Consider the following 115,343-nt stretch of genomic DNA (forward strand, 5'->3'; position numbering starts at 1 on the left):
GTCGTTGAAGGTTCTAAAAAACGTCTGCAGGCATTCGAGGGCGTGGTTATCGCTATTCGTAACCGCGGTCTGCACTCTGCATTCACTGTTCGCAAAATTTCTAACGGCGAAGGCGTTGAGCGTGTATTCCAGACTCATTCACCTGTAATTGACAGCATCGCTGTTAAACGTCGTGGCGCTGTGCGTAAAGCCAAACTGTACTACCTGCGTGAGCGTACTGGTAAGTCTGCTCGTATTAAAGAGCGTCTTAACTAAGGTATCGCTAACGCGACATCTAAAAGTTAATAGCAAACAAGGGGTTGGCATCTGCCAGCCCCTTTTTTATGTCAGTGCCATCCTTGCAGCCTGCAGTCAACCGGCGTCCGGCCGGTGAAAATGATAAATCGCCGTATTAACCGGTCCCGCCTCTAATACGATCAAGCCATAGCGACAGCCAATAAACTGCCCGCCGCACTTTTCAGCGACTCTCCGACTGGCCAGATTGTCCTCCGCCGCCAGAATTTCAATCAACCGGGTCTCCGGTCGTGAAAACCCCAGAGGGAGTAGCTTTGCCACCGCGCGGCTGGCAATTCCCTGACGCTGAACGTCACTGCGAACCCAGTAACCTATTGCGCTGGTGTCACCCGGATGGCGGGCAAAGCGTATTCCTGCGCCCCCCAGCAGCTGGTCATGCTGATCAACAATCGCAAACTCTTCCGCTTCCTCCTTCATCCGTTGCCAGTGGGTAAAGCGGATCCAGCTTTCGGCATCATGAGGCTGGTAATCGTGATGCGCCCAGACCATCCACGGGATCAGGCTGTCCAGAGAAGCATTGACCGCAGCGGTAAACGCGGAGACGTCGCTTAGCAGAAACGGTCGAAGGGAGATGTTCAGTGGGGAGGCGTGCATTATGGACTCAGCCTGAAAATAAATAATATTCTCATTTTGCCTGCAACAGACAGAAACGCAATAAGAGCATGTGTAAACTTTATTTTACATCAAGGCGACTGTCATTAATTCATTTATTAAATTTAAATAAATGATATATATGATTTTATTTGTCATTAGGTTGGTTTATTCAGACCTGTGGTAATAAATGTGTACATGTAATCTTGCGCTATGTATTGTCTGTGATACAGTATTTGCAATCCTCAATGAGGAGCCCTTATCCGCTATATCGAGCCAAAGGATCGCCATCATGCAAAAAGACGCGCTGAACAATGTGCATATCGCCGGTGAACAGGTATTGATCACGCCTGAAGAACTGAAAGCGAAGTTTCCACTGACAACTGAACAGCAGGATCAGGTCGCGGCGTCCCGCCAGACTATCTCTGACATTATTGCCGGCCGCGATCCGCGTCTGCTGGTGGTGTGCGGACCCTGCTCGATTCACGATACCGAAGTGGCACTGGACTATGCTCGTCGTCTGCAAACGCTTTCTGAACAGCTGAAAGATCAGCTCTATATTGTGATGCGCGTCTATTTTGAAAAACCCCGAACTACTGTTGGCTGGAAAGGGCTGATCAATGATCCTTACATGGATAACTCGTTTGATATGGAAGCGGGTCTGCATATTGCGCGCCAGCTGCTGGTGAACCTGGTTGAAATGGGCTTGCCGCTGGCCACAGAAGCGCTGGATCCGAATAGCCCGCAATACCTGGGCGACCTGTTCAGCTGGTCGGCGATTGGCGCACGGACGACAGAATCTCAGACGCACCGTGAGATGGCCTCGGGCCTGTCGATGCCAGTTGGCTTTAAAAATGGCACCGATGGCAGTCTGGGCACAGCAATCAACGCGATGCGTGCTGCTGCAATGCCGCACCGTTTTGTCGGGATTAATCAGGCCGGTCAGGTCTGCCTGCTGCAGACTCAGGGCAATCCGGATGGTCACGTAATTCTTCGTGGTGGCAAAGCGCCGAACTACGGTCCCGAAGATGTCGCGCAGTGTGAAAAAGAGATGCTGAAGGCGGGACTGCGTCCAGCCTTAATGATAGATTGCAGCCATGGCAATTCGAATAAAGACTACAGCCGTCAGCCTGGCGTAGCGGAATCCGCTATTGCGCAGATCAAAGACGGAAACCGTTCAATCATTGGTTTGATGCTGGAAAGCCATATCAATGAAGGTAACCAGTCTTCTGAGCAGCCACGCAGCGAAATGAAGTATGGCGTTTCCGTAACCGATGCGTGCATCAACTGGGAAGTGACCGAAACGTTGCTGCGTGAGATGCATCAGGATCTGCAGGGAGTGCTGTCGGCGCGTCTGTCACAAGAGGTGTAAGAGCAATGGTGGCTGAACTGACCGCGTTACGCGATCAAATTGACAGTGTTGATAAGGCGCTGCTGGATCTGCTGGTTAAACGGCTGGAGCTGGTGGCTGAGGTGGGGGAGGTGAAGAGCCGTTACGGTCTGCCTATCTATGTCCCTGAGCGTGAAGCGTCAATGCTGGCTTCGCGTCGCAAAGAGGCAGAGGCGCTCGGCGTCCCCCCGGATCTGATTGAAGATGTGCTGCGTCGTGTGATGCGCGAGTCCTATACCAGCGAAAATGACAAAGGCTTTAAAACCCTCTGTCCTGAACTGCGCCCGGTGGTGATTGTCGGCGGCAAAGGCCAGATGGGCCGGTTGTTTGAAAAAATGCTCGGCCTGTCAGGCTACACAGTTAAAACGCTGGATAAAGAAGACTGGCCTCAGGCTGAAACGCTGCTCAGCGATGCCGGTATGGTCATCATCAGTGTGCCGATTCACCTGACCGAGCAGGTTATTGCACAGCTGCCGCCACTGCCGGAAGATTGTATTCTGGTGGACCTGGCTTCTGTGAAAAACCGGCCTCTGCAGGCGATGCTGGCCACTCATAATGGTCCGGTGCTGGGTCTGCACCCGATGTTTGGCCCGGACAGCGGCAGCCTGGCAAAACAGGTGGTGGTCTGGTGTGATGGCCGACAGCCGGAAGCGTATCAGTGGTTCCTGGAGCAGATTCAGGTCTGGGGTGCGCGTCTGCATCGTATCAGCGCTGTAGAGCATGACCAGAACATGGCGTTTATTCAGGCACTGCGTCACTTTGCCACCTTTGCCTACGGTCTGCATTTAGCTGAAGAAAACGTGAATCTTGATCAGCTGCTGGCACTCTCATCGCCTATTTATCGACTGGAGCTGGCAATGGTAGGGCGGTTGTTTGCTCAGGATCCGCAGCTTTACGCGGATATCATCATGTCGTCAGAGAGTAATCTGGCGCTGATCAAACGTTATTACCAGCGCTTTGGTGAAGCGATTGCGCTGCTGGAGCAGGGCGATAAACAGGCATTCATTGCCAGCTTTAACCGGGTCGAGCAGTGGTTTGGCGATCACGCGAAACGCTTCCTGGTGGAAAGCCGGAGTCTGTTACGCTCGGCCAATGACAGTCGGCCATAAACGAAAAAGGCATCCCTGCGGATGCCTTTTTGCTATTCAACGGTTTCATCGCCGGGTTCAGCGGGTATCACATTCTCGCTGGGATAGCAGCCCAGCACCTTCAGAGAGCGGGTCATGGTCTGTAACTCCTGCAGAGCCTGCTGCATCCGCTCTGATTGCAGGTTACCCTGCACATCAATGTAAAACATCTCTTCCCACGGATTGCCATTAATCGGGCGTGACTCCAGCTTGCTCATAATCAGGTTGTGCTGACGCAGCACCAATAGTGCATCAACCAGCGCACCCGCCTGCTGGCCGGTTGCCATAATCAGTGTCGTTTTCGCTGGCACCTGATCTGAAACCTCGATGGCTTTTCGGGCGAGCACGATAAAGCGGGTATGGTTCTGCTGCTGGTTTGCCAGATTACGTTCCAGCACCTGCAACTGATAGAGCTCACCACCGGCTTCACTGCCTAATGCTGCCACCTTAGGTGAGTTGAGCGCAGCCACTCTCTCCATCGCTGCCGCAGTACTCTCGGTATATTCAATTTTCCAGTGCGGGAAACGGTTAATAAACTGGCTGCACTGCTGGAAGGGCTGAGGATGGCTGTACACCGTCTCAATCTGCTGCAGATCGGTGGGGCCATTCACCAGCACGCAGTGGTCGATAGGTAAGGTCAGTTCGCCCACGATAGAGAGGCTGGTCTGTTGCAGCAGATCGTAGACATCATTGATCGAGCCCGAACTGGTGTTCTCAATCGGCATCACGGCGTAATCAGCCAGGCCATTTTCGACCTGCTTGATGATGTCGTGAAATTTCAGGCAGCCACACTCCACCATGCTGTCGAAATGACGTGACGCGTAGTTGCGTGCGGCAAGGTGCGAGTAAGAGCCTTTCGGGCCGAGGAATGCGATACGGGCGGCATGCGCATGAGGATGGTTGAGATTTTTCTGCAGCAGTGCTTGCTGAGTCAGCACTGAATCTTCAATAACCAGCTGGAACAGCCGGGTGATGTAGTGCGCATCCAGTTTATGCGCTTTACCCAGTACAATCAGATTCTCCAGCAGCGCACGTTCGCGTTCCACATCCCGAATCGGGCGATGCGTGGCAAGTTTTGCATGTGCGACTTCCACTGCCAGCAGACGACGCTCGGCCAGCAGCGTCAGAAGTTTTTTATCCACTGCGCTGATCTTATCGCGTAACGCCAGCAAGGGATTGTCGGGATTCATAGGGCTCACCTGTATGCTATCCAATAAAAAAGCCTCCCGGTTGGGAGGCTTCGTTGTTCGTCTTCGCTTTCATTTTCACACGACGAATAGCCTCCCGTTCAGGGGAAGGTAAAAAAGAAAGCGAAGAAAAACAGAGTGGGTTTCATCGTAATGTCCGAAATGTGAGTGACCTGAGAGTAACCGTACTGCTTAAAAGCTGTCAATAAAAAACGCGCCCGGAGGCGCGTTAAGGAAATCAGGACTCTTCGTCGGCGGGGATAATGTCTTTTACGCTGGCACTGGCGCGGCGGGCTTCAGACTTATGCTGAACTTTATTCAGCTGACGTTCGAGTTTCGCAATCAAATCGTTGATGGCGGTATACATATCGTCGTGCTTGGCGCTGGCCACCAGAGTCCCGTTCGGTGTGTTAATAGTGGCATCAGCCACGAATTCTTTGGGCTCTTTGGACAGGACAATATGCGGATTAATCAGGTCGGTTTGCCATTTTTCGAGCTTGGCGAGACGGTCTTCAACATGGCTTCGGATTGCCGGGGTGATGTCCATTTGTTTACTGGTAATGTTCAGAATCATTATTCTTACCTCTCTGTCATTTCCGTCTTGGTCTTCTCAGCATAGCGCGAAAAAACGTTAAATGTGAGATTTTGATCACGAAAAAATGTCACTTTTTGTCAGTTACAACATTCTGTGAGAAAGGCAGAGAAACTCGCTGAAATGGCTTGAAGCGAAACGATTAACACGGCATGCTGGATGAGTTAGCTCGCTGGAATCAGATCCAAATCTGACTGTTCTTCGGGCAAAAAAAAGCAGCCATCGCAGGCTGCTTTTTTTGTGGCTGAAATCGGTCGGGCAATCAGCTTTTGTTGACTGCAATGATTTTCGCCACTTTGTCAGCTTCAGCGTTCAGCTGCAGATTACGGTAAGCATTTTCCATCAGCGGCAGGGCATCGTGTGTCGCCTGCGTATCCGGATAATCGCGCATCATACCTTCTACACGGTTAACAACCGCGACATAAGCCTCACGCTTAGTATAGAATTGCGCCACTGACAGCTCATATTTAGCCAGACGGTCTTTCAGATAGACCAGGCGTTTCTGAGCATCAGCCGCATACTGGCTGTTCGGGTAATTACGCAGCAGCTGGGAGAAGTCGCGGAAAGCATCACGAGCGTGCGTCGGATCGCGGTCAGAACGATCAATACCAAAGAAGCCCTGCAGCGCGGAGTCATCCAGCGCCATGTCCGTCAGACCTTTCATATAGATGACATAGTCAATGTTCGGATGCGTGGGGTTCAGACGCATAAAGCGAGCAATGGCAGCCTGCGCCAGGGGCAGATCGGCATTTTTATAGTACGCGTAGATTAAATCCAGCTGCACCTGCTGCGAATAAGGACCGAACGGATAACGATTATCCAGCGCTTCCAGTTGCTTAATCGCGGCTTTAAAGTTACCGTCCTGCAGCTTTTGCTGCGCTGTAGCATAGATTTCAGAAGGCGGGTTGTCCGGTACCGCGTCATTTGAGCCGGAACAACCAACAAGTGCCAGGCTCAGTGTGGCAGCAGCCACCAGATGTTTCATACGCGTCATGACGAAGTGATTATCCTCAAATGTTATGGCGGAAGCTGTCCGTATAGCTCCCGGTAATGACCAGGTACGATAGCACATTATATTAAACGGCATCGCCGTGAAAACCCAACGTTAACGAAGAAGCTGTATATGGCACAACAAGTTCAACTCACCGCAACGGTATCCGAGTCACAACTCGGACAACGTTTAGATCAGACTTTGGCGGAATTGTTCCCTGATTATTCACGTTCCCGCATAAAAGAGTGGATCCTTGATCGTCGCGTTACTGTAAACGGCGTTATGGTCGATACCCCCAAAGAAAAAGTGCTGGGCGGCGAGCTGGTCGCGATTGACGCTGAGATCGAAGAGGCACAGCGCTGGGAACCTCAGGATCTGCCACTCGACATCGTTTATGAAGATGAAGACATTATTGTCATCAACAAACCACGTGACTTTGTGGTTCACCCTGGCGCCGGTAATCCGGATGGCACGGTGTTAAACGCCTTACTTCATCACTACCCTGCGATTATGGATGTGCCACGCGCCGGCATCGTACACCGCCTGGATAAAGACACCACCGGTTTAATGGTGGTCGCGAAAACCGTTCCGGCTCAGACGCATCTGGTGGACTCGCTGCAGCGTCGCGAAATCACCCGTGAATATGAAGCGGTCGCGATTGGCAATATGACGGCGGGCGGCACGGTTGAGCAGCCTATCAGCCGTCACTCCACCAAACGTACCCATATGGCGGTTCATCCAATGGGCAAACCGGCGGTGACGCATTATCGCATCATGGAGCATTTCCGGGCTCATACCCGTCTGCGTCTGCGTCTGGAGACGGGTCGTACTCACCAGATCCGTGTGCATATGTCTCACATCAGCCATCCGCTGGTGGGCGATCCACTTTACGGTGGCCGCCCGCGTCCGCCAAAAGGGGCATCAGAGGCATTTATTACTACGCTGCGCGGTTTCGATCGTCAGGCACTGCACGCCACGATGTTGCGCCTCTATCATCCAATCAGTGGTATTGAGATGGAATTCCATGCTGCGCTTCCACAGGACATGGTTGATTTAATCGCGGCGTTAAAAGCAGACACTGAAGAATTTAAAGACCAGATGAATTGGTGATGAGTCTGATTACGCCGCAATGGCCCGCCTCGTCACGCGTTCGGGCCTGCTCGACGCAGCGACAGGGTGGCGTAAGCACGTCGCCCTGGGATGCGCTGAATCTCGGCGGGCACGTGGGAGATAATCCGGATGCGGTGGCGCGTAACCGTCAGTTGCTGGTGGATAAGGCGGATTTGCCCGCTATGCCGCAGTGGCTGGAGCAGGTTCATGGCACGGAGGTCGTGCGTCTGACTGCAGGCGGAAGTACGCCATTACGTGCTGATGCCTGCATTACCGATCAGCCCGGCGTCGTCTGCGCCATCATGACCGCTGACTGTCTGCCGGTGCTGTTCTGTTCGCAGGATGGGACGGAAGTGGCGGCAGCACATGCAGGCTGGCGCGGGCTCTGTGCCGGTGTACTGGAAAATACGCTGGCGCAGTTTCGTTCTCCGCCTGAGCAGATTCATGTCTGGCTGGGGCCGGCCATCGGACCGGATGCGTTTGAGGTTGGCGCAGAAGTGCGTGAGGCTTTTATGGCGCAGGATCCCCGCGCTGTGCAGGCTTTCCGTCCATCAGGCGACCGGTTTTACGCGGACATCTGGCTGCTGGCGCGTATGCGGCTGCAGGCAGCGGGCGTCAATTCAATCAGCGCCGATAGCCGCTGTACCTTTACGCAACGCGACGATTTCTTCTCCTTTCGTCGTGATGGGATCACCGGGCGTATGGCAACTTTGATCTGGCTGTTATAACCTTACGCCATAAGACGGTCCAGTTAGCGTATTTTTTACTCAAATCTCAGGTCATTAACCTTGAAATTTTGAGGGATGACCTCATTTAATCTCCAGTAGCATTTTGACCTGTAATGGGAGGAATTATGCGTCTGGATCGTCTTACTAACAAATTTCAGCTGGCTCTCGCCGACGCGCAGTCCCTGGCTCTGGGACACGACAACCAATTCATTGAACCTCTGCACCTGATGAGCGCGTTGCTCAAACAGGAAGGCGGATCGGTTTCACCTTTACTGACTTCGGCGGGTGTCGACGTCACACCTTTTCGCGCTCAGCTCGAGCAGGCTATTGATCGCCTGCCACAAGTTGAAGGCAGCGAAGGGGATGTACAACCCTCATCTGACCTTGTCCGGGTATTAAACCTGTGCGACAAGCTGGCGCAGAAGCGCAATGACCACTTTATTTCATCCGAATTATTTGTTCTGGCTGCCCTGGAATCCCGTGGTTCACTGGCCGATCTGCTTAAAGCGGCAGGCGCAACGCGCGAAAAAATCACCAGTGCGATTGAACAGATGCGGGGAGGAGACAACGTGAACGATCAGGGGGCTGAAGATCAGCGCCAGGCATTAAAGAAATACACTATCGACCTGACCGAGCGTGCAGAAAAGGGCAAACTCGATCCGGTGATTGGGCGTGATGAAGAGATTCGCCGCACCATTCAGGTTCTGCAGCGCCGTACCAAAAATAACCCGGTGCTGATAGGTGAACCTGGCGTGGGTAAAACCGCGATTGTCGAAGGGCTGGCGCAGCGCATCATTAACGGTGAAGTGCCTGAGGGCCTGAAAGGTCGTCGGGTGCTGGCGCTGGATATGGGGGCACTGGTCGCCGGGGCGAAATATCGCGGTGAGTTCGAAGAACGTCTGAAAGGGGTGCTGAGCGATCTGTCGAAACAGGAAGGCAACGTCATTCTGTTTATCGACGAACTGCACACTATGGTCGGTGCGGGTAAAGCGGACGGTGCGATGGACGCGGGCAACATGCTTAAGCCTGCGCTGGCGCGTGGTGAACTGCACTGCGTGGGTGCCACCACACTGGATGAGTATCGTCAGTATATTGAGAAAGATGCCGCGCTGGAGCGTCGTTTCCAGAAAGTCTTCGTGGCTGAGCCAGGTGTGGAAGACACCATCGCGATTCTGCGTGGCCTGAAAGAGCGTTACGAACTGCATCATCATGTGCAGATCACTGACCCGGCCATTGTCGCGGCAGCAACGCTGTCTCATCGTTACATTGCTGACCGCCAGCTGCCGGATAAAGCCATTGACCTGATTGATGAGGCGGCATCCAGTATTCGTATGCAGATGGACTCCAAGCCGGAGTCACTCGATCGCCTGGAGCGCCGTATCATTCAGTTGAAGCTGGAGCAGCAGGCGCTGAAGAAAGAGGCGGACGATGCCAGCATCAAGCGTCTTGAAATGCTGGAAACCGAGCTGAATCAGAAAGAACGTGAATACGCTGAGCTGGAAGATGAATGGAAGACAGAGAAAGCCTCACTCTCCGGCACGCAGAACATCAAAGCTGAACTGGAGCAGGCGCGTCTGAATTTAGAGCAGGCCCGTCGCCAGGGCGATCTCGCTCAGATGTCAGAGCTGCAGTACGGTAAAATTCCGGCACTGGAAAAACAGTTAGCCGCAGCGACCCAGGCTGAAGGTAAAACCATGAAGTTACTGCGCAACCGCGTAACTGATGTGGAGATTGCCGATGTGCTGGCTCGCTGGACCGGTATTCCGGTGGCACGCATGATGGAAGGTGAGCGTGATAAGTTGCTGCGCATGGAGCAGGATCTGCATGGCCGGGTCATTGGACAGGATGAAGCGGTAGAAGCGGTATCGAATGCCATCCGCCGTAGTCGTGCAGGTCTCTCTGATCCTAACCGGCCTATCGGCTCTTTCCTGTTCCTGGGTCCAACCGGGGTAGGTAAAACCGAACTGTGTAAGTCGCTGGCTAATTTCCTGTTCGACAGTGACGATGCGATGGTGCGTATCGACATGTCCGAGTTTATGGAAAAACATTCGGTCTCACGGCTGGTGGGTGCACCTCCGGGCTACGTCGGCTATGAAGAGGGCGGTTATCTGACCGAAGCGGTGCGCCGTCGTCCTTATTCCGTCATCCTGCTGGATGAAGTTGAAAAGGCGCATCCTGATGTCTTCAACATTCTGCTGCAGGTGCTGGATGATGGGCGTCTGACGGATGGACAGGGTCGTACGGTCGATTTCCGTAACAGCGTGGTGATCATGACCTCTAACCTGGGGTCAGATTTAATCCAGGAGCGGTTCGGTAATCTCAGCTATCCGGAAATGAAAGATATTGTGATGGGTGTGGTCGGACAGCATTTCCGTCCTGAATTCGTCAACCGTATTGATGAGGTAGTGGTGTTCCATCCGCTGGCGGAGAAACACATTGCCTCCATTGCGCAGATTCAGCTGCAGCGGTTGTACAAACGTCTGGATGAACGTGGCTATCAGCTGCACATCTCCGATGATGCGATCAAACTGCTGGCGGAAAATGGGTATGACCCGGTCTATGGTGCGCGTCCGCTGAAACGTGCGATACAGCAGCAGATCGAGAACCCGCTGGCTCAGCAGATCCTTGCAGGTTCGCTGGTGCCGGGTAAAACCATCGAAATGGATGTCGTTAACGACGTCATAACGGCACATCAGTAATAGTGCGAATCGAAAAACGGGCCTCTGGCCCGTTTTTTTTACCCTTTAAAGGGGTTTTTGCTTACTTACTGTTCTTTTTGGATGCAAAGTGAACGGTCAGAAAAAAAGTCTTAATTTGCACTTGCGCTATCTCAGCCGTTCCCTATAATGCGCCTCCACTGACACGGCAAACCGGCAACGGAAAACGGGTCAGCAGGCACAGGAGACTGCGCCGCCGGAGAAAAACTTCTGAAATAGAGGTTGACTCTGCAGGAGGAAAGCGTAATATACGCCACCTCGCGACAGGACGCTAACGCACTGTTCGCACTGCTCTTTAACAATTTATCAGACAATCTGTGTGGGCACTCGCAGGATTGATATCAGCGTCTCCGGACGTAAAAAAATATCAAAGCCTCACGAGTGAACACATAATGAAATTCATTATGACGTTTTACAGATGAGCACCGCTTAACTTGTTTAAGCAAATCAAACTTAAATTGAAGAGTTTGATCATGGCTCAGATTGAACGCTGGCGGCAGGCCTAACACATGCAAGTCGGACGGTAGCACAGAGAGCTTGCTCTTGGGTGACGAGTGGCGGACGGGTGAGTAATGTCTGGGGATCTGCCTGATAGAGGGGGATAACCACTGGAAACGGTGGCTAATACCGCATAACGTCGCAAGACCAAAGAGGGGGACCTTCGGGCCTCTCACTATCGGATGAACCCAGATGGGATTAGCTAGTAGGCGGGGTAATGGCCCACCTAGGCGACGATCCCTAGCTGGTCTGAGAGGATGACCAGCCACACTGGAACTGAGACACGGTCCAGACTCCTACGGGAGGCAGCAGTGGGGAATATTGCACAATGGGCGCAAGCCTGATGCAGCCATGCCGCGTGTATGAAGAAGGCCTTCGGGTTGTAAAGTACTTTCAGCGGGGAGGAAGGCGATGTGGTTAATAACCGCATCGATTGACGTTACCCGCAGAAGAAGCACCGGCTAACTCCGTGCCAGCAGCCGCGGTAATACGGAGGGTGCAAGCGTTAATCGGAATTACTGGGCGTAAAGCGCACGCAGGCGGTCTGTTAAGTCAGATGTGAAATCCCCGGGCTTAACCTGGGAACTGCATTTGAAACTGGCAGGCTTGAGTCTTGTAGAGGGGGGTAGAATTCCAGGTGTAGCGGTGAAATGCGTAGAGATCTGGAGGAATACCGGTGGCGAAGGCGGCCCCCTGGACAAAGACTGACGCTCAGGTGCGAAAGCGTGGGGAGCAAACAGGATTAGATACCCTGGTAGTCCACGCCGTAAACGATGTCGACTTGGAGGTTGTTCCCTTGAGGAGTGGCTTCCGGAGCTAACGCGTTAAGTCGACCGCCTGGGGAGTACGGCCGCAAGGTTAAAACTCAAATGAATTGACGGGGGCCCGCACAAGCGGTGGAGCATGTGGTTTAATTCGATGCAACGCGAAGAACCTTACCTACTCTTGACATCCAGAGAACTTTCCAGAGATGGATTGGTGCCTTCGGGAACTCTGAGACAGGTGCTGCATGGCTGTCGTCAGCTCGTGTTGTGAAATGTTGGGTTAAGTCCCGCAACGAGCGCAACCCTTATCCTTTGTTGCCAGCGCGTGATGGCGGGAACTCAAAGGAGACTGCCGGTGATAAACCGGAGGAAGGTGGGGATGACGTCAAGTCATCATGGCCCTTACGAGTAGGGCTACACACGTGCTACAATGGCGCATACAAAGAGAAGCGACCTCGCGAGAGCAAGCGGACCTCACAAAGTGCGTCGTAGTCCGGATCGGAGTCTGCAACTCGACTCCGTGAAGTCGGAATCGCTAGTAATCGTGGATCAGAATGCCACGGTGAATACGTTCCCGGGCCTTGTACACACCGCCCGTCACACCATGGGAGTGGGTTGCAAAAGAAGTAGGTAGCTTAACCTTCGGGAGGGCGCTTACCACTTTGTGATTCATGACTGGGGTGAAGTCGTAACAAGGTAACCGTAGGGGAACCTGCGGTTGGATCACCTCCTTACCTGAAGATACCTTCCCGCGCAGTGTCCACACAGATTGTCTGATAAAAAGTAACGAGCAGAAAAAACCTCTACAGGCTTGTAGCTCAGGTGGTTAGAGCGCACCCCTGATAAGGGTGAGGTCGGTGGTTCAAGTCCACTCAGGCCTACCAAATTCGCACTCACGCTGCGTTATGTCTCCGGCTTGCATAGTTCACTATGCTTCGCGGAAACATGCCTTGCCTGAGCACGAATTGCATTTCTCACGAAGTGTACTCGGTTGAGTGGTAGTAGTGGTCTCTGCAGTAACTGTATGGGGCTATAGCTCAGCTGGGAGAGCGCCTGCCTTGCACGCAGGAGGTCAGCGGTTCGATCCCGCTTAGCTCCACCATACCGTTTTAACTGTTTTTTCTGAATACTTCAGAGCGTACCGGCAACGGTGTGCTGCGAAGTATTATGCTCTTTAACAATCCGGAACAAGCTGAAAATTGAAACGACGTGTCGTTTTCATTCTCCGTAATAAGAATGAAAAGCGCGACATGTTCGAGTCTCTCAAATGCTTGCAGCTCGCAGCGTTGTAAAACGCCTGTGGGTTGTGAGGTTAAGCGACTAAGCGTACACGGTGGATGCCCAGGCAGTCAGAGGCGATGAAGGACGTGCTAATCTGCGTAAAGCGACGGTAAGGTGATATGAACCGCTACAGCCGTCGATGTCCGAATGGGGAAACCCGGTGCACTCTGTGCATCATTGCAGCATGAATACATAGTGCTGCAAGGCGAACCGGGGGAACTGAAACATCTAAGTACCCCGAGGAAAAGAAATCAACCGAGATTCCCCCAGTAGCGGCGAGCGAACGGGGAGCAGCCCAGAGCCTGAATCAGCATGTGTGTTAGTGGAAGCGTCTGGAAAGTCGCAGGGTACAGGGTGATACTCCCGTACACAAAAGCGCATATGCTGTGAGCTCGATGAGTAAGGCGGGACACGTGGTATCCTGTCTGAATATGGGGGGACCATCCTCCAAGGCTAAATACTCCTGACTGACCGATAGTGAACCAGTACCGTGAGGGAAAGGCGAAAAGAACCCCGGCGAGGGGAGTGAAACAGAACCTGAAACCGTGTACGTACAAGCAGTGGGAGCCTTCTTTATGGGGGTGACTGCGTACCTTTTGTATAATGGGTCAGCGACTTATATTCTGTAGCAAGGTTAACCGTATAGGGGAGCCGCAGGGAAACCGAGTCTTAACTGGGCGTTAAGTTGCAGGGTATAGACCCGAAACCCGGTGATCTAGCCATGGGCAGGTTGAAGGTTGGGTAACACTAACTGGAGGACCGAACCGACTAATGTTGAAAAATTAGCGGATGACCTGTGGCTGGGGGTGAAAGGCCAATCAAACCGGGAGATAGCTGGTTCTCCCCGAAAGCTATTTAGGTAGCGCCTCGTGAACTCATCTCCGGGGGTAGAGCACTGTTTCGGCTAGGGGGCCATCCCGGCTTACCAACCCGATGCAAACTGCGAATACCGGAGAATGTTATCACGGGAGACACACGGCGGGTGCTAACGTCCGTCGTGAAGAGGGAAACAACCCAGACCGCCAGCTAAGGTCCCAAAGTCATGGTTAAGTGGGAAACGATGTGGGAAGGCACAGACAGCCAGGATGTTGGCTTAGAAGCAGCCATCATTTAAAGAAAGCGTAATAGCTCACTGGTCGAGTCGGCCTGCGCGGAAGATGTAACGGGGCTAAACCATGCACCGAAGCTGCGGCAGCGACACTATGTGTTGTTGGGTAGGGGAGCGTTCTGTAAGCCGTCGAAGGTGTGCTGTGAGGCATGCTGGAGGTATCAGAAGTGCGAATGCTGACATAAGTAACGATAAAGCGGGTGAAAAGCCCGCTCGCCGGAAGACCAAGGGTTCCTGTTCAACGTTAATCGGAGCAGGGTGAGTCGACCCCTAAGGCGAGGCCGAAAGGCGTAGTCGATGGGAAACAGGTTAATATTCCTGTACTCGGTGTTACTGCGAAGGGGGGACGGAGAAGGCTATATCAGCCGGGCGACGGTTGTCCCGGTTTAAGCGTGTAGGCGGAGGGTCCAGGTAAATCCGGTCCCTTATCAACGCTGAGGCGTGACGACGAGGCACTACGGTGCTGAAGTGATAAATGCCCAGCTTCCAGGAAAAGCCTCTAAGCATCAGGTAACACAGAATCGTACCCCAAACCGACACAGGTGGTCAGGTAGAGAATACCAAGGCGCTTGAGAGAACTCGGGTGAAGGAACTAGGCAAAATGGTGCCGTAACTTCGGGAGAAGGCACGCTGGCGCGTAGGTGGAGGGACTTGCTCCCCGAGCCGAAGCCAGTCGAAGATACCAGCTGGCTGCAACTGTTTATTAAAAACACAGCACTGTGCAAACACGAAAGTGGACGTATACGGTGTGACGCCTGCCCGGTGCCGGAAGGTTAATTGATGGGGTTATCCGTAAGGAGAAGCTCTTGATCGAAGCCCCGGTAAACGGCGGCCGTAACTATAACGGTCCTAAGGTAGCGAAATTCCTTGTCGGGTAAGTTCCGACCTGCACGAATGGCGTAATGATGGCCAGGCTGTCTCCACCCGAGACTCAGTGAAATTGAACTCGCTGTGAAGATGCAGTGTACCCGCGGCAAGACGGAAAGACCCCGTGAACCTTTACTACAGCTTGACACTGAACATTGAGCCTTGATGTGTAGGATAGGTGGGAGGCTTTGAAGCGCGGACGCCAGTTCGCGTGGAGCCAACCTTGAAATACCACCCTTTAATGTTTGATGTTCTAACGTAGGCCCGTGATCCGGGCTGCGGACAGTGTCTGGTGGGTAGTTTGACTGGGGCGGTCTCCTCCTAAAGAGTAACGGAGGAGCACGAAGGTCAGCTAATCACGGTCGGACATCGTGAGGTTAGTGCAATGGCATAAGCTGGCTTGACTGCGAGAGTGACGGCTCGAGCAGGTGCGAAAGCAGGTCATAGTGATCCGGTGGTTCTGAATGGAAGGGCCATCGCTCAACGGATAAAAGGTACTCCGGGGATAACAGGCTGATACCGCCCAAGAGTTCATATCGACGGCGGTGTTTGGCACCTCGATGTCGGCTCATCACATCCTGGGGCTGAAGTAGGTCCCAAGGGTACGGCTGTTCGCCGTTTAAAGTGGTACGCGAGCTGGGTTTAGAACGTCGTGAGACAGTTCGGTCCCTATCTGCCGTGGGCGCTGGAGAATTGAGGGGGGTTGCTCCTAGTACGAGAGGACCGGAGTGAACGCACCACTGGTGTTCGGGTTGTCATGCCAATGGCATTGCCCGGTAGCTAAGTGCGGAAAAGATAAGTGCTGAAAGCATCTAAGCACGAAACTTGCCCCGAGATGAGTTCTCCCTGACTCCTTGAGAGTCCTGAAGGGACGTTGAAGACTACGACGTTGATAGGCCGGGTGTGTAAGCGCAGCGATGCGTTGAGCTAACCGGTACTAATGACCCGTGAGGCTTAACCTTACAACGCCAGAGGCGTTTTTGAGAGACACGATTTTCAGCCTGTACCGGATATATCTGCGCGGCCTTAAGGGGCGGCGCGGAGAACAGAATCTGCCTGGCGGCTTTAGCGCGGTGGTCCCACCTGACCCCATGCCGAACTCAGAAGTGAAACGCCGTAGCGCCGATGGTAGTGTGGGGTCTCCCCATGCGAGAGTAGGGAACTGCCAGGCATTATATAAGTGAAGAAGCCCCGCACGAGAGTGCGGGGCTTTTTTACGTCTGAATTACGCTGTATTTAGCAAAATTGTTAATGATTTTCCCGCTTCCTGCAGCGCTATCACCGGCCGGCTTTCCCTCATAATTGCCAGCAACTCGCTGATTTTTCGATAATTAGCGACATGGCTCACAAATATAATCTCGGATTACCCCGCCTTTACCTTCGGTAGACTTAAATGCTTTACTCACTCCTTTAAACGCTGTTGATCAGCAAGGAACAGAGGTAAGGCATGACACCCACCAATAATAAAACTCAGCCGGATGATACAAAGAAGCGTATCTGGGCAATCGTCGGCGCGTCATCGGGCAACCTGGTTGAATGGTTCGACTTCTATGTCTATTCATTCTTCTCGCTCTACTTTGCGCACATCTTCTTCCCAAAGGGTGACACCACAACGCAGTTATTGCAGACAGCGGGCGTTTTTGCAGCAGGATTTTTAATGCGTCCGATTGGCGGCTGGTTATTTGGCTATATTGGCGACAAGCACGGCCGAAAAAATTCGATGCTGGTTTCGGTCTGCATGATGTGTTTTGGTTCGCTGGTGATCGCCTGCCTGCCCGGTTATGCAACGATTGGCGTAGCCGCTCCCGTCATTCTGCTGCTGGCGCGTATGTTTCAGGGATTATCGGTGGGTGGGGAGTATGGGACCAGCGCAACCTACATGAGTGAAGTCGCCCTGGAAGGACGCAAGGGATTCTATGCCTCTTTCCAGTACGTCACGCTGATTGGCGGTCAGTTAGCGGCGGTGCTGACCGTGGTGGTCCTGCAATTTGTGCTCACTGATGCAGAGCTGCGCAGCTGGGGCTGGCGCATTCCGTTCTTCCTCGGCGCACTGCTCGCCGTTGTCGCATTATGGCTACGACGCTCTCTGGAAGAAACGTCAGATAAAGCCAGCCGCGAACATCGTGATGCGGGTAGCGTCATCGGGTTACTGCGCAATCATACCCGTCCCTTCCTGATGGTGCTGGGTTTCACCGCCGGCGGCTCCCTGAGTTTTTACACCTTCACCACCTACATGCAAAAGTATCTGGTTAACACATCAGGCATGGATCCAAAAACGGCCAGCGGGCTGATGACCGGGGCACTGCTGGTCTTCATGCTGATTCAGCCAATAATCGGTGCGCTGTCAGATAAAATCGGTCGTCGCACTTCGATGATGATCTTTGGTGCGGGGGCGGCAATCTGTACAGTACCCATTCTGACCCTGCTGCAAAACGTGCAGAGCCCTGGCGTAGCTTTCCTGTTAATCATGCTGGCCTTGTTGATTACCAGCTTCTACACCGCCATCAGCGGCATTCTTAAAGCCGAAATGTTTCCGCCGCAGGTGCGTGCTCTGGGGGTCGGGCTATCATACGCAGTCGCGAATGCGCTGTTCGGTGGGTCGGCGGAGTATGTGGCGTTGCTGATGAAGCAGCAGGGGATTGAGACCACCTTCTTCTGGTATGTTTCAGCCATGGGTGCTGTAGCATTTCTGGTGTCGCTGTTGCTGCACAGACGCGGCAAAGGGATTACGCTTTAACAAGGCGACTGACTCAGATTTCACAGGGCAATGCCGCGGGTTGCATCCGCGGCATCCCACACGAACGCTTTCCAGCGCCAGCCGCTGCCATTCGGGCGGCTGTCATATCACTCTTTTCCCGCCCCAATACTTAATGAAAACAGGATGCCGATAGTCTGGTTTTGACGGCCAGAAAGAGGCTGGCACTGCCCATATTCATTGCCTGCAGCAGCCAGCGCGGCAGAAGCGAAAACATGTTCCGCTTTATCCCGTCATGCTCGCTGATCTTCCGCCATATCGACGCATCCACTGCACAACAGCACAGCAACAGGATACTTCGCGTAATGAATGCCTCTATGGCCGCAGCGATTAAAGAATACGGCTGATCAGGCGATCGATACGTATCCGGCGCAGACGGCGAATCAGTTTCCGCACTTTAGCCGGGTAATCGGCAATACTTTCAAGCTCACGGAAATGCGTCACTATCGTCGTGTTCTGACGGATTAACGTAAGCTCTTTCTCACGCTGAGCCGCTAACTCCTGATGAGGATCGTGAATCAGCACCGCATTTTCCAGATCAAGCCGCCATGCACGCGGGTTGAGGTTATTACCGGTAATCAGCTGCCATTCGTCATCAACCCACATCCCTTTAAGGTGATAACTGTTTTCACCATCCTTCCAGAGTCTCACGACCAGTTGATCGGTCGTAACATAGTAGTGCAGACGGCTCATGAAGCGACGCAGATTGATTTCATACAGGTAAGGCAGCGCGCCGATAATTTTGAATGGCTCATCAGGCGCAATGTAGAAATCATTGGCGGTTTTATCACCGACGATGATCTCGACTTTTTTCCCCTGGCGCAGCAGATGAATGATATTACGCACCAGCAGGGCTGGCATGTTGAAGTAAGGGGTACAGATGATCAGCTTCTGTTCCGCACAGGGCATCAGATGGAAAATGGTTTTATTGAGCAGGCTATGCTTGCCCAGACCGACCAGTGGCGTGACCGTCAGTTCATCATTGCCGGCATTGCCTTCAAACTGGTAATTGAAACCCCGGAGATCCTGACGGAACTGGCGTGTCTCATTTTTGATTTCAGGACTTGAAGGTCGTTCTGCAAAATCGAGCCGGTTGACGGCTTCTGCAGGTTTAAGATTCAGCGTGATCCACTCATACATGGTATCGGTCAGTTGGGGATTCCGGATAACCTGATAGCGATCATACCGATACTTATCATGCTGATGCAGGTAGACATCATTGATGCTGGCACCGCTATAGAGCAGCATATCATCAATAATGAAGCCTTTTAGATGAAGCACACCCAGCGCTTCACGCGTATTAACCGGGATGCCATAAACCGGGATGGCAATATCCGGATAGCGTGTGGCCATTTCGCAATACCAGTCAGCATTGGTTACGCCTCGTGCTGCGCCAATTCGGCCACGTTGCGCGCGGTGCCAGTCGACCAGAATCGAAATATCCAGCGTTGGCCGCGCCTGCTTCGCGCTATAGAGCGCATCCATAACGGCACGTCCGGCGTCATCATTTTCCAGATAAAGCGCAACAATACAGATGCGTGTCTGTGCGGTCGCTATTTTCTCCAGCAACGTCTGGCGAAACTCAGCAGGCGAATAAAGTGTCGACACATCCGCAACGGATTGTGACAATTTAGGCAGCTGTGCGAGGTGTTGTTGGTGTTTGTTACGTTTGAATTTAGACAACATCACAGTGCACTTCTTCTCTGTTCATTGCATGGCCTTTTGCCATCAAATCAGGGTTATAACCACAAATAATAACATCAACTCCGTCAATTCGAACGTTTTTTACCTTTCTCTACAAGGTGGGTTGATCTCATTCTGTAAGGACAATTTCAGGCTGACAATACCGTCATCCAGTTGAATATCAACATGAAAGTTAAGTTTACGGGCCAGCGTAATCATGCCGCGATTATGGGGCATGGTGATACCGTTCAATTGTTGCAAGCCGTGATGTCGGGTGTAGCGGATCATTTTTTCCAGCAGACGACGGCCCATCCCTAACCCTTTCAGGTCAGAACGGACCAGCACCGAAAACTCCGCATCAATGTTATCCGCATCAGAGATAGCGCGGGTTACACCGATGATCTCAGGTCGTCCCTGATGCTGACGCACCGCTACTATCGCCATCTCACGGTCATAATCGATCTGGGTCATATTGGCGAGATCATCATGGGTGAATTCATTGATTTCACTGAAGTAGCGGTAGTAAAGGTCTTCTTTGGTCACCTGACTGATGAAATCGCGCAGCAAAGGTTCATCTTCTGGCAGGATCGGCCGGAACAGGCAGAATTGCCCATTCTTTAATTCCACCTGCTCCTCAAGATGCTGAGGATAAGGACGAATTGCCAGTCGCGCTTCGTTATCGCCATCGAACGGAGCCAGCGTCAGGGTGACATCCAGCAGGGTAAAATCATTACCCGCTGCCAGTAGCGGATGAATATCCAGTCGCTGGATCTCCGGGCAATCCACCACCAGGTTAGAGACCTGCACCAGCAACTGGCTTAAACCGGGGATATCCAGCGGATTCAGGGCGCTACGGCTGCGGATTTTTCCGCTCTTGATTGCCTGAATCACCAGATAGCGTGCCAGTGTCATATTCAGGGGAGGCAAGGCAACCGCAGCCTGTTTATCGGCCTGCCATTCAACGCCGCCTTCGCCCAGCATAATGATTGGGCCAAACAGGGCATCCTGTTCGACCACGACCCGCAATTCCTGCGCGCCCGCACGGCTGGCCATGCTCTGAACCAGCAGCCCTTCAATACGCGCCTGCGGCAGCGTCTGTCTGACCCGATCAAAAATGGCCTCAGCGGCATGCTCTACTTCGCTGGCATTGCGCAGATAGAGCATTACACCCTGAACCTCCGACTTATGGGCGATATCGGGTGAACGCAGTTTCAGCGCCACCGGATAGCCAATCTGATCGGCAATCGCCACAGCCGATGTGCTGTCGCTGGCGATCCAGGTCGGCAGTGTCGCCAGCCCGTATGCCTGCAATACTGGCTGCACTTCGTGAGTATCCAGCGCGGTAACGCCGCGCGACAGCGCCTGTGACAGCAACTGGTGAGCCTGAGCGCTATCCTGCTTCAGTGTTGTGGGCAGGGCAGGGGTTTCACGCAGCTGCTTCTGGTTACGGCGATACTCAACCTGATGCATAAAGGCGGTGACGGTGCCTTCCGGCGTGCGCCAGGTCGGGATGCCCGCCTGCGTGAAGGCACGACGTGCAGCCTGTGAAGAGAACTCGCCGCTCCAGTTGGTCAGCAGCGTCACCAGCTTACCGCGCGGGTGACGGGCAATGGTGTCGATCAGATGTGCGGCCGTTTCAGTTGCGGGCGCGACCGCGCTTGGCGCATGAATAATCATTAATGCATCAAGTTCATGACTGTTGAGCAGAATCTCCACACAGGCGGCATAACGTTCCGCTGTGGCGTCATCTTTCAAATCCAGCGGATTACCGCGACCTGCACCCGCGGGTAGCAGCGCCTCCAGTTGCTGACGTGTCTCATCGCTGAGCTGCGCCAGTTTTCCGTTACGGGCATAGAGTTCATCCAGCGCCAGCGCGGCAGGTGCGGCTCCATTGCTGATGATCATCAGCCTGTCGCCTCGCAGCGGGCGCATATGGCTTAGCGACTCAACGGCGGAGAACAGCTCATGGGTATCCTGGACCCGCAGCAACCCGGCGCGCTGAATGGCCGCATCCCAGGCGGCGTCAAGGCCGCTGTGGGTGCCAAGCAGCGCCTGGGCTTCGCGGCTGCGACCACTCTTGATGATCAATATCGGTTTATTCCGCGAGGCACTGCGGGAAGCGGAAACAAAACGACGCGCATCGCTGAGGTGCTCAAGATAGAGCAGGATGGCGCTGGTCTTGCCGTCACGCGCCAGGAAGTCGAGCAGGTCATCGACATCGGTATCCAGACTGTCACCCAGCGCAATAAACCAGGAGAAACCGAGATTACGCTGCTGCGCCCAGTCGAGAATGGTATTAGAGACGGCGGCGGACTGAGAGATAAACGCGATGCGGCCTTTCTCAATTGGCACCGGCGAGAAGCTGGCATTCAATCCCTGCCAGGGCGCCAGCAGGCCCAGACTGTTCGGTCCCAGCAGACGTATCTGCCATTTACCTGCGCAGGCTTTGAGCTCGGCCGACTGGCTGGCGGGCGCGGAGAGGATAATGCAGGCCTTGCAGCCTTTTTCGCCGAGCTGTTGCAGCAACTCGAGGTTACGTTTGGAGTGGGTACAGATCACCGCCAGGTCGGGCGCGAAAGGTAAGCTGTCGATGGTGGGCCAGGCCAGCACGCCGCTCACTGCTTTATATTTTGGCGTCACCGGCAAAACCGGCCCGCTAAAACCGCCCGCCAGCAGGTTACGCATCATAAAGTATCCGGCACGCCCGGGCGTGACCGAGGCACCAATCACCGCAATTGATTTAGGTCGTAACAGCGCTTCCAGTCCGCGTTGGCTCATCTCGCCCTCCAGAGATCGGGATTTGCGTGATTGTAAACGCTTTTGGCTGGCAGTGCTTCCGGGCAGATCGCAGGCTGAAGATCCGGATCTTCGGATCGGTCAGCCCAGGCGCTCGCCTGCCGGAAGAAGAGGGATGCGGTTAAGCCTGTCCCGCGTGATGCGGTTTCCCTGCCAGGTAGGCCGCACGGAACTGATCAAAATGATGAGATAGTGCTTCTGCCGCCAGCCGATCGCCCGCCTGCGCCAGCAGCGCCGCGGCCACTTCAGCGGTACAGTGCTGACCTTCACCGTGTGCCTCGCGCAGTGTATAGCGCGAAGGGGTGCTCACATCCAGCGACATCACCGGCAGGGCGTCGAGCCAGGGGCTTTTGCGGAACATCTTGCGTGCTTCGGTCCAGGTGCCATCCAGCATAATAAACAGCGGCGGCTTGCCGCTGGTGGGTGGCGTTGTCAGCACCTCGCGATCGGGATCCGCATAGGCGGCCGGAAAGACGACAAGCGGCTGATAATCAGGATTGCGCACGGCCGCCAGCAGCAGCGGATCCGGCTCGGTGCGTGACCAGCCAAACGCCTGGGTATCCGGCAGAATATCGGCAATCAGACGCCCGGTGTTGCTCGGTTTCATCGGCTCGGTATCAAACATCACCAGGCAGAAGCGGCTACGGGAAGACGCAGGCACGATCTGGCTGCAAAGACAGTTGGCTTCTGGCAGCAGACAACCCTGGCAGCGAATGACACGATTTCCACGCGCAAGGAAAGGACGGGTGGCACGCGCCAGGCGTTGGGTGCGCAAGCGCAAAACAGCATTATCAGACATGAGGTTTCAGGGCAGGAAAAAACGTCAGTGTAATCGAAGCGCAGGTGAAAAGGAAAAGGCCAGACTGGCTGACCTCTGAATATTACAGTGATTCATCCAGCCATTCGTTAAACGGTGCCTTGGGCATGGCACCATTCAGCATGTCCACCCGCTCGCCGTTCTTAAACAGCATGATGGTAGGAATACTGCGAATGTTGAAACGGGCGCTCAGGGCCGGTTCCGCTTCGGTGTTTACTTTAATAAAGCGGACTTTCCCGCTGCGCTCGCTGGCGACATCTTTAAACACGGGCGCAAAATTGACGCAGGGACCGCACCAGGGCGCCCAAAAATCGATCACCACCGGCAGATCGTCCTGCAGATATTTGTCAAAGTTAGCGCTGGTGGCATTGACCACCTCGCCATCAAACAACGCATTTCCGCAGCGGCCGCATTTCGCCGCATCGGCAAGGCGTTCTTCAGGAACGCGATTGGTTGCCTGGCAGGAAGCGCATACCGTATTCATAGGAACCTCTGAGGTTTAAAAGTGTCAGTCTGGTAATTGTTGTCCATTATGAAAGAGGGCGGATTCCTGCTCAATCTGGATTGCTCTATAGGTTCAATAGTTGATAGCTAAGCGCCAGCACATCAGGTAATCTGCGCGCTCTCAATGCAGGAGGAAGATATGAACGACGAATTTAAAGGCAAGAGCGGCAAGGTTAAGGTGATGTACGTGCGTGGCGAGGACGATAAAAGTGCGCGTGCGCCGAATCCTCGTACAGGCAAAGGTGGTCACGCTGCTGCCCGCCAGGATGATAATCGTCGTTCATCTGGCCCCCGTACAGAACGCAGTCAGGAAGGTGGTCGCTCCGCGGGGCGTCGCAGCGACGATACCGGTCGCAGCAGTTCACCGCGCCGTGACGAAGGCGGACGTGGTGCGCCACGCCGTTCAGACGAGGGTGCAGGTCGCCGCAACGATCGTGGCGATGATAGCCGTGGCGCCTATGGCAGCAGCGACTCCCCATGGCGCACCGTATCACGCGCGCCATCAGCAGACCGTGCTGCATCGCCTGAGAGTGATAAGCCCGATCATGGCGGCATCAGCGGCAAGAGCTTTGTTGATCCTGAGCAGATCCGTCGTCAGCGTAACGAAGAAACCCGCGTTTATGGTGAGAACGCCTGTCAGGCACTGTTCCAGAGTCGTCCGGAAGCGATTGTTCGCGCCTGGTTCATTCAGGAAGTGACTCCGCGTTTCCGTGAATCGCTGCGCTGGCTGGCGGCGAACCGCAAAGCCTATCACGTGGTAGAAGATGCAGAGATCACCAAAGCATCAGGCACTGAGCATCACGGTGGCGTCTGTTTCCTGATTAAAAAGCGTATGGGTATGGCGGTTTCGGAATGGCTGAGCCAGGCAACAACCAAAGATTGCGTACTGGCACTGGAAGATGTCAGTAACCCGCATAACCTTGGCGCGATTATGCGCAGCTGCGCGCACTTTGGCGTAAAAGGTTTGCTGGTGAATGATGCTTCACTGCTGGAGTCGGGTGCAGCAGTGCGTACCGCAGAAGGCGGTGCCGAGCATGTTCAGGCCATCAGCGGCGCAACCTTCAGCGAAGGTCTGGAAGCGTTCCGTAAAGCGGGTTACACCATCGTGACCACCTCCAGCCATCAGGGCACGCCGCTGGCGCAGGCTAAGCTGCCGGAGAAAATGGTGCTGGTGTTAGGTCAGGAGCGTGAAGGTCTTTCTGACACCGCGTTCAAACAGGGTGACATGAGCCTGTCGATTGGCGGCACCGGCAACGTGGAAAGTCTCAACGTTTCGGTCGCAACCGGCGTACTGCTCGCCGAATGGTGGCGTCAGAACGCATAAAAAAACGGGCCGAAAGGCCCGTTTTGCTTTGTGACGTCAGTGTGCTCCACCGCCACCACCGCCTGCACCAAATGGCGGACGGGCAAACCAGATCAGCACCAGCAGGATCAGGAATACCCCCGCCGATGCCCAGAAAATTTCATTCGCTGAAATGATCAGTCCCTGATTGGTAATCTGCTGCGCGATATACGCAGACGCCTGCTGCTGCGTCATTCCCAGGCTCTCCAGCTGGCTATACATCTGCTGCGAATTAACGTTGTACGGGGTAATCGACTCGGTCATATAGCTATGATGCATCGACTCGCGATTCGTCCACATCGTGGTTGTAATCGACGTGCCTACCGAGCCAGCAAACGTACGCATAAAGTTCGACAGGCTGGATGCTGCGGCCATGCGCTCCGGCGGCAGTCCCGACAGCGTAATGGTCGTCAGTGGCATAAAGAAGCAGGCTACGGCAAAGCCCTGGATAAACTGCGGCCAGGCTGAGGCACCAAAGTCCATCCCCGGTTCAAATGTATACGCGCGCCAGTAGAAGCAGATGGCATACATAATGAAGCTGAATGTGACCAGCCGTCGCATATCGAGCTTATGCGCAAAGCGACCAATAATCGGCGACAGGATCACCGGTATGATGCCTACCGGTGCCGACGCCAGGCCTGCCCAGGTTGCGGTATAACCGTAAACCTCCTGCAGCAGCTGCGGTAACAGGACTATCGAGCCGAAGTAGAGCATGTACGCCAGACTGATCGACAGACAGCCAATGGTAAAATTGCGCGACTTAAACAGGGAGAGGTCGATGATCGGGTGATCGTCCGTCAGCTCCCAGACCAGCAGGACTGTGAGCGCAATCAATGCCACGACCCCTAACACGATAATCTCGGCCGAGTTAAACCAGTCGAGCTCCTTTCCGCGATCCAGCATGACCTGTAAACAGCCGATCCCCACGACCAGCAGCACCAGCCCGACCATGTCGATCCGCCGGATTTCGGTTTTAGTTTCCCGGCCACGCAGCGTTTGCAGCGTCAGTATGACCACGGCCACACCAATCGGCACGTTGATAAAGAAGATCCAGCCCCAGTGATAGTTATCGCTGATCCAGCCGCCCAGTATCGGGCCACAGATCGGCGCGACGATCACCGTCATCGCCCACAGCGACAGTGCCAGACTGCGCTTAGCGGGCGGATAGTTGTTGAGCAGCAGACTTTGCGACAGCGGGATCAATGGACCCGCAACAATCCCCTGAATGACACGGAAAAAGATCAGCATCTCCAGGCTATCTGACATACCACACGCCCAGGAGGCGATGGCAAACAGAATGGTCGACCAGGTGAACAACTTCACTTCACCAATGCGCTTTGCCAGCCAGCCGGTCAGCGGGATCGAGATCGCATTCGCGACACCAAACGAGGTGATTACCCATGTACCCTGAGAGTTCGACGCGCCCAGGTTCCCGGCAATCGTAGGGATGGCCACGTTGGCGATGGTCGAGTCCAGCACCTGCATGAACGTCGCCAGCGACAGCGCTACGGTCATCAGGACCAGCGGCATCCCTTCAAGCGGTTTTTGTGCCATTACAGCCTCCGCGTCATGATCCGGCGTTGGCGCGGACAATATCGGTGATCAGCTGATTGACCGGCGCAAGGTCAATCGCCAGGGCATTGCTGCTGTAAGCGGCCTGCTGGCGGACGCTGGTAGCCAGCACACTGCCTTCGTTGCTGGTGGTATCGATTTTAACCAGCGTGGAGAGGCCGATGCGCAGTGGATGTCTGGCGATATCTTCCTGATTCAGTTCGATACGAACCGGCAGGCGCTGAACCACTTTGATCCAGTTACCGGTAGCATTCTGTGCAGGCAGCAGAGAGAAGGCGCTGCCGGTGCCCATATCCAGTCCTGCGACTTTGCCATGATAAACGACGTCGTCACCGTAGATGTCGGCAACCACGGTGGCAGGCTGACCAATGCGTACGCCAGCCAGCTGGGTCTCTTTGAAGTTGGCATCGACCCACAGATTCGTTGCAGGCACGACAGCCAGCAGCGGGGTGCTGGTGGAGATTTGTGAACCGACCTGCACGCTGCGACGTGAGACAAAACCATCCATCGGGCTGCGGATCTCAGTGCGCTGCAGTGCCAGCCAGGCATCACGCAACTCAGCTGCGCTCTGTTGCACAGCTGGCTGATTCTCCAGCGAGGTATTAAGGATCATCGCCTGATTAGCATTATATTGCTGAATCGCGACATCCAGCTGCGCTTTAGCCGTCGCGACAGCGTCCCGGGCGTGCTGCAACTCTTCACGGCCAATCAGGTTAGCTGCACCCAATGGCTCACGACGTTTCAGGTCGGCCTGTGCCTGCGCCAGCGCAGTTTGCTGCAACGTAATGCTGGCCTGGTACTGTTTGCCATTGATCATCAGCTGATGCGTCTGACGCACGCTGGTGGCCAGTGCCGTCTGCGCTTTTTCAAACGCCTGTTCAGCATCCGTCTTATCGAGTGAAACCAGCACATCGCCCTTTTTCACGAAATCGGTATCTTCAAACCAGACTTTGTTCACGCTACCGGAAACCTGTGCCATCACCTGCACCTGATTACCTGCAACGTAGGCGTCATCGGTCTCCTGAAAATGGCGCAGGACCAGGAACCAGTAAACCCCCCAGGCAATACCAATCAGCACAAAGATCAGCGCCAGCACAATGAGCACACTTTTGCGCTTCTTCTTTTTACTGGCTGACGGTTGCGGACTTTGTGCTTCTGCCGTTGCACTCATGACTTTCTCCACGTTTTCCATTTAGACGGGCAGCAGAAATCCATTTCTGCCAGCGCCCGAGTCGAAAAAGCCAGCGACTAGGCGCTGGCCAGATAAAAAAGGAAGTTAAAATAACGATTTCGACGGGTGATTGTGTCGCACTTATTGCTATTAGCGGGACAGCGAGGCGATCAGCTGATCTTCATCCATTTTATCAAGACGATTAAGCAGCTTACGGGTAATACCTTCCAGCTGGGATTTCTCATCGACTGACAGCGACGACCAGAGATACTGCAGGCTCTGATGCTGAGGGGGCAGCAACTGACGCAGGAACTCCATGCCTTTATCGGTCAGATGCAGGTGCAGGCAGCGACGGTCGTGATCGCTTTCGCGACGCTCAATCCAGCCGCGCTTCTCCAGCTCATCGGCAATGCGCGTCGCATTGGTGCGCGAAGAGCCAAGGGCTGAACTGAGTTCAGAAGGCTGAATGCTGTGGTTTTCCTGCGCATCCAGCGTAATCAACGCCATGAACAGGGTTTCATTAATCCCCTGTGCTTTCAGCATCTTATTACGGTTGTCCAGCAGTTTACCCTGCATATGCATACAGAGACGCGTCAGAATAATTTCCTGTAACGGAAAATCCTTATGGCGATTGGCACGGATGTTTAGCATCTGCTCAATGGGAGTAAACGAACTTTCCATTAAAAAAAACCTCACTAATTGCAACTTGTATAATAACTATGGTGACAGGGTAAGCGTAGTCACTTTTTGGCAGGTGATCGCTCTCAGACCCGCACTCTGTACCATCAAAGGTATTCCAGGCCACTCCCTGGCCCTGGGTCAAAAACCCGTACACCCGGCGGCAGCGCTAAGCCGGGACGTTTTCAAAAGAGGGCAAATTTAATAATATCGCGAGGAAAAATAACCGAAGTGAATAGCTTTGTTACTAACCATAACAAACCTAACCATTTGTGACCAGACCCTTGCACTGTCGGGCCAGGATTCAGTTGATTATTTCCGGCTCAAAGCGCGATCCCTTTGCCCAGATCAGCAGATTAGTCAGCGTAAGCAGTGCGCCAGCGCCACAGACGCCATGCCAGCCCCACAGATGATAAGCGGTGGCGGAGAGCAGCGAACCCGCCGCACCACCTATAAAGTAGCTGGTCATGTAACCTGCATTCAGACGGTTACGCGCCTCCGGCATCTGCGCATAGATCACGCTTTGATTGGTGATATGGACAGCCTGCACCGCCAGATCCAGCAGCAGAATGCCAATAATAAGCGGCACCAGCTGCGCTGCGCCCCATGCAATAGCGGCCCAGGAGAGCAACATGAGCAGCAGGCCGAGTCGGGTCGTCAGCTTCGCTTTACCCCTGTCAGCCAGTGAGCCCGCCTGACGAGCGGCCAGCGCCCCTGCGGCACCGACCAGCCCCAGCAGGCCGATCTCACCTTCTGAGAAGTGATAAGGCGCGCCAGAAAGCAGAAACGCCATTGAGGTCCACAGCAGGCTGAAATTGGCAAACGCGAGACAGCCGGTCCACGCGCGGGTGCGGATCACGCGATTACCTGCATACAGGCGAAAGATAGAGGCCAGCAGTTGTGGATAGCTCATTGGCACGGACTGCTTAACACGTGGCAGCGCTCGCCACAGCGCCAGCGCCATCACGACCATCAGCAAACTGGCTGTCCAGTAGACCGTACGCCAGCCGCCAAGCTGTGCGAGACCGCCTGCCACGGTGCGCGCCAGCAGAATCCCCAGCAGCAAACCGCTCATGACGGTACCAACGATTTTGCCGCGCCGCTCCGGCTCGGCCAGTGTGGCAGCCAGCGGCACCAGGATTTGCGCAGCGACCGAAAACAGGCCAGTCATGACTGTGCCCAGCAGTAAAAAGGGAAATGAGTGCGAAAGGGCGATGATGACCATGCCCGCCGCAGCCAGCAGGATCATCGTTACAATCAGGCTGCGTCGGTCAAAGCGATCGCCTAACGGCACCAGCAACAGCAATCCGCAGGCATAGCCGAGTTGCGCCGTGGTGACAATAAACCCGGCGAGGCTAACAGAGAGATCAAACTGTTGAGCGATGGTATTAAGCAGTGGCTGAACGTAGTAGTTACTGGCTACGCAGAGGCCGGTTGCTACCGACATCAGAATCACTAAAGCAGGCGTCAGACCCTGGCGAGTCGCATTCATAAACAGCATCGGTCGCTAATAATCATTTGAGGTTAATAATAACTCAAAAAACTATTTCACACGCATGTTTATTAACAGGCCATACCAGTCGGGATAGCAGGCATAAAAAAGGGCAGAAATGTTTCCGCCCTTAATCACTGTCCGACTTAAGGCGTATGCTCCCTGAGCCAGCACTTTTACCAACCACCCTGGGGTGGACATGTTTTCATGTTATTGCGCGGCGGCCTGAGCCTCGCTGATCCATTTATCGAACTCAGCCTGATGCGCTTTAATCCAGCCATCAACATGACGGTTAATCGCCTCTTCTGAGTTTTGTCCGGCATGCATCGCTGAGTTTTCAGCATTGATATCGGTAATAGGCAGCTTCATGACCGCAAACAGACGGGCCGCCGCCGGATTTTTCGCCGCCCAGGCTTTGTTGGCGACGATGTGCATGGTATTAACCGGGAAACCGTAGTTCGCGCCGTTTGGCAGCTTAGTATCCACATCCTTCTGTTCGCCAGGCAGCGACGAGAACGGCACCTGCAGCCAGACTACATCGCGGCCCGGCTTCAGCACATCGCTCAGCCAGTAGGGCGTCCAGGTATAATAAAGGATCGGCTTACCCTGTTTGTAGCGTGCCAGCGTATCCGCCACCATCGCCGAATAGTTACCCATATTAGCGGTCACGGTATCACTGAGACCAAAGGCGCTGTTCTGATGATTAATTACCGCTTCACAGCCCCAGCCTGGCGTACAGCCGGTCATATCCGCCTTGCCATCGCCGTTGGCGTCAAACAGTCTGGCGATCTTAGGATCTTTCAGCTGTTCGATATTGGTGATGTGATATTTCTCGGCGGTCTTCTTATCAATCAGATAACCCTGGGCGGCACCGGTAACGTAGGTTCCCTGTCGATACAGCTTCTGATCGCCACCGGCAGCTTTATACATGTCGTCATGCAGTGGCTGCCAGTTCACCGCGGTAAAGGTGGCGTCGCCAGCGGCGATAGAGGTGTAGCCAACGTTGTAATCCACTTCACTCGGCTTGCTGACCTGATAGCCGAGTTTTTCCAGCGCGCGGCTGACAATCAGGGTCTGAAAAGTCTCTTCAGCGATAGTACTCTGTATAGGTTGCACCGTAATACCTTTGCCCGGCAGATCGGCAGCGGAGACGTGTGAAACGGCCAGCGTGGTTACCACGGCGGCGAGCAGAGAGGCTCTGTTGCGCATAGTCATTCCTTATTTAAGATGTCGCGTCAGGATGGGCGGCGCGCAGGCACCGCCCGACAGATTATTTTTTACGCGAAGGAGAGAAGATCAGGCCCAGCGGACCGGTGTGATACCAGTGACGATTACCGCGGCTGCGGCTATCGCGACCAAACGATTGGGTCAGGCGATCAAGGATAATGGCAAGAATCACAATTCCCACGCCACCCACCGTAGCCAGCCCCATATCAAGACGGCCAATACCGCGCAGGACCATCTGACCGAGTCCGCCGACGGCGATCATCGAGGCGATCACCACCATTGACAGCGCCAGCATCAGGGTCTGATTGACGCCCGCCATAATGGTGGGCATCGCCAGCGGCAACTGCACTTTGAATAGCAGCTGTCTCGGACTGGCACCAAAGGATTCGCTCGCTTCGATCAGATCGGCGGGTACCTGCTTAATGCCGAGAATAGTCAGACGCACAATCGGTGGCAGGGCGAAGATAATCGTTACCACCACGCCCGGCACGTTGCCGATACCAAACAGCATCACAATCGGCACCAGGTAGACAAAGGCGGGTGTGGTCTGCATTGCATCCAGCAGAGGTCGTACAATACGCGCTGCCCGTTCGCTACGGGCCAGCCAGATCCCCAGCGGCAGGCCGATGAGAATGCAGAACATCAGCGCGGTAAGCACCAGCGCCAGCGTCACCATCGCCTGCGACCAGGCGCCAATGGCACCTATGGCGATCAGCGATACCAGCGTGGCAATGCCCATGGCGGGGGTTGCGATCTGCCAGGCAATCAGCGCAAACACCAGAATTGCCACTGGTGCTGGCATTCCCAGCAACAGCTGCTGAAAGGCGCTGAGGATATAGTCAACCGGCACCCGGATCCCCTGAAACAGCGGGCGGAAATGGTTGACCACCCAGTCGATACCGGTGGTCACCCAGTGATCAAGCGGGATCCAGGTTTTGTGGAACGGATCCATGATACTGAAATGTTCCGGTGCGGGTGCAGGGGCGCTGTTGAGCCAGTCACTGCTGCTGGCTGCATGGGTTGTCGCGCTACCATCGGGCGTGCCCCAGGCATCGGCACCGCCGCTGCTGGTGGGCGCAGCCTGAGTGCTGGCAGCGGTGCCGCTATCCCACGGATTGGTGGTGTCCTGACTCATGGCTGGGCTCCTTCACGATCTAACGCGCGCAACAGCGTGCTTTTGGAAATGAGACCGACATAGTGATTTTCTTCGCCGACCACGGGCACCGCACAGGGAGCCTGCGCGACGTGAGAGAGCAAATCGCTCAATGAGGTATCGGCGGGAACCGCCGCCGGGGTGTCGAGCAGGGCGCTGTCGATACCTTCGCCTGCTGCCAGCGCCGCTTTCAGAGAATCGGTGGAAACCACGCCGATAAATTTCTGCTTTTCCAGCACGTAGCCGTAATCGCGGTCTTCATCCTGCAGCAGTTTCATGGCGGAGCGCGGACCGAAACCAGGCGCTTTGCGGATCAATGCTCCCGCGCTACGACGGGCTATATCTTTGGCGCTGAATACGTGACTGATATCGACGCCACGGAAAAAGGTGCGGACATAGTCGTTGGCTGGGTTATTCAGGATCTCATCCGGCGTACCAACCTGTATCACTTCGCCGCCCTGCATAATGGCAATGCGATCGCCAATACGCATCGCTTCATCCAGATCGTGGGAAATAAAGACGATGGTGCGCTGATGCCTGGCTTGTAAATTAACCAGCTCATCCTGCATCTCAGTACGAATCAACGGATCCAGTGCGGAGAAGGCCTCATCCATTAATAAGATGTCAGGATTGATTGCCAGCGCGCGGGCTAATCCGACGCGCTGTCGCATTCCCCCGGAAAGTTCATCCGGGTAAGCGTGCGCATAATTCTCCAGCCCGACCTGACGTAACGCTTCCAGGGCTTTTTCCTGGCGTTCAGCCAGTGCGACGCCCGCTAATTCCATGCCAAATGCCGTGTTATTTAATACATTCATGTGCGGCATCAAAGCAAATGACTGGAATACCATGCTGATTTTATTTCTGCGCACGTCACGCAGTTCGCTGGCCGATATTTTGGCAATATCGACACCATCAATAATCACCTGGCCGCGCGTCGGCTCTATCAGACGATTGAGAAGGCGAACCATGGTCGATTTTCCTGAACCAGATAACCCCATGATGACGAATATCTCGCCTTCTTCAATAGCCAGACTGGCGTTCTTTACGCCAAGAGAGAGACCGGTCTTCTCCAGAATGACATCTTTGGTCGCACCTTTTTCAATATATTTAAACGCGCGATCCGGATTGTCGCCAAATATTTTATAGAGATTTTTTACTTCGAGCTTAATAGCCATGCAGTCATTAAATCCTGGTTGAAATATCTGATATTAACCTGTCGTTCCCGCTGAAATTTAAGCAGGCCATACCGTAGCACACTGACGTTATCTGACAACCCTGAGTTGGGATGTTTGCCGGGCACGGGGCATTCAGATGTAGATTATCTTCAGTGCTCACAAGGGATAAGCGCGGATTAATTTTTTGTGAAATAATCAGGGATTTATTGGCATTTAGGTCGATTTGCTGCGTGAAAGGGAGAAAAACAGACGTCACCAACGTGAAATATTACGGAAATAATGGGGACCGATGCAGGAAAATAATCACGCCTGAAACGACCATGTTCAGTGAAATAATTGGCCGAAAAAAAGAAAATACGGGGCGGATGAACATCAATAAACAATGAAATAGTCAGGCGGTATTGCAGTAATATTTTTTTCTTATGATGAGTCGCGGTGGCGCGGCTGCTATGCCATTGCCAGTGAAAACCGGATGCTGATAAAACAGCACCCGGTAACCCTCAGAAATTCCAGTCTTCATCTTCGGTTTCGACCGCTTTACCCATCACATAGGAGGAGCCTGAACCGGAGAAGAAGTCGTGGTTCTCGTCAGCATTGGGGGACAGCGCCGACAGAATGGCCGGATTTACCGCCGTCAGCTCCGCCGGGAACAGCGCCTCGTAGCCCAGATTCATCAGCGCTTTGTTGGCGTTGTAGTGCAGGAAGGTTTTCACCTCTTCCACCCAGCCGACATCGGCATAGAGCGCCTCGGTGTAAGCCACTTCATTCTCATACAGCGCCAGCAGCAGATCATAGGCGAACTGCTGCAGCTCTTCGCGACGCAGATCGTCAGCCGTGGCCAGCGCCTGCTGATATTTGTAGCCGATGTAGTAACCGTGCACCGCTTCATCGCGAATAATCAGGCGAATCAGATCGGCAGTGTTGGTCAGCTTGCCCCGGCTCGACCAGTACATCGGCAGCCAGAAGCCGGAATAGAACAGGAACGACTCCAGAAAAACGCTGGCGATCTTCTTCTTCAGCGGATCATTCGCCCGGTAGTGTTCAAGGATGATGCGCGCCTTGTTCTGCAACGGCACATTCTCTTCGCTCCACTGATAGGCGGCATCCACATCCTGCGTATTACAAAGAGTTGAGAAGATAGAACTGTAAGAGCGCGCATGGACGGCTTCCATAAAGCTGATGTTCGACAGTACCGCCTCTTCGTGTGGCGTAATAGCATCGTCCATCAGTCCCGGCGCGCCGATCACGTTCTGGATGGTATCCAGCAGCGTCAGGCCGGTGAAGACCCGGATGGTCAGTTGCTGCTGCTGTTTATCCAGCGTCTGCCAGGCGGGCAGATCGTTAGAGAGCGGCACCTTTTCTGGCAGCCAGAAGTTGCTGGTGAGACGGTTCCACACCTCAAGATCTTTCTCATCCTGAATGCGATTCCAGTTAATCGCCTGAATTTGTTTAAGTTTCATCGTTTTCATTACAGGGAGCATGAGACGCAGCCCTGAACCTCCGTGCCCTGAAGCGCCATCTGACGCAGTCGAATGTAATAAAGCGTTTTGATCCCTTTTTTCCACGCGTAAATCTGCGCTTTGTTGATGTCGCGGGTCGTGACGTCATCGCGGAAAAACAGCGTCAGTGACAGGCCCTGATCGACGTGCTGAGTCGCTTCTGCGTAGGTATCAATAATCGCTTCCGGCCCAATCTGATACGCATCCTGATAGAGGTGGAGATTCTCATTGGTCATAAACGGCGCGGGATAGTAGACGCGACCGGTTTTACCCTCTTTGCGGATCTCGATAGGGGAGACAATCGGATGGATGCTGGAGGTGGCATGATTGATGTAGGAGATCGAACCGGTCGGCGGGATCGCCTGCAGGTTCTGATTAAACAGCCCGTGCTGCATCACTGCATCACGCAGCGCCTGCCAGTCCGCCTGGGTCGGCAGTGTCAGTCCGGCATCGGCAAACAGCGTCGTCACCCGTTCAGTGCGCGGCAGCCATTCCCGCTGCAGATATTTATCGAAGTAAACGCCGCTGGCGTATTGCGAATCCGCAAAGCCCTCGAACGTCTTCTGATGCTCCTGCGCCAGTTGATTAGAGGTGCGTAGCGCATAGTAGGTAATGCAATAGAAGTAGAGATTGGTGAAATCCAGCGCTTCCGGTGAGCCGTAGGCGATGCCTTCCCGCGCCAGATAGCCGTGCAGGTTCATCTGACCCAGCCCGATGGCGTGCGAACGGCGATTGCCTTCGGCGACCGACGGCACCGAGCCAATCTCGCTCATCATCGACACCGAGGTCAGAGCGCGAACCGCCACATCCACGGTGCGCGCCAGATCGCGCGAATCCATGGCATGCGCAATATTCAGGGAGCCAAGATTACAGGAGATATCTTTGCCGATGCGGCGATAGCTCAGGTCATCATGGTACTCGCTGGCGCTGTTCACCTGCAGAATCTCAGAGCAGAGATTACTCATATTGATGCGACCGGCAATCGGGTTGCTGCGGTTCACGCTGTCCTCATACATGATATAGGGATAGCCCGACTCAAACTGAATCTCGGCCAGCGTCTGGAAGAAGTCGCGTGGCTGAATATACGTTTTACGGATGCGATCGTCCGCCAGCATCTCGTCATACTTCTCGCTGATACTGATATCGCCAAAGGCCTGACCATAAATCCGCTCAACATCATAGGGCGAGAACAGCGCCATGGGTCTGTTCTCTTTTGCCAGCTGAAAAGTGATATCAGGAATAACCACGCCCAGCGACAGCGTTTTGATGCGGATCTTCTCGTCGGCATTTTCGCGTTTGGTATCCAGAAAGCGGAAAATATCGGGATGATGCGCATTAAGCCAGACTGCGCCGGCGCCCTGACGCGCACCAAGCTGATTCGCATAGGAGAAAGCATCTTCCAGCATTTTCATTACGGGGATAACGCCCGACGATTGATTTTCAATACGTTTAATCGGCGCACCAGACTCACGCAGGTTCGACAGTAAAAAGGCGACGCCGCCGCCGCGCTTTGACAGCTGCAATGCCGAATTCACTGCGCGGCCAATCGACTCCATATTGTCTTCGATGCGCAGCAGGAAGCAGGAGACCAGCTCACCGCGCTGCTGTTTGCCGCAGTTCAGAAAGGTCGGCGTAGCGGGCTGGAAACGGCCGCTGAGGATCTCCTCCAGCAGCGCTCGCGCCAGCGTTTCATCGCCCTGAGCCAGTGTCAGTGCCACCATGCAGGCGCGCTGTTCGAAGGTTTCCAGATAGCGTTTGCCGTCAAAGGTCTTCAGGGTATAGGTGGTGTAGTACTTCCAGGCGCCCAGAAAAGTTTTGAACTCAAATCCCCACTTCTCCGCCACCTCATGCAGCTCAAGCAGAAAATCAAAATCGTACTGATTCAGCACATCCGCTTCGTAATAGCTCTCCGCCACCAGATAGCGTAAACGCTCGGCGTTGCTGGAGAAGGGGACGATATTGGGTTGCACATGCTGCAGATAAAACTGACGTGTCGCTTCGCGATCCTTGTCGAACTGGATGCGGCCGTCAGCATCGTAGAGGTTCAGCATGGCATTGAGGGCGTGATAATCGAGCGTCACGCCGTTGAGGGTATCTGTTGTTGCCAAAATTGGGTTACTCCCGCTTTAACTTTCGCAATATCGTCAGGCGTTCCCATTAGCTCGAAGCGATAAAGACAAGGAACCTGACATTTTTTTGCAATGATGCTGCCCGCCAGGCAGTAACCGGCACCGAAATTACGGTTGCCTGCTGCGATCACGCCACGAATACCACGGCGGTTCGCCTCATCATTAAGAAACTGAATCACCTGACCGGGCACTGCACCGCGACTGCTGCCACCGCCATAGCTGGGTACCACCAGAATATAGGGCTGGTCGATATGCAACTGATCACGGGCATCAAGCGGGATGCGCCAGGCGGGCAGGCCGAGGCGCGTGACAAACCGGTGGGTGTTTTCCGACTGGCTGGAAAAATAGACCAGCGGGAACATGCGCTTAGCCCCCGACGGCAGAAAGCGATCGCAGAGTGGCGATCTTGTCCGGGCGGAAGCCGCTCCAGTGATCGTTATCTGCCATCACCACCGGCACCTGGCGGTAACCCAGTGATTTCAGGTTGTCGATCGCTTCCGGCTGGCTGTCGAGATTGATTAACTGATAGGCGAGACCCTGACGGTCCATCGCATTTTTGGTCGCCGTGCACTGGACACAGTTATCTTTAGTGTAAATAATAATGCGCATGATTCGTATTTCCCTCTGTGTGCGGTTCTGATGCCCGAAAACAAAGCTGACGCGACAGGTTGCGGGCTTCATTGTGACGAACAGCAGGTGTCGTGCTGATGAGCTAAATACTAGATGTAGTGTTTTTGGTGGTCAAGCCCACCAGATATAGGGTTTTATGATTTGTATTTGCGCAACAGAGGAAAAGCCAGCAGGGATGCGCCCTGCAGCCTGGAAAAATCTTTTGTAAATGTCGCTGGCCGCAAAAAAGGCAAAAAAAAGCCCCGCACAGGGCAGGGCTCAGGGGATTTCTCAGCGCTTAGCTTAGCGGCGTGAAGCCAGCAGTACGCCCACGACGATACCGAATGCGGCACCGATACCTACACCGTGCCATGGCTTGTCATGGACATAGGTATCAACCTGAGCGGAAGCATCACGCGCAACCTGTGAAACACGGTTGCTGCCGCCGTTCAGTTTAGAGCGGGTCTGTTTCAGCAGCTTCTCTGCCTGACTGCGGGCTGAGTCCACTTCGTCTTTGGCGTCACTGCCGTAAGATTTCAACAGCGCTTCCAGTGAATCGGCCAGTTCGTTAACGTCCTGATTGATATCAATGTCATCGTTTTTTACAGTGCGATTAAACATTTTTTAGCTCCCTTTGATTTAAAAACGTAATACTAGTGTAGACGACCTTGAGATTAACGAGACGCGGGAGTGTTCTTTAGGGAAAATTCCGAATGCCCACTCTGTCATGCTGTTGTAAGGTTGCGAAGCTTTTGAAAGAGGAGAGGATCGAGCATGTATTTACGACCGGATGAGGTAGCGCGCGTACTGGAAAAAGCGGGTTTCGAAGTCGATGAAATTACCCCACGGGCCTATGGCTATCGCCGTGGAGAGAACTACGTTTATGTGAACCGCGAAGCGCGCATGGGGCGCATGGCTTTAGTGATTCACCCGACACTGAAAGAGAAGAGCCAGCCGTTCGCTGAACCCGCTTCAGAAATGAAGACCTGCGATCACTACACCCAATTCCCTCTCTACCTGGCGGGTGATTCACAGGAACATTACGGCATCCCGCACGGATTCAGTTCCCGCATGGCGCTGGAACGCTATATTCAAAGCGTTTTCGGCTGACGCATCAGGCCCCGCCGCGACGGGGCTCTGAACGGCCTTTCCATCCTCCCTGTTTCCTGCCGTTGCAATTACCCGCTGTGACGCGTATAAAATTGCCCACTATAGATGTTTAGACGTCCATACGGATAAAAAAGATGAGCGAACAGCCAACTCCCTCGCAGGAACAATTTAAACGCACCATGAAAGTGCGCCATCTGGTGATGTTATCGCTGGGCGGCGTGATCGGCACTGGCCTGTTTTTTAACACCGGCTATATCATTTCTACTACCGGAGCGGCGGGTACGCTGCTTGCCTATCTGATTGGCGCGCTGGTGGTCTGGCTGGTGATGGTCTGTCTGGGTGAACTCTCTGTGGCGATGCCGGAAACCGGCGCGTTCCACGTTTACGCTGCGCGTTATCTCAGTCCGGCAACCGGTTATACCGTGGCATGGCTCTACTGGCTGACCTGGACGGTGGCCCTGGGCTCCAGCCTGACGGCAGCGGGCTTCTGTATGCAGTACTGGTTCCCGCAGATTCCGGTATGGATATGGTGCCTGGTCTTCTGCTGCGCCATCTATCTGCTGAACGTCATCTCAACCCGCTTCTTCGCCGAAGGGGAGTTCTGGTTCTCGCTGATTAAGGTGGTCACGATCGTCGCCTTTATCGTGCTGGGCGGCGCAGCGATGTTTGGCTTTATCCCGATGAAAGATGGTACGCCCGCGCCCGGTCTGAGCAATCTTACCGCGCACGGCTGGCTGCCCAATGGCGTACTGCCGATTCTGATGACGATGGTGGCGGTGAACTTCGCCTTCTCCGGCACCGAGCTGATCGGGATTGCGGCCGGTGAAACCCAGCAGCCGGAGAAAGTGCTGCCGCTGGCGATCCGCACCACCGTGGCCAGGCTGATCATCTTCTTCATCGGCACAGTCTTTGTGCTGGCGGCGCTGATTCCGATGGATCAGGCTGGCATCGTAAAAAGTCCGTTTGTGCTGGTGTTCGAAAAGATCGGCATCCCGTATGCGGCTGACATCATTAACTTTGTGATCCTGACTGCAATCCTGTCAGCGGCCAACTCCGGCCTTTACGCATCGGGCCGTATGCTCTGGTCGCTGGCCAACGAAAATACGCTGCCGCGTGCCTTTTCCCGGGTGAACAAGCGCGGCGTACCCATGCTGGCAATTACTGTCAGCATGGTGGGCGGTTTGCTGGCGCTGGTTTCCAGCGTGGTTGCGCCAGACACGGTGTTTGTGGCGCTGTCGGCTATCTCTGGCTTTGCGGTGGTCGCGGTCTGGCTCAGCATCTGCGCCTCGCATTTTGTTTTCCGTCGCCGTCACCTTCAGCAGGGCAAATCGCTGGCCGATCTGGCTTACCGCGCGCCGCTCTATCCGCTGACGCCGATTCTGGGCTTTCTGCTCTGTCTGCTGGCCTGTGTTGGTCTGGCATTCGATCCAACTCAGCGTATCGCGCTATGGTGTGGCATCCCGTTTGTCCTGTTCTGCTACGCCGCATACCATCTGACCCACAAATCATCCCCGAAGCCTGAGGAGGCCAAAGATGTCGCATAACCCTGTCGCGCAGGCTTTAACAGAGTCACCATTGCTGATTCTGGATGGCGCGCTGGCCACCGAACTGGAAGCCCGCGGCTGCCATCTGGCCGATGCGCTCTGGTCAGCAAAGGTGCTGATGGAAAATCCTGAGCTCATCTATCAGGTGCACTACGACTATTTTGTCGCCGGTGCGCGTTGTGCCATTACCGCCAGCTATCAGGCGACGCCGCAGGGCTTTGCCACACGTGGTCTTGATGAAGCGCAGTCACTGGCGTTGATCGCCCAGAGCGTCGAGCTGGCGCGCCGCGCACGTCAGGACTATCTGGCGGTCCGGCCCGATGCGAAAACGCTGCTGGTGGCGGGATCGGTGGGGCCATATGGTGCTTTCCTGGCGGATGGTTCGGAATATCGCGGTGACTATGCACTGCCGGAAGCGGAAATGATGGCGTTTCACCGTCCGCGCGTGCAGGCGCTGCTGGCGGCGGGTGCCGATCTGCTGGCCTGTGAAACCCTGCCTTCGTTGGCGGAAGCGCAGGCACTGGTGAAGCTGCTGGCTGAATTCCCGGAAGGCCGCGCGTGGTTCACGTTTACGCTGCGTGATGCCGGGCATATCAGCGACGGCACGCCGCTGTCAGAGGTGGTGAGCTGGCTGAATCAGCAGCCGCAGGTGATAGCGCTGGGGATCAACTGCGTAGCGCTGGAGAGCGTAACGCCAGCGCTGCAGCAGTTGCAGAGGCTGACCGACAAGCCGCTGGTGGTCTATCCCAACTCCGGCGAGCAGTATGATGCCAGCAGCAAAACATGGCATTCCGCGCCGTCGGGCTGCACGCTGCACGACAAGCTGGATGAGTGGCAGCAGGCGGGCGCGAAGCTGATTGGCGGCTGCTGTCGCACCTCACCCAACGACATCGCGGCTATCGCCCGCGCTTGTCAACCGCAATAAGCTGGCTGAATCGGGCGATGATAGCCCGATTGAGACAAAGAAGGCGGTCTACACTTTGAGCACTGATCACTCTGTGGACCCCTTCATGAAACAGCGAATTCTGGCTCTGGCCGCCGCGCTGCTGCTTAGCGGCTGTGCCACCATTGTCGGCACTGAAACCCAAATGGTGCGCATCGACTCTCTGCCGCAGGGCGCGCGCTTTACCGTGCAGGATGAGCGTGGCTACGCGGTTGCGCAGGGTTTCACGCCGCAGACCGTTGAGCTGGCAAAATCCACCGGCCGCTACTTCGGCAAAAAGCACTATCTGCTGATGCTGGAAAGCCCGGGCTACGTGCCGGTTACAGTGCCTATCGAGGCTCGCGCTAACCTCTGGTATCTGCTGGGCAATATCCCATTAGGTGGATTCCCCGGCTGGTTGCTGGTCGATCCTTTCTATGGCGGCATGTACGACCTCAAGCCGGAACATCCACGTCCCTTCATGAATCCGGTTGGCGCGCGCGGCTGATCACTGCGCGGTCGGCTTCACCATTCCGCCTGGCGTTTTATGGCGTTCCAGATACTGATGCTGGAAAATGCACATGCGGATGGTGTTGCGGTACTCCCCATTGATGAAAAATTCATGTTTAAGCACGCCTTCGATCTCGAAGCCGAGCTTGGTATAGATATGGATCGCTTTTTCGTTTTCCTGATCGACAATCAGGTAGAGCTTATAGAGATTGAGAACCGAAAAGCCGTAATCCATCGCCAGCTTTGCCGCCTGGGTTGCCAGCCCTTTGCCCTGATGCGCCGGATCGATAATGATCTGAAACTCGGCGCGGCGGTGCACATGGTTAATCTCCACCAGTTCCACTAATCCCGCTTTCTGCCCGCTATGCTCCACCACAAAGCGGCGTTCCGTCTGATCATGAATGTGCTTGTTGTAGAGATCGGACAGCTCCACAAACGCTTCATAGGGCTCCTCAAACCAGTAGCGCATCACGCTGGCGTTGTTATCCAGCTGATGGACAAAGTGCAGGTCTTCCCGCTCCAGTGGACGCAGTTTTACCGTCATCGCTTTTTCCTCTCATGAAATAGTTGCCGCGAGTATACCGCATCAGCCTGGTGCTGCGTTTTGTGCAGTCGTATAGGGGCGCTGCTTTAGCGTACAACCGTCAATAGCGTAGCGTGGCAATCAAGATGGCTGTGAGAGAACCACACACCGTCCGGCAGGAGAGAAGAGGGGTTAAGGCCGATTAAGAGGCGAGTTACGAAATGCGCGACGAGTGAAACAGCGCCGGACGGCAGATTAACGCCGTCCGGCCGGGTTTCAGGCAGAGATCTGTTCGATGATGCGGCCCTGCGCCATGCGCACCGCGCGATCGCACATATGATCGATAACATCGGGATCGTGGCTGACCAGCACCATTGTCAGACCATCCTGCTGTTTCAGATCGTTGAGCAGGTTGAGGATCTCCGCCTGCACTGACATATCCAGTGCCGATGTCGGCTCATCCAGCAGCAGGATCTTTGGCTGCAGCAGCAGGGCGCGCACGATGGCGACGCGCTGACGCTGACCGCCAGAGAGCTGATGTGGATAGCGATCTGCCAGTGCAGGATCGAGTCCGACGTGACGGAAACCCTGATCGATACGATCGTTGATATTCTCGCGTTTCAGCAGCTTCAGCGGCTCCGACAGGGTGCGACGCAGCCGGTGACGCGGATGCAGCGAGGCATAAGGGTCCTGGAACACCATCTGCACTTCCTGACGCAGCGCACCGGTAAAGGCTTTGCCCGGCTGAACAGTATGACCGGCAAGCTGCATCTGGCCCTGCCAGTGTGGGTTCAGACCTGCCAGCACCCACAGCAGTGACGATTTGCCGCAGCCCGAAGGACCCACCAGACCAAAACACTCGCCCGCGTTAACCTCAAGATTAACCTCATGCACCACGGTGCGAAGGTCATAACCCTGTTTGTGGGCGACGCTGAGATTGTGTAACTCAATCATAATTCGCCTCCAGCGCAGCGCGATCCAGCACCGGTAAAGTCTGTCCGTGGGTCGCTTTACCCGGACGGCAGGCCCACAGTGTGCGGGTGTAAGGATGGGTCGCGTGAGGCAGTTCAGCGGCGGGCAGCGTATCCAGCAACCGGCCTTTGTACATCACCATCACCCGCTCGCAATGTTCCGAAACCTGCTGCAAATCGTGGCTGATCAGCAGCAGACCCATGTTACGCGCTTCCACCAGACCGCGAATCAGCGCCAGCACCTGATCGCGCATGGCATGATCCAGTGCAGAGGTGGGTTCATCAGCGATCAGGAAGTCAGGATCGGTGATCAGTGCGATTGCCAGCATCACACGCTGGCCCATGCCGCCCGAGAGCTGATGCGGATACTGCTGCATCAGCCGACGCGGATCGGGCAGGCCGACCGCATCCAGCATCTCACACACTTTCTCTTTACGCTCGGCACGGCTCAGGCGGCGATGCAGCATCAGCGGTTCTTCCACCTGCCAGCCAATGGTGCGCGTCGGATTAAGGGCATATTTCGGGTCCTGCATCACCATCGCCACGCGGTTACCGCGCAGCTGGTTCCAGTGACGCTCACTCAGCGTCAGCGCATTCTCACCGGCCACCTGAAGCTGGCTGGCCTGCAGATGCAGCGCGGGCGAGAGCAGTCCCATCAGGCTGCGGGCGGTCAGCGACTTCCCGGAGCCGGACTCACCGACCAGCGCCACACGTTCGCGGCCCACGGAAAAGCTGATGTTATCGACCAGCAGTGCTTCATCACTGCGAATGGTCAGCCCTTCGGCAAGGAGCAGATTATTTTGCATGACGGGTATCCAGTCGGTCGCGCAGGCCATCGCCTGTCAGGTTAAAGGCCAGGCTGGCAAACAGAATCGCCGCACCCGGTGCAGCCGCAACCCACCACTGATCGAAGATCACTTTACTGCCTTCGGCGACCATTGAGCCCCATTCAGCCGTCGGCGGCTGAACGCCCATGCCGAGGAAACCGAGTCCGGCAGCAGCCAGGATAATCCCGCCCAGGCTTAGCGCAGCGCGGACCACCGCCGTGGGCATGCAGAGCGGCAGGATATGACCGAACATCAGGCGAAAGCCCGTAATGCCCTGCATCCGCGCGGCGGCGAGGTAATCGCTGCGGCGCAGTGCCAGCGTTTCAGCGCGTGCCTGACGGGCAAACGGCGGCCAGCTGGTCAGCGCCAGTGCCAGCGCGCCGTTCATCAGGCCAGGGCCGAGAATCGCCACCAGCGCCAGCGCGATCACCAGGTTGGGCAGCGACAGGAAGATATCGGTAATGCGCATCAACAGGCGTTCGGTCCAGCCGCCAACGTAACCGGCGGTGATGCCGATCAGCAGTCCGGCCGGAATAGTCAGCACCAGAATCAGCGATACCAGCAGCAGCGTAGGGCGTGTGCCGTAAATCACGCGCGACAGCAGATCGCGGCCAAAGCCATCGGTGCCAAACCAGTGCTGTGCTGACGGCGCCAGCAGGCGGCTCGACATGGTCTGCACATTCGGGTCGAAAGGTGCAATCAGCGGTGCCAGCAGCGCCATCAGGATAAGAATCGCGACCAGCGTCAGGCCAACGGTTAACGAGGTCACGCGTTGACGGCGACGGCGTGGCCGTAGCGTTTTGAGTTCAGAGAGTTGTTGCGTCATCGGGTTCTCGGATCGGTTAACCAGGTTAAAACATCTGCCAGGGTGTTAATCAGGATAAAGCAGCTGCCAATCAACAGGGTTGAGCCCAGAATCGCCGGCACATCGCCGGAGAACAGCGCATTGGTCATATATCGACCCACTCCCGGCCAGGCGAAGACGGTTTCGGTTAGCACCGAGCCTTCCAGCAGCGTGGCGTAGGAGAGGGCGATCACCGTAACCAGCGTGCCCAGCACGTTAGGGAATATATGGCGCAGCAGGATGCGCACCCGACCGGCACCTTTGGCACGCGCCAGCACCACATACTCTTTACTGCTCTCTTCCAGCAGCGCCGCACGCAGCAGGCGGGTAATGCCCGCCATCGCCAGCAGACCGAGAATCACCACCGGCAGCCAGAGGTGCGCAATCGCGTTGCGGAACATCTCCGGTTCACCTGAGAGCCAGCTGTCGATCAGCACAAAGCCGGTTTTCGGCTCAAGGGTATAGACCCAGATATCATCCAGTCGTCCCGGTCCGGCGGACCAGTGCAGCACCGCATAAAAGAGCAGCAGACCCAGCAGGCCGAGCCAGAACACTGGCACCGAGTAGCCCAGCAGCGAGATAAAGCGGGCGAGGTTATCGATCCAGCTGCCCGGTTTCCAGGCCGCCAGCAGCGCCAGCGCGACGCCGAATACCACCGCGAAGATCATCGCGCAGGTCGCCAGCTCAATGGTGGCCGGGAACGTGGACATCAGATCGCCAGTCACCGACTGATTGGTCAGACGGGAGACACCCAGATCGCCGTGCGCCAGATGTTCGACATAGCGCCAGAACTGCATCAGCACCGGCTCGTCGAGACCCAGGTCATGACGCACCTGCGCGTAGGTCGCTTCACTGGCGTGATCGCCGGCAATCTGCTGCACCGGATCAATCGGCGACAGATGCGACAGCATAAAGGTGAAGGCAAGCAGGCCAAGCAACGTGACCAGCAGCGACAATATGCTACCGATCAGCCGTCCGCCACGCTGCCAAAAAAGCCGGGCGAACCCGGCTGAAGGGACAGACTGTGCCATTACTTAGTAACCTGCGAATAATACACCATGTCAGGGTTGATGCCCTGCACGTAGCCTTTCAGGTTGTCGCGCAGGGCGATCAGGTTCTTCGCCTGCATCCCAATCACGTAAGGTGAGTTCTTCATCACTTCACGCTGCATCGCTTCATACAGCGCCACGCGTTTTTTCGGATCGCTTTCTGCTGTCGCCGCAATCACCTGCTTGTTCAGCTCAGGAATATGCCAGTCTGAACGGTAAGCGATGGTTTTGCTGCCATCTTCCGGGTTGTAAGCAAACGAGGCGGCATTGGTATTGGGATCGAAGTAGTCAGAACCCCAGGCGTTCAGCGTCGCTTCATATTTATGCGCTTTCACATTGGTCGACACTTCTGAGCTCAGGCCCGGTACCACTTCCACTTTCACGCCTGCTTTGGCGAAGCTGCCCTGCAGCGCCTGTGCGATATCCAGATAAGGCGGCTGGTTGCTGGTAGAGAGCTTGAAGGTCACGTTGCTCAGGCCCGCTTTCTTCAGAATCGCTTTGGCTTTTTCCGGATCGTAGCTGTATGGCGTGTCGTTGATTGCGCCCAGGAAGCCCTTCGGCAGGAAGCTCTGATGCACGTCGAACTGACCTTTCAGCAGCTCGTTAGCGATACCTTTGTAATCCCACAGGTAGCGTGCTGCTTCCCAGAAGGCCGGATTCTTCATCGTCTCGTTTGCGCCGATGTTGAACTGGATGTAGTAGAGCGACGCCATGGGAATCGCTTCCGTCTTCACGCCTGTTTTGCCGTTCAGCGCAGCGATCTGATCGGCACCCAGGTTACGGGCGATATCGGCATCGCCCTGTTCCAGCAGCAGACGACGCGCCGCCGGTTCCGGTACGTTTTTGATCAGGATATTTTTCATCTTTGGCGCGCCCGCCGGTGAGGTCGGGTTAGCGCTGAGCAGTACCACCTGATGCATCACCACTTTACGGATCTGATACGGACCGCTGCCCGCAGAGTGAGTTGCCAGCCAGGCGTTACCAAAATCGCCGTTCTTCGCGTTCGCCATCGCGGTTTTTTCATCAATGATGGAAGAAACCGGGGCAGAGAGCAGGCTCAGCACGTAGGTCGGGCTGACGTTAGCCGTCCAGCTAATCTGCACGTGATTGTCGTCGACCTTCTTCAGGAAGCCGTCGACGTTATCTTTAGTCCAGCCAAGCTGTGTCAGGATGAAAGAGGGATCGAGGTTCAGCTTTACCACGCGGCCCAGCGAGAAGATCACATCTTCCGGACGCAGTGGGTTGCCGGTAGAGAATTTCGCATCTTTGCGCAGTTCAAAGGTCAGGCTGCGGTTGTCGCTGCCGGGCTGCCATGAGGTCGCCAGAGTAGGCTTCAGGTCCACCGGGTTCTGCGGATCGGACTGGACCAGACGCTGATAGATGTTTGTAAAAGCCTGAACGCTGGTCAGTTCAAACCCTTTGGCCGGATCGAAGCTGTCGGCGTCGTCAGTAGATTGTGCAATTACCAGCGTATCTTTTGGTGTTGCGGCCTGTGCTGTGAAGGCGCCAGCCAGCGTCAGCGCCAGCAGTGATGGAATTATAGTTTTCATGAAATTTCCTTGCCTCTAAAAAGTTACGCGAGTTTACGAAAGGGCCGGTGTGAAGAATAGTCGAATATGGGCTAATCATATGCCAAAAGGTTATAAGGGTTACCTGCTGGTTATAAGAAGATCGCCACTCTGTTAACGAAGCGGTAAGCTGAGCAGAAACAAAACCTCAACGAAACCATTATTCAGGTTATTATTGCTTTACCGCAGCCAGACGCTCTTTATAATGGCTGCAGATAATTTCAGGAGAATTCAGTTGGACAGTGATACCCGATTAACTTTAATTCTGGCAAGCTGAATTTTCTTTGCTGCTTGCCAACCGGCGAGCAGCGATCCCCGCTTTAATTAACGATCGCGCTCCTTTTTTAAATCCTGTCATTCACAGGAGTGCGCGTTATGCTGCTGTTTATATTCGCTCTTTTTCCTCCGCCCCGATTGGCGTAGCGCAGGCTACGCCCGATTGACGATCTCAGACTTTCAACATGCTGCGTTTAACCGACGTCGGCTAATCCTGTGCGCGTCATTATTTTGCGTGCAGGCGGAATAACGTGATTATTCCTGAAGGTCACCGCATTAAATAACCCGGCTTCGCCAGGTTTTATCCATGCACCTTATTTTGCGTGCAGGACAACTATTGCTTTAAATCAGGGAGATGTCGAAATGAGCGACATGAAACTGGAGCAGGTTGCGATCACTTCATCCGGCAACCGTAACGATAAAAAAAGTAAAAAAATGTTTGCTGTGGCACAGCAGGCAGGCCAGCACATTGAGACGACGCTGGCAAACCTGCGCAGCCACCACCAGGGCCTGACTCAGGCTGAAGCGGCGAAACGCCTGAGCCTGTACGGCCGCAATGAAGTCGCGCATGAGAAAGCGCCACCGGCGCTGATTCAGCTGCTGATGGCGTTTAATAACCCGTTTATCTACGTATTGCTGGTCCTGGCGCTGGTGAGTTTTGTAACGGACTACTGGCTGCCGCTGCGCGCCGGTCAGGAGACCGATCTTTCCGGGGTGATCATCATCTGCACCATGGTGATGTTGAGCGGGCTGCTGCGCTTCTGGCAGGAGTTTCGCACCAACCGTGCGGCGCAGGCGCTGCAGTCACTGGTTCGTAGCCAGGTTACCGTGCTGCGGCGTGAGGCGGACAGCGAAACCGCACAGCGCCAGGATGTGGATATGAGTGAACTGGTGCCGGGCGATATCATTCTGCTCAGCACCGGCGACCAGGTGCCAGCCGATGTGCGCCTCCTGAGTTCACGTAACCTGTTTATCAGTGAAGCGGTGCTGACCGGCGAGTCGCTGCCGGTTGAGAAACACAGCAGTGAAGCGGGTATTGACGGCACAGGCCAGACTGCTAAAGAGCTGCTGGCGTCAGCGAATATCTGCCTGATGGGTACCAGCGTAGCCAGCGGTACAGCCAGCGCCGTCGTCGTCGCGACCGGTGGCGAAACCTGGTTTGGCTCGCTGGCCTCATCGCTGACCGGAAGCCGTCCGCAAACTGCATTTGATCGCGGGGTGAATAGCGTCAGCAAACTGCTGATCCGCTTTATGCTGGTGATGGTGCCGGTGGTGCTGCTGATAAATGGCTTCACCAAAGGTGACTGGATGGATGCCACGCTATTTGCACTGGCGGTTGCGGTCGGGCTGACCCCGGAAATGCTGCCGATGATTGTCAGCGCCAACCTGGCCAAAGGCGCAATTGCGATGTCTCGTCGCAAAGTCATCGTTAAAAAGCTCAATGCCATTCAGAACCTTGGGGCAATGGACGTGCTCTGTACGGATAAAACCGGCACGCTGACTCAGGACACCATTCTGCTGGCGCATCATCTGGATGCACAGGGCAATGAAGATGCTCAGGTCCTGCTGCTGGCATGGCTGAACGGCAGCAGCCAGAGTGGCGCGAAAAACCTGATGGACCGCGCCGTACTCAGCGCGGGCGATAAAATCATTTCGCAGTCTCTGCGCAGCCAGTTTCAACTGGTGGATGAGTTGCCGTTTGATTTTGATCGCCGCCGGGTTTCAGTGCTGGTGGAAGATCTGGCTCAGCATCGTTCACAGCTGATCTGCAAAGGCGCAGTCAAAGAGATGCTGGCGGTAAGTATCGCCGTGCGCAAGGGCGATGCGGTCGTTGCACTGGATGCGGCGCAGCGAGCGGCGCTGCTGACACAGACCGAACACTATCATCAGCAGGGTTATCGTGTGCTGCTCGTGGCAACCCGTGATGAGGAGCTGCGCGCGCCGCTCAATGACAGTGACGAGCGCGATCTGGTTATTCAGGGCATGCTGACCTTCCGCGATCCGCCAAAAGCCAGCGCGGGTAAAGCGATTAAAGCCCTGCGCGACAGCGGTGTGGCGGTGAAAGTGCTGACCGGCGACAACCCATTGGTGACGCTGCGTGTCTGTGCCGATGTCGGACTGACCGATCCGGCGATGCTGACCGGCGATCAGATTGAGGCGATGAACGATGACGAACTGGCGCAGGAAGTGGAACGTTGCACGCTGTTTGCCCAGCTTACGCCGCTGCAGAAATCACGTCTGGTGCGGCTGATGCAGCAGAATGGTCACACCGTCGGTTTCCTGGGAGATGGCATTAATGACGCGCCTGCACTCCGGGCGGCGGATACCGGGATTTCCGTGGACAGCGCGGCAGATGTGGCGAAAGCCTCCTCGGACATCATCCTGCTGGAGAAAGATTTACAGGTGCTGAATGAAGGTGTCCTCAAAGGACGCGAGACCTTTGGCAACATCATCAAGTACCTGAACATGACCGCCAGTTCCAACTTCGGCAATGTTTTCTCGCTGCTGGTGGCCAGTGCTTTTATTCCGTTTTTGCCGATGCTCTCCATTCATCTGCTGATTCAGAACCTGATGTATGACATTTCCCAGCTGGCACTGCCGTGGGACAAGGTTGACCGTGAGTTTCTGAATAAGCCGCGTAAATGGGATGCCGGCAACATTAAACGCTTCATGCTGTGGATGGGGCCGACGTCGTCAATTTTTGACGTCACGACCTTTGCGCTGATGTGGTTCGTTTTTGGCGCGAATCATGCGGGCGTGCAGTCGCTGTTCCAGTCCGGCTGGTTTATCGAGGGATTGCTGTCACAGACGCTGGTAGTGCATATGCTGCGTACCCGGAAGATTCCGTTTATCCAGAGTCGCGCCACCTTACCGGTGATGCTGACCACGCTGACGATTATGGCGCTGGGCATCCTGATTCCGTTCTCACCGCTGGGCGCGATGGTCGGTCTGGTGCCACTGCCATGGCAATACTTCCCGTGGCTGGTGCTGACGCTGTTCAGCTACTGCCTGGTGGCGCAGGGAATGAAACATGTCTACATCCGCAGGTTTGGTCAGTGGTTCTAGGGAGGAGAAGATGAAAAAAGGCAGGCTCGATAAAGTTTTTGTCGGCGTGATGATTATCGGCTTAACTCTGATTGCGCTGACGGTCGTGGTGCGATGATAGCGTTGTAAAACTGCGAACATTAAAAGGCAGCGAGGCGACTCACTGCCTTTTTTATTAATGGGCGATTACTCTTCGTCGCGCTCACGGCTGGCGCGCTGGCGTTCGTAATATTCATCCTCTGCAGTGATGATCTCATCCATCAGCGAATCCATATCAACCACGCGCTCCTCTTCCACAAACTCTCCGGTAAGCGGCGTTTCTGGTGTGAGCTTGCCATCCTCATACAGCAACCAGATCTCTTTGGCATAGCGCGTCTTAAGCAGCTGCGGAGCGAACTGACCATAGTATGAAGTGATGTTGTTTACGTCACGTTCGAACATCGACTCGGCATGGTTATTGGCCGCCGCATCAACCGCCTGGGGCAGGTCAATAATCACCGGTCCCTGATCGTCCAGCAGCACGTTGAACTCGGATAAGTCACCATGCACGATACCTGCACAGAGCATGCGGACGATGTTACGGATCATGGTGTTGAAATCGGTGATTGCCTGCTCTTCGGAGAGCATGACATCGCTGAGGCGAGGCGCAACCGCACCGTTGGCGTCAGTTACCAGCTCCATCAGTAACACACCGTCGATGCAGAGATAAGGCTGCGGCACACGAACACCGGCGTTAGCCAGGCGGAACAATGCGTCTACTTCGGCAGTCTGCCAGGACTCTTCCTGCTGCTTACGGCCAAATTTCGTGCCTTTCTGCATGGCGCGGGCGTTACGGCTGTTGCGGGTTTTACGTCCTTCCTGATACTGCACCGCCTGCTTGAAGCTACGCTGAGTCGCTTCTTTATAGACTTTGGCGCACTGCACCTTGCCGCCGCAAAGCACGGTATAGACGTCTGCTTCTTTGCCGCTTTTCAGCCGCTGCAGGACATCGTCAATCAGGCCGTCATCGACCAGTGGCTGGATTCTGTTTGGGATTTTCATGCGGCTTTATACCTTATTTCACCCACTTTTCGTATCAATTTGCGATGATGGAAATATTGGCAATGACTGAACAAAGAATCTGATTCTACCCTGGAATGTGGCTTTATGGGGATGATCCTTGATGACCAGCGCGTTTGACCTTTGTTTTTTCATAAACAATGGATTAGCTGGAAGAGCAGGGCAGTTTGATCTGCAGGAGTATCGTTTTCTGGCCACTGCGCACAGCTGGCAGGGATGATGTATCCGGGGAAAAACCTGTAGAGCAGACCGAAGCGGTCTGTCAGGCCAGCATCCTTTTCACAGGATACTGGCCCACCTGCGGGATTATTTCAGGCTTTTAAGCACGTTAACCGTGCTGTCGATGTCGATCTCATCTTCAGAGAAGGTCAGCGTGGTTCCCTGGAATGTGGTCACCGCCAGCTTTTTCAGCGAACGCATTTCATTCGCTTTCGTGTCAGATTTCGGCCGGATATTATTCAGCAACAGGCCGACTGACAGCACCGCGTTCTCTTTGTCGACACCGGCATCGACCGGGACTTCTTCGCTGTAGACCAGGTAAGATTTGATCGAGGTGATCTTCAGCCGCTCGCCTGCGATATAGATGTATTTGCTTGTCGGCGCGACTTTCACCGCATAGGCAGATAAGCCTTTGTTGTTGGTGGTGGGTTCAAAGGTCACCGCCGCATCTTTTTTGATCAGGTCAGGGTTGGCGACCTTAATCACATGAAAATAGCGGTTATCGCCGTTTTCATCTTTGATAAAGCCAAAACCTTTATCTTCAAACCACGTTGTGATCGTTCCGTTCATCGCCATTTTTGCCTGCTTAATCTACTCAGTTTTTTACAGCGCGCAGTGTAAAACACAATGCCTGCACAGACTATATAAGTCTGGATGATAATTTTCAGCTGCGCCAGGGAGCGACGGTATGGCGCTCACTCGTCTGGCGATGAGTAACAGTTACTCGTTGCCCCAGCGGTTCAGGAACTCCGCGATATCATCAATACGCTGCTCATCAATGCCGGCTTCACGCGCCATATCCTGCTGCGACGCTTCACTGATCTCTTCGTTGTTCATCAAACGGGTGATCAGCAGCTGGAAGTAATGGGCCAGCGGGGTACGTTCAGCTTCGCTCACGGGCTTAGCAGACTCCGTCGCATACTCATCTGCGACATCATAATATTTGAGAGAAATTTCGTTATTCATAGGGTGTCCGCAGCGTTGAAGTTACGTTAAGGCCTCACCGTCGTTCGTGGCATGGCTCAAAAGGAGATTATTTCGTGTTTGGGCAGGAGCTGTAAAGGGGGAAGGGCGTCAGCGCACATCTTCAGGCGTTGAGCATTTTATACTGAGCAAAAAACGATTCCCCTCCTGATAACTGATCGCCGGGCTGTAACGCCATCGACACGTCGCAGCACGACGGTTTCCTGCCAGGCGCGTGAGGAGATGCCCGATGAGCACTCTCCTGAAAAGCCTCGCGCTGTTCAGCGCGAGTTCAGAGTGGAACTGATGAAGATCAGCTTGCCGGTCTGCATCACGCGATTACGCTCTCAATCGGCTCGATAATACATTCCGGGTGCGCCTGCAGCCGCGCGAAAGCCTCGGCATACGAGGGCATTGAGTCGGCTGCGCCGGCACGTTCGACACAGAGTGAGGCAAATGCCGCAGCAAATCGCGCCGCCTGGGGCAGATCCTCGCCGGACGCGAGCCGGGCGGCAAGCGCGCCATTAAACGCGTCGCCAGCACCTGTGGTATCGCGCGGCTGTGCCGGAAAAAGCGGAATACGCTGCTGCTGCACAGGTGTAGAGAGCAGGGCGCCAGCAATGCCCAGCGTGATAATGACCTGACGCGCACCCTTACGATGCAGTACCTCAGCGGCGCGACGTGCGCTGGCAAAATCAGTAACAGTTACCCCGCTAAGCTGGCTCGCTTCCGTGCTGTTAGGCGTCAGCAAATCAACCTTTGCCAGCAGCGCATCGCTGATTTTTTGCCACGGCGCCGGGTTGAGAATCACAAAGGTGCCGCTGGCACGCGCGTTATCAACCATGCGTTGAATGGCACTCAGGTTGTTTTCCAGCTGTACCAGCAGAATATCGGCAGCGGCTACCGTAGGCTGGCAGCGCGTGACCTCTGCAGCGGTCACGGTGGTATTGGCGCCCGGATAGACAGAAATCATATTTTCAGCGTCGTCGCCTGCGACGTAAATCAGCGCGTTACCGGTGGGTTTCTCTTTACAGGTAAACAGCGTAATGGCGTCAAAGCCGGTTTTCTCCAGATGACGTCGCGCGAAAAGGCCAAAATCGTCATTGCCCACTTTACCGATGTAGTGCACCCGAGCACCAGCGCGCAGCGCCGCCGTAGCCTGATTGGCGCCTTTACCGCCCGCGCCCATCATGCTGTTGTGCGCTGTCAGCGACTCCCCTGGTAGCGGAAAGCGACGCATCACGGCAACAACATCGAGGTTAAAGGAACCGAAAACACATACTTTTCCTTTCATCCTGCGCTCCTGAACAGGCGTTCGGCGGCGAGACAGGCACCGCGACAGCCCGTGTAGTCGGTTGAGTGGCTGAAAATGATCTTCAGGTTTTCGCGCGTGACCGGTGGCCGCAGATGCTGCTGAATCTGGTTGCGCAGCAAAGCCAGCGGAAAATCAGCCATCGCCAGCACGCCGCCGCCGAGGATCAGATATTCCGGGTCGAGTATATTCATCTCAGTTGCAATCAGCTGCGCCAGTCGTCGCACAAACGCCTGAAGTTCAGGCTGGTCGCCGTGATGGGTAAACAGCGCAGAAATAGGCGTGTCGGCGGCGTTCAGCGCGGCCCAGTGACTCAGCCAGTGGCCTGAGGTCAGGGTCTCCGCGCAGCCGCGATTACCGCACGGGCAGGGAAGATCATTGCCTGCCACCGGCACATGCCCCAGTTCGCCAGCACCGCCATGCTCGCCATGATAAAACTGCCCATTGAGCCACAGACTGTTGCCCATTCCGGTGCCAGGATAGAGGCCGACGGCGTTATCCGGCAGTTGCTCCAGCTGCAGCAGATCCCACAGCATCAGATGGTTCACATCTTTGTCCATCGCCACGGGCACACCGAGCTCCGCTGCCAGACGTGCCGCCACAGGCTGGTGGTCCAGCGCCTGGATAAAAGGCAGCGAAATCACCTGCATTCTGTCGCGGCTGAGGATACCCGGCAGGCCCAGCATAATGCCGCTGACCGGCTGCTGTTCCAGCGTATCATCAATAAGCTGAGCCAGTGCCTGCAGCGCGTCCGGCTGCCGGGCCCAGCTGGCGGTGGGCACCTTGCGAAAGCTGCTCCAGACGCCTCCCGCTTCCATGAGCTGCAGCCGGGTACCGGTGCCGCCAATGTCGATACCAAGCCAGCGCGGTTTCATGCAGACACCTGCGCCAGCCCCTGGGCTTCATCAATGCTGTCGCGCATCATCTTCCAGGCGGTGGCTAAATCGTCATGAATGTTAAATAAGCCCGAGGTACCGACAATCAGGACTTCTGCGCCCGCGCCAATAAGCTGGTGATAAGTGCGGGTGTTACAGGAGCCATCGATTTCGATCAGATAGTGATATCCGTGCTGCTGCTTCAGTGCTTTCAGCTCACGCACCTTTTCAACCATTTCCGGGATAAAAGGCTGGCCGGCGTAGCCCGGATCCACCGTCATCACGGTGATCTTGTCGAGCAAATGGATATAGTGCTGAATATATGAGATTGGGGTGGCTGGATTGAGCACCACGCCCACTTTTTTACCATAACTGCGGATCAGATTAATGACGCGAAACGCGTCGCGGTTGATCGTCTCCGCGTGCGGACAGATATAGTCAGCCCCCGCTTTTGCAACCGCCTCGATAAAATTAGTCGGCTCTTCCACCATCAGATGCACGTCGATCGCCACGCGGGTGAAAGGACGGATCTGCTCAATGAAGAAAGGGGAGAGCGTTATATTTTTAACGTAGTGACCATCCATGATATCCACATGAAGAAAGTCAGCGCGCGAGTCGAGAACCTGTAGCTGGTGCTTGATCTCCATCAGGTTCATACACATCAGTGACGGGGAGATTTGAGTACGCATCATACTTCCTTCTTTTCAGACAGAGGATTAAGCACCGCGGCCAGCCTGCTGAGCTTTACTGCACGGTGTTCGTTGAATCGGGTTTTAAATTGTTTAAAGGCGAGGACCACAATCAATACCGCGCCCCACATTGCCAGGCTGACGTGCTGACTGATGTTCATCAGATTGAAACCGGTTGAAAGTACCTGCAGCGCAATCAGTGCCAGCACCACACCGGTGACGCGACCGAATCCGCCGTTGGGATCGGTGCCGCCAAGAATAATCGCCAGTACTGTCAGTAACAGATAAGCATCGCCATAACCCATGCGCGCGGAGTTAAAGCGCGCCATCATAATCAGGCCTGCCAGTACGCAGAGCAGGCTGGAGATCACATAGACCAGCATCACCATGCGATGGGTATTGATGCCGCTGAACCAGGTGGCGTTGATATTGCTGCCGCCCATGTAAATGCATTTTCCCGCGCGGGTTTTACCGAGAAACAGTGCCAGTAGCGCGGCGGCGATCAGGAATACCCAGAGCGGCAGCGGCATACCCAGCAGCGTATCAGCACCCAGCGCCTGTACCACCGGCGGCATGCCGCTGACGGCAGCCCCTTTGGTCAGCCAGATACCGATACCGTTCAGCGTCATCATCGTTGCGAGTGTGACCAGAATCGGGTGCGCGCCGATTCGCGTTACCATCAGACCCGTTACCACGCCGATTACGACGGCGATCAGCATGGCGCCAATGATGGCGATGAACAGCCAGAGCAGTTGCAGCGCCATGCCGGCTCCGGCGGGCAGGGCGCTCATCAGCGTCCAGGCGATAAACAGCGCCGTCAGGTTAGCGGTCGCGATAATGGCAAGGTTCAGGCCGCCGCTGAGGATGGCGATAAACATCGCCAGTGTGAGTAAGCCCAGCTCCGGCAGCTGAAATGCCATACTCATAAAGGTTGAGTCGGTCAGGAAGCGACCCGGCAGCATCACCGTAAAGATGGCCAGCGCCAGCGCGATAAGCAGCATCAGGCCGATGTTGGTGCCGTCCGGGCGCAGTGCAGTCAGTGATTTCATCATCAGTGCCCTCTGTCACACGAAACTGACGTCAGTTTCTTTGCGTTTTTTGTAATGGGTCACGGCGATCGCAATCATGATGACGCCGCCAACCACGATATTCATGAAGTAGTTCGATACTCCCACCAGATTGAGGCCGTTCTTCAGAATGGCGATCAGGAAAACCCCCATCAGTGTGCCGCTGACTGTGCCTTTACCGCCCATCAGACTGGCGCCGCCCAGCACGGTCGCCGCCAGGACATCAAGCTCACCGCCAACCAGCGCATTCGGCACCACTTCGCCCATGCGATAGACCTGTACCAGCCCGCCAATCGCCGCCATCGCGCCCAGCCAGCCATAGGCGAAAACGTGGATCAGTCCAACGCGAATACCAATACGACGGGCTGACTCCGCATCCCCTCCGACGGCGTAAAGCTGACGGCCCAGATTGGTTTTGTTCAGCAGCAGGGCCGTTACTGCAGCAATCAGCAGCATCGTGACCAGGGGCAGGCCCACCTGAAAGCTCTCTCCCTGCCAGCTGAACGGCAGCACGTTGCGCAGCGTGATCCACCACTCCGGCAGCGAATAGAGGCTGCGGCCACCGGTTACCCACATCAGCAGTCCGAACAGCAGCGATTGCATGCTGATGGTGATGATGATGGAGACCACCCGCAGCGTGGTAATCAGGAGCGCATTGATTACGCCGAACAGCGTGCCGCACATCACCGCCAGCACAATGCTGAGCAGCGCATTATCGAACTGGAACTGCACAAAGAGTGACGCAAGCAGGTACTGCACCACGGAGGCGACTGCCGCAAAGGAGATATCGATACCGCCGGTGACCAGCACCACAAACAGACCCAGTGCAAAGATGCCGGTGACGGCATAGCTCTCTGCCAGATCCAGCAGATTCTGCATGGTGAGAAACTGATCGCTGGCAACCGAGAAAAACAGAATGAATGCCAGCAGTACCCAGGCGAGCCAGCCCTGACTGGAGTGCGGACGAAAACGGGAAAAGTCAGGCATTGATCACCTCCGCCAGCTGCTGCTGCTCGACGCTATCAGGTTGGTATTCGGCATGGATCGTGCCATCGCGGAAATGCAGGATGCGGTCGCAGTTGTACCAGACCTCTGGCACTTCATCGGAGATCAGAATGATCGACAGGCCCTCTTTCGCCAGCTCATGGATCAACTGGTAAATACTGGCCTTGGCACCCACATCTACCCCAACGGTAGGCGAGTCGAGGATCAGAATTCGCGGCTGGGTCAGCACCCATTTCGCCAGCACAATTTTCTGCTGATTGCCGCCGGAGAGGGTAGAAATGGCGAGGTTCGGATCGGCCACGCGCACGCCAAGCTGCTGGATCCACTGCAGGATCAGCTTGTTCTTGCGGTATTCATCAATCAGGTGAAACCGGTTCTGGAGTTTGTCGAGGATCGGCAGCACCATGTTGTCTGCCACAGACTGCTGCTGCACCAGGCCCAGCGTCAGGCGATCTTCCGACACATAGCCGATACCCGCTTTGATTGCATCTTCATGGCCGCGAAAGCGTACCGGCTTACTGTCGAGCCAGATTTTACCGCTGTCGGGACGTGTCATGCCGAATAGTGAGAGTGCCAGTTCAGTGCGTCCGGAGCCGAGCAGGCCGCATAGTCCAAGCACCTCGCCTTCATACAATTTAAAATTGACGTTGTGATACTGGCCGGCGCGGGTTAAATCTTCTATCTCCAGAATGGCGCGGTCATCGTTGCGTGTCGGCGCTTTCAGCTGATAGTCGAGTTTCAGACCGGTCATCAGCTCCGTCAGGTGGTGCGGCGTCATCTCCTGCGCGGGCCAGCAGCCCATTTTGCGCCCGTCACGGATTACCGTAACGCGGTCAGAAATCTCCAGCACTTCATCAAGCCGGTGGCTGACAAACACCACGCAGATATTTTTGTCTTTCAGATAGCGTACGGTTCGCAGCAGCTGATTTACTTCGGTTCGGGTCAGGGAGGCGGTGGGTTCATCCATGATCACCAGCCGCGCATCGGCGACCAGGGCACGGCAGATCGCCACCTGCTGACGCTGCGCGATGGAGAGCGCTGCGACCTTTTCATCCAGATTCAGGTCGAACTTCAACTCATTAATAATGCTGCGCGCGCTTTCCTGCAGCCGCGCGCGGTGGTGCCAGCGCAGCAGGCCGTTGAGGTTATGCTCAAAGGCGATGTTCTCTGCCACGCTCAGGTTGGGAAACAGCGACAGATCCTGATAAATCACCTGGATACCGAAGTCGCGCGCCTGCCGGGTAGTAAGGCGCGGCAGTGGCGCGCCGTCGCCCAGGGTGATGCGGCTGCCGCTGTCCGGGGCGTGCACCCCGGAAATCACTTTGATCAGAGTGCTCTTGCCACAGCCGTTGGTGCCAGCGAGACAGTGCACTTCGCCTGCCAGTAAGGTCAGGGAGATATCGCTCAGCGCGCGGTTACCACCAAATGTTTTCGACAGGTTATCGAGCGCAATCAGTGTCTGTGGAGTGACCTCTTGCATATCAAAGCCCCATTTTTACCAGTTTTGGCAGGTTTTCTTTATCCAGACTCTCTGTGTTGTTACCGAGAATGGTGTGGGTCTTTTCATCCACTTTTACCTTGCCCAGCCCCTCAATCGTCATGCCGTCAGTAATCGGCTCTTTCTTCTGCATCATGTCGGCAATACGCACAAAGACTTCGCCCGCGGTCTCAGGATTCCAGATGTAGCCGCCTTTGATGGCGTTACGCTGAACCAGGGAGGCACCCTGTCCCGGACTGAAAGAGCCAAGGACACAAACCTGATCGATTTTTTTACGGTTCATGACCGCACGTCCGGCACCGATTGGCCCCTGCGAACCAAACGCCAGGATGCCTTTCAGATCCGGATATTTAGACATCAGCTCATTCGTGGTACGGATGGAGTCATCCAGTGATTCACCAACGCCAAATTTGTCGGTGACCAGCTGCATTTTGGGGTAGTGCTCTTTCTGATAAGCGAGTGCAGCGTCAGTCCACTGCTGATGCAGCGGCACCGTCAGGCTGCCCACATACATGGCGTATTTGCCTTCATCGTGCATGCACTTCGCCAGTGCTTTCATATGATTGATGCCATGGGTTGTCGCATCGACCAGTTCAAAATCCCAGTTGGCGCCCTGCTGACCGGGAGACTCATGGGTAATGACTTCGATACCGGCATCGCGTGCCCGTTTCAGCACCGGCTCCAGCACTTTTGGATCGTTGGGGACCACGCCGATGATATCGACTTTCTGCGCAATCAAATCTTCAATGGCACGCACCTGAAGTGCCGGGTCAGCGGCAGTAGGGCCGACCATCCACGCATCAATACCGCGCTTCGCTGCTTCACTTTTAATGCCGGTTTCCATGGCATTGAACCAGGGAATACCGCCAATTTTGACCACAATACCCATACGCAATTTATCAGCAGCTTGCGCGCCCGTGGCGGCAAACAGAGCAAGTAAAGAGCAGGCGATAAGATGTTTTTTCATACAGACTCCGGGTTAATTTTTAATTAGCTGCATGGATTGATAACGCTGTGAACAGACGATGACATTAACGCCATTCCACGCCAGTTCCTGTTCAAGCTCTTTATCTTTTAATTGGTCAGTAATAAGAAAATCGACATCGCGGTAATGACATATCCGGGCAAACGAGGGCCGCAGAAATTTACTGCCATCCATTAAAAGATGTTTTTTTTCGGCGGCCAGCAGCATCTGTTGTTTCAGGTGCGCATTATTCTCATTGCCTTCGCGTAAATATCCGTCGTTACCCAGACTGCTACAGGAAAAAAATATTTTATTAATCTGAAATTCCCGCAGTGGTTGCTCAGCCACCACCCCATGAAAAGCCTCATCACGATCGGAATATTCACCGCCCAGACAGATAGTGCGAATACTGCCGCGAGCGGCAAGCGTCTGTACGATGCGCAGCGAATTGGTTAATACCGTTAATTCAATGTCTGGCAACTGTCGCGCCAGATACCAGCAGGTGGTACTGCTATCCAGTAAAATACAGTCGCCGGGGCTGATAAAGTCGAGCGCGCGTTTGGCAATAATCATTTTTTCATCAACGTGCTCATTAATTCGCTGCCGAAAAGTTAATTCACTTTGGTTAGCGATTCTGCTATTTCCTTGTGTGCCAGTGTTCTGTTTTTTTATCAGAACGGCGCCGCCATGGCTGCGTTGTAATAAACCGCGCTTTTCAAGCTGGCTTAAATCACGCCGAATAGTTTCCTGTGAAACCTGACACAGAGTGACCAGTTCTGAGACAATTACCCGGCCATTTATATTAATCTCATTAATAATTCTTTGCTGTCTTTCAATCGGCAACATACTTATCCTCCGATGGATATAAAGTACTGGAAGCAGACACGGGAAAATGTGGACTGGGCAGGAGTCCACGTGGGTAAATTGCGCTGGCGTTTATAAGGTGATGAAGTCGAAATATTTCATGAAAAATATTGCGGCTCATTACATTATTTAGTGATTTTGCTCACATAATTAGCCTTGTACGGCAGGTAGCAATCACCAAAAGGGTTAATAAACTATATAGACATTGTTGCTATGGCGTGACTGTTTATGACCGTTTGTGTGGGTTTGACCGTTTAAATCCACACCTGACTTTCTCAGCGTTCCTGTTAAGTCACCTGAGGGTGAGGGAAAGAGAAAAAATAACAGACCCAGTCCTGGTGATTCAGACGAAAATCAAGCTGTTCCGGCGATGGTTCTTCCGCTGAGCGGTTTCTGCTTTTATGATCACGAGACTGCAGTAATGGAATGCGCAGCCTCGTTCACGCTATTCATCTTTCAATTTTGTGACTCTCTGATCGTTGTTTATGGGCGCTTTAGTGCGCTCAATCACCGGGCTGCGTACAAATGTAAATGTAATTGATAATAGTTATCGTTTACATTATTGTTCGTTCTTCTTCAGGGAAACGCAAAGGAATCGGAAGAAGATGAATTATCCTCAGAAATTAGTAAAAGTGCTTTCTGGTAAGCAGATATTTGCCGGATTCGCAGGCCTCACGTTCTGCTTGCTCAGTGTAACGGCACAGGCGGTCACCGTCACAGACGTTGCGGGACGCACGGTTACCGTGCCGGATGATGTTCAGCGTGTGGTACTCGGAGAAGGCCGCTTGTTCTTCGCGCTTTCGCTGCTTGAGGGCCAGAAACCGTTTGACCGAATCGTCGGCTGGCAGGGCGATTTCCGTAAACTTGACCCGCAAACCTACGCCACCTATCGGGCGAAGTTCCCGCAAATCGACAACATTCCGTTGATCGGCACGACCAGTGCCGACACCATCAGCCCTGAAAAAGTGCTGACACTGAATCCGCAGCTGGCGATTTTCGGTCTGTCGGGGCACGGTCCCGGCAAAGGAAGTGAGCTGGTGAAACAGCTGCAAAACGCCGGTGTGCCCGTGGTGTTTGTGGACTTCCGCACTTCTCCGCTCAAAAACACTCTGCCGAGTATGGAACTGCTGGGCAAAGTACTGAATCGTGAGAAACAGGCGCAGGAGTACATCCGCTTCTATCAGGAAAATATTAAACGCGTCACCGATGTGACCCGCGATATCCCGCTGCAGAATAAACCGAAAGTCTTTATCGAACTGCGAGCCTCCACAGCAGATGAATGTTGCCGCTCAGCCGGTAACGGCAACATGGGTGATTTTATCGATCTGGCGGGTGGCGTGAATATCGCCAAACCTCTGCTGCCGGGCGCGCTCGGTCAGGTGAATCTGGAAAAAGTCATTGCCGCGCAGCCGGATGTCTATCTGGTCAGCGGCGGTGCCAGACCACCGAAAGCGGGTGATCCGCAGCCGGTCAGTTTAGTGCTGGGCGCGCAGACCTCACCAGAACAGGCGAGCGCCAGCCTGAAGCCGCTGCTGGCGCGTAAAGGCATCAGCACGCTGAAAGCCGTGCAAGAGGGGCGCAGTTTTGGCATCTGGCACAACTATTACAACTCTCCCTATAACGTGCTGGCCGTTCAGTACTTTGCCAAAGCATTTTATCCGCAAAAGTTTGCCGGGCTCGATCCGCAGAAAACACAAAAACAACTTTATAAACAGTTCCTCGCTGTCGAACCGACCGGCACTTACTGGACAGAGTAAAAGGAACTTTGCCCCGGCTGCCGGGGCGTTTTACCTCTCGGAGAGAAGAAATGGTTAAGACTAAATTTACACCTGCCGTTAAAGCGGGGCTGTTTGCACAACTGATTACTGCCACGATGCCGGTGATGGCGGAAGAGGCCAGCGAGGTAAAAGAAAATGAAGATCAGATGGTGGTTACAGCCTCCTCTGTCGAACAAAATCTCAAAGATGCCCCCGCCAGTATCAGCGTAATCACTCGCGAAGATCTGCAGAGAAAACCGGTACAAAACCTCAAAGAGGTGCTGAAAGACGTTCCCGGCGTACAGCTCACCAATGAAAGCGATAACCGACAGGGTGTCAGCATTCGCGGACTGGGCAGCAGCTACACGCTGATCCTGGTCGACGGCAAACGCGTGAATTCCCGCAACGCCGTCTTCCGCCATAACGATTTTGATCTGAGCTGGATCCCGGCAGAATCGATCGAACGTATTGAAGTGGTGCGCGGGCCAATGTCCTCTTTATATGGGTCCGATGCGCTGGGCGGTGTGGTCAACATCATCACCCGTAAAGTCGGCACCCAGTGGCATGGCACGCTGAGCGCAGACACCACCGTTCAGGAACATCGCGATCGCGGTGACACCGGCAACGGCAATTTCTTTGCCAGCGGCCCGCTGGTTGACGATTTACTGGGTGTGAAAGTTTATGGTGCGCTGGGTAAACGCAATAAAGATCAGGCCAGTTCCGCCAGTGGCAGCACTGGTCAGCCGCGCATTGAAGGTTACACATCGCGTAATGCTAATGTGGAATTCTCACTGACGCCGGATAAAGATCAGGACATCACGTTCGGTTACGGGATGGATCGTCAGGATCGGGATTCCGACACCCTGGATAAAAACCGTATCGAGCGCGAAAACTACTCGCTCGGCCACGCTGGCCGCTGGGGAGTGGCGAATACCGAACTGCGTTTTTACGGTGAAAAAATCGAAAATAAAAACGCCAAAACCATTACCTCGAAAAACAATTCTCTCGACGGCAAAGTCGTGATCCCGCTGGGTGATTACACTCAATTCCTGACGTTCGGCGGTGAATACCGCAACGATAAGCTGGAAGATGCGGTCAACATGAAAAATGGCGGCAGCGTGCAGGCTAATCAGTATGCGCTGTTCCTGGAAGATGAATGGCACATCTTCGAAAACCTGACGCTGACTGGCGGCGTACGCATGGATGACCACGAGAACTACGGCGTCAACTGGAGCCCGCGTGCCTATCTGGTCTACAACGCCACCGATACGGTCACGTTGAAAGGCGGCTGGGCATCCGCTTTCAAAGCGCCTTCTCTGCTTCAGCTGAGCCCGGACTGGCTCAGTGGTTCATGCCGCGGGAGTTGCAATGTGGTAGGCAATAAGGATCTGAAAGCAGAAACCAGCGAAAGCATGGAGTTCGGACTCTATTACGCCGGTCAGAGAGGGTGGCTTGAAGATGTTACCGCCAGCGCGACGGTGTTTCAGAACGACATCGACGACATGATCACGGTTATCCGCACCGCCAACCGCAGTCTGGCGCCATCCTATCCAAACTTTGCGGGATTTGATGCCAGCGGCAATCCGATCTTCCGCTATTACAACGTGAATAAAGCACGGATCCGCGGGCTGGAAACGGAGCTCGGTCTGCCGGTCGCCGACAAGCTGAATCTCCGGCTGAATTACACCTACAATGACGCCCGCGATCTGAGTAACGGCGGCAACAAACCGCTGTCTGAACTGCCGTTCCACACGACAAATGCGACGCTTGACTGGAAACCGCTGGAGGACTGGAGCTTCTATCTTTCCGCGAATTACAAAGGCAAGAGCCGCACGGTGACCGATGGCAATGCAACACCAGGCGGATATACCACCTGGAATACCGGCGGGTCATATCAGGTGAACAAAGCGGTGAAAATCCGTGCTGGCGTTCTGAACCTGACCGATAAAGATCTCAACCGCGACGACTACAGCTATAACGAAGATGGCCGCAGATATTTCGCGGCTGTTGATTACAGTTTCTGATCGTCAGCGCCGGCCGGGACATCAGCAGTCCCGGCTGTTTTTGCGCTTTAAGTGGTTACTACGGGTTTCCTCAGAGCCTGACATCAGAATCAGTCCGTCCTGACGATGCATTGTAAGAACGCACAAGATGCCTGTTCAGTTCTGATCTCATTCAGCGATGTCACTCACCGACAATTAATGTGCACGATTATTTTGCGCGTGCATAAAGCGTGCACGCCAGGGCTTGAGCACCCACAACGCCAGACCGGCCGTGATAAAGTCGAAGGTAATCGCGCAGCCAAAGACCAGGTGCCAGTTATGGGTGTGCTGATACATCAGCGCCGCCAGCGGGCCACCAAAGATCGAGCCAATTCCCTGAGACATATAGAGCCAGCCATAATTCGTGGAGGCATTTTCACTGCCAAAAGTATCGGTGAGTGTGGAGGGGAACAGCGAGAAGATTTCACCCCACCCGAAGAACACGACGCCTGAAAGCAGTACGAACAGCACGGGATCTTCACGGCAGGCGAGCCACAACGTCATCGCGACACCTTCCAGTGCGAAGGCAATAAACATGGTATTTTCGCGGCCGTAGCGGTCGGAAATAAAACCAAACAGCGGGCGCGTCAAACCATTGGTGAAACGGTCGATGGTCAGCGCCAGGGGCAGGGCGGCCATACCGAAAACGACAGCTTTGCTGATGCCGAAGTCTTCGGCAAAAATCGCCATCTGCGAAGTGACCATCAACCCTGAGGTCGACATCATTGTCATCATCATGAACATCAGCCAGAACAGCGGCTGGCGCAGCATTTCTCTGGATTTAAACTGGCGCTGGCCTCGTACGGGTGACGATGTGTTGCTGACCGGCATCATCGCGCTGCTTTCAGGCAGCCTCAGGTTCTGGCTGGCGAGAAGGCCCACAGCGGCGAAGATGAGACCAAATGTCGTCATCGTCTGTTCCAGCCCGTAGCTATTAAGAGAAATGGAAATCGGGAAGGTGGTAAAAATTGCGCCCATGCCATAGCCCGCCGCAACGGTTCCGGCGGCAAAACCGCGTTGCTGTGGAAACCACTTCATCACCAGTCCCACTACGCCGATATACACAATCCCCGTCCCCAGTCCGCCCAGGCAGCCATAGACCAGATAGAGAGCCGTCAGGCTATCGACCCGGGCCGCGATTACCCAGCTGAAGCCCGCCATCAGCGTACCGATGGAGATCAGCAGACGTGGACCAAAGCGCTCAACCAGCCGGCCCTGGAAGGGTGAAAAAAAGGTCTGCAGAATAATCAGCAGCGAGAACGTGACCTGCAGTTCCGCCAGCCCGACGCCGAGTTTGGCAATCATCGGTTTGGTTAACAGCGTCCAGACGTACTGCGGGCTGGAAATAGCCGCCATGCAAATCAGTCCAAGCAGAAGCTGCACCCACTTGCTGTGTTTTGCTATTACCACCGGTTCGCTAATTGAGGTCATTATTATGTCTCCACATTACGCTCTGCTACACAGCTGAAATCAGTCTGCTCTGTTTACACACTGTTCTGGCATTGCGCAGTTCCAAACCTTTGCCTGCTCCTAATGCCAGATTACTGAGACCGATATGCCGGTACATAGGTGTATGAAGAGAATTAAGCAGAAAATGTGCCAATAAAAATAACCATTAATATCAACAGGTAATGAGATGGCTTAGAGGTTTAGTGTGATGAAGTGCAAAGATTTAGTGCGCTGAGATGGTGCGTGGGAAAGCGCTGGTGGTCATAAAAGCATTGGGGTTTTGGGTTTTAAGGGCGATGTGCTGAGAGGGGCTCTCGAAAAGAGCTTAAACCGGTGGCTGAAAGATTGGGTATGGAATGGGTAGATTCTGACTCTAGGAAAAAACTGGAAACACAAATAGCCCGTAGGGTTTTCAGGAGTTCGATGATGGAGCTGGTAATCATGAACCAGGAAAATCTACTCCTGAAAGCCTTATTTCTCTGAAGAGATCTGACGAACAGTCATCAGGAATTCATGAGCCGTGGTTTCCCAAAGTTCAGGGGCAAAATCAAACCCATATCTTCTCCTGAATTCCTTTTCGACATTGCCATCATAGGCTGAGATAAAATCGTCAACTTCTTCGACAAGATCGTTGAGCATCCAGTCTGGAACTGACTTTTTGAAAAGCCGTACTATACCTTCGATCGTATCCTCGCCATCATTGATGATGTCTGCGTCCTGATTGAAATAACCGAAAATCAGTTGGTCAAGAAAGTGGAATTTTTGCATTTTGTACCTATAAATCCGGGAATGCTGTGAGAATGTATTAGGGTTGCCGTTATATTGCTGAAACTCGATAACAACTCTCACATTTTTCATGACTATTCGCTGGCTACCTCCGCGCCGGAAACCATAGCCGATCGCTTTGCCAGATGCATTGCGAATAGTCAGCCTGCCTCCGCTCAACACCGATTTTATTTCGTCACGGTTAGCGAAAAGCGCTTTCGATATAGTTTCTTCTGCTGACCGTACCTGTGTCCAGTCACTGCGTCCGGGCGTGGAGGTGCACGGCCAGCGGGTCACAAAGATGCAGCTGAACAGCGACACCATGACAATCGCCTGGACGCCGCGAAACCGCACAACAGGCCAGCCGCTGCTGAGTTTCTGCCAAAGTTCGACAATTGAAAAGAGTGAAAAGAATTTCAGGAATTTTTAGTAATAGGATTTCCAAAAGGAGCTAAAGAAAAACATAACTTATTTTTATAGCTTAAAATAATTCTGTTTATGTATATTTAAATGGCTCGTCTTTTAGATAACATGTTTATAATTATAATCGTTAAATAACTATATAAATCAATTTTTAACATGGGGTCTAATTAGTGGTGGTGCTGGAATATAGTTCCAATGGAAATCCTGCGTCAGATTAGATATTCTCAACCCTGGACATAATTTGCTTATAAGGAAGAGTATGGACGCAAAGCAAATTGCTTATGGAATTGTGGATGGTATGTCATCGATTCCTTCGGGCATGTATCAGGGGGTTATAAGAACGTGGCAGGGTAGCGGCCTTGCCGGGAGCGATCTTAAGAACCGGAATCGAAGGGAAACAGAACGATTTATGCGGTTGGTTAAGGCCACTACAGACAGGCATGAACCAATCCGACAACTGATTACTATTGTGATTTTCGATTTTTATGCAAAGCTCGATAATGAGAGTAAGCAAGCTATTGATGGTAAGCTGGGTTATGGTGCTGGCAGGCTAGGGGGAAGGGTAGGTTCACAATTTATTCTGGCGCAGTTTATAGCTAAAAAAATATTAACTCGTATCGTTACTGCTGAGACCTTCAAGCGGTTTGTGAGAGTTGGTTCGTCGCTATCGTTGAACCTTCTCATGATTCAAGGGTTAATCTAAGAGGCTTCACTCGCATCAAGACGGATGAAAAGCAGATTCCCAAAGACCTATTCTAAGGTTTCCCGACTGAATTTGGATATGGTCTATTTTCTAGTTGAGAAGCCACTTGAACCCTATCTGATGTACATCAACAGCCATACGTTAATGTGTAAAGGTATACAGAATGAACTCTGCAAAATCATTTCTACTAAAATTTGTTAAGTTCATAGGTATACAAACTACTAATGTGGTTGAAGCTTTTTCCACGGGGATCTGCTCCTTCGCAGCATTTTTCTCGTTGTTTATATTTGAAGGCTGGCCATTAAAGATTGTTGGTTTTTTTGGTTTTTTCATACTTGCCTGGTTTATCGCTTATCTAATGGATAAGCTAAAAGGTGAAGCATGATTATTATGTCACATAATCTGTAAGTTATGATATTAAACGCCAAAGCCATGATACTAATCATGGCCTTTTTTATTGCGTACTTTCTCTTATCAAAACCAGCATATCTCAAGGATGTGCTCTATGGAGTAATTACTGGTGATTCTTTAACCACTATGTGATCTGGCTGTGTGGTGAATACTGGAATGTAAGGTTAAAAAGAAGTAGAGCACAGCAAACCTGAAGGGTTGTTTGTGGTATATAAACGTTTTCGGATCGTTATGAAGCATACCAGGCACCTTACTCACACTGGGAAAAGTAGCAAGAGCACAGGCATCATAACAATTATCAAACCATTGGTGGCGGATGACTTTCGCTGTCGTCGATTTGCCGCAACAGAAAAAGAAAAAGGGTTGCGCTGGAACGTAACCCTTTAATTTTTTGCTGGTGGAATCTGAATGGATTTTTTATCTTTATGAATTTAAATGAAAATTATTAATCATAAAATTATTGGTATATATAAACATATACCAATTGCTTCTGTTAAATGGTTTTTTATGCAGGTGAGGGCGATGGCTTTGCATCTATCGTCAGATACGCTTTCAGACCTGAAGAGCGTTTTACGCCACGCGGATCCGAAAAGAAAGGGACACGGGGCTTTGGGGTGTCGTTCACTTTAATTGTCCAGACAGACCCGCCAATGAAATTGAACTCAATGATTTCGTGATTGACAAACAGCGCCTCGAAAGAACCTGACGAATATGCATTGCCAACCTGCAAACTTTCAACAATACCCTGACTCAGGCTGATGAGAGTAACAGTAAGAAACTCTTCAAAGATCACATCATCCGTTGTGAAAAGAATATACCTGTCATTGTCGACTTTAACGGAGGCTTCGAGTACCTGTCCTTTTATAGTGATACCCGTCGGTTTGTTATCGATCAATACTTCAGAAACGGCCTGCTGAAAATCAGTCTCTTTACTTTTCTCAATAAGCTTTACCGAGAGAGTTTGTTCCATGACTATCTCCATACTGGAAAAATTAAATAATATGAAGTTGGATAAAAATCACAATAAGTCCAGTCAGCAAACAGCATAAAAAACCAAATGCAAAAGTATAGTAAAGTGGTTTGAGAGTATTTATTTTTTTAAGATTTTTATCTTCATATGCAAAGCTATAAGCATTGTCGCTCCTGTTTAAAAAAGGGATTTTTTTGTTTTGTTTTAATCGCATAAAAAAATATGTCATTAGAGGTGAACCTATATATCCCATATTGCAGTGCAACAAGTAAGGAGTGGGAAGTGTATGCTTTTGTTGGAAGTCTGAGATCAATTCCTGGTAACGGGATCTGTTTATTAGATACAATAGAACACTTACTATTAAGCAAACCAAAGGAAGCATAATCAAAACCATCAGGGCCGATTTCATTTCTCAAATTCCCATGTATTCATAGATAGTATCCATTACAGAATCACTCGCTTTAGCACCTACATATCATAGCCCGCAGCTATTGAGCCAACAGAAGCGCAGACTACCGCGCCGGTTCCTGCTGTGGCGATCCCTATTGCTGCGCATACACCTACACCTGCGAAAGAACCGGCTGCGCCAGCTCCCACACCCGTTAAGGTCGAAGCACCAAACTTACCATACTCTTTGAATGCGGTTCTTTTACATTCGCTCTCACGTCCTTTAACGCAGGCATTGAGTACGTCATTCGTGGTCCAGCAAAGGCAAACCCCATTCCTATGTAACCACCTGATTTCAAGAACTTTGCCGCTTTTGCTGCATTGCCTGCATAACTTGAATATCATGCCAGCCCCACTGTAGACCATTCATGTACCAGGGAGCGACTGGGTAGGTTTTGATCTACTCCCAGTATCAGATACAACCTTCAGTTAGTAATATAGAATTATCGTGATTGCCTTTTGTTTGCTTTCTCAAATTTAATATCAACTATCATTATATTTTTTTCGGATTTTAACGTTTTTATTATTGAGGGTTAGGTTGGATTGTTAATTTAAATGACTATTTTAGTTCTGTCATTTTTAATGAATTTTTTAAAAGCTAAATGATAAGTGGATATCTTTTCTTCGATCAGGTCAAACAAAGATGATAAGCAAAACTACTGGATAATGCAGTATTCAAGAGTTATTCTGCAGGCAGCTTAACATATAACTGAGGATAGAGAATGGAAGTTATCCCTGGCGATATACAGTCAAGGCTACAGCTAGCCATTTCTAAAGCGGCAGTGCTCTTACCCTCTGACGTAGGTCAACAGCTTCTTGCTATGGTCACCCCATCAGCATTAGCAACTATGGCGGGGGTCATCGTGGTTTGGGCTGGTGCGCACTTTTTTGGGATTGGTGAAATCGCTGATTTAGTGCTTCTCATTGTAGGCTGGGTAGCAGTAGGGGGCGTAGCGCTTGAAGCGGCTAAGAAGTTGTTTGATTTTGCCACGAAGACTAACGCAGCTCGTAGCGAAGGAGATCTTGACGTTGCTGCTAAGGATTTAGCAGACGCGATCAATCTGATAGGCGTTAATACTGTCCTAGCACTTCTTTTGAAGAAGAAGCCTGGTGATACATTTAAGACTCCTTTCAGGGGAGTAAAAATGCCCAGATACAGCAGCGATATTGGAAGGAAAATGAACCTCCCTCGCAATGGAGGCTGGCGTTATACTCCTAAGATAAAAATCACAAAGCATAGTGACGTCGTTCAGGGACGCACAAAACCCTGGGGGACGTAGAAGTAGGACGCAACTACTATCCTGGCGCAATGTCGAAAGATGACGCATATTTGCAGATGCTTTCAACTCTTTATCATGAACAGGTACACATGGCAATTGCGCCTAAGTTCTATTTATTTAGAGAACTTAGGGTTTTCATGAGACAAAGCGCATATAATAAATCATATATATTACGATACCTGGAAGAGTCACTTGCTGAAACTATTGGCTTATTAAGAGCCAGAGGATGAGTAGGGAATATATCATTGAAGGCTTCAAGTCCCCCTTGGAAATACTTACAAATTACCTATACATTATTGCGGCATGAAACCGCAGGTATTCTTTTGGGTCCAGTAGTGGTTGGAGGGTTGATGTATAATGTTTGGTATGGAGTTCAGCAATGATATCGCAAAATAAAGCTGTTGAAATTGCCAAAGAATATGCAAGGGAAACAGGTCATGGTTGGGACGAACGTTTTCATGAGGCTGTGAGAGCGTCTTTTGATGGCAAATCTGTTTGGGTTATTTCAACCTCAGATTTAAAATTTTCTGAAGATCTTCCATGGATGATGGAAAGTATGCCTAATCCAGTTAAATATTATATAGATGTCTCTAGTGGTGAATGTATTGCAGTAGGGGGAAAAGGCAGTGCGATTCTTCGATTAAATAAATGAAAATGTTCATTATCGACTTTATAAAATATGAGAGTGTTTTCGCAAAAATTTAAATGCTTTGTATGCGGGCTTCAACGGGATAAAAATATACAGAATTGTGAAGCCTGCTAACAGTGTTATCGAATAAGATACAAGGTTTTCTTGTGTACCGCTGCGAATGGTATAAATGAGTCCTGCGAGAAGGATAGCTATTAATATCATTGCAGCTATGAATCTTTTCTTTAACTGTGAAAGGAGCCAGGGATAAGGATAACCGTTTTTATCAGCATGCTGGCGTATCACAGAGACTTCTTTTTGTGTAAACCCCTCTTTTAAAAGCATTTCTTCGATTTTCTTTTTATTCATAATGAATGTTATTTATTTGTCTTACGATAGTCAGATTGTAACTCATTACCCAAGCTCTATACAAACCGGACCGGTATTGGTAAGGCTTCTGGTTTTTTAATTTTTAGCAATAGTTCTTTAATGCTAACATTTCCGCATTAAATATGTGCTTTTAAAATTACATGTAGCCAAAAAGCCTGGTAATTCTGAAGGAGGTAATGCTGGCATATTTTTCTTTTTAGATTTTTGAAGGCGCTCTGCAAAGATATCAACGGGATTGAACTCAATCAGTTCCTTGGTAGCTATTCAACGAAAAATTTCATTTAGCCGGGAGATAATGCGCCTCAGGGTTTCAAGACCCCCGCGCTGTTCGATTGGATCAAGCTGATGCTTCAAGAGTTTGGGCCGAATCTCTTTAATCGGAACATTGTTCAATCCAGGGAAGACGTTACGTTCAAGGCTACGCCAGATATCAGCTACATGATCTTCTAAAATCACTGACGTTCTTTTCTTCTCTTCCAGCCACTTTCTTGCCACCACCTACAAGGTGTGTTCAGTGGACGCTTTTAATGCATTCGCTTTGTCGGTCTTATGCGTTTGCAGATCAATCTGCTGGGCGAGTAGGGCAAGGTACTGATCTCTGAGAGAGCTATCTTGCGCGAATATAAGGTAAGGGTAAGTACCCAAACTCATTTTCGTTCGTTTCTTAGTCACAGGAGTCGCATACCTGAAGTACCAGTTTTCATGCCACCTTTCATGATCGGCGATATGCGCAAAAACAAGCTGTCATCATCAAAGAGGTTCACTTCCTTCTCGGCAGGCTTAGTGTTTTTGATTTGATTATTATTGTGTTTAGTGACGATTTTCGGCATGTTCGGCCCCTCAGATTTTGGACCCATGGGGCTGGGGCGAAAACAGGGTGTCATTTGGCGTGGATTCTAGCCACTCTCAGTGGACTGCTATGGACACAAAAAAACCCGCAAAGCTTTCACCTTGCGGGCTTTCAGGACTTCGATGATGGTTCTGGTAACCATCATCCAAGAATTTTGGTGGGCTGGCGGAGTCTGACTTTATCTGTCAAGAAGTTGAATTTGATGGTTTTTTTATAATCAAGCATTGGGTTGTGTACCTAAACGTGTACCAATTATTGGATCTTATACCCCCAAGCAACACGGCAAGGATAACTAATGCTTGGCGCTAGATCCAACATAAAATGATTTCAGAGAAAAGTGTTCATACTGTTCATCTTTAATTTTTGTTCAATATATTCAAACTGTTAGGTAGTGAATGGTTTTAGGCAAGACCTACACTAGTGCGCACTTTTGATTATCACTTTAGCAAGACGACAAAAAGTGACTTGAGCCACTATGCATAATGTGGAGTTATTAGACGCTTCTATTGTAAATGGTCCGCTTTGTACTAAAAGCGGTCATTGCCAATCTTGAACCATGATGAATTATTAGGATCAGGTCAACACAACAGGTCATAGTATGAGAAGAAGCCCTCTCAAGGAGGGCTGTTATCTAATATAACGTGTTTAGGTCTCACGTAGTATGCTTTATCGCGCGTGCTACATATTGAAGCGTCTCATCAGAATAGTTTTTGGTATTAACCTGTAAGAATGATGCACCTGCAACACTTCCTAAAAGGTTTGGCTCAAGGTAATACATGTGGTTTTCAGGACTTATCACTCCGTCTTGAATAAGCTGAGACAAAAGCATTCGTCCATCCTCGCCTCGTAACATACGAGCATGATTAACTTTATCTTGAAGCCTTGCCAATCGGCCTTTACTGTGAGATCTAAACGCCATGACGATTCGCCGGAATACCCTTAACGCTTCAGCAACACGATTATCGGAATTAGCATTTATTGGCTTGTTTGAAAACGCAGACCATGGAAAACCCTCTGATGATGGCCAGTTCACATAAAGCTCAGCTCCAGGGCGAACCAAAGGGGGACTAATAGTCCTATTACTTTCGAATCGGTTAGCTTCAAGAATAACGCTTGTGTTTCCCTCATCTTTTTTGACTGACTTAATAATCAATTTTTCACTATTTATGCGAAGGCATTCACAAGAGATACTAATAGGTGAAAAAAGCTCAAGCTGTTCGCTTGAAGCGAACTCAACATTTGAAGATTCCGTATTTATGAAAACGTTCCCTACTTTATTTCCGAGAACTATTGAGCTGTATCCATCGGATGTAAACTCGATCTCTCTTAAGTCTTCATCATTAGAATTAGAGATAATAAATTCAACATGAAGCTTCATGTCTTCATCATCGTTAACTATCAAGGTGGCAACGTCATTGATTTTTAGCTTAGATAGAGCAGAGTCGAAAAGAATTCCTATATATGAGCTGTCAATTTTTGAATTATCATGCTGAACCTTAGATTCAACGAAAAAATCAAATAGGAATGGGTTTGGCGTTGAAACGCCTAATAGGCAATGGTTCTTTGCAGCATTAGAAATGCTTTCGTTCTCACTCATCAATGCATAGGACAATATACATGCTTCAAAAACAGAGCTGGCAACCTTTCTTCCCGTCCCGTCTAAGAATGGATGTTGAGGTAACATACTCTCAACAGCATCGTTATACAAAGCAATTAAATCGCCACTTAGTATACTTATGCTATCTATAGGAGGAATATTAAATAATCGACATGCAAGTCGATTAAGTTGCTCATCAGTTGAATAAAGAGCTTCTTTTATTGCGTCAAACTTTTCAGGTAATTGCTGAGTCAGCTTGCCCTGCTCTCGCGACAGAACGGCTTTGCATATGCTCAGCAACATTTCACCGCTCAAAATATCTTTCATTTCCTCAAAAATTCTAGATGGATTTTTGATGGTACCAATAACTTTTGATACGGCTTCCAAAACCGGTGCATACCCGAAGAATCTGGTGGATTCAGCACCCGATATCTCTTTAAGTTCATCAACTACACCGCGGATTGAGCTTTCATATACTCCTGAGTGTATGCTAAGAGAAGATGATAAGTGTCTATATTCTTGCCTTTGACTTTTAGATAATTTTAGAAGATTTTTTTCGATGAAATCAGTAGCCTCTAACTCATTGAAAAATTCAATATCGAAAACAGGGCAGTTTATATTATGAATCTCACTTAAAATTAGCCAAGCCTCCTCAATAATGCCCACTCGGCCAAATATAACTATTGGGTTTTTATTTCTTTTTGAAACGTTACTGACGTCGAGTAAAAAATCTTCAAATGAATCTTGGGTTACTCTTAGTCTGGCTTCATCTAAAGAGTCAATTATTAAGCCAACCGTCCCAGCATTCCATGCTGGTAAAATATCTTTGTTTGCCAGTCCGCCAATAACATAATTTCCAGCAATGCTTGAAGCCTTTGATAAATCCAAATATATACTACCAGTTTTATTGCTTAACTCTCTCGCCATTACTGACTTACCAACAGCTCCGGGAGCGCTTATAAGAATTACTCTCGCACCATTAATATCTCCAGTTAGGTTTTCATTCAAAGTAAGTCTGGCTGGAACGTAGTCAGTAGTTGAGTCTTGAGAGAAAAACCAACCATCACCATCTTCATTGTCACTTATTACATCAACGCCACTTAAAAGGTCTGATATGTCGTCTATTTTGTATTCCATATTGTTTCTTAATCCTATAATAAGTAAATCGTGATATGTTTTGTTGAATCTTGGACGTACAGTTGCTGACCTGCTCTCCAACGATATATCATATGTTAGCCCTCAAACCTAACGTTAATGAAAAATGAGAACGTTCGCTTTTCGCTGGCTTTGGCTGACATTAATAATTTCATCAAATATAAAAAAACCGGACTAAGCCGGTTTACGTGATCTGATGTTATCAGGCGCTACATGCGGGCAACCAATCTGCCTCGCTGTCTTCATGTAGTGTGAGATTGGTTTGTATGCCGTTATTCGTTCTGCGCTTTAGTAGTACCCGTTCATACTCTTTAAGTGTCTGCGGCACTGCCTGGCCGAATGCGGTCAGGCTAAGCGGATGCTGATGGCCGCGCGATTCCATGAAGGACAGATACGCATGGTAGAGATAGCGCTTCGGGTTTATAGGGCGAATATTTGCGTTCCCGATAAATAGCCCATTTGGCGTGCTCAATGGCATCAGGTAACCACAGAAATCGACCAGTGGGTCAGCCTGTCGTTTAATCTCCAGCGCTTCGCCGGACGTCTGCTGCGCCTGTAGCAGCTCGCGGGCTTCATCAGGTGACGCGAAGCGCTGCATCAGGTGACGAACAATCACGGCCAGCTCGGTGCTGATTTTGTCCAGCAACTGCGGATCACGCTCTTTTGCCGGTATCACTTCCGGGAACGTCAGGATAACCCGGCGGCGCGACACACCGCCGCTGCGGTCGCTGAAGCGCATCGGATTGTTATTCACCGCCAGAATCACCGCCGGGATATGCGTTGAATAGGCGTCACGGTATTTCGGGTCGATTGCAACGGCATCGCCGCCGGTGATCGCCTTGATGCCCGCGCCGTCGCCGCTCCATTTCTCCTGGTCAGGAAGAATAATCAGCGAGAAGCCCACTACGCTGGCGCGCTCGCGGGAGGATTCCAGCGTGTCGATGGTGGCGGACGTGGTGTTGTCTTTTCCGGCCAGCAGAGTGGCTATCGAGGCCATCACACTTTTACCGCTGCCGCCGGGGCCGGTCACCTCAAGAAACATCTGCCAGTCATAGCGGTTTGCCAGCACCATAAATAACGCCGCGAGAATGCGCTCCTGCTTGTCGTGATTATGTCCGGCGGCCCGCGTTAACCAGCGCCAGAAATACGGGGCGTGGTCTGCGAGGTTTTCACCCGGACGCGGGGCTGTGTAGTCCACGCTGTTAACGGTGCGCAGCCAGTGCTCGCGGCGGTGCGAACTGAACGTGCCGGTAGCTGTATCAAATACGCCGTTACGGAAGCCGATCAGGCGGCGGGACGGTTCACCCATCTGGGGTACCATCAGCTTGAGTGTGTCCAGCACGCTGCCGATACCGGCAGCGGAGAACGGGGCGCGCACTTTCTGAAACAGCGCGGCGATTTCCCGGCGCAGCGTCTTCGCCTCCATCACCTGCCATGCGCCGTTTTCATAGCGGCATATTTCCTCTCCGACCGGCGGCACGGCCAGCGCCTCCCCGTAGTGGGCGACCAGCAGCTCGGCTTTCTGACTGGCGCTCATGGCTTTCAGGTCGGCCTCGCTGACGGACTCAAACGGGCTGAGCGGCTGCGGCTGGGTGAAGCTGGTGAGCTGCGCCTGCGTGGCGATATCACCCTGTAACTGCCACACGTCGTTCCAGTCACCTGCAACCGGCGGAAGGGCGGCTTTACCACCACAGGCTTTCGCCGCTTCCTCTGCCTTTAACTGGCCTGTGCCGTTGTCGTCACGGTCGGCAGCAATCAGCATCATTGCATCAGGATGTGACTCACGCAGCCGTTTCGCCAGCGCGGGCAGGTTGTTGGCACTCAGCGCCACGTATACCGCCTGACCGGTCAGCCGGTGCACGGTCAGGCCGGTTGCGTATCCTTCAGTGAGCCACAGCGTTTTGCCATCCGGCTCACCGGCCAGCCAGTATGTGCCTTTCACCTGTCCGCCGGGCAGTGTGCGCTTGTCGCCTGCGGCGCTGATGAGCTGCACGTTTACGGCCGTACCGTTTTCGCCGGTCAGCGGGATGAGCACATCCCCGGTGGCAAAGCTGATGCCACCACAGCGCAGCGCATCAGCAAGTGTGAGCGCCTGTATACCGTGCAGCCCTTTTGATGAAAGGTAGGCGTTGTCCGTGCGGCTGACAGCGGCGGTGATAAGCACCTGCGCCCGTGCGGCTGCGTCTGCCTGTGTGCGGCTTTTGTCTGCGGTTTCATCATGCATAACCGGGGCTGACTCCGGTAGCGAGCCAAGCATCCCGGCAACCTTCATGGCGGCCTCTTTAGCGCTGAGACTGAGCGCCTTTTCCACCAGGTTAAGGCCGTCACCGGCCCCGCACTGATTACAGAGCCACGTTCCGCGCCCGTCCTGATTGTCGAATCGGAAACGGTCTTTACCGCCGCACGCCGGGCAGGCTCCGTGCCGCCCTCCGGCGTGTACGCTGATGCCGAGGGCGGGCAGAAGCTGCGGCCAGAATCCGGTGGCCGCCTTTACGGTGTCAGAGACGATATGTTTCATGTGCATGCTCTCCCTCAGTGCAGCGTGATGCGGCTGGCGGCCGCAAGCTGGCTGCGGAACAGCTCATCCATCATGGTGACGCCGAGCTGCGTCAGCCGCGGTGGCGCGGTCAGCAGGTCCGGCTCAACCATATCGCCCAGCATCGTGCAGGCCATCTCCATGCCTGCGTCCGGGCCGTGGCGGCGCACATAGAAGCCCTCCAGCTCAAGGGCAATGGTCATCTGAAGCTCATCAATCGTCGCTGACACAGTGATGCCGAGGCCTTTGCAGGCGTTCAGGTAGCCCTGCGCCAGCGCGCGACGGTAAACGGCGGTGCGTACCTCAACGGGCAGGCAGGAGTGATTAACGGTCATCATGGCGGGCCTCCGTGGCTAACATGCGGGATTCACAGGTTTCAACAACTTTACCGAGCTGGTCGGTGAGCAGGGCAACGACCGAGGCAAGCGCCGCGCCGTCCGGCACGCAGCCGCGCGCGCTCATGCCGTTCACCGAGTCGAACATATCGAGCACGGTCACGCCGACCGCGTGCGCGTGCAGCAGGCGCAGGTAGTCAGCGTGTGGAATAGGGTAGGTCTCACTGTTATTCAGGCGTTTTGTGAGCGTGTTCATGCGACTACCGCCTTAACCGGCAGACGACCGGCAAAGGACAGGACGTAATCGCGGGCGAGGCTGGCGCGGGCGCTTCGCTCATCGCCGGCCACGGTGCGCAGCATGCAGAGACGTGCGGCGGCATCGGTGCGGCGTATGGCGGCAAAAATAAAGGTGAATTGAGAGTGAGCGGCAGTAAGGGCCGTTGTCATGAGGACAATCTCCAATAAGTAGCGGTTACTGCTACCACCGGAGTTCCTACGCTCATGGGTGGTAGCCCAGACGGGGGTAGGAATACCGGCCTTATTGGAAACCGGCCAGCCCGAAGGCTGCCCCGCCTGAGCCACCATTATTTTGACGACGCAACGGAATAAGAACCGCTGCGCTGAAAAATGGCGCACTGAGGCAACGACGTAAAAAAACACGCATGGCGCGTGTTGTGTCGCCAATAAGTAACTCGGGTTCCTACGCCCGGCTGCCGATTTTGCGGCAGCACAAAAACTGTATAACGGCCGCTCGCCAGAGAAAAGCCTTTTTTTAAACATCGGGGCTATTTCCTCAGCAACCGGTCAGGACGTGATCGGATTGCGGCGGATTTGATCGGAATTCCCGGTTCTCTTTTTTCGCCCGCTGCCTGGCAGGCTTCGCTTTTTTACTCATAACGGAGATGTGACCGTGCATTCCGCTGGTAAAGGCCAGTGCGGTTGCTGGTCTGTCGCTGAGGGGTGCCGTTAGGCTTTCTGCGACAAAGGCGGCTTCTTCGCGGGTGAGCGAAAAGGTTTTTGTGCCGAAATTCAGCGTAATCATGCTGCACCCCCGGCGCGCTGTGCGATGCGGGCCTGCATCCAGCCGTCAATTTCTGACGCCAGCCAGGCGACGTTTTTACCACCAAGCGAAATCTGCGAGGGGAACTGCTCCCGGCTGATTAAATCGTAAATGGTCGAACGTGACAGACCGCAGGTGCTGATGACTTCCGGCAAGCGCATAAAGCGGTCGCGCGGATAAATGGCATCGCGGATTACGGGAATGGCAGGGGCTGGTGCGGATGAAGCTGCGTGCATGGTGTTACCTCATTATGAGTCCGGGCGGTGCTGTCCGGTTCCGGTAGTGTCTTCAGGTAACCCCCTATTCTGGTTATATTTCTGGCGAAGTAAACAACCCCCTGATTGCTGAAAAATGAGCAAAAAGCACTTCTCTTACCTCCTGTTTGCCTTTGTTTGCCAACGTTTGCCAGCGTTTGCCTTTTAAGAGCTTTCAGCGATTAAAAAGCGATTATTAATAGAATTAAAATCTGAAAAAGGCTCGCCAGAAAAAAGCTGTTATCTGAGGCTGTGTGAACACAGGTGAATACTCAGTGAAGACTTAATTTTAAAGTGTTCACTACTTTAAGTGTTGTATTTATTACGTTTTTTATCTTAGTGAATACCAGTGAACAGTTATATGAGAAATATCACCAGTCAAGGGGCCATCCCGTACTGGTTTTGCCCTTGTTTGTTCATCGACAGGCGGAAAGCAATGAAATGCGCTGTCCTGTGGTACACGACAGAATGACCTCATCCTTTACAGACGATGAGAGACAATCATGACCACCCCGGAACAGAAACCTGCATCACAGGAACGCTTCGAGAAAGCCCGCGCTGAACATACCGAAAGGATGAAAGCCTATAACGGCATCTGCGCCGATATAGCCCGCTGTGAAAAAGAACAGCAGGCAGCCATCGAGGCAGGGAAAGAGGCCGAAAGTAACTGGCGCACGAGCTTTCGCAACCTGCGAGGCAATCTCACCGACGAGCTGCGCGCCGAACATTCTCAGCGCATCGCCAGCCGTGAACTGGCCGATGAGTTCGGCGGGCTGCTTAAAGAGCTAGCGCTGGATAAGCAGGAGGCGATGCTGAAATGCTGCGGCAGTGGTAAAGAGTATGTTGAATCGCACCTGGAGGCTTTTACCGGGTTCGCGGATGCGCACTGGCAGTCAGCCCTGCGCAACGTAAGTCCGTCGCTGCTTTGGGCCATTAAGCTGCGTCTCCGTCGTGAAGAGCTTTCTCCTACGTTTGCCGGAGACGACCGGGATAGTATTAAGGACGTGGCTTATCTGGTCGGAGAAGCGCTGACGCGGGCGGCGGCTGCTCTGCCAGACAGCATACTAAATGAGGCTCCGCTGCTGGAGAATATTGGTCTGTATCGCCCGCCACTTACGGGTATTGATATGGAGCTTTACCGCCATCCTATGCGCCGCCAGAAGCTGGCTGAATCAATCCGAATGCAGCGTGCAAAGCTTCAGGAGGGCAGCCAGAAATGATGCACTGTCCCTACTGCAAAAGTGCGGCACATACCAAATCGAGCCGCTATATGTCAGAGCAGGTGAAAGAGCGGTATCACCAGTGCACTAATCTGGACTGTTCCTGCACCTTCAAGACGAATGAGAGCATTACAAAGGTGATCACTGCACCGCCACAACCGGAAAAAGTACCGGCACCACCACCGGAACCGGTAAGAGACCGTCATACGCTTGGACGTTATGGTTCTGCATTCCGCCAGGTTCATTAACCCCGCACAGCCGCTGCCCAACCAGCGGCTTTTTTGTGTCTGTCCTTTGTCTTTCTGAAGCCCTTTTTCTGGCCAGCCGCTTTGTAAAGAGTGATGCATGCATAGCGTGCATGGATCTGCATGCAAAACCATGCATTGTTCTCCACCGTTCAGGCCATACCGGGCGCGGCTCTGACCGCATCATGCACCTGCATGAAAAGCTATGCATAAAGCGGGCAGGCGTGGCGGGGATAGCATTGCGCGCTAACGCAAAAATAATTTTTCAAGAATAGAAAAGATTTTCCTCCCAAAAAGCAATCAATAGCATCGCATGTAAGAACTTAGTCAAAAGTTAAAGTGTTATACATTTTATTCATTCTTCAAAATTAAACCCATCAGTTTCTTCCTTTATATTTCGTGAATAAAAGAAGTATTGTTCTAATTTTTTAATGGCGGAATTATAATCTATATTGCTATTTAGTTTTACTAAAAGATTTTGATCAAAATCGTTAATTTTAAGAAGGCGCTTTACTTTTTGGTAGTCAGAGTTCAGGAGTTCGAAATTGCCTTGTGCTTTTTCCTCGTTATTAGCAATGTCAGTCTTTGATTGCCCTACCACTACTAATGGTCTGCCATATTGTAATGTCGCACGAGAAGCGTGCAGACTACCGCCTTTGATGCCTGTTTGAATTAAAAAGACCCCTGAAGATAAAGCAGCTTGAATTGCATCTCTCTTGACCAAATTTATTGGGTTTACTTTGGTTCCAATCGGGTACTCACTTACTAATGCGCCTTGCTTGTCTAAAATTTCTAATGCCAGTGATTCATTTGCTTTTGGATATGTAGAATCTAAACCGTGAGCCATTACAGCTATGGTTTTCCCCTGCAAAGCTAGAGTGCTTTTATGTGCAATAGTATCAATACCGTGTGCGAGCCCACTGACAATGTTAAAACCACTATTCACTAACCAAGTAGTGATTCTTTTTCCTATTTCCTCTCCTCTGATAGTAGGCTCTCGTGTGCCTATAACTGCAACATTTGTCTCGTTCAAGCATGAATAATTCCCTTTAGAGAAAATAAAGGGAGGGGGGGAGTTGAGATTTCGTAAGCTATAGGGATAGTTATTATCAAATATAGTATGAAGATTGACGTTGTTAGAAAAACACTGGTCGCGCTGAGTTTTTGCAAATTTTAACGCGCTATCCAGTTCTAACTTTGTATAAATGTTTTTTTTGCTAAAGGATTTGCCGACGATATCTTCAATTGTCATATCAAGAAAATAAGGTTCTTTTCTTAATGTAGACAATGTTTTTTCGCCAATCCCTTTGAGTCGACTTAAAGCTACTAGCTTTTCCCCGGCTTCTGAAAAAAACATTAAATTATGTCCTCGGTATGTGTACATGATCTATTATTATAGTAACCTGCGCAGCTTAAGAAGTAACTATCATTTTTTGGACTATACTGTTTGTACATATCAAGGCCACAAACTGGACATTCTTTTTCTTTAATATTAAGGACATATTTGCACTGCTCGGCCTCATGAAATCCAGTACATCCCCAAAAATGTATACCAGTACGTCCTTTCCTAAGAGTCAGTGCTCTGCCGCATTGAGGGCAAAATTTATACTCACCAGCTATACTTACTGTTTTTGCTAAACAAAGTCCCAAAATCTTTTGGGGACTATGTTGATTTAATAAATTGAAAGCGCCCTGAAGCGTTGAGCCGGTAGTTATCACATCATCAATTACTAAAATCCTTTTTCCCCGAACTAAATTGAGGTATTTTTCTTTTAGTTTTAACTTGTCTTTTATCTCTTGAGCGCGGTTTTCTTTACTTCCTAGGGTTTTCAGGCTTACGGCACCATCTTCAAAGTAAAACAAGTCATGAATAAAGTTGGTTCTGGAAAATCCTTGTCGTGAAACTCTATTTAGCATATTCTCCAGTCTAGGGTTTTTATTCTTCTTCGATGGGATGACGGTAACTAAATCAAAATAACTATTCTCGCCAAAGAAATATTTTGAGACTCTATCTATGCAATGCTGAATTAAAGAAACGATATAGTCAGGCATTACATATGTTTTTATGTGATCTTTTTTTGCTATTTCTAATGATAGCGAATGTTGGTCGTGAATCTTAGCCGTTAATAAACCTTTTTGACTGAAGTATTTTCCTAGGCAAACAATCTCAATGTTGTCTTTTTTAATTGCTCCAACGTCACCACTTAGTGTCATGGGCATAAAATATAACCATTTTCGTGAGTGCACAAATTTATTTCTACTAGCGCAGATGTCAGCAATTAAATCAACGCTATCGAAACAGTCAATATCATCCATTAAGGCTGATGTTGAAATTATAGCGGATGGTATTACTCTGAAAGGAATGCGTGATGCCCAGGCTGGGGCTAGAGGTTTCACTCCAGCACTATAAGCAGCTATAAAATCTTTGTCATCATCTCCAATGTAAACTACTTTTGATGCTCTTGTAAGTCCAAGCTTTTCAAGAGCCATCTCGATTCCTTTTGGGCTTGGCTTTGCACCGTCTTTTAATACGTCATTATAAGTTATAATTACATCAAAATAATTTTCTAATGAATGATGTGTTATTAGCGATTCAGCATATTTTCTTGGTGAGTTTGTTATAAGCGCTGTTTTTATGGAGTTTTTTTTCAGATATTCGAGCAAAGATTTAGATTTAGCATAAATCTTGCTTTGATTGAGTGCATCCTGAGAGAGGTTAGCACTGTTACCGCTCTCTCTAAGCTGCTTAAGAGAGTCTGTACTTATTAAAGTATTGTCCAAATCAAAAAAAATAGCATCGAAGTCAATTTTCATCCTTGTCTCCTTGACAAGAACATTTTAAGTGTGAAGTGATTTATTCATGGATTTAAGATTTTTGCAATACTCTTTCTTGAGGAAAGTGAAGAATTTCTTACAAATCCGCCCCACCAGTTCATCAGGTCTGCACGTTGTGCAATGTACGTTGAGCGGTTGTATGCTCTGCGTACCTCATTTTTATCACTATGAGCTAAAGCTGCTTCGATTACGTCAGGGTTAAAACCTGCTTCGTTTAATGCTGTGCTCGCAATTGAACGTAACCCATGTGCGACAAGCTTTCCTCCGAATCCAATTCGTTTTAAAGCGGCATTAGCTGTCTGGCTATTCATGGCTTGCTTTGGGTCATTCCTGCTTGGAAAAACGTGCTTTCGATGAGCACTCATAGGCTTCATCACTTCAAGAATCTCTAATGCCTGAGTTGATAGAGGGATAACATGCTCTCGTTTCGACTTCATCCTTTCGGCTGGAATAGTCCAGAGTTTTGTATCAAGATCAATTTCTACCCATTGTGCACCAGAAGCTTCAGAAGGGCGCACAAGAGTTAACAGTTGCCATTCAATAAGGCATCGAGTTGGGACGGATAGATTTGACATGTTTAGGGAACGCATTAACGTCGGCAATTCTTCTGGTCGCAGTGTCGGCATATTTTGCTTTTTGGGTTTCTCAAAGGCCATTCCAACACCTGATGCCGGATTGGCATCAATCAGGCCGGTATTAACGGCATATATCATGATCTCGTTTATACGCTGAACTAAGCGACGAACTGTCTCAAGTGCGCCGCGAGCTTTAATCGGCTCCAGTGCCTCTACAATCGTTCTAGCCTTAAGCGCCTGAACAGAAATCTCACCGATAGTTGGGAAGATGTCCTTCTCGAGTGATCGCCAAATATCCTTTGCATAATCTTCGGTAACACTTTTGCTTTTAAGCTGGAACCACCTCTCGGCAACAACTGAGAAAATGCTATCTAACTCAATCTGACGCTGCTCAGAAACTTCCTCTTGCTGCTTCTGTGGATCGATCTCTTGAGCGAGAAGTGACAGGTACTGATCACGCATCTGACGTGCAGCAGCTAGCGTTAGGGCAGGGTATGAGCCAAGACTAAGATTTGTGCGGCTACTACTTCTTGGCCTCTGATAGCGGAAACGCCATAGCTTCTTGCCAGACGTTTTGATTAGCAGGAAAAGCCCATCCCCATCATGTAGTGTGAAGTCTTTCTCTTGAGGCTTAGCTTTGAGGATTTCGTTATTGGTGAGGGGGCGTGTCATCCGCGCCATGACTGGTTTCCATCCATAATTGGTACACGTTTTTGGCCCACATTATAGCGTGTACCTAAACGTGTACCAATTATCTCTGGATTCAGGCGGATTATCTCGGAAGGTTACAGACACAAAAAAGCCCGCAGGGCTTGTGCCGTGCGGGCTCTTAGGACTTCTGCGGATGGCACTGGAACCATCTTTGAAGAATTTTGGTGGAGCTGGCGGGAGTTGAACCCGCGTCCGAAATTACTACACCGTCGGCACTACATGCTTAGTCAGTTTTTACATTCGCCGGTTAGCTGCGAACAGACACGCCACTAACAGACTATCCTGATTGGATTTAACGCTTCAACCCCAGGCAAGGCATCCACGCGATCTCTTTTGGGTTTGACTTCTCTTGATCCCCGTCTTAAGAGCGGAAGCTAGGGAGAGAAGGCTAAAAGCAGGTTATTAAGCTGCTAAAGCGTAGTTTTCGTCGTTTGCGACTATTTTTTTGCGGCTTTTTACGAGGCAAACCGCCCCTCGGCATGCTCCTAAGGCTTCACAATCCCGTCGAGTCCAGAATCAGCCCCAGAACTTCAAATACTAGCAACAAAACAAATCAAAATCCAGTGCTTAACGCTTTGAATTCTTCATGATACGTGCTTTATCCAGTTTCCATTCACGGTCTTTGATATCGTCGCGCTTGTCGTGCTCTTTCTTACCGCGTGCAACACCAATCTTCAGTTTGCACCAGGCGTTTTTCCAGTACAGCGACAGCGCCACGATGGTGTAGCCTTCGCGGTTAACGCGGCCATACAGTGAATCAAGTTCACGTTGCTTCAGCAGCAGTTTACGGCTGCGCGTCGGGTCACAGACCACATGGCTGGAGGCAACGGCTAAGGGTTGAAAGGTTGAACCGAACAGAAAGGCTTCGCCATCGCGCAGCAGAATATAGCTGTCGCTGATGTTGGCTTTACCGGCACGAAGTGACTTAACTTCCCATCCTTGTAACGACAATCCCGCTTCATACTCCTCTTCAATGAAGTACTCGTGGCGGGCGCGTTTGTTCATGGCAACAGTGGCAGAACCGGGTTTGTGTGCTTTTTTCTTTGTCATAGTGCGGCGTATTTTACATCACTTAGTCGGTTATCGCATCCCCAGTCCAGCGGGGCGGCAGGAAACGGGATATTCTAGCACACCCTCACTCGGGGACATTTTTGTTTAATCGCTGAAAATGCTATTATTCAGCGGTTTTGTGATGAACAGGAACCATTATGGCTCAGATTAGTCGTTCGGCGCTGGTCCCGTTTAGTGCCGGGCAGATGTACCAACTTGTAAATGATGTGGATGCCTATCCGCAATTCCTGCCGGGTTGCACCGGAAGCCGCGTGCTGGATGCGTCTGAGAATCAGATGACGGCGTCCGTGGATGTGTCGAAAGCGGGCATCAGCAAAACGTTTACCACCCGCAATACCCTGACGGATAACCAGAGCATCCATATGCAACTGGTTGACGGGCCGTTCCGCAAGCTGACTGGCGGCTGGACGTTCGTCTCGCTGGGCGATGACGCTTGCAAGGTTGAGTTAAGCCTGGAGTTCGAGTTCACTAACATGCTGGTAGAGATGGCCTTTGGGCGGATCTTCAAAGAGCTGGCCAACAGCATGGTGCAGGCTTTCACACAGCGCGCCAAAGAGGTTTACCGTGCCTGATATCTCTGTCGAGGTGGTCTATGCCTTGCCTGAAAAGCAGTATCAGCTCTATGTGAAAGTGGAGCAGGGCAGCACGGTTGAACAGGCCATCCTCAAATCAGGACTACTTGAACTGCGTCGGGAGATTGACCTCGCCAGTAACAAGGTCGGCATCTATAGTCGTCCGGTGAAGCTGGATGATGTGGTGAATGAGGGCGATCGTATCGAAGTCTACCGTCCGCTGATTGCCGATCCTAAAGAGTTACGCCGGCAGCGCGCAGAACGAGCGGCAGAAAGCAAAAAATAAGCCCTTATCCCATCAGATACAGCGGATACCCGGCATAAAAAAAGGCGCTCAGTGCGCCTTTTTGCTGTCTGTTGTTTCTGACAATCTTACGGGCAATCAGTCGTTGTTCTGTGACAGATTCTGCTTGTTGTCGATATTAGTCAGAACGCCGTTACCATCAAAGGTCAGCGTCAGCGTCTGCTGTTTTACGCCCTCATGACCTGGCTCCTGACGGAAAACGTAATACCAGACGTTGCTGCCAAACGGATCTTTCATCATCGGCGTACCGAGCGTGTAAGCCACCTGCTGCTGTGTCATACCGGTATGAATCTTGGCCACATCGTTGGCAACCAGATAGTTCCCCTGGTTGATATCAGGACGATAGACCACGCGCTCTAAGGTGGAACATCCGGCGGTCATCATCAACATTACTACTGCCGCGGCAGTCAGCGTTTTACAGCGCATCTATACATTCCTTTTCCGGGGCCAAACGCCTTTTAAAGGCGGCTTTCTTGCCATCAAAATCTGAACTCTGCCTGCGGCAGGCTTTATTACTCTGGCGACATAAGTGCCGATGATAATAAACCTTTTCGCTGTTGGAAACCTCTACAGAGCAAGCATATGACCACGGAGGGTTAAAAAAGTGCGCTGCTATGCGGCTAAAAGTTCTTTTGCGTTGGCCAGGGTATTGCGTGTGACCTCGCTGCCGCCCAGCAGTCGCGCCAGTTCCTGCAGACGCGCCCGCTTGTCCAGTGGCTGCATATGGGTTTCAGTCATTGCGCCATCGGTCTCTTTGCTGACGTAGAAGTGCTGATGACCACAACCGGCCACCTGCGGCAGGTGAGTCACACACATCACCTGGGTCGATTCACCCAACTGACGCAGCAGTTTACCGACCACGGCAGCGGTCGGGCCGCTGATGCCGACATCCACTTCATCGAAAATCATCGCCGGTGTTTCCATTTTCTTCGCGGTAATCACCTGAATTGCCAGCGCGATACGCGACAGTTCACCACCCGAAGCCACTTTGCCCAGAGGCTGCAGTGGCTGGCCTGGGTTAGTGGTGACCTGGAAATCGACGCGGCTCGCGCCGTCTGCCGTGAGCTGATCCGGATTAAAGGTCAGCGCAATTTTAAACTGGCCGTGCGGCATGGAGAGCAGATGCATACTCTGGGTGATCAGCTGCTGCAGTTCGTCAGCAAAGTGGCTGCGCTGCTGATGCAGTTGCTCTGCGCTTTTCAGCGCGGCCTGATAATGTTCACCCACCAGTGACTGCAGGCTCTCCTGATCGCTTTCATGCTGTGAGAGCAGCTCCGCTTCTGCCAGCAATTGCTGATGCAGTTCGGGCAGACCTTCCGGCGTGACGTGATGCTTACGGGCCAGCGCGATCTGACGTGAGATACGCTTTTCCAGCTCATACAGGCGGTTGGGATCCATATCCAGACTGTCACAGTAGTGACGCAGCTCATCGCTGGCTTCGGTCAGCTGAATGGCGGCTTCTTCCAGCAGGTTGTGCACGCCGTTCAGCTTCTCATCCAGCGAAGTCAGTTCAGAAATCATCTCACGCGCCGTGTAGAGAAGGCTATTGAGATTCGTGTCATCGCTGTCTGCTAACAACTGCAGTGCCTGCTGGCTGGTCGACAGCAGTTGTCCGCTGTTAGCCAGACGCTTGTACTCTTCATCGATCTGCTCATATTCACCCGGCTGCGGTGCGAAGTCGTTCAGCTCTTTCAACTGATACTGCAACAGCTCGCGACGTGATTCGCGTTCCTGCGCCTGCTGCTGATGCAGCGCCAGGGTGCGACAGCTCTGATTCCAGGTCTGATAGCTGGCGCGCATTTGCTGCAGCAGCTCGTCGTGACCGGCATAGGCATCCAGCAGATGTTTCTGATGATCAGGTTTAAGCAGAAGCTGATGGGCATGCTGACCGTGGATCTGAATCAGCAACTGGCCGAGGTCGCGCAGCTGAGAGAGCGGCACCGCCGTGCCATTGATAAAGCCACGGGAGCGTCCGTCAGCGCTGATTACCCGGCGCAGCAGGCACTCGTTGCCCTCATCCAGATGATTATCGACCAGCCAGCGCTGGGCAGAAGGGGAGGACTTAAGCTGGAAGCGGGCACAGAGGTCAGCCCGGCTGGCTCCCTGACGCACCATGTCAGCATCAGCACGACCGCCCAGACACAATCCCAGCGCATCAATGGCGATAGACTTGCCGGCACCGGTCTCACCCGTGATAGCTGTCATGCCGCGTTGGAAATCAATGTCGAGCTCACGAACGATAGCGAAATTACTGATGGTCAGTTGGGCCAGCATAGGTTCACCTGTATGAATAAACACATATGGTTTTTCATACAGTATAAACTGGTTTTTTATCCAGTAAAGAGGCGAGGCCGGTTTTCAGAACAATTTTTTTGACCAGCCCAGTTTCGAACTCAGCGTATTGAAATAGCTGTAGTTTTTAGGATGGATCAAATCAAGATGACCGGCACTGCGGCGAATCAGTACATCCTCGCCCTCCTGGATGGGCAACGCAATCTGGCTGTCACAGCTGATCTCCAGGTCACTGCGACGTGAAGAAAAGCGTAAACGGATGGTACTGCTGCTGTTGATCACCAGTGGCCGCGCGGAAAGCGTATGCGGGAACATCGGCACCAGCACAATCGCCTCCAGTGACGGCGTCAGAATAGGGCCGCCCGCCGAGAGTGAGTAGGCTGTAGAGCCGGTGGGCGTGGAGATAATCAGCCCGTCTGAGCGTTGGGAAAAGGCGAACACTTCATCAATGTAAACTTCAAATTCGATCATGTGTGCCACTTTGCCAGGGTGCAGCACCACTTCATTGATGGCAGAGCCGATACGGGGCGAGCAGTCCGATTTGCACACCTGCGCTTCCAGCAGAAAGCGGCTCTCGACGAAATAGTTGCCCTGCAGCACCTCATCCAGCTGTTGCTGTGCGTTATCCGGATCGAGGTCAGTGAGAAAACCGAGATTACCGCGGTTAATGCCGATCACTTTGATGTCATAACGCGCCAGCACCCGCGCTGCGCCCAGCATATTGCCGTCACCACCCACCACGACGGCTAAATCAGCCTGCTGACCAATCTCCGCCAGCGTGCCCGTCTGTACGTCGTGAAGCGACAGCTCCTGGGCAATCTGCTTCTCAACGATCACCTGATAACCTTTGGCCGTCAGCCAGCGCCAGAGCATCTCATGCGTGGTTAACGCAGTGGGATGGCGCGGATGACCCACAATCCCAATGCAGTTAAAGTGTTTGTTCATCTGGTCGGTGTTCCTTATAAGCCAAAACGGCAAGGCAATGTGATAGGTTCCCTTGAATCCGTCATACCAATCCCCATAATAAGCCAACCAGCGAAATGAATGTGCAAAACGCGGAGAAATTCATGAGTAGTAAAGAACAGAACACCCCAAACGAGCAAGTCTCAGACGAAATTCAGCAGGATCAGCAGCAACCTCAGGAAGCGGAGACAGCAGCAGAGGTGGATCCGCGTGATGAGCGTATTGCTCAGCTCGAAGCTGAATTAGCGCAGTCGCAAACCGGTGTGCGCGATGCCCAGCTGCGTGCGCAGGCTGAAGTTGAGAACATTCGTCGTCGTGCCGAAATGGACGTTGAGAAGGCGCATAAATTTGCGCTGGAGAAGTTTGCCAACGAACTGCTGCCAGTCATCGACAGCCTGGAACGTGCGCTGGAAGTGGCAAACAAAGAAGACCCGCAGCTGGCATCCATGATCGAAGGGATTGAGCTGACCCTGAAAGGCCTGCTGGGTGCCGTGCGTAAATTCGGTGTTGAAGTGGTAGGCGAAACGGGCGTGCCATTTAACCCGGAAGTGCATCAGGCAATGTCGATGATGGAGTCTGAAGAGTTTGAGCCTAACCATGTCATGCTGGTGATGCAGCGTGGCTATACGCTGAATGGTCGCCTGCTGCGTCCGGCGATGGTGGCGGTTTCTAAAGCTAAAAGCTGATTCAACGCCTGAATCCTGTCACACGGCCGCGCACTGACGCGGCCGTGTGCTTTCTGGCGTTAATCCGGTAAGACCGGCGTCCAGTCCACCGGTTTTTTACCGGCTGCGCTCAGCAGTTCATTGGTGGTCGAAAAGTGTTTGCTGCCGAAAAAGCCACGATGCGCGGAAAGCGGCGAGGGATGCGGTGCCTGCAACACATGATGGCGCTTGCGATCAATAATGCTGCCTTTCTTCTGGGCATGCGAACCCCACAGTAAAAAAATCACCCCTTCACAGTGCTGGTTAATTGCCGCAATCACATTATCCGTAAAGGTCTCCCAGCCGAATCGGGCATGAGAATGGGCTTTACCCGCTTCAACCGTTAACACTGTGTTGAGTAACATCACGCCCTGTTTAGCCCAGCTCTCAAGAAAGCCGTGGTTGGGCTTTTCAAAGCCGGGAATATCCTGTACCAGCTCTTTATAGATATTCTGCAGTGAGGGCGGCACCTGAACGCCGGGCAGCACCGAAAAAGCCAGTCCATGCGCCTGATTCGGCCCGTGATAGGGATCCTGACCCAGGATCACAACGTTGACGTCGCCCAGTTCTGTCAGGCGAAAGGCGTTAAACACATCTTTCTGCGGCGGATAGACGGTTACACCCTCGGCGCGCCGATCGGCGACCTGCTTCAGCGTCTCAATAAAATAGGGTTTCTCTTTCTCTTCAGCCAGCACGTCGTGCCAGGTCAGCTTTTCAGCCATGTTCAACTCCCTTAACGTTAGTGCCGTAAGCTTAGCTGTTCCTGCTGTCGACCTGAAGGCAAAAATAATTTTAATAATACAAACTATTTTTGAATGGAAGCGGTTTTGAGATCAACGGGTTAGCGTTAAAGCCGCCTGAATGCCTGATTCGTATTGATACAGGTCAAAGAGGACTGGAATAAAGAGTGCTATACCGGGGCCTCAAATTTGATGTATTCACGTTTTATTCGGGAGACGCAATCATGATCACGGGTATCCAGATCACGCAATCAAACAACTCACAGTTACTGAACTCATTCTGGCTGCTGGACGAAGAGAAAGCCCAGGCGCGTTGCCTGTGTGCAAAAGCGGGCTATGAAGAAGACCAGGTTGTCGCGCTCAGCGAACTGGGCGAATTTGCCTGGCGTGAAGTGCCGGTTGAAATTAAACCTCAGGTGCGGGTTGAAGGTGGACAGCATCTGAACGTCAACGTTCTGCGTCGTGAAACACTGGAAGATGCGGTTAAACATCCTGAGAACTATCCGCAGCTGACCATTCGTGTTTCCGGCTATGCCGTGCGTTTTAACTCACTGACACCAGAGCAGCAGCGCGACGTCATCACCCGTACCTTTACTGAAAGTCTTTAAGCAGTCTGATTAATCAGGTGATGAAAATAAGCGCAAAGCGCACACAGCAATCTTTAGCTTAATTATTAACGAGATAAGAAGTTTAACGTCCGGCATTGTTATGCTCGCGCCTTAAAGAAAACGCGCTGGCATGAAAAACAGTGTGAAAAGGTTATTACTGATTATCAGATAAAAAAAATCGCCTCAATTGAGGCGATTTTTTTATGACGGCGATGATTTATTCCGCATTATCGTTAGCTGGCGTACTGCCGCTTGCCTTGCGGCGTTTGCCGACATTTTTGGCATCACGATGACGGTTTTTCACCCGCGGTTTTTCAGTTTCGCTGGCTTTCTTCTCTGCACGTTTGGCCAGTACCTTTTTCGACGGTTTTCCCGTGGTTTTGGCACTTGGCGCACGCGTTTCCGGACGCAGCTCATCAATCACACGCGCTTTGATAGGCTCGTTAACATAGCGGGTGATTTTGCCCAGCAGGACGAAATCGTGCGCTTCAACCAGTGAGATGGCGATGCCTTTACGGCCCGCACGACCGGTACGCCCAATGCGGTGCAGGTAAGTATCTGCGGTGCGCGGCATGTCATAGTTAAAGACGTGACTGACATCCTCAACATCAATGCCACGTGCCGCGATATCGGTAGCAACCAGCACGTTAACGCGTCCTTCGCTCAGGCGCTTAATCGCTTCGTTACGTTTCGCCTGCACCATTTCGCCTTCAAGATAGCTGCTGCGAATCCCCGCTTCGTGCAGCCAGCTCACCAGCTCATGCAGACGCTCACGCTTACGCACGAACACGATGCAGCGCGTCACATCCGGCTGTTTCAGCAGGTGAATCAGTAATTTTGTCTTGTGCTGCAGATCATCAGCGCGGTAGTACCACTGCTGAATTTTTTTGCGCTCACGACGGCTCGGGTCCGCTTCCAGCTCTACCGGATCGTTCAGCAGACGCTCGGCGAAGTCGCGAATGTTGTCGCCTTCCAGCGTGGCGGAAAAGAGCATGGTCTGCTTACGCCAGCGCGTTTCAGCCGCGATGGTTTCGATATCCTGGGCAAAGCCCATATCAAGCATGCGGTCCGCTTCATCCAGTACCAGGGTTTCTACGGCGCGACAGTCAAAGTTCTCTTCTTTGATGTACTGCAGCAGTCGGCCGGTGGTGGCGACGACAATATCCTGGTTTTCGCTGAACACTTCGGCATGGTTCATATAAGCCACGCCGCCCGTGATCGTGGCGATATCCAGATGGGTATGTTTCGCCAGTTCACGCGCATGATCGGCAACCTGCATCGCCAGTTCGCGTGTTGGGGTCACAATCAGGATGCGGGGTGGTCCGGATTTCTTGCGCGGAAAATCAAGCAGGTGCTGCAACGCCGGTAACAGATACGCGGCGGTTTTCCCGGTCCCTGTAGGTGCCGAACCCAGAACGTCACGACCCTCCAGTGCGGGCGGAATTGCAGCAGCCTGGATCACTGTTGGGCGCGTAAAGCCTTTTTCCTGCAACGCTTGTAGCAGGCTTTCGTCGAGTTCGAGTTCGGAAAATGTGGTTACTGTCATGGTCTACCTCAGTTTGGGGCGCTGATTATAGACAGATCAGACTGAATCTTCATCTGTTAATCCGTTTCGGCTGCGCCTGGGGGTGTCTGTCGCGTGAATTCCCTCTGTTGTCACGTTACACTCATGCGCTGCCGTACGGCAGGAAAAAACGATGGTAGTGACGAATGATGCAGGATAAGCCGCGTGAACGGCCACAGTTAAACAAGAACGGTTTTACCTTTAAACAATTTTTTGTCGCACACGATCGCTGTGCGATGAAAGTGGGCACCGATGCCATTCTGCTCGGGTCCTGGGCGCCCGTTGCCGGTGTCAGGCGCATTCTGGATATTGGCAGCGGCAGCGGGCTTATCGCGCTGATGCTGGCACAGCGCACGCCGTCGCCGGTTGAAATCGATGCGGTTGAGTTAGAACCGGAAGCCGCAGGGCAGGCGCAGGAGAATGTGCAGCAGTCGCCGTGGCCCGAACGTATTCGGGTGCATCAGCAGGATATCGCCGGCTGGGCTGAGCAGTGTGATAAACGTTACTCGCTTATCGTCAGCAATCCCCCGTATTTCGCGCCGGGCGTGGCCTGCTCTACCGCGGCGCGGGACAGCGCACGCTCGACGGCTTCGCTCGACCATCAGACGCTCTTACGCAGTGCCGCGTTACTGATTGAAGAGGAGGGCATGTTCTGTGTCGTGCTGCCCTCGGCTTCCGGCCAGGCGTTTATCGATCTGGCTAAGGCGGATGGCTGGCATCTGCGTTTCCGGCTGGACGTGGCGGAATATGCCCATCGTCCACCACATCGCGTTGTGCTGGCTTTTTCACCGCAGGCCGGTGAAACGTTACTGGAGCGTCTGGCCATCCGCGCGCCGGACACCCGCTATTCCGATGAGTGGTGCAGCCTGACGCGGGAGTTTTACCTCTTCATGTAGCCCGGTGGTGTCAGAATGGTCGGCAGCGCCTCTGGCAGTAAATCCGGGTAGTCGCGGATAAAGTGCAGGCCACGGCTCTCTTTCCGCTCCAGCGCGCAGCGTACCATCAGGTCAGCGACCTGCACCAGGTTGCGCAGCTCCAGCAGATTATTGGAGAGGCGGAAATGGCGATAATATTCATCGATCTCCTGCTGAAGCAGGTTAATGCGGCGCAACGCCCGTTCCAGACGCCGGGTCGTGCGGACAATACCGACATAATCCCACATAAATAGCCTCAGCTCGTGCCAGTTATGCTGGATTACCACGCGCTCATCGGCGTCATCGACCTGGCTTTCATCCCATGCAGGCAATGCAGTAACGGCTTCAATGGCGGGCAGCGTCTTGATCAGCGCTTCTGCCGCAGACCAGCCATAAACCAGACACTCCAGCAGTGAATTCGAAGCCATGCGATTAGCGCCGTGCAGGCCGGTGTAACTCACCTCACCGATGGCATAGAGCCCATTGACGTCAGTCTGACCATGCTGATCGACCATGACACCGCCACAGGTGTAATGCGCGGCAGGCACAATCGGGATGGGCTCTTTGGTCAGGTCAAAGCCAAAGGTCAGCAACTTCTCATAGATCATCGGGAAGTGCGCGCGAACAAACTCTTCAGGCTGGTGGCTGATATCCAGATACATACAGTCGACACCCAGCCGCTTCATTTCATGATCGATGGCCCGGGCGACGATATCGCGCGGAGCCAGTTCGGCACGCTCATCAAAATCGGGCATGAAACGACTGCCATCGGGACGCAGCAGCCAGGCACCTTCACCGCGTAACGCTTCGGTTAACAGGAAATTCTGCGCCTGCGGATGAAACAGGCAGGTTGGGTGGAACTGGTTAAATTCCAGATTGGCGACCCGACAGCCCGCGCGCCACGCCATGGCGATGCCATCACCGGAGGCGATATCGGGGTTGGTGGTGTATTGATAGACTTTGGCGGCACCGCCGGTGGCGACCACGACGGCCCGCGCCCGACAGGTTTCGACCCGCTCACGATTACGGTTCCAGATCCATGCACCGACCACACGGCGTGTGCCCGACAGGCCGATTTTATCTGAAAGAATCAGGTCGACCGCATTGGTACGTTCGAGAATCCGGATATTGGGGTGGCTGAGCGCCTGACTCACCAGTGTGGTTTCAACCGCGTGACCGGTGGCGTCAGCGCTGTGCAGGATACGACGATGACTGTGGCCGCCTTCGCGTGTCAGGTGATAGCGCATATCGCCCGCTGCCTGCGGGTCGAGATCAAACGCGACGCCGTTGTCGATCAGCCACTGTACGCAATGCCGCGCATTACTGGCAATAAACGAGACAGCATCACGGTCGCATAAACCTGCGCCAGCAATCAGCGTATCTTCGATGTGCGACTCAATGCTATCCGTCTCATCAAACACCGCAGCAATACCGCCCTGGGCATAGAGCGTTGAACCCTCATTCACCTGCGCTTTACTGAGTACGGTCACCTGACAATGCTTCGCCAGCCGTAACGCCAGCGACAGACCGGCGGCACCGCTGCCAACAATTAATACATCGCACTCATAATCCGGGGTCACATTCATCATAATGTTTAATTTACTAAACAAGAATACGTCTGAGCATAAGCGCAATAGGGGGTTCTGTGAAGTATTTTAAACACCAGCTCACGCTATTCGGCAGTGAATTTCCCAAAGTTACCTATAATCAGTAAGTTAAAAACGGGCTGCTAACGAGGTGGTTTTTTATAGCAAACTTATTAAACCTAAAGGATTTAATGATGAAAAAGCTCTTGTCATAGGTTACTCTGCCTGCGATTTACGCGCCTGACACTGAACGAAAACGAACAACCTGTGTAATGGCTATTGGCGTGTTAAATATCAGGGCGAGAAGTGAACTTCGCACCACATCACAACTCTAAGCGCATGCTTGCTCAGAACATGAGATGTGCTGGCAGTTACTTTTGCATATGAAAAATTTGGGGAGACATTACCTCGGATGAGCGAGCAGTTAACGGATCAGGTCCTTGTCGAGCGGGTACAGAAGGGAGATCAAAAATCGTTCAACTTACTGGTAATTCGTTACCAGCATAAAGTGGCGAGTCTGGTTTCACGCTATGTTCCCTCGGGCGACGTCCCTGATGTAGTACAGGAATCGTTTATTAAAGCGTATCGCGCACTGGACTCATTCCGGGGCGATAGCGCGTTTTATACCTGGTTGTACCGCATTGCGGTTAACACAGCGAAAAATTACCTGGTTGCTCAGGGGCGACGTCCGCCATCCAGCGATGTGGATGCGATTGACGCAGAAAATTTTGAAAGTGCGGGTGCATTAAAAGAAATTTCGAACCCTGAGAACTTAATGTTGTCTGACGAATTGAAACAAATTGTCTTTCGTACCATCGAGGCGCTACCTGAGGACTTGCGTATGGCAATCACCCTCAGGGAACTGGACGGTCTGAGTTATGAAGAGATCGCCGTCATTATGGATTGCCCGGTAGGCACTGTTCGATCACGTATCTTTCGTGCGCGAGAGGCCATTGATAACAAAGTTCAACCGCTTATCCAACGTTAGTGATAACGGCTACTGGAAGGGTACATAGGCATGCAGAAAGAAAAACTTTCCGCTTTAATGGATGGTGAGACCTTAGATAACGAGCTGTTTTCCGCCTTGTCTAAGGACGCAGAATTACAGAAAAGCTGGGCGAGCTATCATCTCATCCGCGATACAATGCGTGGTGATACAGGCGATGTCCTGCATTTCGATATCTCTGCGCGCGTCGCTGCTGCCATCGAAAAAGAACCTAAACGTTCGGTCACTACGCTGATCCCTGAAGCTCAGCCAGAGCCTTCCCGCTGGGAAAAAATGCCGTTCTGGAAAAAAGCGCGTCCATGGGCTGCGCAACTGACTCAGGTGGGTGTGGCTGCCTGCGTTTCACTGGCCGTGATCGTGGGTGTTCAGCACTACAATCAGCCGGCAGGCAGTGCCACGCAAACCTCTGACTCTCCGGTATTCAATACCATGCCGATGATGGGGAAAGCGTCGCCGGTGAGCCTGGGTGTGCCGTCAGATGCGTTTGATACAAACAGCTCAAACCAGCAGGTTCAGGACCAGCGTCGTCGCGTAAATGCGATGCTGCAGGACTATGAACTGCAACGTCGTCTGCATGCTGACCAGCTGCAGATTGAAACCAATGCGCCAAAACAGGCGCAGGTTGATGTTCCCGGAAACCAATCATTAGGACAGCAGCAGCAGTAATGAAGCCGCTTTGGTATGCTGTTAGCCTGCTGACAGGCAGTCTGTTATGGTCATCTGCCGCCCCGGCGCAAACTACCGCGTCCGGGGCGTTATTGCAGCAGATGGAGCAGGCAAGTCAGAACCTCAACTACGAATTCGCCTATATCAACGTCTCGCGCATCGGCATTGAATCGCTGCGTTATCGTCACGCTGTGATCGATAACCGGATATTCGCGCAGTTGTTACAGATGGACGGGCCTCGCCGGGAAGTTATCCAGCGTGGCAACGATATCAGCTACTTCGAACCCGGCCTCGATCCCTTTTCGCTTCCCGGTAATCATATTATCGATGCCTTGCCCTCGGTAATTTTTGCTGACTTCACCAAACTTGCCTCAGCCTACGATTTTATTACCGTAGGGCGCTCCCGCATTGCCGATCAAATGTGTGATGTGCTGCGTATCGTTTCCCGTGATGGCACCCGTTACAGCTATGTGGTCTGGCTGGATGTGGACACCAAACTGCCGTTGCGAATCGACCTGCTTGATCGTGATGGCGAAACGCTGGAGCAGTTCCGCGTGATCAGCTTTGCGGTGGATGAAGGGGTGCGTAATCTGATGCAGGGACTCGAGAAAGCGAATCTGCCTCCGTCGCTATCCGTGCCGAAAGGGGATGCGGTTACGCTTACCTGGCAACCTGGCTGGATACCTGCCGGCATGTCCCTGGTGTCGCAGAATCGCCGTACACTGCCGGGGCTGAACAAAAATATGGAGTCGAAGCTCTACAGCGATGGGCTGTTTAGTTTCGCCATCAACGTGACGCCAGCCGATAAAACCAGTCTGACGCAGACATTGCGCACGGGACGTCGTACGGTCCAGACCGTTGTGCGCAATAATAACGAAATTGCAGTGATTGGCGAATTGCCGCCCTCCACCGCAAAACGTATTGCGGACAGCATTGACCTGGGGTCACAAAAATGATGAGAGAATGGGCCACCGTAGTGGCATGGCAGGATGGCATCGCCACACTGCACACCGAAGCAAAAACGTCCTGCAACAGTTGCCAGGCGCGTAAAGGCTGTGGCAGTCATATGCTGAATAAACTCGGTCCAAAAAACGCCCATGTGATGCAAATCGCCAGCAGTAAGCCGCTGCAACCTGGACAACGTATCGAGCTCGGCATCAAAGAGAGCAGCCTGCTTGGTTCAGCACTGCTGGTCTATATGACACCGCTGTCTGGTCTTTTCCTGGTGGCCGGGCTGTTTCAGGCGCTGTTTAACAGCGATCTGGCTGCAGCCTGCGGTGCGCTGCTGGGTGGCATCGGCGGTTTTATTGTTGCTAAAGGTGTTTCAATGAAATTTGGCGACCGTGAAGCTTTTCAGCCGGTCATCCTGAGCATTGCCTTGCCTCCTGATGCGCTGCGTGTTGAAAGCGAAGCGTAACGTACGTCCAGGCCGCGCATCTCGCGGCCTTTGTCCATTCTGCTTTGCGCAGATATCTGTTTCGCTTCCACCACGTTCCATTCTTTTATGCGCGGCGTTAACAGTGTAATATGCGTCGTCATTAATGAGGCTGACAGGATTGTGGGTAAAGAGCGATCTTCCTGAATGTGTCTGTGCTCAGGTTTTCAACTGAATTTTAAGCGAAGATATCCCAATAAATGAAGCACATAAGAAATTTCTCCATCATCGCTCATATCGACCATGGTAAATCTACGCTCTCTGACCGTCTGATTCAGATCTGTGGCGGACTCACCGCTCGTGAAATGGCAGCGCAGGTTCTCGACTCTATGGATCTGGAGCGTGAGCGTGGGATCACCATCAAAGCCCAGAGCGTGACACTCGATTACCACGCGAAGGACGGCCAAACTTACCAGCTCAATTTCATCGATACCCCAGGCCACGTAGACTTCTCTTATGAAGTTTCCCGCTCACTGGCCGCCTGTGAAGGCGCGCTGCTGGTGGTGGATGCCGGTCAGGGTGTTGAAGCGCAGACACTGGCGAACTGCTATACCGCGATGGAGATGGATCTGGAAGTGGTGCCGGTTCTGAACAAAATTGACCTGCCTGCTGCCGATCCCGATCGTGCCGCGCAGGAAATTGAAGATATCGTCGGTATCGATGCAACGGATGCCGTGCGCTGCTCAGCCAAAACCGGCGTCGGCGTACCCGAAGTGCTGGAGCGCTTAGTCCGTGACATTCCGCCGCCGGAAGGCGATCCGGAAGGTCCGCTGCAGGCACTGATTATCGACTCCTGGTTTGATAACTATCTGGGCGTTGTTTCTCTGGTGCGTGTGAAAAATGGCACCATGCGTAAAGGCGACAAGATTAAAGTGCTCAGCACCGGCCAGGTTTATAACGCTGACCGTCTGGGTATTTTCACCCCGAAGCGTGTCGATCGTAATGAACTGAACTGCGGTGAAGTCGGCTGGCTGGTCTGCGCCATCAAAGATATCCTTGGCGCGCCGGTGGGCGATACCCTGACTACCGCGCGTAACCCGGCAGACAAAGCGCTGCCAGGCTTCAAAAAAGTGAAGCCGCAGGTTTATGCCGGTCTGTTCCCAATCAGCTCTGACGACTATGAAGCGTTCCGTGATGCGCTCGGCAAGCTGAGCCTGAACGATGCCTCGCTGTTCTATGAGCCAGAAAGCTCAACTGCCCTGGGCTTTGGTTTCCGCTGCGGCTTCCTTGGCCTGCTGCACATGGAGATCATCCAGGAGCGCCTGGAGCGCGAATACGATCTCGATCTGATCACCACCGCGCCGACGGTGGTGTATGAAGTCGTGACTACCAGTGGCGAGATCGTTCATGTTGACAGCCCATCTAAGCTGCCTGCGCTGAACAATATCGAAGAGCTGCGTGAACCGATTGCGGAATGTCACATGCTGCTGCCACAGGAGTATCTGGGCAACGTCATCACGCTGTGTATTGAGAAGCGTGGCGTGCAGACCAACATGGTTTACCACGGCAATCAGGTGGCACTGACGTACGAAATTCCGATGGCAGAAGTGGTACTCGACTTCTTTGACCGTCTGAAATCAACCTCGCGCGGTTATGCCTCGCTGGATTACAACTTTAAACGTTTCCAGCCTTCAGACATGGTGCGCGTTGACGTACTGATTAACTCTGAACGTGTGGATGCGCTGGCGCTGATCACTCACCGCGACAACGCACCTTATCGCGGACGCGATCTGGTTGAGAAAATGAAAGATCTCATCCCGCGTCAGCAGTTTGATATTGCGATTCAGGCTGCCATCGGCAACCACATTATCGCGCGTTCAACGGTTAAACAGCTGCGTAAAAACGTACTCGCCAAGTGTTATGGCGGTGACGTGAGCCGTAAGAAGAAACTGCTGCAGAAACAGAAAGACGGTAAGAAGCGTATGAAGCAGGTTGGTAACGTTGAGCTGCCACAGGAAGCGTTCCTCGCCATTCTGCATGTCGGTAAGGACAGCAAATAAGGATTTCCAATGGCTAATATGTTCGCCCTGATTCTGGCGATAGCGACGCTGATTACTGGCATCGTATGGGTAATAGATCGTTTTAAATGGGCACCTGCGCGTCGCGCTAAACAGGCTGAGGTTCAGGCCCAGACCGGCAACGCGCTCGACAGCAAAACGCTGGCGAAGGTTGCTGCCAAGCCAGGCTGGGTTGAGACCACCGCGTCTGTGTTCCCGGTGCTGGCGGTGGTGTTCATCGTGCGTTCGTTTATCTACGAACCGTTCCAGATTCCCTCTGGCTCGATGATGCCAACGCTGCTGATTGGTGACTTTATCCTGGTGGAGAAATTCGCTTACGGTATCAAAGATCCGATTACCCAGACGACGCTGATCCCAACCGGTCAGCCGAAGCGCGGCGATATCGCGGTATTTAAATACCCGAAAGATCCGAGCCTGGATTATATTAAGCGCGTTATCGGCCTGCCGGGCGACAAAGTCATCTATGATCCTTACAGCAAAACCCTGACGGTAAAACCGACCTGCAGCGACGACAAAGCCTGTGATACGGCGCTGGCGGTGACTTACACCGATATTGAGCCAAGCAACTTTATTCAGACCTTTAGCGGTTTTGATGGCAACGAAACCGGCAACGGTTTTTATCAGGTGCCGCAGGGCGATACTATGCGCGGAGGTCTGCGCCTGGCCACCCGCAAAGAGACGATTGGTAACGTGACGCATGACATTCTGCTGGTAAACGAAGCGCAGAGTCAGGCAGGCATGTATTATCAGCAGCCGGGTCAGCCGCAGTCGAGCTGGGTCGTGCCGAAAGGGCAATACTTCATGATGGGCGACAACCGTGATAACAGCGCCGACAGCCGTTACTGGGGCTTTGTCCCGGAGCGTAATCTGGTCGGTAAAGCGGTCGCTATCTGGATGAGCTTTGAGAAACAAGAAGGCCAGTGGCCTACCGGCGTGCGATTCAGTCGCATCGGCGGTATCCACTAACAACATTGTCTGATTAACAGGCAATTCGGGTGGCCTCCTCAGGGAGGCCACTGCACACCAAACGGAACGTGTTGGATTGCCAGCCCCGTTTGGTATGCAGAGTCACAGACGCAACAAAGAACTGGAATCGCATGAACCCCATCCTGATTAACAAGCTTCAGCGCAAACTGGGCTACACTTTTACTCATTCGGAACTGTTACAGCAGGCCCTGACTCACCGCAGCGCCAGCAGTAAGCATAACGAACGCCTGGAATTTCTTGGCGATTCAATTCTTAGCTATGTGATCGCTAATGCCCTTTATCACCGCTTCCCGCGGGTTGATGAAGGTGACATGAGCCGCATGCGCGCCACACTGGTGCGTGGCAACACGCTGGCTGAAATGGCCCGCGAATTTGATCTTGGCGAGTGCCTGCGTCTGGGACCGGGTGAGCTAAAAAGCGGCGGCTTCCGTCGTGAATCTATTCTTGCCGATACGGTCGAGGCGCTGATTGGCGGCATTTTCCTCGACAGCGGTATTGAGCGGGTAGAACAGCTGATCCTTGACTGGTATCAGAGCCGCCTGGACGAAATCAGTCCTGGCGACAAACAAAAAGATCCGAAAACGCGTCTGCAGGAGTATCTGCAGGGACGTCATCTGCCACTGCCAAGTTATCTGGTCGTGCAGGTGCGTGGCGAAGCCCACGATCAGGAATTCACCATTCACTGTCAGGTGAGTGGCATGGCCGAGCCGGTCGTCGGCGTCGGCTCCAGCCGTCGTAAAGCTGAGCAGGCAGCAGCTGAACAGGCGCTGATAAAATTAGGTCTCGAATAGGTCTGTCGGGGTGACCGTGCCGGAGCGGCACACAGTGAATCACCCTTTGGCAGTTCTGTCCCGGCGTCAGAAGACGCTGAATGACACACGATTCAAATAGCACTTTTTCAACGCCGTATCAGGCGCTGAACAACTCAGGATTCGAATGAGCGAAAACGTTACTTATTGCGGCTTTGTCGCGATTGTTGGCCGACCAAACGTCGGTAAATCCACCTTACTGAACCAGTTACTGGGGCAGAAGGTGTCGATCACCTCGCGTAAGCCGCAAACCACGCGCCACCGCATCATGGGCATTCACACCGAGGGCGAATATCAGGCGATCTACGTCGATACTCCGGGTCTGCACATGGAAGAGAAGCGTGCCATTAACCGTCTGATGAACCGCGCAGCCAGCAGTTCGATTGGTGACGTAGAGCTGGTGATCTTCGTGGTTGAAGGCACCCGCTGGACGCCAGATGACGAGATGGTCTTAAACAAACTGCGCGACAACAAAGTGCCGGTCGTGCTGGCGATCAACAAGGTCGATAATATCCAGGATAAAAGCATTCTGCTGCCGCATCTCCAGTTCCTGAGCCAGCAGATGAACTTCCTCGATATCGTGCCTATCTCTGCTGAGAGCGGCAAAAACGTCGATACCATTGCGGCGATTACCCGCAAGCATCTGCCACAGGCCGATCATCACTTCCCGGAAGATTACATCACTGACCGTTCACAGCGCTTCATGGCGTCAGAGATGATCCGTGAAAAACTGATGCGCTTCCTGGGCGCTGAACTGCCTTACTCTGTCACGGTTGAGATTGAGCGCTTCGTTACCAACGAACGCGGCGGTTACGATATCCATGGTCTGATCCTGGTTGAGCGTGAAGGGCAGAAGAAGATGGTGATTGGCAACAAAGGCGCCAAAATCAAAGTCATCGGAACCGAAGCGCGCAGGGACATGGAAGAGATGTTCGAAGCAAAAGTGCATCTCGAACTGTGGGTGAAAGTGAAATCCGGCTGGGCAGATGACGAACGTGCGCTGCGCAGCCTGGGTTATACAGACGATCTCTGATTCAATGGAAGGCTGGCAACGCGCCTTTGTGCTGCATAGTCGTCCCTTCAGCGAAACCAGCCTGCTGCTCGACCTGTTCAGCGAAAGTGAAGGACGGGTCCGGGTACTGGCCAAGGGCGCGCGTTCCCGGCGTTCCAACCTGAAAGGTGCGTTACAGCCTTTTACCCCGCTGCTGGTTCGCTGGAGCGGGCGCGGGGAAGTTAAAACCCTGCGCAATGCCGAAGCGGTGTCGCTGGCTTTACCGCTCAGCGGCATCACGCTTTACTGCGGTCTCTACGTCAATGAGCTGGTCTCACGCGTATTGCAGCAGGAATCTCCCTTCCCGGAACTCTTCTTCGACTATCTCAACTGTCTTCAGGCGTTAGCCTCAACACACGGTAAGCCCGAACCGGCACTGCGACGATTTGAACTGGCGCTGCTCGGTCACCTGGGTTACGGCGTCGACTTCCTGCACTGCGCCGGCAGCGGCGAGCCGGTCAGCGACGATATGACCTACAGCTATCGCGAAGAGCGGGGTTTTATCGCCAGCCTGGTGGTGAACAATCGCAGCTTTACCGGACGGGAGCTGCACGCCCTGTGTGAGCGAGAGTTTCCGGATGCCGACACCCTGCGTGCCGCGAAGCGCTTTACGCGCATCGCCCTGAAGCCTTATCTTGGTGGCAAGCCGCTGAAAAGTCAGGAGCTGTTCCGCCAGTTTATCCCGAAGATAAAGCCCGAACAGGCAGAAGAATAGCGCTGGTCGTACCGCCTGTTTATATTTGCGCGGTACACTCAACATCACGATGGAAAAGAAGTGAGGATGGTCATGGCTGAGTTGCTGTTAGGCGTCAATATCGATCACATTGCCACGGTGCGTAACGCGCGTGGGACAAACTATCCCGATCCGGTACAGGCGGCGTTTATCGCCGAGCAGGCAGGCGCAGACGGCATTACCGTGCACCTGCGTGAAGATCGCCGTCACATCACCGATCGCGACGTGCGAATTCTGCGTGACACGATTCAGACGCGCATGAATCTGGAGATGGCGGTCACCGATGAGATGATCGGCATTGCCTGTGACATTCAGCCCCATTTCTGCTGCCTGGTGCCGGAAAAGCGTCAGGAAGTGACAACGGAAGGCGGACTGGATGTGGCGGGACAGCAGGAGAAGATGAACGCGGCCGTGCGACTGCTGAAGGATGCTGGCATTCTGGTTTCGCTGTTTATTGATGCCGATCACCGCCAGATCGAAGCCGCCGTTGCCACGGGTGCGCCTTACATCGAAATCCATACTGGCGCTTACGCCGAGGCACCAGAGGGACTGGCGCGTGACGCTGAGCTGGCGCGCATTCGCAATGCCGCGATTTTTGCTGCCAGCCTGGGGCTCAAAGTTAACGCCGGTCATGGTCTGACCTACCACAATGTGCTGCCGATTGCCGCGCTGCCGGAAATGCATGAGCTGAACATCGGCCATGCGATTATCGGGCGTGCAGTAATGAGTGGCCTGCCGGATGCAGTTAAAGAGATGAAGCAACTGCTGCGTGAAGCCCGTCGCTAATGGCTATTCTCGGATTAGGTACGGACATCGTTGAGATTGAACGCATCGCCGGGGTGATAGAACGCTCCGGCGATCGGCTGGCGCGTCGGGTGCTGAGTGAAGCCGAATGGCACCAGTATCAGGCGCACAAGCAGCCGGTGCGCTTTCTCTCCAAACGTTTTGCGGTTAAAGAGGCGGCAGCAAAAGCCTTTGGCACCGGCATTCGCGGTGGTCTGGCGTTTAATCAGTTTGAAGTTTACAACGATGCGCTGGGAAAACCGGGGTTACGCTTCTTTCAGCATGCCGCTGACGTGGCAGAGAGGCTGGGCGTTAAGCACGTTCACGTGACGCTGGCCGATGAGCGTCACTACGCCTGCGCCACGGTAATCATTGAAAGCTAGCCGTGCAGCAGCACGAACTTCTCCCACAGCGCATCGCGAGATTCGGTGTGCTGTGGGTCTATGATAATCGTGTTGTCGATGGGGCAGACCTGCTGACAGGTTGGCCGCTCATAGTGCCCGACACATTCCGTGCAGCGGCTGACATCAATCTCATAGATCGCATCGCCCAGTGAAATCGCCTGATTCGGGCACTCCGGTTCACACATATCGCAGTTAATGCATCTGGACGTAATCAACAGCGCCATTTTACCCACCTGATACCAACAGAAAAAGCGCGGGTATTATACGTGCTGACGCTGATCAGACCAGCTTTTTCACCAGCGCTTCGCTGTGACGAATATGGCTGGACGCGCGCTCTGGATCGTTTTGCACCAGCGCCATAAAGAGCAGATCGGTCAGAGCAAGCTGTGCCGTGGTTGAGGAGATCGCCGCGCTGCGGGTACTCTGCTCTTCCGCCACCGTATAAAGACAGTAACCGGCACTCTGCTGCAGGGTATTCGGCGTAAAACCCGTGAACGCCACCACATCTGCGCCCACCTGAACCGCTTCCTGCGCGGCCAGATTGATCTCTCGCCGTTCACCGGTGTGAGAGATGGCGAGCAGCACATCGCCTGGCCCCATCGCCTGCACGCTGGCCAGCAGGGCGTGCATATCCTGTTCCGCCACCGCATTAATGCCGATCTTCATCAGCTTCCAGGAGAAATCTTTCGCCACCAGGCCCGAGGCGCCGATGCCCACCAGTAAAATACGGCGGGCATTTTTCAGCAGCTGTAACACGTCGTTGAGCTTTTCTTCGCTATTAATATCCAGGGTGGCGCGGATCGCTGAAAGCTTTTCTGTCAGCAGCTTTTCACCCACCATTTTAAGCGGGTCGTCGCTCAGAATATGGTTATGCACGGTAATGGCATCCTTGTCCGCCAGTGACTCACTCAGGGCCAGCTTAAGCGCCGGAAAACCTTTATAGCCCAGCTTCTGAGCAAACTTCACTACGCTCGACTGACTGACGCCGGACTCTTCCGCCAGTTTTTGTGAACTCAGGTGACGCGCCCGATCGGGTTGCGACAGTAAAAAATCCGCGAGCCGACGTTCGTTCAACGCCAGTCGTGGATAAAGCTGGCGAATGCGCAGCAAAGAACTCATGCCCAATCCTCGTCATTCAGGGATAATCAATGAAGAATAAACTATTCATCGGGTATTGTAGTCATCGGAATTAAAAATGACAGTCATCGCCGTACCGCCTGATGATGGCTACACTACTCTTTATCATTCCAGAACCAGCCATAAAGGAGAGTTGTTTGACCAGGGGAACACAACGTCGCATCGTATTTTTTGACCTGGATGGCACTTTGCACCAGCAGGACATGTTCGGCACGTTTATGCGCTATCTGCTGCGTCGCCGCCCGCTTAATCTGCTGCTGGTGGTGCCGGTATTGCCGGTGGTCGGTATCGGCCTGCTGTTTAAAGGCCGTGCGGCTCGCTGGCCCATGAGCCTGCTGCTCTGGTCAATTACCTTTGGACGCTCTGAGCAGACATTGCTGCGCCTCGAAGCGGAGTTTGCGCAGTGGTTCCGGCTGCGCGTGAAAGCGTTCCCGGTGGTGCAGCAGCGTCTGACGGATTATCTCAGCAGTGATGATGCTGAAGTCTGGCTGATCACCGGATCGCCACAGTCGCTGGTGGAGCAGGTCTATTACGACTCCGCGTTTCTGCCACGTGTGAAGATGATTGCGAGCCAGATGCAGCGCGGCTGGGGTGGGCGGGTGCTGGCGATGCGCTGTCTTGGCCATGAGAAAGTGGCGCAGCTGGAAGAGAAAATCGGTACGCCGCTGCAGCTTTACAGCGGCTACAGCGACAGCAAACAGGACAACCCGCTGCTGTTTTTCTGTCAGCATCGCTGGCGCGTGACCCCGGCGGGTGAACTGCAACAGCTGGAATAAGTTTTTAAAGGACCGATGAGACCGCTATAATGCGCCGCTTTTTAGTCGCCCGGGGTGGTCAGCGTGAAACAACAAGATGAGTACTGGATGCGCCATGCGCTTGGTCTGGCGCGACGGGCGTGGGAGCAGAGCGAAGTGCCGGTGGGCGCGGTGCTGGTTCAGAACGACCAGGTGATTGGCGAAGGCTGGAACCGGCCCATTGGTCAGCACGACCCGACGGCGCACGCCGAAATAATGGCTCTGCGCCAGGGCGGTAAAGTGCTGGAAAATTATCGTCTGCTGGATACCACGCTTTACGTGACGCTGGAGCCGTGCGTCATGTGTGCCGGTGCTATGGTTCACAGCCGCATAACGCGTCTGGTTTATGGTGCGCACGATGTTAAAAGTGGCGCGGCGGGATCGCTGCTGGATGTGCTGGGCCACCCTGGCATGAATCATCAGATTGAATTGCACAGTGGCGTGCTGGCTGAAGAGTGCGCCGCCATGCTGAGCGATTTTTTCCGTATGCGTCGCGAGCAGAAAAAAGCGCTGCGTCAGGCGCAGCGCCAGGGTTAGTTCATCGCGATCTTTGGTTCAACCGCCGGATAGCCCTTCGCCAGTTCGGCCTGGGCTTCCGCCTGCTGCTTCAGACGCTTCTCCTGCTCCTGCAGATAACCCACCAGACTTAGCTGATACTTGCGGATATTCTCCACGTAGTTATAAGCTTCATGCCCACGGGCGTAGCCATACGTCGTCTGTGTGTAGTAACGCTTCTGACTCAGCATCGGCAGACGCAGCTTTACATCCGCCCAGCTGTCCGGATCGCCACCCTGGCGTGCCGTCAGCTTGCGGACGTCGAGCATATGGGCATAGCCCATGTTGTAAGCCGCCAGCGCAAACCAGATACGTTCATCTTCCGGGATGCTCTGTGGCACCTTCGCCATCATATCCTGCAGATACTGACTGCCGCCGCGAATGCTCTGTTCGGGATCGGTACGATCACCCACATCCAGACTCTCCGCGGTGTTACGCGTCAGCATCATCATGCCGCGTACGCCGGTAGGGGAGGTGGCCTGCGGATTCCAGTGCGACTCCTGATAGGAGATCGCTGCCAGCAGTCGCCAGTCAATGCTGGTGGCGTACTTCTCAAACAGCGGCTTGATGTCGGGCAGCGTATTGTCGATGGCCCGCAGGAAAGTGCGGGTATCGACATAATCAAAGGTGCCAACGTGGCCGAGATATTTCTCCTCCAGCCGCGCCATCGCGCCTTCTTCTCCCATACCATTAAAGAAGTCGAGCATCGCCGCATTCAGGCTGTCATCATCACTGTGCCGCACATACCAGGTCACCGGCTCTTCATCGGTGACGTCGAACGCGACCGCCAGCTGCGGATAAATGCGCTGTAACAGGGCGATGGTGACGGAGTCGCCAATCGTATAGTCGAGCTTGCCATCAGCTACCGCTTCCAGCAGGGCTTTAGGGCTCTGATCGGTGGAGATCGCCCAGTCCAGATCGGGAAACTGATTAGAACGCGCGCTCTTCAGCGTTGACAGGTAAGCCGATCCCGCCGCAACCGTTAGCCGCCCCTTTAAGTCACCGAGGTTTTTAGGGCGCGGCTTATCCACGCGATAGACCAGCTGCTGCGAAACATTGTAGTAACCTGGCCCGGTCTGATAACGCGTCAGGCGTTCATTGTTATAGTTCAGCCCGGCGGCCAGCACATCGGCTTTGCCATCGTCAAGGTCATCAAACAGATCGCTCAGGTTAGGACGAACCGTCACCTTAAGTTTGACGCCCAGGTAATCGGCGAAACGTTTTGCCAGCTCATAGTCCATACCGGCCGGTAATTGGTTAACTGTGTAGTAAGTCAATGGGGAGTTGATGGTACTGACACGCAGCACTCCCCGCGATTTAATCTGTGAAATCTGGTCCTGCCCACCCCCGTACCAGGGAATGGATGGCCATAGCGCTAACGCTAACAGCACGGCAACCAGACCGATAAACAGATAATTAAATTTTAGGCGTTTCAAATAGTTATCTCTCGCTGGCTCTAAGGCCTCTGTCTTTTAAAGGCAGTATTTATCTTCTTTGAACTCCCAGAGCGAGGGGCATTTTGCGCAACAAAATCACGCTGAGCAACTTTTATAGCAGCTTTTGCGCAAATTTCAGGCAAATCCGGGTCGCCAAAAATTGTGCGCAAACGGTTTCGTCGCGAGGTCGCTTTCTCTATAATACGCCCCGTTTTCCCTGTTGCGCCCAATTTGCGTCGCCCGGCGCCCTGACGAGAGACTTATTAATGGAAATTCTGCGTGGTTCGCCCGCCCTGTCGGCATTTCGTGTAAACAAACTGCTGACCCGCTTTCAGGACGCTCATCTGCCGGTGAGTGATATTTACGCTGAGTACATCCATTTTGCTGATGTCAGTACGCCTTTAAGCGCTGACGAACAGAGCCGTCTGCAACGTCTGCTGAAATATGGTCCCTCTCTTGCTGAACATGCTCCACAGGGTCGTCTGCTGCTGGTGACACCGCGTCCTGGTACCATTTCGCCCTGGTCATCCAAAGCAACCGATATCGCCCACAACTGCGGCCTGCCACAGGTCCGTCGTCTGGAACGTGGTCTGGCTTTCTATGTACAGGCTCCCCAGCTGACCGAAGCGCAGTGGCAAACGCTGGGCACACTGCTGCACGATCGGATGATGGAAACGGTCTTCAGTGACCTGGCGCAGGCTGAGCAGTTGTTCGCGCACCACACGCCGCAGCCGGTGAAAAGTGTCGATCTGCTGGGTCAGGGCCGTCAGGCGCTGGTGCAGGCCAATATCTCCCTGGGTCTGGCGCTGGCAGACGATGAAATTGACTACCTGGTGGCGGCGTTTACCTCACTGGGTCGTAACCCCAACGACATTGAACTCTATATGTTTGCGCAGGCGAACTCTGAGCACTGTCGTCACAAGATTTTCAACGCTGACTGGATTATCGACGGCGAGAAACAGCCAAAGTCGCTGTTTAAAATGATCAAAAATACGATGGAGAAGACGCCGGACTTCGTGCTCTCTGCCTATAAAGATAACGCCGCCGTGATGGAAGGATCAGAGGTTGGCCGCTTCTTTGCTGACGCCGGAGAGAGCGAGTACCGCTGGCATCAGGAAGCTGCGCACATTCTGATGAAGGTGGAAACGCACAACCACCCAACGGCGATTTCGCCGTGGCCAGGCGCGGCCACCGGTTCTGGTGGTGAAATCCGTGATGAAGGCGCAACCGGTCGCGGCTCCAAGCCAAAAGCGGGCCTGGTCGGATTCTCGGTCTCTAACCTGCGTATTCCTGGCTTTGAACAGCCGTGGGAAGAGGACTTCGGTAAACCAGCCCGCATTGTCAGCGCGCTGGAGATCATGACCGACGGACCTCTGGGCGGCGCTGCCTTCAACAATGAATTTGGTCGTCCGGCTCTGAATGGCTACTTCCGTACTTATGAAGAGCAGGTCACCAGCCACAACGGCACTGAGCTGCGCGGCTATCATAAGCCGATTATGCTGGCGGGCGGCATCGGTAACATCCGTGCCGATCACGTGCAGAAAGGCGAAATCACCGTAGGCGCGAAGCTGGTGGTGCTGGGCGGTCCGGCCATGAACATCGGCCTGGGCGGCGGCGCGGCCTCATCCATGGCCTCGGGTCAGTCTGATGCCGATCTCGACTTCGCCTCTGTACAGCGTGATAACCCGGAGATGGAGCGCCGTTGTCAGGAGGTGATCGACCGCTGCTGGCAGCTGGGCGATGAGAACCCGATTCTGTTTATCCACGACGTGGGCGCGGGCGGCCTTTCCAATGCTATGCCGGAGCTGGTCAGCGATGGCGGTCGTGGTGGCCGGTTTAACCTGCGTGACATCCTGAGTGATGAGCCAGGCATGAGCCCGCTGGAAGTCTGGTGTAACGAATCACAGGAACGTTATGTGATGGCCGTAGCACCCGATCAGCTGGCGCAGTTTGAGGCGATTTGCCAGCGCGAACGCGCACCTTTTGCCGTAATTGGTGAAGCCACCGAAGAGTTGCACCTGAGTCTGGAAGATAGCCATTTCGATAATAAGCCTATCGATATGCCGCTGGATGTCCTGCTGGGCAAAACGCCGAAGATGACGCGGGATGTGGTGACGCAGCAGGCGCAGGGCACCGAGCTGCAGCGTGACGGCATTACGCTGGTTGATGCGGTGAATCGCGTACTGCATCTGCCTGCTGTGGCGGAAAAAACCTTCCTGATCACCATCGGTGACCGCAGCGTGACCGGCATGGTGGCACGCGACCAGATGGTCGGGCCGTGGCAGATCCCGGTGGCCAACTGTGCGGTGACCACTGCCAGCCTCGACAGCTATCACGGCGAAGCCTTTGCCCTGGGCGAACGTTCACCGGTTGCGCTGCTGGACTTCGCAGCATCGGGTCGTCTGGCGGTGGGTGAAGCCCTGACCAACCTGGCGGCAACGCAGATTGGTTCGCTGAAGCGCGTGAAACTCTCCGCTAACTGGATGTCCGCTGCGGGTCATCCGGGTGAAGATGCGGGTTTATATGCGGCGGTGAAAGCCGTCGGCGAAGAGCTTTGCCCGGCGCTGGGGATCACCATCCCGGTCGGTAAAGATTCGATGTCGATGAAAACCCGCTGGCAGGAAGGCACTGAACAGCGCGAGATGACTTCGCCGCTGTCGCTGGTGATTACTGCGTTTGCACGCGTCGAAGATGTCCGTCGCACCATCACGCCACAGCTGCAGGCCGATCAGGACAACCTGCTGCTGCTGATCGATCTGGGCAACGGCGCGAATACGCTGGGCGCAACCGCGCTGTCGCAGGTCTATCGCCAGCTCGGTGACAAACCTGCCGATGTGCGTGATGCCACCCAGCTGGCGGGCTTCTTCAATGCGATTCAGGCGCTGGTGGCTGAGCAGAAACTGCTGGCCTACCACGACCGCTCTGACGGTGGTCTGCTGGTGACGCTGGCCGAGATGGCCTTTGCCGGTCACTGCGGCATTGACGTTGATATCGCCTCGCTGGGCAGCGATACGCTGGCGGCCTTGTTCACCGAAGAGCTGGGTGCGGTGATTCAGATCAACGCCGCCGATCGCGATGCCGTTGAGCGGATCCTGGCCGATCACGGTCTTGCCGCTTCCACGCATCTGCTGGGCAGCGCGCAGCCAGGTGATCGCTTTGTGATCCGTTCCGGTGACAGCGCGGTCTACAGTGAAAGCCGCAATACGCTGCGTACCTGGTGGGCGGAAACCACCTGGCAGATGCAACGCCTGCGCGACAACCCGGCGTGTGCCGATCAGGAGCATGAAGCGAAGAAAAACGACAGCGATCCTGGTCTCAACGTCAATCTGACCTTTAATCCGCAGGAAGATGTGGCGGCACCGATGATCGCGACGGGCGCACGTCCACGCGTCGCGGTGCTGCGTGAGCAGGGTGTGAACTCCCATGTGGAGATGGCCGCTGCCTTTGATCGTGCTGGCTTTACCGCCATTGACGTTCACATGAGCGATCTGCTGGCCGGGCGTCGCGGTCTGGAAGCGTTCCAGGCGCTGGTTGCCTGTGGCGGCTTCTCTTACGGTGATGTGCTGGGTGCCGGTGAGGGCTGGGCGAAGTCGATTCTGTTCAACCCGCGTGTTCGCGATGAGTTCGAAACCTTCTTCCACCGTCCGCAGACCCTGGCGCTGGGCGTCTGTAACGGCTGTCAGATGATGTCCAATCTGCGTGAACTGATTCCGGGCAGCGATCTCTGGCCGCGCTTTGTGCGTAACCAGTCTGAACGCTTTGAAGCGCGCTTCAGCCTGGTCGAAGTGGCCGCCAGTCCGTCACTGCTGCTGGACGGCATGGCCGGTTCGCATATGCCTATCGCGGTTTCGCACGGAGAAGGTTTTGTTGAGGTGCGTGATGCAACGCATCTGGCGGCGCTGGAGTCGAAAGGGCTGGTGGCACTGCGCTTTGTCGATAACTTCGGCAAGGTGACAGAAACCTATCCGGCTAACCCGAATGGCTCACCTAACGGCATCACCGCCGTGACCAATGAAAGTGGT

The 115,343-nt window shown here is 53.2% G+C and carries 103 protein-coding genes, 2 tRNA genes, 3 rRNA genes, 1 other RNA gene, 2 pseudogenes and 1 other annotated feature (2 of these 112 running past the window's edge); of the genes and pseudogenes, 46 read left to right on the forward strand and 65 right to left on the reverse strand.

All coding sequences use genetic code 11. The features are described from left to right. Positions 1 to 255: the 3' portion of a 50S ribosomal protein L19 gene (rplS, locus tag KTJ90_RS04375; RefSeq protein ID WP_003849035.1), read on the forward strand. Its footprint begins 93 nt before the window's first position; 255 of the gene's 348 nt are visible here — the last part of the coding sequence; its start codon lies beyond the left edge, outside the window; the stop codon is at positions 253 to 255. A 96-nt stretch (positions 256 to 351) separates the two neighbouring features. Here the strand turns inward: rplS and KTJ90_RS04380 are convergent, their stop codons facing one another. Continuing rightward, the gene (locus KTJ90_RS04380; RefSeq protein ID WP_008927086.1) at positions 352 to 888 is read right to left on the reverse strand and encodes a GNAT family N-acetyltransferase; all 537 of its coding nucleotides are present in this window, start codon (positions 886 to 888) and stop codon (positions 352 to 354) included. Between the two features lie 289 nt (positions 889 to 1,177). On the opposite strand from KTJ90_RS04380, the gene KTJ90_RS04385 reads away from it, so the two are divergent. Both KTJ90_RS04385 and tyrA read left to right on the forward strand, forming a co-directional pair. Continuing rightward, entirely contained in the window at positions 1,178 to 2,257 is a 1,080-nt protein-coding gene (locus KTJ90_RS04385) for a 3-deoxy-7-phosphoheptulonate synthase (RefSeq protein WP_003849031.1), read from the forward strand. Positions 2,258 to 2,262: 5 nt separating this feature from the next. Beyond that, positions 2,263 to 3,384, forward strand: a complete 1,122-nt coding sequence (gene tyrA, locus KTJ90_RS04390; RefSeq protein ID WP_499025960.1) for a bifunctional chorismate mutase/prephenate dehydrogenase — start codon at positions 2,263 to 2,265, stop codon at positions 3,382 to 3,384. Between the two features lie 32 nt (positions 3,385 to 3,416). Here tyrA and pheA read toward each other — a convergent pair whose 3' ends face one another. The 4 genes from pheA to bamD form a co-directional block, all read right to left on the reverse strand. After that, a complete protein-coding gene (gene pheA, locus KTJ90_RS04395; protein ID WP_008927084.1) occupies positions 3,417 to 4,592 on the reverse strand; it encodes a bifunctional chorismate mutase/prephenate dehydratase in 1,176 nt (391 codons plus the stop codon). A gap of 22 nt (positions 4,593 to 4,614) precedes the next feature. Continuing rightward, positions 4,615 to 4,739 (reverse strand) — a sequence feature (Phe leader region). After that, complete coding sequence (gene pheL, locus KTJ90_RS04400; protein ID WP_197066373.1) at positions 4,691 to 4,738, reverse strand: pheA operon leader peptide PheL; 48 nt, start codon at positions 4,736 to 4,738, stop codon at positions 4,691 to 4,693. It overlaps the preceding feature by 48 nt. Positions 4,740 to 4,827: 88 nt before the next feature. Further along, complete coding sequence (raiA, locus tag KTJ90_RS04405) at positions 4,828 to 5,163, reverse strand: ribosome-associated translation inhibitor RaiA (RefSeq protein WP_003849030.1); 336 nt, start codon at positions 5,161 to 5,163, stop codon at positions 4,828 to 4,830. Positions 5,164 to 5,443: 280 nt separating this feature from the next. Further along, positions 5,444 to 6,175: an outer membrane protein assembly factor BamD gene (bamD, locus tag KTJ90_RS04410; protein ID WP_003849029.1), complete on the reverse strand. Its 732-nt coding sequence runs from the start codon at positions 6,173 to 6,175 to the stop codon at positions 5,444 to 5,446. Between the two features lie 129 nt (positions 6,176 to 6,304). Here bamD and rluD point away from each other — a divergent pair, with 129 nt between their 5' ends. The 9 genes from rluD (at position 6,305) to KTJ90_RS04455 (ending at position 17,982) form a co-directional block, all read left to right on the forward strand. Beyond that, positions 6,305 to 7,282 carry a 23S rRNA pseudouridine(1911/1915/1917) synthase RluD gene (rluD, locus tag KTJ90_RS04415; protein ID WP_003849028.1) on the forward strand — a complete coding sequence of 326 codons (978 nt, stop codon included), beginning with the start codon at positions 6,305 to 6,307 and terminating at the stop codon, positions 7,280 to 7,282. Continuing rightward, the gene (gene yfiH / locus KTJ90_RS04420; protein WP_039660792.1) at positions 7,282 to 8,010 is read left to right on the forward strand and encodes a purine nucleoside phosphorylase YfiH; all 729 of its coding nucleotides are present in this window, start codon (positions 7,282 to 7,284) and stop codon (positions 8,008 to 8,010) included. The genes rluD and yfiH overlap by 1 nt, the downstream gene beginning before the upstream one ends. A gap of 113 nt (positions 8,011 to 8,123) precedes the next feature. Continuing rightward, positions 8,124 to 10,709, forward strand: a complete 2,586-nt coding sequence (gene clpB / locus KTJ90_RS04425; protein WP_499025962.1) for an ATP-dependent Clp protease ATP-binding subunit — start codon at positions 8,124 to 8,126, stop codon at positions 10,707 to 10,709. A gap of 473 nt (positions 10,710 to 11,182) precedes the next feature. Then, a 16S ribosomal RNA gene (locus tag KTJ90_RS04430) occupies positions 11,183 to 12,723 on the forward strand. A 73-nt stretch (positions 12,724 to 12,796) separates the two neighbouring features. Next, positions 12,797 to 12,873 (forward strand) — tRNA-Ile (locus KTJ90_RS04435). A gap of 142 nt (positions 12,874 to 13,015) precedes the next feature. Further along, positions 13,016 to 13,091 (forward strand) — tRNA-Ala (locus tag KTJ90_RS04440). A 208-nt stretch (positions 13,092 to 13,299) separates the two neighbouring features. Then, a 23S ribosomal RNA gene (locus KTJ90_RS04445) occupies positions 13,300 to 16,207 on the forward strand. A gap of 93 nt (positions 16,208 to 16,300) precedes the next feature. Continuing rightward, positions 16,301 to 16,416 (forward strand): 5S ribosomal RNA (rrf, locus tag KTJ90_RS04450). Together the 16S, 23S and 5S rRNA genes with 2 tRNA genes alongside form the textbook arrangement of a ribosomal RNA operon. A gap of 276 nt (positions 16,417 to 16,692) precedes the next feature. After that, on the forward strand, positions 16,693 to 17,982 hold the full coding sequence (locus KTJ90_RS04455; protein ID WP_003850398.1) for an MFS family transporter: 1,290 nt from the start codon (positions 16,693 to 16,695) through the stop codon (positions 17,980 to 17,982). Between the two features lie 348 nt (positions 17,983 to 18,330). Here KTJ90_RS04455 and pssA read toward each other — a convergent pair whose 3' ends face one another. The 4 genes from pssA to trxC form a co-directional block, all read right to left on the reverse strand. Next, positions 18,331 to 19,686: a CDP-diacylglycerol--serine O-phosphatidyltransferase gene (gene pssA, locus KTJ90_RS04460; RefSeq protein ID WP_003850394.1), complete on the reverse strand. Its 1,356-nt coding sequence runs from the start codon at positions 19,684 to 19,686 to the stop codon at positions 18,331 to 18,333. A 99-nt stretch (positions 19,687 to 19,785) separates the two neighbouring features. Then, on the reverse strand, positions 19,786 to 22,461 hold the full coding sequence (locus tag KTJ90_RS04465) for a bifunctional acetate--CoA ligase family protein/GNAT family N-acetyltransferase (protein ID WP_008926768.1): 2,676 nt from the start codon (positions 22,459 to 22,461) through the stop codon (positions 19,786 to 19,788). 139 nt (positions 22,462 to 22,600) lie between these two features. Then, complete coding sequence (locus KTJ90_RS04470; RefSeq protein ID WP_154926917.1) at positions 22,601 to 23,278, reverse strand: tRNA-uridine aminocarboxypropyltransferase; 678 nt, start codon at positions 23,276 to 23,278, stop codon at positions 22,601 to 22,603. Between the two features lie 82 nt (positions 23,279 to 23,360). Further along, positions 23,361 to 23,780, reverse strand: coding sequence for a thioredoxin TrxC (gene trxC / locus KTJ90_RS04475; protein ID WP_008926766.1), 420 nt, complete (start codon positions 23,778 to 23,780; stop codon positions 23,361 to 23,363). Between the two features lie 159 nt (positions 23,781 to 23,939). On the opposite strand from trxC, the gene KTJ90_RS04480 reads away from it, so the two are divergent. Further along, on the forward strand, positions 23,940 to 25,124 hold the full coding sequence (locus KTJ90_RS04480; protein WP_003850386.1) for a tRNA/rRNA methyltransferase: 1,185 nt from the start codon (positions 23,940 to 23,942) through the stop codon (positions 25,122 to 25,124). Positions 25,125 to 25,160: 36 nt separating this feature from the next. Here KTJ90_RS04480 and emrB read toward each other — a convergent pair whose 3' ends face one another. From emrB to KTJ90_RS04540, 12 genes are all read right to left on the reverse strand, one after another. Next, positions 25,161 to 26,696 (reverse strand): multidrug efflux MFS transporter permease subunit EmrB, encoded by a 1,536-nt coding sequence (emrB, locus tag KTJ90_RS04485; protein ID WP_140033119.1) that lies wholly within the window; start codon positions 26,694 to 26,696, stop codon positions 25,161 to 25,163. A gap of 13 nt (positions 26,697 to 26,709) precedes the next feature. Then, a complete protein-coding gene (gene emrA / locus KTJ90_RS04490; protein WP_499025963.1) occupies positions 26,710 to 27,885 on the reverse strand; it encodes a multidrug efflux MFS transporter periplasmic adaptor subunit EmrA in 1,176 nt (391 codons plus the stop codon). Between the two features lie 150 nt (positions 27,886 to 28,035). After that, a complete protein-coding gene (gene mprA / locus KTJ90_RS04495) occupies positions 28,036 to 28,566 on the reverse strand; it encodes a transcriptional repressor MprA (RefSeq protein ID WP_003850381.1) in 531 nt (176 codons plus the stop codon). Between the two features lie 301 nt (positions 28,567 to 28,867). Then, positions 28,868 to 30,055 carry an MFS transporter gene (locus KTJ90_RS04500; protein WP_033761989.1) on the reverse strand — a complete coding sequence of 396 codons (1,188 nt, stop codon included), beginning with the start codon at positions 30,053 to 30,055 and terminating at the stop codon, positions 28,868 to 28,870. A gap of 210 nt (positions 30,056 to 30,265) precedes the next feature. Then, complete coding sequence (gene proX, locus KTJ90_RS04505; RefSeq protein WP_003850376.1) at positions 30,266 to 31,264, reverse strand: glycine betaine/L-proline ABC transporter substrate-binding protein ProX; 999 nt, start codon at positions 31,262 to 31,264, stop codon at positions 30,266 to 30,268. Between the two features lie 61 nt (positions 31,265 to 31,325). Beyond that, entirely contained in the window at positions 31,326 to 32,417 is a 1,092-nt protein-coding gene (proW, locus tag KTJ90_RS04510) for a glycine betaine/L-proline ABC transporter permease ProW (RefSeq protein ID WP_003850374.1), read from the reverse strand. After that, a complete protein-coding gene (proV, locus tag KTJ90_RS04515; protein ID WP_003850372.1) occupies positions 32,414 to 33,610 on the reverse strand; it encodes a glycine betaine/L-proline ABC transporter ATP-binding protein ProV in 1,197 nt (398 codons plus the stop codon). Before proV ends, proW begins: the two co-directional genes overlap by 4 nt. 500 nt (positions 33,611 to 34,110) lie before the next feature. Next, positions 34,111 to 35,070, reverse strand: coding sequence for a class 1b ribonucleoside-diphosphate reductase subunit beta (gene nrdF, locus KTJ90_RS04520; protein WP_033743485.1), 960 nt, complete (start codon positions 35,068 to 35,070; stop codon positions 34,111 to 34,113). 8 nt (positions 35,071 to 35,078) lie between these two features. After that, entirely contained in the window at positions 35,079 to 37,160 is a 2,082-nt protein-coding gene (gene nrdE / locus KTJ90_RS04525) for a class 1b ribonucleoside-diphosphate reductase subunit alpha (protein WP_499026451.1), read from the reverse strand. A gap of 26 nt (positions 37,161 to 37,186) precedes the next feature. After that, the gene (gene nrdI / locus KTJ90_RS04530) at positions 37,187 to 37,600 is read right to left on the reverse strand and encodes a class Ib ribonucleoside-diphosphate reductase assembly flavoprotein NrdI (protein ID WP_003850364.1); all 414 of its coding nucleotides are present in this window, start codon (positions 37,598 to 37,600) and stop codon (positions 37,187 to 37,189) included. Positions 37,601 to 37,604: 4 nt separating this feature from the next. After that, complete coding sequence (gene nrdH, locus KTJ90_RS04535) at positions 37,605 to 37,847, reverse strand: glutaredoxin-like protein NrdH (protein WP_003850362.1); 243 nt, start codon at positions 37,845 to 37,847, stop codon at positions 37,605 to 37,607. Between the two features lie 303 nt (positions 37,848 to 38,150). Next, a complete protein-coding gene (locus tag KTJ90_RS04540; protein WP_003850361.1) occupies positions 38,151 to 38,468 on the reverse strand; it encodes a DUF883 family protein in 318 nt (105 codons plus the stop codon). Positions 38,469 to 38,621: 153 nt separating this feature from the next. On the opposite strand from KTJ90_RS04540, the gene KTJ90_RS04545 reads away from it, so the two are divergent. The 4 genes from KTJ90_RS04545 (at position 38,622) to KTJ90_RS04560 (ending at position 41,931) form a co-directional block, all read left to right on the forward strand. Continuing rightward, positions 38,622 to 38,957: a DUF2002 family protein gene (locus KTJ90_RS04545; protein WP_003850360.1), complete on the forward strand. Its 336-nt coding sequence runs from the start codon at positions 38,622 to 38,624 to the stop codon at positions 38,955 to 38,957. Between the two features lie 134 nt (positions 38,958 to 39,091). Beyond that, on the forward strand, positions 39,092 to 40,501 hold the full coding sequence (gene mmuP / locus KTJ90_RS04550; protein ID WP_008926759.1) for an S-methylmethionine permease: 1,410 nt from the start codon (positions 39,092 to 39,094) through the stop codon (positions 40,499 to 40,501). Beyond that, positions 40,491 to 41,426 (forward strand): homocysteine S-methyltransferase, encoded by a 936-nt coding sequence (gene mmuM / locus KTJ90_RS04555; RefSeq protein ID WP_499025965.1) that lies wholly within the window; start codon positions 40,491 to 40,493, stop codon positions 41,424 to 41,426. The genes mmuP and mmuM overlap by 11 nt, the downstream gene beginning before the upstream one ends. An 85-nt stretch (positions 41,427 to 41,511) precedes the next feature. After that, the gene (locus tag KTJ90_RS04560; protein WP_003850357.1) at positions 41,512 to 41,931 is read left to right on the forward strand and encodes a hypothetical protein; all 420 of its coding nucleotides are present in this window, start codon (positions 41,512 to 41,514) and stop codon (positions 41,929 to 41,931) included. On the opposite strand, the gene speG is transcribed toward KTJ90_RS04560, so the two are convergent. From speG to KTJ90_RS04590, 6 genes are all read right to left on the reverse strand, one after another. Continuing rightward, positions 41,932 to 42,477 (reverse strand): spermidine N1-acetyltransferase, encoded by a 546-nt coding sequence (gene speG, locus KTJ90_RS04565; protein ID WP_003850356.1) that lies wholly within the window; start codon positions 42,475 to 42,477, stop codon positions 41,932 to 41,934. Positions 42,478 to 42,732: 255 nt separating this feature from the next. Beyond that, positions 42,733 to 43,410: an ABC transporter ATP-binding protein gene (locus KTJ90_RS04570; protein WP_105098873.1), complete on the reverse strand. Its 678-nt coding sequence runs from the start codon at positions 43,408 to 43,410 to the stop codon at positions 42,733 to 42,735. Then, positions 43,403 to 44,233 (reverse strand): ABC transporter ATP-binding protein, encoded by an 831-nt coding sequence (locus KTJ90_RS04575; protein ID WP_140915753.1) that lies wholly within the window; start codon positions 44,231 to 44,233, stop codon positions 43,403 to 43,405. The genes KTJ90_RS04570 and KTJ90_RS04575 overlap by 8 nt, the downstream gene beginning before the upstream one ends. Beyond that, positions 44,223 to 45,080, reverse strand: a complete 858-nt coding sequence (locus tag KTJ90_RS04580) for an ABC transporter permease (RefSeq protein WP_192377795.1) — start codon at positions 45,078 to 45,080, stop codon at positions 44,223 to 44,225. Before KTJ90_RS04580 ends, KTJ90_RS04575 begins: the two co-directional genes overlap by 11 nt. Further along, positions 45,077 to 46,129 (reverse strand): ABC transporter permease, encoded by a 1,053-nt coding sequence (locus KTJ90_RS04585; protein ID WP_192377794.1) that lies wholly within the window; start codon positions 46,127 to 46,129, stop codon positions 45,077 to 45,079. The genes KTJ90_RS04580 and KTJ90_RS04585 overlap by 4 nt, the downstream gene beginning before the upstream one ends. Then, positions 46,129 to 47,697 (reverse strand): ABC transporter substrate-binding protein, encoded by a 1,569-nt coding sequence (locus tag KTJ90_RS04590; protein ID WP_003850350.1) that lies wholly within the window; start codon positions 47,695 to 47,697, stop codon positions 46,129 to 46,131. Before KTJ90_RS04590 ends, KTJ90_RS04585 begins: the two co-directional genes overlap by 1 nt. Before the next feature lie 657 nt (positions 47,698 to 48,354). Between KTJ90_RS04590 and mgtA the strand changes: the two genes are divergently transcribed. Both mgtA and mgtU read left to right on the forward strand, forming a co-directional pair. Further along, a complete protein-coding gene (gene mgtA, locus KTJ90_RS04595; protein WP_110411065.1) occupies positions 48,355 to 51,057 on the forward strand; it encodes a magnesium-translocating P-type ATPase in 2,703 nt (900 codons plus the stop codon). Next, positions 51,023 to 51,154, forward strand: coding sequence for a magnesium transporter protection protein MgtU (gene mgtU, locus KTJ90_RS04600; protein WP_008926754.1), 132 nt, complete (start codon positions 51,023 to 51,025; stop codon positions 51,152 to 51,154). Before mgtA ends, mgtU begins: the two co-directional genes overlap by 35 nt. Before the next feature lie 68 nt (positions 51,155 to 51,222). Here mgtU and KTJ90_RS04605 read toward each other — a convergent pair whose 3' ends face one another. The 11 genes from KTJ90_RS04605 to KTJ90_RS04655 all read right to left on the reverse strand — a co-directional run bounded on the left by KTJ90_RS04605 (position 51,223) and on the right by KTJ90_RS04655 (position 61,533). Next, a complete protein-coding gene (locus KTJ90_RS04605; protein WP_003850345.1) occupies positions 51,223 to 52,077 on the reverse strand; it encodes a PA4780 family RIO1-like protein kinase in 855 nt (284 codons plus the stop codon). Positions 52,078 to 52,401: 324 nt separating this feature from the next. Then, positions 52,402 to 52,890 (reverse strand): cold-shock protein, encoded by a 489-nt coding sequence (locus tag KTJ90_RS04610; RefSeq protein WP_003850339.1) that lies wholly within the window; start codon positions 52,888 to 52,890, stop codon positions 52,402 to 52,404. Positions 52,891 to 53,034: 144 nt separating this feature from the next. Next, on the reverse strand, positions 53,035 to 53,280 hold the full coding sequence (locus KTJ90_RS04615) for a YmjA family protein (protein WP_003850337.1): 246 nt from the start codon (positions 53,278 to 53,280) through the stop codon (positions 53,035 to 53,037). A 328-nt stretch (positions 53,281 to 53,608) separates the two neighbouring features. After that, positions 53,609 to 54,571, reverse strand: a complete 963-nt coding sequence (locus tag KTJ90_RS04620) for a ribokinase (RefSeq protein ID WP_078804703.1) — start codon at positions 54,569 to 54,571, stop codon at positions 53,609 to 53,611. Next, positions 54,568 to 55,464 carry an allose kinase gene (gene alsK / locus KTJ90_RS04625; RefSeq protein WP_375150767.1) on the reverse strand — a complete coding sequence of 299 codons (897 nt, stop codon included), beginning with the start codon at positions 55,462 to 55,464 and terminating at the stop codon, positions 54,568 to 54,570. Before alsK ends, KTJ90_RS04620 begins: the two co-directional genes overlap by 4 nt. Beyond that, positions 55,461 to 56,153 carry a D-allulose 6-phosphate 3-epimerase gene (alsE, locus tag KTJ90_RS04630; protein WP_003850331.1) on the reverse strand — a complete coding sequence of 231 codons (693 nt, stop codon included), beginning with the start codon at positions 56,151 to 56,153 and terminating at the stop codon, positions 55,461 to 55,463. Before alsE ends, alsK begins: the two co-directional genes overlap by 4 nt. Continuing rightward, a complete protein-coding gene (locus KTJ90_RS04635; RefSeq protein ID WP_375150776.1) occupies positions 56,153 to 57,202 on the reverse strand; it encodes an ABC transporter permease in 1,050 nt (349 codons plus the stop codon). Before KTJ90_RS04635 ends, alsE begins: the two co-directional genes overlap by 1 nt. A 15-nt stretch (positions 57,203 to 57,217) precedes the next feature. Continuing rightward, positions 57,218 to 58,207: an ABC transporter permease gene (locus KTJ90_RS04640; RefSeq protein WP_008926751.1), complete on the reverse strand. Its 990-nt coding sequence runs from the start codon at positions 58,205 to 58,207 to the stop codon at positions 57,218 to 57,220. Beyond that, positions 58,200 to 59,705, reverse strand: a complete 1,506-nt coding sequence (locus KTJ90_RS04645) for a sugar ABC transporter ATP-binding protein (RefSeq protein ID WP_442844158.1) — start codon at positions 59,703 to 59,705, stop codon at positions 58,200 to 58,202. Before KTJ90_RS04645 ends, KTJ90_RS04640 begins: the two co-directional genes overlap by 8 nt. 1 nt (position 59,706) lies before the next feature. Then, positions 59,707 to 60,690 (reverse strand): substrate-binding domain-containing protein, encoded by a 984-nt coding sequence (locus tag KTJ90_RS04650; protein ID WP_008926750.1) that lies wholly within the window; start codon positions 60,688 to 60,690, stop codon positions 59,707 to 59,709. Positions 60,691 to 60,702: 12 nt separating this feature from the next. Further along, entirely contained in the window at positions 60,703 to 61,533 is an 831-nt protein-coding gene (locus KTJ90_RS04655) for a DeoR/GlpR family DNA-binding transcription regulator (RefSeq protein WP_008926749.1), read from the reverse strand. Positions 61,534 to 62,156: 623 nt separating this feature from the next. On the opposite strand from KTJ90_RS04655, the gene KTJ90_RS04660 reads away from it, so the two are divergent. Continuing rightward, entirely contained in the window at positions 62,157 to 63,308 is a 1,152-nt protein-coding gene (locus KTJ90_RS04660) for an ABC transporter substrate-binding protein (protein ID WP_033761974.1), read from the forward strand. Between the two features lie 50 nt (positions 63,309 to 63,358). Continuing rightward, positions 63,359 to 65,332, forward strand: coding sequence for a catecholate siderophore receptor CirA (gene cirA, locus KTJ90_RS04665; protein WP_033761971.1), 1,974 nt, complete (start codon positions 63,359 to 63,361; stop codon positions 65,330 to 65,332). Positions 65,333 to 65,506: 174 nt separating this feature from the next. On the opposite strand, the gene oxlT is transcribed toward cirA, so the two are convergent. Both oxlT and KTJ90_RS04675 read right to left on the reverse strand, forming a co-directional pair. Then, positions 65,507 to 66,781, reverse strand: coding sequence for an oxalate/formate MFS antiporter (oxlT, locus tag KTJ90_RS04670; RefSeq protein ID WP_003850320.1), 1,275 nt, complete (start codon positions 66,779 to 66,781; stop codon positions 65,507 to 65,509). 489 nt (positions 66,782 to 67,270) lie between these two features. Further along, the gene (locus tag KTJ90_RS04675; RefSeq protein WP_318251987.1) at positions 67,271 to 67,861 is read right to left on the reverse strand and encodes a contact-dependent growth inhibition system immunity protein; all 591 of its coding nucleotides are present in this window, start codon (positions 67,859 to 67,861) and stop codon (positions 67,271 to 67,273) included. A 385-nt stretch (positions 67,862 to 68,246) separates the two neighbouring features. Here KTJ90_RS04675 and KTJ90_RS04680 point away from each other — a divergent pair, with 385 nt between their 5' ends. Continuing rightward, positions 68,247 to 68,690, forward strand: coding sequence for a hypothetical protein (locus KTJ90_RS04680; RefSeq protein ID WP_071591688.1), 444 nt, complete (start codon positions 68,247 to 68,249; stop codon positions 68,688 to 68,690). A gap of 163 nt (positions 68,691 to 68,853) precedes the next feature. Continuing rightward, positions 68,854 to 69,075, forward strand: coding sequence for a hypothetical protein (locus tag KTJ90_RS04685; protein WP_050556827.1), 222 nt, complete (start codon positions 68,854 to 68,856; stop codon positions 69,073 to 69,075). 531 nt (positions 69,076 to 69,606) lie between these two features. On the opposite strand, the gene KTJ90_RS04690 is transcribed toward KTJ90_RS04685, so the two are convergent. Both KTJ90_RS04690 and KTJ90_RS04695 read right to left on the reverse strand, forming a co-directional pair. Continuing rightward, the gene (locus tag KTJ90_RS04690) at positions 69,607 to 70,071 is read right to left on the reverse strand and encodes a hypothetical protein (RefSeq protein ID WP_003850317.1); all 465 of its coding nucleotides are present in this window, start codon (positions 70,069 to 70,071) and stop codon (positions 69,607 to 69,609) included. A gap of 412 nt (positions 70,072 to 70,483) precedes the next feature. Then, positions 70,484 to 70,913 (reverse strand): annotated as a pseudogene (locus tag KTJ90_RS04695) (hypothetical protein); the annotation flags it as partial. A gap of 327 nt (positions 70,914 to 71,240) precedes the next feature. On the opposite strand from KTJ90_RS04695, the gene KTJ90_RS04700 reads away from it, so the two are divergent. Continuing rightward, positions 71,241 to 71,798 (forward strand): hypothetical protein, encoded by a 558-nt coding sequence (locus tag KTJ90_RS04700; RefSeq protein WP_318251986.1) that lies wholly within the window; start codon positions 71,241 to 71,243, stop codon positions 71,796 to 71,798. Between the two features lie 379 nt (positions 71,799 to 72,177). Next, entirely contained in the window at positions 72,178 to 72,450 is a 273-nt protein-coding gene (locus KTJ90_RS04705; protein WP_140915747.1) for a hypothetical protein, read from the forward strand. A gap of 18 nt (positions 72,451 to 72,468) precedes the next feature. Here KTJ90_RS04705 and KTJ90_RS04710 read toward each other — a convergent pair whose 3' ends face one another. The 9 genes and pseudogenes from KTJ90_RS04710 to KTJ90_RS04750 form a co-directional block, all read right to left on the reverse strand. Then, positions 72,469 to 72,795: a hypothetical protein gene (locus KTJ90_RS04710; RefSeq protein WP_187512834.1), complete on the reverse strand. Its 327-nt coding sequence runs from the start codon at positions 72,793 to 72,795 to the stop codon at positions 72,469 to 72,471. A gap of 168 nt (positions 72,796 to 72,963) precedes the next feature. Then, positions 72,964 to 73,646: pseudogene (locus KTJ90_RS04715) on the reverse strand (phage integrase central domain-containing protein); the annotation flags it as partial. A gap of 672 nt (positions 73,647 to 74,318) precedes the next feature. Next, positions 74,319 to 76,400 (reverse strand): hypothetical protein, encoded by a 2,082-nt coding sequence (locus KTJ90_RS04720; protein WP_346531607.1) that lies wholly within the window; start codon positions 76,398 to 76,400, stop codon positions 74,319 to 74,321. Between the two features lie 220 nt (positions 76,401 to 76,620). Beyond that, positions 76,621 to 78,936 carry a primase-like DNA-binding domain-containing protein gene (locus KTJ90_RS04725; RefSeq protein WP_499025968.1) on the reverse strand — a complete coding sequence of 772 codons (2,316 nt, stop codon included), beginning with the start codon at positions 78,934 to 78,936 and terminating at the stop codon, positions 76,621 to 76,623. Positions 78,937 to 78,950: 14 nt separating this feature from the next. After that, entirely contained in the window at positions 78,951 to 79,292 is a 342-nt protein-coding gene (locus tag KTJ90_RS04730) for a DUF5375 family protein (protein WP_167428847.1), read from the reverse strand. Beyond that, positions 79,279 to 79,545, reverse strand: a complete 267-nt coding sequence (locus tag KTJ90_RS04735) for a hypothetical protein (protein WP_058781704.1) — start codon at positions 79,543 to 79,545, stop codon at positions 79,279 to 79,281. The genes KTJ90_RS04730 and KTJ90_RS04735 overlap by 14 nt, the downstream gene beginning before the upstream one ends. Further along, positions 79,542 to 80,069: a host cell division inhibitor Icd-like protein gene (locus tag KTJ90_RS04740; RefSeq protein ID WP_346531612.1), complete on the reverse strand. Its 528-nt coding sequence runs from the start codon at positions 80,067 to 80,069 to the stop codon at positions 79,542 to 79,544. Before KTJ90_RS04740 ends, KTJ90_RS04735 begins: the two co-directional genes overlap by 4 nt. A gap of 13 nt (positions 80,070 to 80,082) precedes the next feature. Next, positions 80,083 to 80,331: a hypothetical protein gene (locus KTJ90_RS04745; RefSeq protein WP_134161121.1), complete on the reverse strand. Its 249-nt coding sequence runs from the start codon at positions 80,329 to 80,331 to the stop codon at positions 80,083 to 80,085. Further along, a complete protein-coding gene (locus KTJ90_RS04750; protein ID WP_346531614.1) occupies positions 80,328 to 80,585 on the reverse strand; it encodes a helix-turn-helix transcriptional regulator in 258 nt (85 codons plus the stop codon). The genes KTJ90_RS04745 and KTJ90_RS04750 overlap by 4 nt, the downstream gene beginning before the upstream one ends. Positions 80,586 to 81,106: 521 nt before the next feature. Between KTJ90_RS04750 and sid the strand changes: the two genes are divergently transcribed. Both sid and KTJ90_RS04760 read left to right on the forward strand, forming a co-directional pair. Beyond that, positions 81,107 to 81,823 (forward strand): capsid size-determining scaffold Sid, encoded by a 717-nt coding sequence (sid, locus tag KTJ90_RS04755; protein ID WP_346531615.1) that lies wholly within the window; start codon positions 81,107 to 81,109, stop codon positions 81,821 to 81,823. Next, positions 81,820 to 82,071, forward strand: a complete 252-nt coding sequence (locus KTJ90_RS04760; RefSeq protein WP_150028680.1) for an ogr/Delta-like zinc finger family protein — start codon at positions 81,820 to 81,822, stop codon at positions 82,069 to 82,071. The genes sid and KTJ90_RS04760 overlap by 4 nt, the downstream gene beginning before the upstream one ends. Before the next feature lie 352 nt (positions 82,072 to 82,423). Here KTJ90_RS04760 and KTJ90_RS04765 read toward each other — a convergent pair whose 3' ends face one another. From KTJ90_RS04765 to smpB, 5 genes are all read right to left on the reverse strand, one after another. Then, a complete protein-coding gene (locus tag KTJ90_RS04765; RefSeq protein WP_346531616.1) occupies positions 82,424 to 83,425 on the reverse strand; it encodes a DNA-processing protein DprA in 1,002 nt (333 codons plus the stop codon). Then, complete coding sequence (locus tag KTJ90_RS04770) at positions 83,425 to 84,882, reverse strand: HAD-IA family hydrolase (RefSeq protein WP_346531617.1); 1,458 nt, start codon at positions 84,880 to 84,882, stop codon at positions 83,425 to 83,427. Before KTJ90_RS04770 ends, KTJ90_RS04765 begins: the two co-directional genes overlap by 1 nt. A gap of 44 nt (positions 84,883 to 84,926) precedes the next feature. Then, positions 84,927 to 86,159, reverse strand: coding sequence for an integrase domain-containing protein (locus tag KTJ90_RS04775; protein ID WP_346531618.1), 1,233 nt, complete (start codon positions 86,157 to 86,159; stop codon positions 84,927 to 84,929). Positions 86,160 to 86,351: 192 nt separating this feature from the next. Continuing rightward, positions 86,352 to 86,713: a transfer-messenger RNA gene (gene ssrA / locus KTJ90_RS04780) on the reverse strand. Between the two features lie 43 nt (positions 86,714 to 86,756). After that, positions 86,757 to 87,239, reverse strand: coding sequence for an SsrA-binding protein SmpB (gene smpB, locus KTJ90_RS04785; RefSeq protein ID WP_003848573.1), 483 nt, complete (start codon positions 87,237 to 87,239; stop codon positions 86,757 to 86,759). Positions 87,240 to 87,397: 158 nt separating this feature from the next. On the opposite strand from smpB, the gene KTJ90_RS04790 reads away from it, so the two are divergent. Together KTJ90_RS04790 and KTJ90_RS04795 are read left to right on the forward strand one after the other, a co-directional pair. Beyond that, positions 87,398 to 87,832, forward strand: coding sequence for a type II toxin-antitoxin system RatA family toxin (locus KTJ90_RS04790; protein ID WP_033761455.1), 435 nt, complete (start codon positions 87,398 to 87,400; stop codon positions 87,830 to 87,832). Next, a complete protein-coding gene (locus tag KTJ90_RS04795; protein ID WP_003848574.1) occupies positions 87,825 to 88,118 on the forward strand; it encodes an RnfH family protein in 294 nt (97 codons plus the stop codon). The genes KTJ90_RS04790 and KTJ90_RS04795 overlap by 8 nt, the downstream gene beginning before the upstream one ends. 96 nt (positions 88,119 to 88,214) lie before the next feature. On the opposite strand, the gene bamE is transcribed toward KTJ90_RS04795, so the two are convergent. From bamE to nadK, 3 genes are all read right to left on the reverse strand, one after another. Further along, positions 88,215 to 88,562: an outer membrane protein assembly factor BamE gene (gene bamE / locus KTJ90_RS04800; protein ID WP_003848578.1), complete on the reverse strand. Its 348-nt coding sequence runs from the start codon at positions 88,560 to 88,562 to the stop codon at positions 88,215 to 88,217. Between the two features lie 186 nt (positions 88,563 to 88,748). After that, the gene (recN, locus tag KTJ90_RS04805; protein ID WP_039659509.1) at positions 88,749 to 90,410 is read right to left on the reverse strand and encodes a DNA repair protein RecN; all 1,662 of its coding nucleotides are present in this window, start codon (positions 90,408 to 90,410) and stop codon (positions 88,749 to 88,751) included. A gap of 84 nt (positions 90,411 to 90,494) precedes the next feature. After that, complete coding sequence (gene nadK / locus KTJ90_RS04810; RefSeq protein ID WP_003848582.1) at positions 90,495 to 91,373, reverse strand: NAD(+) kinase; 879 nt, start codon at positions 91,371 to 91,373, stop codon at positions 90,495 to 90,497. Positions 91,374 to 91,495: 122 nt separating this feature from the next. On the opposite strand from nadK, the gene grpE reads away from it, so the two are divergent. Continuing rightward, positions 91,496 to 92,077, forward strand: coding sequence for a nucleotide exchange factor GrpE (gene grpE, locus KTJ90_RS04815; RefSeq protein WP_003848585.1), 582 nt, complete (start codon positions 91,496 to 91,498; stop codon positions 92,075 to 92,077). Positions 92,078 to 92,136: 59 nt separating this feature from the next. Here grpE and ung read toward each other — a convergent pair whose 3' ends face one another. Next, entirely contained in the window at positions 92,137 to 92,817 is a 681-nt protein-coding gene (gene ung / locus KTJ90_RS04820; protein ID WP_105098901.1) for a uracil-DNA glycosylase, read from the reverse strand. 242 nt (positions 92,818 to 93,059) lie between these two features. Here ung and grcA point away from each other — a divergent pair, with 242 nt between their 5' ends. Beyond that, positions 93,060 to 93,443, forward strand: a complete 384-nt coding sequence (gene grcA, locus KTJ90_RS04825) for an autonomous glycyl radical cofactor GrcA (RefSeq protein ID WP_008926720.1) — start codon at positions 93,060 to 93,062, stop codon at positions 93,441 to 93,443. Between the two features lie 217 nt (positions 93,444 to 93,660). Here the strand turns inward: grcA and srmB are convergent, their stop codons facing one another. Further along, the gene (srmB, locus tag KTJ90_RS04830; protein ID WP_499025970.1) at positions 93,661 to 94,989 is read right to left on the reverse strand and encodes an ATP-dependent RNA helicase SrmB; all 1,329 of its coding nucleotides are present in this window, start codon (positions 94,987 to 94,989) and stop codon (positions 93,661 to 93,663) included. 164 nt (positions 94,990 to 95,153) lie between these two features. Here srmB and trmN point away from each other — a divergent pair, with 164 nt between their 5' ends. Beyond that, the gene (gene trmN, locus KTJ90_RS04835) at positions 95,154 to 95,903 is read left to right on the forward strand and encodes a tRNA(1)(Val) (adenine(37)-N(6))-methyltransferase TrmN (protein ID WP_008926719.1); all 750 of its coding nucleotides are present in this window, start codon (positions 95,154 to 95,156) and stop codon (positions 95,901 to 95,903) included. On the opposite strand, the gene nadB is transcribed toward trmN, so the two are convergent. After that, on the reverse strand, positions 95,888 to 97,507 hold the full coding sequence (nadB, locus tag KTJ90_RS04840) for an L-aspartate oxidase (RefSeq protein WP_499026454.1): 1,620 nt from the start codon (positions 97,505 to 97,507) through the stop codon (positions 95,888 to 95,890). The genes trmN and nadB overlap by 16 nt on opposite strands. Before the next feature lie 412 nt (positions 97,508 to 97,919). Here nadB and rpoE point away from each other — a divergent pair, with 412 nt between their 5' ends. The 11 genes from rpoE to acpS all read left to right on the forward strand — a co-directional run bounded on the left by rpoE (position 97,920) and on the right by acpS (position 107,378). Further along, a complete protein-coding gene (gene rpoE, locus KTJ90_RS04845; protein ID WP_003848595.1) occupies positions 97,920 to 98,495 on the forward strand; it encodes an RNA polymerase sigma factor RpoE in 576 nt (191 codons plus the stop codon). A gap of 30 nt (positions 98,496 to 98,525) precedes the next feature. Then, positions 98,526 to 99,179 (forward strand): anti-sigma-E factor RseA, encoded by a 654-nt coding sequence (gene rseA, locus KTJ90_RS04850; protein ID WP_003848597.1) that lies wholly within the window; start codon positions 98,526 to 98,528, stop codon positions 99,177 to 99,179. Further along, positions 99,179 to 100,135, forward strand: a complete 957-nt coding sequence (rseB, locus tag KTJ90_RS04855) for a sigma-E factor regulatory protein RseB (protein WP_003848599.1) — start codon at positions 99,179 to 99,181, stop codon at positions 100,133 to 100,135. Before rseA ends, rseB begins: the two co-directional genes overlap by 1 nt. Continuing rightward, positions 100,132 to 100,596, forward strand: a complete 465-nt coding sequence (gene rseC / locus KTJ90_RS04860) for a SoxR-reducing system protein RseC (RefSeq protein ID WP_008926717.1) — start codon at positions 100,132 to 100,134, stop codon at positions 100,594 to 100,596. The genes rseB and rseC overlap by 4 nt, the downstream gene beginning before the upstream one ends. A gap of 218 nt (positions 100,597 to 100,814) precedes the next feature. After that, complete coding sequence (gene lepA, locus KTJ90_RS04865; protein WP_003848603.1) at positions 100,815 to 102,614, forward strand: translation elongation factor 4; 1,800 nt, start codon at positions 100,815 to 100,817, stop codon at positions 102,612 to 102,614. Positions 102,615 to 102,623: 9 nt separating this feature from the next. Next, the gene (lepB, locus tag KTJ90_RS04870) at positions 102,624 to 103,598 is read left to right on the forward strand and encodes a signal peptidase I (protein ID WP_003848604.1); all 975 of its coding nucleotides are present in this window, start codon (positions 102,624 to 102,626) and stop codon (positions 103,596 to 103,598) included. A gap of 131 nt (positions 103,599 to 103,729) precedes the next feature. Next, positions 103,730 to 104,410: a ribonuclease III gene (rnc, locus tag KTJ90_RS04875; RefSeq protein WP_003848606.1), complete on the forward strand. Its 681-nt coding sequence runs from the start codon at positions 103,730 to 103,732 to the stop codon at positions 104,408 to 104,410. A gap of 145 nt (positions 104,411 to 104,555) precedes the next feature. Further along, positions 104,556 to 105,461 carry a GTPase Era gene (gene era, locus KTJ90_RS04880; protein WP_003848607.1) on the forward strand — a complete coding sequence of 302 codons (906 nt, stop codon included), beginning with the start codon at positions 104,556 to 104,558 and terminating at the stop codon, positions 105,459 to 105,461. 4 nt (positions 105,462 to 105,465) lie between these two features. Next, positions 105,466 to 106,194, forward strand: coding sequence for a DNA repair protein RecO (gene recO / locus KTJ90_RS04885; RefSeq protein WP_187512899.1), 729 nt, complete (start codon positions 105,466 to 105,468; stop codon positions 106,192 to 106,194). A 72-nt stretch (positions 106,195 to 106,266) separates the two neighbouring features. Beyond that, positions 106,267 to 106,998, forward strand: coding sequence for a pyridoxine 5'-phosphate synthase (gene pdxJ, locus KTJ90_RS04890; protein WP_154926904.1), 732 nt, complete (start codon positions 106,267 to 106,269; stop codon positions 106,996 to 106,998). After that, positions 106,998 to 107,378, forward strand: a complete 381-nt coding sequence (gene acpS / locus KTJ90_RS04895) for a holo-ACP synthase (RefSeq protein ID WP_003848613.1) — start codon at positions 106,998 to 107,000, stop codon at positions 107,376 to 107,378. The genes pdxJ and acpS overlap by 1 nt, the downstream gene beginning before the upstream one ends. On the opposite strand, the gene KTJ90_RS04900 is transcribed toward acpS, so the two are convergent. Next, positions 107,375 to 107,623, reverse strand: coding sequence for a YfhL family 4Fe-4S dicluster ferredoxin (locus KTJ90_RS04900; RefSeq protein WP_003848615.1), 249 nt, complete (start codon positions 107,621 to 107,623; stop codon positions 107,375 to 107,377). The genes acpS and KTJ90_RS04900 overlap by 4 nt on opposite strands. Before the next feature lie 55 nt (positions 107,624 to 107,678). Then, positions 107,679 to 108,518, reverse strand: a complete 840-nt coding sequence (locus KTJ90_RS04905; protein WP_499025974.1) for a MurR/RpiR family transcriptional regulator — start codon at positions 108,516 to 108,518, stop codon at positions 107,679 to 107,681. A 155-nt stretch (positions 108,519 to 108,673) separates the two neighbouring features. Here KTJ90_RS04905 and yfhb point away from each other — a divergent pair, with 155 nt between their 5' ends. Further along, positions 108,674 to 109,312 carry a phosphatidylglycerophosphatase C gene (gene yfhb, locus KTJ90_RS04910; RefSeq protein WP_039659517.1) on the forward strand — a complete coding sequence of 213 codons (639 nt, stop codon included), beginning with the start codon at positions 108,674 to 108,676 and terminating at the stop codon, positions 109,310 to 109,312. A gap of 87 nt (positions 109,313 to 109,399) precedes the next feature. Next, positions 109,400 to 109,867, forward strand: a complete 468-nt coding sequence (gene tadA, locus KTJ90_RS04915; RefSeq protein WP_003848621.1) for a tRNA adenosine(34) deaminase TadA — start codon at positions 109,400 to 109,402, stop codon at positions 109,865 to 109,867. On the opposite strand, the gene mltF is transcribed toward tadA, so the two are convergent. Continuing rightward, the gene (gene mltF, locus KTJ90_RS04920) at positions 109,864 to 111,321 is read right to left on the reverse strand and encodes a membrane-bound lytic murein transglycosylase MltF (RefSeq protein WP_003848623.1); all 1,458 of its coding nucleotides are present in this window, start codon (positions 111,319 to 111,321) and stop codon (positions 109,864 to 109,866) included. The two genes, tadA and mltF, sit on opposite strands and share 4 nt — an antisense overlap. Before the next feature lie 266 nt (positions 111,322 to 111,587). Here mltF and purL point away from each other — a divergent pair, with 266 nt between their 5' ends. Beyond that, positions 111,588 to 115,343, forward strand: the 5' portion of a protein-coding gene (gene purL / locus KTJ90_RS04925) for a phosphoribosylformylglycinamidine synthase (protein ID WP_499025975.1). It continues 132 nt past the right edge of the window; 3,756 of the gene's 3,888 nt are visible here — the first part of the coding sequence; it begins with the start codon at positions 111,588 to 111,590; the stop codon falls past the right edge of the window.

Origin of the sequence: Pantoea jilinensis (assembly GCF_019104105.1) — a bacterium.
GTDB classification, from domain to species: domain Bacteria; phylum Pseudomonadota; class Gammaproteobacteria; order Enterobacterales; family Enterobacteriaceae; genus Pantoea; species Pantoea eucalypti.

Coding starts and splice junctions, on each gene's coding strand:
- KTJ90_RS04380 (WP_008927086.1), bottom strand. CDS start 888: ATGCACGCCTCCCCACTGAACATCTCCCTTCGACCGTTTCTGCTAAGC.
- KTJ90_RS04385 (WP_003849031.1), top strand. CDS start 1,178: ATGCAAAAAGACGCGCTGAACAATGTGCATATCGCCGGTGAACAGGTA.
- tyrA (WP_499025960.1), top strand. CDS start 2,263: ATGGTGGCTGAACTGACCGCGTTACGCGATCAAATTGACAGTGTTGAT.
- pheA (WP_008927084.1), bottom strand. CDS start 4,592: ATGAATCCCGACAATCCCTTGCTGGCGTTACGCGATAAGATCAGCGCA.
- raiA (WP_003849030.1), bottom strand. CDS start 5,163: ATGATTCTGAACATTACCAGTAAACAAATGGACATCACCCCGGCAATC.
- bamD (WP_003849029.1), bottom strand. CDS start 6,175: ATGACGCGTATGAAACATCTGGTGGCTGCTGCCACACTGAGCCTGGCA.
- rluD (WP_003849028.1), top strand. CDS start 6,305: ATGGCACAACAAGTTCAACTCACCGCAACGGTATCCGAGTCACAACTC.
- yfiH (WP_039660792.1), top strand. CDS start 7,282: ATGAGTCTGATTACGCCGCAATGGCCCGCCTCGTCACGCGTTCGGGCC.
- clpB (WP_499025962.1), top strand. CDS start 8,124: ATGGGAGGAATTATGCGTCTGGATCGTCTTACTAACAAATTTCAGCTG.
- KTJ90_RS04455 (WP_003850398.1), top strand. CDS start 16,693: ATGACACCCACCAATAATAAAACTCAGCCGGATGATACAAAGAAGCGT.
- pssA (WP_003850394.1), bottom strand. CDS start 19,686: ATGTTGTCTAAATTCAAACGTAACAAACACCAACAACACCTCGCACAG.
- KTJ90_RS04465 (WP_008926768.1), bottom strand. CDS start 22,461: ATGAGCCAACGCGGACTGGAAGCGCTGTTACGACCTAAATCAATTGCG.
- KTJ90_RS04470 (WP_154926917.1), bottom strand. CDS start 23,278: ATGTCTGATAATGCTGTTTTGCGCTTGCGCACCCAACGCCTGGCGCGT.
- trxC (WP_008926766.1), bottom strand. CDS start 23,780: ATGAATACGGTATGCGCTTCCTGCCAGGCAACCAATCGCGTTCCTGAA.
- KTJ90_RS04480 (WP_003850386.1), top strand. CDS start 23,940: ATGAACGACGAATTTAAAGGCAAGAGCGGCAAGGTTAAGGTGATGTAC.
- emrB (WP_140033119.1), bottom strand. CDS start 26,696: ATGGCACAAAAACCGCTTGAAGGGATGCCGCTGGTCCTGATGACCGTA.
- emrA (WP_499025963.1), bottom strand. CDS start 27,885: ATGAGTGCAACGGCAGAAGCACAAAGTCCGCAACCGTCAGCCAGTAAA.
- mprA (WP_003850381.1), bottom strand. CDS start 28,566: ATGGAAAGTTCGTTTACTCCCATTGAGCAGATGCTAAACATCCGTGCC.
- KTJ90_RS04500 (WP_033761989.1), bottom strand. CDS start 30,055: ATGAATGCGACTCGCCAGGGTCTGACGCCTGCTTTAGTGATTCTGATG.
- proX (WP_003850376.1), bottom strand. CDS start 31,264: ATGCGCAACAGAGCCTCTCTGCTCGCCGCCGTGGTAACCACGCTGGCC.
- proW (WP_003850374.1), bottom strand. CDS start 32,417: ATGAGTCAGGACACCACCAATCCGTGGGATAGCGGCACCGCTGCCAGC.
- proV (WP_003850372.1), bottom strand. CDS start 33,610: ATGGCTATTAAGCTCGAAGTAAAAAATCTCTATAAAATATTTGGCGAC.
- nrdF (WP_033743485.1), bottom strand. CDS start 35,070: ATGAAACTTAAACAAATTCAGGCGATTAACTGGAATCGCATTCAGGAT.
- nrdE (WP_499026451.1), bottom strand. CDS start 37,160: ATGCTGAACCTCTACGATGCTGACGGCCGCATCCAGTTCGACAAGGAT.
- nrdI (WP_003850364.1), bottom strand. CDS start 37,600: ATGTTCCCGCTGGTCTATTTTTCCAGCCAGTCGGAAAACACCCACCGG.
- nrdH (WP_003850362.1), bottom strand. CDS start 37,847: ATGCGCATTATTATTTACACTAAAGATAACTGTGTCCAGTGCACGGCG.
- KTJ90_RS04540 (WP_003850361.1), bottom strand. CDS start 38,468: ATGTTTAATCGCACTGTAAAAAACGATGACATTGATATCAATCAGGAC.
- KTJ90_RS04545 (WP_003850360.1), top strand. CDS start 38,622: ATGTATTTACGACCGGATGAGGTAGCGCGCGTACTGGAAAAAGCGGGT.
- mmuP (WP_008926759.1), top strand. CDS start 39,092: ATGAGCGAACAGCCAACTCCCTCGCAGGAACAATTTAAACGCACCATG.
- mmuM (WP_499025965.1), top strand. CDS start 40,491: ATGTCGCATAACCCTGTCGCGCAGGCTTTAACAGAGTCACCATTGCTG.
- KTJ90_RS04560 (WP_003850357.1), top strand. CDS start 41,512: ATGAAACAGCGAATTCTGGCTCTGGCCGCCGCGCTGCTGCTTAGCGGC.
- speG (WP_003850356.1), bottom strand. CDS start 42,477: ATGACGGTAAAACTGCGTCCACTGGAGCGGGAAGACCTGCACTTTGTC.
- KTJ90_RS04570 (WP_105098873.1), bottom strand. CDS start 43,410: ATGATTGAGTTACACAATCTCAGCGTCGCCCACAAACAGGGTTATGAC.
- KTJ90_RS04575 (WP_140915753.1), bottom strand. CDS start 44,233: ATGCAAAATAATCTGCTCCTTGCCGAAGGGCTGACCATTCGCAGTGAT.
- KTJ90_RS04580 (WP_192377795.1), bottom strand. CDS start 45,080: ATGACGCAACAACTCTCTGAACTCAAAACGCTACGGCCACGCCGTCGC.
- KTJ90_RS04585 (WP_192377794.1), bottom strand. CDS start 46,129: ATGGCACAGTCTGTCCCTTCAGCCGGGTTCGCCCGGCTTTTTTGGCAG.
- KTJ90_RS04590 (WP_003850350.1), bottom strand. CDS start 47,697: ATGAAAACTATAATTCCATCACTGCTGGCGCTGACGCTGGCTGGCGCC.
- mgtA (WP_110411065.1), top strand. CDS start 48,355: ATGAGCGACATGAAACTGGAGCAGGTTGCGATCACTTCATCCGGCAAC.
- mgtU (WP_008926754.1), top strand. CDS start 51,023: ATGTCTACATCCGCAGGTTTGGTCAGTGGTTCTAGGGAGGAGAAGATG.
- KTJ90_RS04605 (WP_003850345.1), bottom strand. CDS start 52,077: ATGAAAATCCCAAACAGAATCCAGCCACTGGTCGATGACGGCCTGATT.
- KTJ90_RS04610 (WP_003850339.1), bottom strand. CDS start 52,890: ATGGCGATGAACGGAACGATCACAACGTGGTTTGAAGATAAAGGTTTT.
- KTJ90_RS04615 (WP_003850337.1), bottom strand. CDS start 53,280: ATGAATAACGAAATTTCTCTCAAATATTATGATGTCGCAGATGAGTAT.
- KTJ90_RS04620 (WP_078804703.1), bottom strand. CDS start 54,571: ATGAAAGGAAAAGTATGTGTTTTCGGTTCCTTTAACCTCGATGTTGTT.
- alsK (WP_375150767.1), bottom strand. CDS start 55,464: ATGAAACCGCGCTGGCTTGGTATCGACATTGGCGGCACCGGTACCCGG.
- alsE (WP_003850331.1), bottom strand. CDS start 56,153: ATGCGTACTCAAATCTCCCCGTCACTGATGTGTATGAACCTGATGGAG.
- KTJ90_RS04635 (WP_375150776.1), bottom strand. CDS start 57,202: ATGAAATCACTGACTGCACTGCGCCCGGACGGCACCAACATCGGCCTG.
- KTJ90_RS04640 (WP_008926751.1), bottom strand. CDS start 58,207: ATGCCTGACTTTTCCCGTTTTCGTCCGCACTCCAGTCAGGGCTGGCTC.
- KTJ90_RS04645 (WP_442844158.1), bottom strand. CDS start 59,705: ATGCAAGAGGTCACTCCACAGACACTGATTGCGCTCGATAACCTGTCG.
- KTJ90_RS04650 (WP_008926750.1), bottom strand. CDS start 60,690: ATGAAAAAACATCTTATCGCCTGCTCTTTACTTGCTCTGTTTGCCGCC.
- KTJ90_RS04655 (WP_008926749.1), bottom strand. CDS start 61,533: ATGTTGCCGATTGAAAGACAGCAAAGAATTATTAATGAGATTAATATA.
- KTJ90_RS04660 (WP_033761974.1), top strand. CDS start 62,157: ATGAATTATCCTCAGAAATTAGTAAAAGTGCTTTCTGGTAAGCAGATA.
- cirA (WP_033761971.1), top strand. CDS start 63,359: ATGGTTAAGACTAAATTTACACCTGCCGTTAAAGCGGGGCTGTTTGCA.
- oxlT (WP_003850320.1), bottom strand. CDS start 66,781: ATGACCTCAATTAGCGAACCGGTGGTAATAGCAAAACACAGCAAGTGG.
- KTJ90_RS04680 (WP_071591688.1), top strand. CDS start 68,247: ATGGACGCAAAGCAAATTGCTTATGGAATTGTGGATGGTATGTCATCG.
- KTJ90_RS04685 (WP_050556827.1), top strand. CDS start 68,854: ATGAACTCTGCAAAATCATTTCTACTAAAATTTGTTAAGTTCATAGGT.
- KTJ90_RS04690 (WP_003850317.1), bottom strand. CDS start 70,071: ATGGAACAAACTCTCTCGGTAAAGCTTATTGAGAAAAGTAAAGAGACT.
- KTJ90_RS04700 (WP_318251986.1), top strand. CDS start 71,241: ATGGAAGTTATCCCTGGCGATATACAGTCAAGGCTACAGCTAGCCATT.
- KTJ90_RS04705 (WP_140915747.1), top strand. CDS start 72,178: ATGATATCGCAAAATAAAGCTGTTGAAATTGCCAAAGAATATGCAAGG.
- KTJ90_RS04710 (WP_187512834.1), bottom strand. CDS start 72,795: ATGAATAAAAAGAAAATCGAAGAAATGCTTTTAAAAGAGGGGTTTACA.
- KTJ90_RS04720 (WP_346531607.1), bottom strand. CDS start 76,400: ATGGAATACAAAATAGACGACATATCAGACCTTTTAAGTGGCGTTGAT.
- KTJ90_RS04725 (WP_499025968.1), bottom strand. CDS start 78,936: ATGAAACATATCGTCTCTGACACCGTAAAGGCGGCCACCGGATTCTGG.
- KTJ90_RS04730 (WP_167428847.1), bottom strand. CDS start 79,292: ATGATGACCGTTAATCACTCCTGCCTGCCCGTTGAGGTACGCACCGCC.
- KTJ90_RS04735 (WP_058781704.1), bottom strand. CDS start 79,545: ATGAACACGCTCACAAAACGCCTGAATAACAGTGAGACCTACCCTATT.
- KTJ90_RS04740 (WP_346531612.1), bottom strand. CDS start 80,069: ATGTTTAAAAAAAGGCTTTTCTCTGGCGAGCGGCCGTTATACAGTTTT.
- KTJ90_RS04745 (WP_134161121.1), bottom strand. CDS start 80,331: ATGATTACGCTGAATTTCGGCACAAAAACCTTTTCGCTCACCCGCGAA.
- KTJ90_RS04750 (WP_346531614.1), bottom strand. CDS start 80,585: ATGCACGCAGCTTCATCCGCACCAGCCCCTGCCATTCCCGTAATCCGC.
- sid (WP_346531615.1), top strand. CDS start 81,107: ATGACCACCCCGGAACAGAAACCTGCATCACAGGAACGCTTCGAGAAA.
- KTJ90_RS04760 (WP_150028680.1), top strand. CDS start 81,820: ATGATGCACTGTCCCTACTGCAAAAGTGCGGCACATACCAAATCGAGC.
- KTJ90_RS04765 (WP_346531616.1), bottom strand. CDS start 83,425: ATGTTTTTTTCAGAAGCCGGGGAAAAGCTAGTAGCTTTAAGTCGACTC.
- KTJ90_RS04770 (WP_346531617.1), bottom strand. CDS start 84,882: ATGAAAATTGACTTCGATGCTATTTTTTTTGATTTGGACAATACTTTA.
- KTJ90_RS04775 (WP_346531618.1), bottom strand. CDS start 86,159: ATGGCGCGGATGACACGCCCCCTCACCAATAACGAAATCCTCAAAGCT.
- smpB (WP_003848573.1), bottom strand. CDS start 87,239: ATGACAAAGAAAAAAGCACACAAACCCGGTTCTGCCACTGTTGCCATG.
- KTJ90_RS04790 (WP_033761455.1), top strand. CDS start 87,398: ATGGCTCAGATTAGTCGTTCGGCGCTGGTCCCGTTTAGTGCCGGGCAG.
- bamE (WP_003848578.1), bottom strand. CDS start 88,562: ATGCGCTGTAAAACGCTGACTGCCGCGGCAGTAGTAATGTTGATGATG.
- recN (WP_039659509.1), bottom strand. CDS start 90,410: ATGCTGGCCCAACTGACCATCAGTAATTTCGCTATCGTTCGTGAGCTC.
- nadK (WP_003848582.1), bottom strand. CDS start 91,373: ATGAACAAACACTTTAACTGCATTGGGATTGTGGGTCATCCGCGCCAT.
- grpE (WP_003848585.1), top strand. CDS start 91,496: ATGAGTAGTAAAGAACAGAACACCCCAAACGAGCAAGTCTCAGACGAA.
- ung (WP_105098901.1), bottom strand. CDS start 92,817: ATGGCTGAAAAGCTGACCTGGCACGACGTGCTGGCTGAAGAGAAAGAG.
- grcA (WP_008926720.1), top strand. CDS start 93,060: ATGATCACGGGTATCCAGATCACGCAATCAAACAACTCACAGTTACTG.
- srmB (WP_499025970.1), bottom strand. CDS start 94,989: ATGACAGTAACCACATTTTCCGAACTCGAACTCGACGAAAGCCTGCTA.
- trmN (WP_008926719.1), top strand. CDS start 95,154: ATGATGCAGGATAAGCCGCGTGAACGGCCACAGTTAAACAAGAACGGT.
- nadB (WP_499026454.1), bottom strand. CDS start 97,507: ATGAATGTGACCCCGGATTATGAGTGCGATGTATTAATTGTTGGCAGC.
- rpoE (WP_003848595.1), top strand. CDS start 97,920: ATGAGCGAGCAGTTAACGGATCAGGTCCTTGTCGAGCGGGTACAGAAG.
- rseA (WP_003848597.1), top strand. CDS start 98,526: ATGCAGAAAGAAAAACTTTCCGCTTTAATGGATGGTGAGACCTTAGAT.
- rseB (WP_003848599.1), top strand. CDS start 99,179: ATGAAGCCGCTTTGGTATGCTGTTAGCCTGCTGACAGGCAGTCTGTTA.
- rseC (WP_008926717.1), top strand. CDS start 100,132: ATGATGAGAGAATGGGCCACCGTAGTGGCATGGCAGGATGGCATCGCC.
- lepA (WP_003848603.1), top strand. CDS start 100,815: ATGAAGCACATAAGAAATTTCTCCATCATCGCTCATATCGACCATGGT.
- lepB (WP_003848604.1), top strand. CDS start 102,624: ATGGCTAATATGTTCGCCCTGATTCTGGCGATAGCGACGCTGATTACT.
- rnc (WP_003848606.1), top strand. CDS start 103,730: ATGAACCCCATCCTGATTAACAAGCTTCAGCGCAAACTGGGCTACACT.
- era (WP_003848607.1), top strand. CDS start 104,556: ATGAGCGAAAACGTTACTTATTGCGGCTTTGTCGCGATTGTTGGCCGA.
- recO (WP_187512899.1), top strand. CDS start 105,466: ATGGAAGGCTGGCAACGCGCCTTTGTGCTGCATAGTCGTCCCTTCAGC.
- pdxJ (WP_154926904.1), top strand. CDS start 106,267: ATGGCTGAGTTGCTGTTAGGCGTCAATATCGATCACATTGCCACGGTG.
- acpS (WP_003848613.1), top strand. CDS start 106,998: ATGGCTATTCTCGGATTAGGTACGGACATCGTTGAGATTGAACGCATC.
- KTJ90_RS04900 (WP_003848615.1), bottom strand. CDS start 107,623: ATGGCGCTGTTGATTACGTCCAGATGCATTAACTGCGATATGTGTGAA.
- KTJ90_RS04905 (WP_499025974.1), bottom strand. CDS start 108,518: ATGAGTTCTTTGCTGCGCATTCGCCAGCTTTATCCACGACTGGCGTTG.
- tadA (WP_003848621.1), top strand. CDS start 109,400: ATGCGCCATGCGCTTGGTCTGGCGCGACGGGCGTGGGAGCAGAGCGAA.